At 61.1% G+C, this 114298-nt stretch carries 98 protein-coding genes and 4 pseudogenes (1 of these 102 cut by a window edge); 39 read left to right on the top strand and 63 right to left on the bottom strand.

All coding sequences use genetic code 11. The annotated features are described in order from the left end of the window. Positions 1-180: 180 nt before the first annotated feature. The 4 genes from ACWNZ1_RS14895 to ACWNZ1_RS14880 all read left to right on the top strand — a co-directional run bounded on the left by ACWNZ1_RS14895 (position 181) and on the right by ACWNZ1_RS14880 (position 5064). The gene (locus tag ACWNZ1_RS14895; protein WP_256453420.1) at positions 181-1032 is read left to right on the top strand and encodes an IclR family transcriptional regulator; all 852 of its coding nucleotides are present in this window, start codon (positions 181-183) and stop codon (positions 1030-1032) included. A 129-nt stretch (positions 1033-1161) separates the two neighbouring features. Further along, positions 1162-2553, top strand: a complete 1392-nt coding sequence (locus tag ACWNZ1_RS14890; protein ID WP_135846159.1) for an MFS transporter — start codon at positions 1162-1164, stop codon at positions 2551-2553. A gap of 132 nt (positions 2554-2685) precedes the next feature. Further along, a complete protein-coding gene (locus tag ACWNZ1_RS14885) occupies positions 2686-3615 on the top strand; it encodes a dihydrodipicolinate synthase family protein (protein ID WP_256453419.1) in 930 nt (309 codons plus the stop codon). A 204-nt stretch (positions 3616-3819) separates the two neighbouring features. Continuing rightward, complete coding sequence (locus ACWNZ1_RS14880; RefSeq protein ID WP_265073105.1) at positions 3820-5064, top strand: OprD family porin; 1245 nt, start codon at positions 3820-3822, stop codon at positions 5062-5064. A 62-nt stretch (positions 5065-5126) separates the two neighbouring features. On the opposite strand, the gene ACWNZ1_RS14875 is transcribed toward ACWNZ1_RS14880, so the two are convergent. The 4 genes from ACWNZ1_RS14875 to bamA form a co-directional block, all read right to left on the bottom strand. Continuing rightward, on the bottom strand, positions 5127-7136 hold the full coding sequence (locus ACWNZ1_RS14875; RefSeq protein ID WP_456027729.1) for a DKNYY domain-containing protein: 2010 nt from the start codon (positions 7134-7136) through the stop codon (positions 5127-5129). A gap of 152 nt (positions 7137-7288) precedes the next feature. Next, positions 7289-7375: a small membrane protein YohP gene (locus ACWNZ1_RS14870; protein ID WP_135848033.1), complete on the bottom strand. Its 87-nt coding sequence runs from the start codon at positions 7373-7375 to the stop codon at positions 7289-7291. An 82-nt stretch (positions 7376-7457) separates the two neighbouring features. Continuing rightward, a complete protein-coding gene (locus ACWNZ1_RS14865; RefSeq protein ID WP_135846155.1) occupies positions 7458-7721 on the bottom strand; it encodes a hypothetical protein in 264 nt (87 codons plus the stop codon). A gap of 127 nt (positions 7722-7848) precedes the next feature. Further along, positions 7849-10215, bottom strand: coding sequence for an outer membrane protein assembly factor BamA (bamA, locus tag ACWNZ1_RS14860; protein ID WP_135846154.1), 2367 nt, complete (start codon positions 10213-10215; stop codon positions 7849-7851). A gap of 224 nt (positions 10216-10439) precedes the next feature. Here bamA and ACWNZ1_RS14855 point away from each other — a divergent pair, with 224 nt between their 5' ends. The 3 genes from ACWNZ1_RS14855 (at position 10440) to ACWNZ1_RS14845 (ending at position 12939) form a co-directional block, all read left to right on the top strand. Beyond that, entirely contained in the window at positions 10440-11126 is a 687-nt protein-coding gene (locus ACWNZ1_RS14855) for a response regulator transcription factor (protein ID WP_135846153.1), read from the top strand. Continuing rightward, positions 11123-12382 carry a HAMP domain-containing sensor histidine kinase gene (locus ACWNZ1_RS14850; protein WP_135846152.1) on the top strand — a complete coding sequence of 420 codons (1260 nt, stop codon included), beginning with the start codon at positions 11123-11125 and terminating at the stop codon, positions 12380-12382. Before ACWNZ1_RS14855 ends, ACWNZ1_RS14850 begins: the two co-directional genes overlap by 4 nt. 107 nt (positions 12383-12489) lie before the next feature. Further along, the gene (locus ACWNZ1_RS14845) at positions 12490-12939 is read left to right on the top strand and encodes a hypothetical protein (protein WP_135846151.1); all 450 of its coding nucleotides are present in this window, start codon (positions 12490-12492) and stop codon (positions 12937-12939) included. Positions 12940-13185: 246 nt separating this feature from the next. Here the strand turns inward: ACWNZ1_RS14845 and ACWNZ1_RS14840 are convergent, their stop codons facing one another. Then, positions 13186-13869, bottom strand: a complete 684-nt coding sequence (locus tag ACWNZ1_RS14840) for a response regulator (protein WP_280944189.1) — start codon at positions 13867-13869, stop codon at positions 13186-13188. 3 nt (positions 13870-13872) lie between these two features. Further along, positions 13873-15258, bottom strand: a complete 1386-nt coding sequence (baeS, locus tag ACWNZ1_RS14835) for a sensor histidine kinase efflux regulator BaeS (RefSeq protein WP_456027728.1) — start codon at positions 15256-15258, stop codon at positions 13873-13875. A 144-nt stretch (positions 15259-15402) separates the two neighbouring features. On the opposite strand from baeS, the gene ACWNZ1_RS14830 reads away from it, so the two are divergent. From ACWNZ1_RS14830 to ACWNZ1_RS14820, 3 genes are read left to right on the top strand one after another with little or no spacing between them, the layout of a single operon-like run. After that, positions 15403-16596, top strand: coding sequence for an efflux RND transporter periplasmic adaptor subunit (locus ACWNZ1_RS14830; RefSeq protein WP_135846148.1), 1194 nt, complete (start codon positions 15403-15405; stop codon positions 16594-16596). 2 nt (positions 16597-16598) lie between these two features. Continuing rightward, on the top strand, positions 16599-19745 hold the full coding sequence (locus tag ACWNZ1_RS14825) for an efflux RND transporter permease subunit (RefSeq protein WP_256453416.1): 3147 nt from the start codon (positions 16599-16601) through the stop codon (positions 19743-19745). After that, entirely contained in the window at positions 19742-21139 is a 1398-nt protein-coding gene (locus ACWNZ1_RS14820) for an efflux transporter outer membrane subunit (RefSeq protein WP_456027727.1), read from the top strand. The genes ACWNZ1_RS14825 and ACWNZ1_RS14820 overlap by 4 nt, the downstream gene beginning before the upstream one ends. Before the next feature lie 134 nt (positions 21140-21273). Here ACWNZ1_RS14820 and ACWNZ1_RS14815 read toward each other — a convergent pair whose 3' ends face one another. The 11 genes and pseudogenes from ACWNZ1_RS14815 to ACWNZ1_RS14765 form a co-directional block, all read right to left on the bottom strand. Continuing rightward, positions 21274-22272 carry a helix-turn-helix domain-containing protein gene (locus ACWNZ1_RS14815; protein ID WP_456027726.1) on the bottom strand — a complete coding sequence of 333 codons (999 nt, stop codon included), beginning with the start codon at positions 22270-22272 and terminating at the stop codon, positions 21274-21276. Positions 22273-22359: 87 nt separating this feature from the next. Continuing rightward, on the bottom strand, positions 22360-23838 hold the full coding sequence (locus ACWNZ1_RS14810; RefSeq protein WP_265072197.1) for an aldehyde dehydrogenase family protein: 1479 nt from the start codon (positions 23836-23838) through the stop codon (positions 22360-22362). Between the two features lie 73 nt (positions 23839-23911). Beyond that, complete coding sequence (locus tag ACWNZ1_RS14805) at positions 23912-24760, bottom strand: VOC family protein (RefSeq protein WP_256453413.1); 849 nt, start codon at positions 24758-24760, stop codon at positions 23912-23914. 24 nt (positions 24761-24784) lie between these two features. Then, the gene (locus tag ACWNZ1_RS14800; protein WP_135846142.1) at positions 24785-26431 is read right to left on the bottom strand and encodes a bifunctional 3-(3-hydroxy-phenyl)propionate/3-hydroxycinnamic acid hydroxylase; all 1647 of its coding nucleotides are present in this window, start codon (positions 26429-26431) and stop codon (positions 24785-24787) included. 22 nt (positions 26432-26453) lie between these two features. After that, entirely contained in the window at positions 26454-27275 is an 822-nt protein-coding gene (locus tag ACWNZ1_RS14795) for an IclR family transcriptional regulator (protein WP_456027725.1), read from the bottom strand. A 3-nt stretch (positions 27276-27278) separates the two neighbouring features. Then, positions 27279-28130 (bottom strand): fumarylacetoacetate hydrolase family protein, encoded by an 852-nt coding sequence (locus ACWNZ1_RS14790; protein ID WP_135846140.1) that lies wholly within the window; start codon positions 28128-28130, stop codon positions 27279-27281. Between the two features lie 340 nt (positions 28131-28470). Continuing rightward, on the bottom strand, positions 28471-29922 hold the full coding sequence (locus ACWNZ1_RS14785) for a carotenoid oxygenase family protein (protein ID WP_256453412.1): 1452 nt from the start codon (positions 29920-29922) through the stop codon (positions 28471-28473). Positions 29923-29957: 35 nt separating this feature from the next. Next, positions 29958-31139: an MFS transporter gene (locus ACWNZ1_RS14780; protein ID WP_135846138.1), complete on the bottom strand. Its 1182-nt coding sequence runs from the start codon at positions 31137-31139 to the stop codon at positions 29958-29960. Positions 31140-31194: 55 nt separating this feature from the next. Further along, positions 31195-32187 (bottom strand): SphA family protein, encoded by a 993-nt coding sequence (locus tag ACWNZ1_RS14775; protein WP_256453410.1) that lies wholly within the window; start codon positions 32185-32187, stop codon positions 31195-31197. A gap of 216 nt (positions 32188-32403) precedes the next feature. Then, positions 32404-32913: pseudogene (locus ACWNZ1_RS14770) on the bottom strand (methyl-accepting chemotaxis protein); the annotation flags it as partial. A 351-nt stretch (positions 32914-33264) separates the two neighbouring features. After that, positions 33265-34347 (bottom strand): annotated as a pseudogene (locus ACWNZ1_RS14765) (HAMP domain-containing protein); the annotation flags it as partial. Between the two features lie 288 nt (positions 34348-34635). Between ACWNZ1_RS14765 and ACWNZ1_RS14760 the strand changes: the two are divergent. Both ACWNZ1_RS14760 and ACWNZ1_RS14755 read left to right on the top strand, forming a co-directional pair. Beyond that, the gene (locus ACWNZ1_RS14760) at positions 34636-35667 is read left to right on the top strand and encodes a GlxA family transcriptional regulator (protein WP_135846107.1); all 1032 of its coding nucleotides are present in this window, start codon (positions 34636-34638) and stop codon (positions 35665-35667) included. 22 nt (positions 35668-35689) lie between these two features. Beyond that, a pseudogene (locus ACWNZ1_RS14755) lies at positions 35690-36104 on the top strand (LysR family transcriptional regulator); the annotation flags it as partial. Between the two features lie 123 nt (positions 36105-36227). Here ACWNZ1_RS14755 and ACWNZ1_RS14750 read toward each other — a convergent pair. Beyond that, on the bottom strand, positions 36228-36950 hold the full coding sequence (locus tag ACWNZ1_RS14750; protein ID WP_135846106.1) for a pirin family protein: 723 nt from the start codon (positions 36948-36950) through the stop codon (positions 36228-36230). Between the two features lie 334 nt (positions 36951-37284). Between ACWNZ1_RS14750 and ACWNZ1_RS14745 the strand changes: the two genes are divergently transcribed. Both ACWNZ1_RS14745 and ACWNZ1_RS14740 read left to right on the top strand, forming a co-directional pair. Beyond that, a complete protein-coding gene (locus tag ACWNZ1_RS14745) occupies positions 37285-38235 on the top strand; it encodes a GlxA family transcriptional regulator (protein WP_135846105.1) in 951 nt (316 codons plus the stop codon). Between the two features lie 183 nt (positions 38236-38418). After that, on the top strand, positions 38419-39906 hold the full coding sequence (locus tag ACWNZ1_RS14740; RefSeq protein ID WP_256453408.1) for an ATP-binding protein: 1488 nt from the start codon (positions 38419-38421) through the stop codon (positions 39904-39906). On the opposite strand, the gene ACWNZ1_RS14735 is transcribed toward ACWNZ1_RS14740, so the two are convergent. Then, the gene (locus ACWNZ1_RS14735; protein ID WP_135846103.1) at positions 39853-42660 is read right to left on the bottom strand and encodes an ATP-binding protein; all 2808 of its coding nucleotides are present in this window, start codon (positions 42658-42660) and stop codon (positions 39853-39855) included. The genes ACWNZ1_RS14740 and ACWNZ1_RS14735 overlap by 54 nt on opposite strands. A 258-nt stretch (positions 42661-42918) precedes the next feature. On the opposite strand from ACWNZ1_RS14735, the gene ACWNZ1_RS14730 reads away from it, so the two are divergent. The 7 genes from ACWNZ1_RS14730 (at position 42919) to ACWNZ1_RS14700 (ending at position 49721) form a co-directional block, all read left to right on the top strand. Beyond that, positions 42919-43740 (top strand): alpha/beta fold hydrolase, encoded by an 822-nt coding sequence (locus ACWNZ1_RS14730; RefSeq protein ID WP_135846102.1) that lies wholly within the window; start codon positions 42919-42921, stop codon positions 43738-43740. A 135-nt stretch (positions 43741-43875) separates the two neighbouring features. Further along, on the top strand, positions 43876-44823 hold the full coding sequence (locus ACWNZ1_RS14725; protein WP_135846101.1) for a LysR family transcriptional regulator: 948 nt from the start codon (positions 43876-43878) through the stop codon (positions 44821-44823). Further along, a complete protein-coding gene (locus ACWNZ1_RS14720; protein ID WP_092144454.1) occupies positions 44820-45233 on the top strand; it encodes a DoxX family protein in 414 nt (137 codons plus the stop codon). Before ACWNZ1_RS14725 ends, ACWNZ1_RS14720 begins: the two co-directional genes overlap by 4 nt. Beyond that, the gene (locus ACWNZ1_RS14715; protein ID WP_456027724.1) at positions 45226-45864 is read left to right on the top strand and encodes an antibiotic biosynthesis monooxygenase; all 639 of its coding nucleotides are present in this window, start codon (positions 45226-45228) and stop codon (positions 45862-45864) included. Before ACWNZ1_RS14720 ends, ACWNZ1_RS14715 begins: the two co-directional genes overlap by 8 nt. A gap of 118 nt (positions 45865-45982) precedes the next feature. Beyond that, positions 45983-47821, top strand: coding sequence for an amidohydrolase (locus tag ACWNZ1_RS14710; protein WP_256454419.1), 1839 nt, complete (start codon positions 45983-45985; stop codon positions 47819-47821). A 146-nt stretch (positions 47822-47967) separates the two neighbouring features. Beyond that, positions 47968-48597: an isochorismate family cysteine hydrolase YcaC gene (gene ycaC / locus ACWNZ1_RS14705; protein WP_135846099.1), complete on the top strand. Its 630-nt coding sequence runs from the start codon at positions 47968-47970 to the stop codon at positions 48595-48597. A 245-nt stretch (positions 48598-48842) separates the two neighbouring features. Further along, complete coding sequence (locus ACWNZ1_RS14700) at positions 48843-49721, top strand: LysR family transcriptional regulator (protein WP_135846098.1); 879 nt, start codon at positions 48843-48845, stop codon at positions 49719-49721. A 54-nt stretch (positions 49722-49775) separates the two neighbouring features. On the opposite strand, the gene ACWNZ1_RS14695 is transcribed toward ACWNZ1_RS14700, so the two are convergent. From ACWNZ1_RS14695 to ACWNZ1_RS14625, 15 genes are all read right to left on the bottom strand, one after another. Continuing rightward, positions 49776-50252, bottom strand: a complete 477-nt coding sequence (locus tag ACWNZ1_RS14695; protein ID WP_135846097.1) for a hemerythrin domain-containing protein — start codon at positions 50250-50252, stop codon at positions 49776-49778. Between the two features lie 193 nt (positions 50253-50445). Then, the gene (locus ACWNZ1_RS14690) at positions 50446-51555 is read right to left on the bottom strand and encodes an NAD(P)/FAD-dependent oxidoreductase (protein ID WP_456027723.1); all 1110 of its coding nucleotides are present in this window, start codon (positions 51553-51555) and stop codon (positions 50446-50448) included. 170 nt (positions 51556-51725) lie between these two features. Beyond that, complete coding sequence (nuoN, locus tag ACWNZ1_RS14685; RefSeq protein WP_025212979.1) at positions 51726-53189, bottom strand: NADH-quinone oxidoreductase subunit NuoN; 1464 nt, start codon at positions 53187-53189, stop codon at positions 51726-51728. 7 nt (positions 53190-53196) lie between these two features. Further along, positions 53197-54729, bottom strand: a complete 1533-nt coding sequence (gene nuoM, locus ACWNZ1_RS14680) for an NADH-quinone oxidoreductase subunit M (RefSeq protein ID WP_135846095.1) — start codon at positions 54727-54729, stop codon at positions 53197-53199. Positions 54730-54768: 39 nt separating this feature from the next. Further along, positions 54769-56622, bottom strand: coding sequence for an NADH-quinone oxidoreductase subunit L (gene nuoL, locus ACWNZ1_RS14675; protein ID WP_135846094.1), 1854 nt, complete (start codon positions 56620-56622; stop codon positions 54769-54771). Continuing rightward, complete coding sequence (nuoK, locus tag ACWNZ1_RS14670; protein ID WP_003180046.1) at positions 56619-56927, bottom strand: NADH-quinone oxidoreductase subunit NuoK; 309 nt, start codon at positions 56925-56927, stop codon at positions 56619-56621. Before nuoK ends, nuoL begins: the two co-directional genes overlap by 4 nt. 4 nt (positions 56928-56931) lie before the next feature. Further along, a complete protein-coding gene (nuoJ, locus tag ACWNZ1_RS14665) occupies positions 56932-57432 on the bottom strand; it encodes an NADH-quinone oxidoreductase subunit J (RefSeq protein WP_135846093.1) in 501 nt (166 codons plus the stop codon). A 9-nt stretch (positions 57433-57441) separates the two neighbouring features. Beyond that, on the bottom strand, positions 57442-57990 hold the full coding sequence (nuoI, locus tag ACWNZ1_RS14660) for an NADH-quinone oxidoreductase subunit NuoI (protein WP_003180051.1): 549 nt from the start codon (positions 57988-57990) through the stop codon (positions 57442-57444). 11 nt (positions 57991-58001) lie between these two features. After that, positions 58002-59009, bottom strand: a complete 1008-nt coding sequence (nuoH, locus tag ACWNZ1_RS14655; protein ID WP_025212983.1) for an NADH-quinone oxidoreductase subunit NuoH — start codon at positions 59007-59009, stop codon at positions 58002-58004. Next, positions 59006-61720, bottom strand: coding sequence for an NADH-quinone oxidoreductase subunit NuoG (gene nuoG / locus ACWNZ1_RS14650; protein ID WP_456027722.1), 2715 nt, complete (start codon positions 61718-61720; stop codon positions 59006-59008). The genes nuoH and nuoG overlap by 4 nt, the downstream gene beginning before the upstream one ends. A 142-nt stretch (positions 61721-61862) precedes the next feature. After that, positions 61863-63221, bottom strand: coding sequence for an NADH-quinone oxidoreductase subunit NuoF (gene nuoF, locus ACWNZ1_RS14645; protein ID WP_135846091.1), 1359 nt, complete (start codon positions 63219-63221; stop codon positions 61863-61865). Continuing rightward, positions 63218-63715 carry an NADH-quinone oxidoreductase subunit NuoE gene (gene nuoE, locus ACWNZ1_RS14640; RefSeq protein ID WP_018609201.1) on the bottom strand — a complete coding sequence of 166 codons (498 nt, stop codon included), beginning with the start codon at positions 63713-63715 and terminating at the stop codon, positions 63218-63220. The genes nuoF and nuoE overlap by 4 nt, the downstream gene beginning before the upstream one ends. Before the next feature lie 2 nt (positions 63716-63717). Then, positions 63718-65502 (bottom strand): NADH-quinone oxidoreductase subunit C/D, encoded by a 1785-nt coding sequence (nuoC, locus tag ACWNZ1_RS14635; protein WP_135846090.1) that lies wholly within the window; start codon positions 65500-65502, stop codon positions 63718-63720. A gap of 72 nt (positions 65503-65574) precedes the next feature. Beyond that, a complete protein-coding gene (locus ACWNZ1_RS14630; protein WP_003180065.1) occupies positions 65575-66249 on the bottom strand; it encodes a NuoB/complex I 20 kDa subunit family protein in 675 nt (224 codons plus the stop codon). Positions 66250-66259: 10 nt separating this feature from the next. Further along, positions 66260-66673: an NADH-quinone oxidoreductase subunit A gene (locus ACWNZ1_RS14625; protein WP_003203367.1), complete on the bottom strand. Its 414-nt coding sequence runs from the start codon at positions 66671-66673 to the stop codon at positions 66260-66262. A gap of 794 nt (positions 66674-67467) precedes the next feature. Between ACWNZ1_RS14625 and ACWNZ1_RS14620 the strand changes: the two are divergent. Continuing rightward, positions 67468-68565: pseudogene (locus ACWNZ1_RS14620) on the top strand (methyl-accepting chemotaxis protein); the annotation flags it as partial. Continuing rightward, the gene (locus ACWNZ1_RS14615) at positions 68551-69468 is read left to right on the top strand and encodes a methyl-accepting chemotaxis protein (protein WP_406822767.1); all 918 of its coding nucleotides are present in this window, start codon (positions 68551-68553) and stop codon (positions 69466-69468) included. The pseudogene ACWNZ1_RS14620 and the gene ACWNZ1_RS14615, both read left to right, overlap by 15 nt. A gap of 191 nt (positions 69469-69659) precedes the next feature. Here ACWNZ1_RS14615 and aceA read toward each other — a convergent pair whose 3' ends face one another. The 9 genes from aceA to ACWNZ1_RS14570 all read right to left on the bottom strand — a co-directional run bounded on the left by aceA (position 69660) and on the right by ACWNZ1_RS14570 (position 80132). Next, on the bottom strand, positions 69660-70985 hold the full coding sequence (gene aceA / locus ACWNZ1_RS14610) for an isocitrate lyase (protein ID WP_135846088.1): 1326 nt from the start codon (positions 70983-70985) through the stop codon (positions 69660-69662). Between the two features lie 457 nt (positions 70986-71442). Continuing rightward, positions 71443-72204 (bottom strand): secretin N-terminal domain-containing protein, encoded by a 762-nt coding sequence (locus ACWNZ1_RS14605; RefSeq protein WP_456027721.1) that lies wholly within the window; start codon positions 72202-72204, stop codon positions 71443-71445. 167 nt (positions 72205-72371) lie between these two features. Next, positions 72372-72797, bottom strand: a complete 426-nt coding sequence (locus tag ACWNZ1_RS14600) for a GNAT family N-acetyltransferase (protein ID WP_116832848.1) — start codon at positions 72795-72797, stop codon at positions 72372-72374. Next, complete coding sequence (locus tag ACWNZ1_RS14595) at positions 72790-73956, bottom strand: ribosomal protein uL16 3-hydroxylase (protein WP_135846085.1); 1167 nt, start codon at positions 73954-73956, stop codon at positions 72790-72792. The genes ACWNZ1_RS14600 and ACWNZ1_RS14595 overlap by 8 nt, the downstream gene beginning before the upstream one ends. Before the next feature lie 84 nt (positions 73957-74040). Beyond that, the gene (purB, locus tag ACWNZ1_RS14590; RefSeq protein ID WP_135846084.1) at positions 74041-75411 is read right to left on the bottom strand and encodes an adenylosuccinate lyase; all 1371 of its coding nucleotides are present in this window, start codon (positions 75409-75411) and stop codon (positions 74041-74043) included. A 125-nt stretch (positions 75412-75536) separates the two neighbouring features. Further along, complete coding sequence (gene hflD, locus ACWNZ1_RS14585) at positions 75537-76160, bottom strand: high frequency lysogenization protein HflD (protein WP_135846083.1); 624 nt, start codon at positions 76158-76160, stop codon at positions 75537-75539. Further along, positions 76157-77281, bottom strand: a complete 1125-nt coding sequence (gene mnmA, locus ACWNZ1_RS14580; RefSeq protein ID WP_135846082.1) for a tRNA 2-thiouridine(34) synthase MnmA — start codon at positions 77279-77281, stop codon at positions 76157-76159. The genes hflD and mnmA overlap by 4 nt, the downstream gene beginning before the upstream one ends. A gap of 59 nt (positions 77282-77340) precedes the next feature. Continuing rightward, the gene (locus ACWNZ1_RS14575) at positions 77341-77787 is read right to left on the bottom strand and encodes an NUDIX hydrolase (protein WP_135846081.1); all 447 of its coding nucleotides are present in this window, start codon (positions 77785-77787) and stop codon (positions 77341-77343) included. A gap of 119 nt (positions 77788-77906) precedes the next feature. Continuing rightward, positions 77907-80132: an NADP-dependent isocitrate dehydrogenase gene (locus ACWNZ1_RS14570; RefSeq protein ID WP_135846080.1), complete on the bottom strand. Its 2226-nt coding sequence runs from the start codon at positions 80130-80132 to the stop codon at positions 77907-77909. A 481-nt stretch (positions 80133-80613) separates the two neighbouring features. Between ACWNZ1_RS14570 and icd the strand changes: the two genes are divergently transcribed. Continuing rightward, positions 80614-81870, top strand: a complete 1257-nt coding sequence (icd, locus tag ACWNZ1_RS14565) for an NADP-dependent isocitrate dehydrogenase (RefSeq protein ID WP_135846078.1) — start codon at positions 80614-80616, stop codon at positions 81868-81870. 79 nt (positions 81871-81949) lie between these two features. On the opposite strand, the gene cspD is transcribed toward icd, so the two are convergent. Next, entirely contained in the window at positions 81950-82216 is a 267-nt protein-coding gene (cspD, locus tag ACWNZ1_RS14560; protein ID WP_135846077.1) for a cold shock domain-containing protein CspD, read from the bottom strand. Positions 82217-82441: 225 nt separating this feature from the next. Here cspD and clpS point away from each other — a divergent pair, with 225 nt between their 5' ends. Further along, positions 82442-82804, top strand: coding sequence for an ATP-dependent Clp protease adapter ClpS (gene clpS / locus ACWNZ1_RS14555; RefSeq protein ID WP_003180089.1), 363 nt, complete (start codon positions 82442-82444; stop codon positions 82802-82804). Between the two features lie 29 nt (positions 82805-82833). Then, positions 82834-85104, top strand: coding sequence for an ATP-dependent Clp protease ATP-binding subunit ClpA (gene clpA / locus ACWNZ1_RS14550; protein ID WP_003203340.1), 2271 nt, complete (start codon positions 82834-82836; stop codon positions 85102-85104). Between the two features lie 182 nt (positions 85105-85286). On the opposite strand, the gene infA is transcribed toward clpA, so the two are convergent. The 4 genes from infA to ACWNZ1_RS14530 form a co-directional block, all read right to left on the bottom strand. Further along, complete coding sequence (gene infA / locus ACWNZ1_RS14545) at positions 85287-85505, bottom strand: translation initiation factor IF-1 (RefSeq protein ID WP_002553999.1); 219 nt, start codon at positions 85503-85505, stop codon at positions 85287-85289. Between the two features lie 122 nt (positions 85506-85627). Then, on the bottom strand, positions 85628-86335 hold the full coding sequence (locus tag ACWNZ1_RS14540; RefSeq protein ID WP_135846076.1) for an arginyltransferase: 708 nt from the start codon (positions 86333-86335) through the stop codon (positions 85628-85630). Positions 86336-86392: 57 nt separating this feature from the next. Beyond that, positions 86393-87073 (bottom strand): leucyl/phenylalanyl-tRNA--protein transferase, encoded by a 681-nt coding sequence (gene aat / locus ACWNZ1_RS14535; RefSeq protein WP_256453402.1) that lies wholly within the window; start codon positions 87071-87073, stop codon positions 86393-86395. A 65-nt stretch (positions 87074-87138) separates the two neighbouring features. Then, entirely contained in the window at positions 87139-87285 is a 147-nt protein-coding gene (locus tag ACWNZ1_RS14530) for a hypothetical protein (RefSeq protein ID WP_158296369.1), read from the bottom strand. Between the two features lie 319 nt (positions 87286-87604). Between ACWNZ1_RS14530 and ACWNZ1_RS14525 the strand changes: the two genes are divergently transcribed. The 6 genes from ACWNZ1_RS14525 (at position 87605) to cysG (ending at position 95252) form a co-directional block, all read left to right on the top strand. Then, a complete protein-coding gene (locus ACWNZ1_RS14525) occupies positions 87605-90010 on the top strand; it encodes a DNA translocase FtsK (RefSeq protein ID WP_256453401.1) in 2406 nt (801 codons plus the stop codon). Between the two features lie 57 nt (positions 90011-90067). Then, positions 90068-90691, top strand: coding sequence for an outer membrane lipoprotein chaperone LolA (gene lolA / locus ACWNZ1_RS14520; RefSeq protein WP_123341670.1), 624 nt, complete (start codon positions 90068-90070; stop codon positions 90689-90691). Positions 90692-90864: 173 nt separating this feature from the next. Next, positions 90865-92190: a replication-associated recombination protein A gene (locus tag ACWNZ1_RS14515; protein WP_135846073.1), complete on the top strand. Its 1326-nt coding sequence runs from the start codon at positions 90865-90867 to the stop codon at positions 92188-92190. Beyond that, complete coding sequence (gene crcB, locus ACWNZ1_RS14510; RefSeq protein ID WP_014337695.1) at positions 92187-92561, top strand: fluoride efflux transporter CrcB; 375 nt, start codon at positions 92187-92189, stop codon at positions 92559-92561. The genes ACWNZ1_RS14515 and crcB overlap by 4 nt, the downstream gene beginning before the upstream one ends. Before the next feature lie 15 nt (positions 92562-92576). After that, entirely contained in the window at positions 92577-93857 is a 1281-nt protein-coding gene (gene serS, locus ACWNZ1_RS14505; protein ID WP_280944130.1) for a serine--tRNA ligase, read from the top strand. Beyond that, positions 93858-95252: a siroheme synthase CysG gene (gene cysG, locus ACWNZ1_RS14500; protein ID WP_280944129.1), complete on the top strand. Its 1395-nt coding sequence runs from the start codon at positions 93858-93860 to the stop codon at positions 95250-95252. It begins immediately after the preceding gene. A gap of 138 nt (positions 95253-95390) precedes the next feature. Here cysG and ACWNZ1_RS14495 read toward each other — a convergent pair whose 3' ends face one another. From ACWNZ1_RS14495 to ACWNZ1_RS14460, 8 genes are all read right to left on the bottom strand, one after another. Then, positions 95391-96395, bottom strand: coding sequence for a glutathione S-transferase family protein (locus ACWNZ1_RS14495; RefSeq protein ID WP_280944128.1), 1005 nt, complete (start codon positions 96393-96395; stop codon positions 95391-95393). An 88-nt stretch (positions 96396-96483) separates the two neighbouring features. Further along, the gene (locus tag ACWNZ1_RS14490; protein ID WP_135846069.1) at positions 96484-97485 is read right to left on the bottom strand and encodes a glycosyl transferase family protein; all 1002 of its coding nucleotides are present in this window, start codon (positions 97483-97485) and stop codon (positions 96484-96486) included. Next, positions 97482-97817, bottom strand: a complete 336-nt coding sequence (locus ACWNZ1_RS14485; protein ID WP_256453397.1) for a TusE/DsrC/DsvC family sulfur relay protein — start codon at positions 97815-97817, stop codon at positions 97482-97484. Before ACWNZ1_RS14485 ends, ACWNZ1_RS14490 begins: the two co-directional genes overlap by 4 nt. Further along, positions 97814-98107 (bottom strand): sulfurtransferase complex subunit TusB, encoded by a 294-nt coding sequence (tusB, locus tag ACWNZ1_RS14480; RefSeq protein ID WP_265072187.1) that lies wholly within the window; start codon positions 98105-98107, stop codon positions 97814-97816. The genes ACWNZ1_RS14485 and tusB overlap by 4 nt, the downstream gene beginning before the upstream one ends. Continuing rightward, a complete protein-coding gene (tusC, locus tag ACWNZ1_RS14475; RefSeq protein ID WP_135846066.1) occupies positions 98107-98469 on the bottom strand; it encodes a sulfurtransferase complex subunit TusC in 363 nt (120 codons plus the stop codon). The genes tusB and tusC overlap by 1 nt, the downstream gene beginning before the upstream one ends. Next, positions 98470-98862 carry a sulfurtransferase complex subunit TusD gene (gene tusD, locus ACWNZ1_RS14470; RefSeq protein WP_135846065.1) on the bottom strand — a complete coding sequence of 131 codons (393 nt, stop codon included), beginning with the start codon at positions 98860-98862 and terminating at the stop codon, positions 98470-98472. It abuts the gene before it with no gap. A gap of 204 nt (positions 98863-99066) precedes the next feature. Continuing rightward, the gene (locus ACWNZ1_RS14465) at positions 99067-99396 is read right to left on the bottom strand and encodes a DUF6388 family protein (RefSeq protein WP_256453396.1); all 330 of its coding nucleotides are present in this window, start codon (positions 99394-99396) and stop codon (positions 99067-99069) included. 2 nt (positions 99397-99398) lie between these two features. Further along, positions 99399-99659: a hypothetical protein gene (locus ACWNZ1_RS14460; protein WP_135846063.1), complete on the bottom strand. Its 261-nt coding sequence runs from the start codon at positions 99657-99659 to the stop codon at positions 99399-99401. Between the two features lie 142 nt (positions 99660-99801). Between ACWNZ1_RS14460 and ACWNZ1_RS14455 the strand changes: the two genes are divergently transcribed. Further along, positions 99802-100152, top strand: a complete 351-nt coding sequence (locus ACWNZ1_RS14455; RefSeq protein WP_135846062.1) for a hypothetical protein — start codon at positions 99802-99804, stop codon at positions 100150-100152. A 61-nt stretch (positions 100153-100213) separates the two neighbouring features. On the opposite strand, the gene ACWNZ1_RS14450 is transcribed toward ACWNZ1_RS14455, so the two are convergent. Beyond that, on the bottom strand, positions 100214-100648 hold the full coding sequence (locus ACWNZ1_RS14450) for a GNAT family N-acetyltransferase (RefSeq protein WP_135846061.1): 435 nt from the start codon (positions 100646-100648) through the stop codon (positions 100214-100216). Positions 100649-100810: 162 nt separating this feature from the next. Between ACWNZ1_RS14450 and ACWNZ1_RS14445 the strand changes: the two genes are divergently transcribed. Further along, positions 100811-101344 (top strand): cysteine hydrolase family protein, encoded by a 534-nt coding sequence (locus tag ACWNZ1_RS14445; protein ID WP_135846060.1) that lies wholly within the window; start codon positions 100811-100813, stop codon positions 101342-101344. A gap of 60 nt (positions 101345-101404) precedes the next feature. Here ACWNZ1_RS14445 and ACWNZ1_RS14440 read toward each other — a convergent pair whose 3' ends face one another. Together ACWNZ1_RS14440 and ACWNZ1_RS14435 are read right to left on the bottom strand one after the other, a co-directional pair. Further along, positions 101405-102265, bottom strand: coding sequence for a CAP domain-containing protein (locus ACWNZ1_RS14440; RefSeq protein ID WP_256453394.1), 861 nt, complete (start codon positions 102263-102265; stop codon positions 101405-101407). Positions 102266-102477: 212 nt separating this feature from the next. After that, a complete protein-coding gene (locus tag ACWNZ1_RS14435; RefSeq protein WP_280944127.1) occupies positions 102478-103449 on the bottom strand; it encodes an EamA family transporter in 972 nt (323 codons plus the stop codon). A gap of 250 nt (positions 103450-103699) precedes the next feature. Between ACWNZ1_RS14435 and ACWNZ1_RS14430 the strand changes: the two genes are divergently transcribed. Next, positions 103700-104830, top strand: coding sequence for a sensor histidine kinase (locus tag ACWNZ1_RS14430; protein WP_135846057.1), 1131 nt, complete (start codon positions 103700-103702; stop codon positions 104828-104830). Positions 104831-104925: 95 nt separating this feature from the next. Further along, the gene (locus ACWNZ1_RS14425; protein ID WP_135846056.1) at positions 104926-106017 is read left to right on the top strand and encodes an SMP-30/gluconolactonase/LRE family protein; all 1092 of its coding nucleotides are present in this window, start codon (positions 104926-104928) and stop codon (positions 106015-106017) included. Positions 106018-106072: 55 nt separating this feature from the next. Here the strand turns inward: ACWNZ1_RS14425 and ACWNZ1_RS14420 are convergent, their stop codons facing one another. From ACWNZ1_RS14420 to ACWNZ1_RS14405, 4 genes are all read right to left on the bottom strand, one after another. After that, positions 106073-106453 carry a DUF1850 domain-containing protein gene (locus ACWNZ1_RS14420; protein WP_256453393.1) on the bottom strand — a complete coding sequence of 127 codons (381 nt, stop codon included), beginning with the start codon at positions 106451-106453 and terminating at the stop codon, positions 106073-106075. Then, the gene (locus tag ACWNZ1_RS14415; protein WP_135846054.1) at positions 106450-108477 is read right to left on the bottom strand and encodes a TRAP transporter permease; all 2028 of its coding nucleotides are present in this window, start codon (positions 108475-108477) and stop codon (positions 106450-106452) included. Before ACWNZ1_RS14415 ends, ACWNZ1_RS14420 begins: the two co-directional genes overlap by 4 nt. A gap of 81 nt (positions 108478-108558) precedes the next feature. Then, positions 108559-109509, bottom strand: coding sequence for a TAXI family TRAP transporter solute-binding subunit (locus ACWNZ1_RS14410; RefSeq protein ID WP_135846053.1), 951 nt, complete (start codon positions 109507-109509; stop codon positions 108559-108561). A gap of 107 nt (positions 109510-109616) precedes the next feature. Further along, entirely contained in the window at positions 109617-110624 is a 1008-nt protein-coding gene (locus ACWNZ1_RS14405; RefSeq protein ID WP_456027720.1) for a LacI family DNA-binding transcriptional regulator, read from the bottom strand. A gap of 177 nt (positions 110625-110801) precedes the next feature. On the opposite strand from ACWNZ1_RS14405, the gene ACWNZ1_RS14400 reads away from it, so the two are divergent. The 3 genes from ACWNZ1_RS14400 to ACWNZ1_RS14390 form a co-directional block, all read left to right on the top strand. Further along, on the top strand, positions 110802-111968 hold the full coding sequence (locus ACWNZ1_RS14400) for a Gfo/Idh/MocA family protein (protein WP_456027719.1): 1167 nt from the start codon (positions 110802-110804) through the stop codon (positions 111966-111968). Further along, on the top strand, positions 111965-113074 hold the full coding sequence (locus ACWNZ1_RS14395) for a sugar phosphate isomerase/epimerase family protein (protein WP_280944968.1): 1110 nt from the start codon (positions 111965-111967) through the stop codon (positions 113072-113074). Before ACWNZ1_RS14400 ends, ACWNZ1_RS14395 begins: the two co-directional genes overlap by 4 nt. A gap of 67 nt (positions 113075-113141) precedes the next feature. Continuing rightward, a protein-coding gene (locus ACWNZ1_RS14390; RefSeq protein WP_280944125.1) for a nucleoside permease crosses the window boundary here: on the top strand, positions 113142-114298 show its 5' portion. The gene runs 76 nt beyond the window's last position; 1157 of the gene's 1233 nt are visible here — the first part of the coding sequence; its start codon is at positions 113142-113144; its stop codon lies off the right edge, out of view.

The following is a 114298-nucleotide window of genomic DNA, read 5'->3' as shown; positions in this document are numbered from 1 at the left end:
ACGTCTGCTTGCCCGGGCCTGAGGGCTGAGCGGCGCGGGGTTGATCATCTTTTATAGCCAAAAGATATATAAATAATAAGAACTTGTCTTAATAGATATAGGACAAGGTCCTGCCAAAATAATATCCTAATTGAAAGAAAATAATTTCGCAATCCGAAAAAACTAAAAAGAGCGAAAAAAATGATCAAGATTCCAAAGCGTTCAGAAGGCAGCGCCGATTCGATCCAGGGCTGGGATGAAAAGAAGGCTCGAAGCACCGTTCAATCCTTGGCCAAGGGTTTTCGCGTACTGGAGTCGTTCACTGCCGAAAACGATGAATTGACCTTGAGTCAGATCGCCGCGACGGCTGATCTCGATCCTGGTACGACCTTCCGCATGCTCAATACCTTGGTCGATTTGGGGTATGTCTCAAGAATTCCGGAAAGCCGCCGTTTTGCGTTGACGCTCAAGGTGCTGGATCTAGGCTTCCACGCCATTGCCCGGACTGATTTGCGCAGCATCGTGCGGCCTATCCTTCGAAGCCTGGTCAGTGAAACCAGTGAAGCTGCCAGCTTTGCCGTCCTGCAGGGCGCCGATGTGCTCTACCTGGAGCGGGTGCGGGCGGGCATCACCCGGCTGGGTGTGGATATCCGTATCGGCACCACGGTGCCTGCAACTCAGACGGCTATCGGCCAGTCGATCCTTGCCTTCCTGCCGGAGCAACAGGTGCAGAAAGTCCAGGAACTCACACCGACAACGCCATTCATCATGAAGCCACATGTCCTTGAGCGTCCGCTGGCCGAACTGCTCGGGCAAATTCGCGACGATGGCTTCGTCTTGACCGAATCCCTGTTCACCGATGGCCTGAGAATTCTTGCGGTCCCCGTACTGGATATCGATGGATACCCCGTAGGGGCGATCAGTATTGCCGCCCCTTCGGTCCGGTGTACTGCGCAGGAGCTTAAAAACCGTGCACTGAGTTCTACCCTGGAAGCTGCCAAGGACATTGGCAAGGCATTGGAGGCCAATGGAAGTATCGGTTCGAACTTCTAAACGTTAGTCGTTCACGCACGGGCTCACGTTAAAGCCCGTCTATTGCCTCAATGAGTTTCAAGCATTGTGAATATCACAACGCTAGCACCTGCACGCCCCGACAATATTGAAAATAAGAAAGGAAGTGCCATGTTGATGCAAAACTTAGAAACAGAGCCCGTGATTGATGGGCTGAAAAGCCAAGCGAATATAAGTGCGAGACTTGAGCGCTTGCCTATTACCCGGCAAGTCTTCTGGGCCAGGAACATTATTGGTGCCGCCACGTTCTTTGACGGCTATACAGTCATCGCGATTGCCTATGCAATGCCGGTGCTGGCCAAAGAGTGGAATCTGACCGCGACCCAGATCGGCATGATTCTTTCGTTCGGTTACCTCGGCCAGTTATTGGGCGCAGTGTTTTTCGGCTGGTTGGCGGAACGCATTGGTCGGATGAAAGTACTGACGTTCACCATTCTTCTATTCGTTGCCATGGATGTGGCCTGTCTGTTCGCCTGGAGCGCCGGGTCCATGATTCTGTTTCGTTTCCTGCAAGGCATTGGCACGGGAGGCGAGGTGCCGGTCGCCAGCGCCTATGTCAACGAATTGATCGGCTCGAAAAAGCGCGGCAAGTTTTTTCTGCTCTATGAAGTCATGTTCCTCCTCGGACTGGTAGGTGCGGGAATCATTGGATACCTGCTGGTACCGATCTACGGCTGGAAGGCCATGTTCGTGGTGGGCCTTGTCCCTGCGACGATTTTGATCCCCCTGCGCTTCTTTCTCTTTGAGTCGCCACGTTGGTTGGCCTCCAAAGGTCGATTGCAAGAGGCTGATCGCATTGTGACGCGCCTGGAAAACAGCGTCTTGAAAGCAGGCAAGCAACTTGCACCCGCTGTAGAAGTGCCACAGATAGAACAACCCAAAGGCGCTCAAGGTTGGCGTGAGCTGTTCCATGGCATGTATTTCAAACGGTCCATGGTCATCTGGGCAATGTGGTTCGGTGCCTACATGGTTGCCAATGGATTGATCACCTGGTTGCCCACGCTTTATCGCCAGCATTTCAATCTGCCTCTGGACACCAGTTTGGCTTACGGCTTCATCACTTCGGGGGCCGGCGTCGTTGCAGCCGTCATCTGTGCCTTGTTGATCGACAAGTTCGGTCGCCGCCGCTGGTATATGGGGGCATTGTTTCTGGCTGCACTTCCGTTGTCGATCCTGGCGCTGACTGGAGCGACCTCGCCGATGCAGATTCTGCTTTTGGCCGGTCTCGGATACGCGCTGGTGCAAACCGTTACTTTCTCACTTTATCTGTATTCGGCAGAGCTCTATCCCACACGCCTGCGTGCATTGGGGACCGGACTGGGCAGTGCCTGGTTGCGCTTGGGGTCCGCCACTGGACCGTTGGTGGTAGGCCTGACGGTGTCCAGTGTCGGTGTGCATTATGTGTTTGGCATATTTGCCGGAATATTAGTTATTACCGGTTGCATCACGGCATTGTTTGCCATTGAAACCAAGGGGCGAATACTGGAGGAACTTTCGCCTTGATAAGAAACACGCGTAAGCATTGATTAACTGGCTGGAACTTAAATCTCGATAAACCTCAAGTGATATTTGATTGTATTGCTTGCGTCCCTGCACGCGTCAGTTGCGGACACTTAGTAAACCTGAGGAAATAAAATGAGTACTAAGAACACGATTGATCTCAAAGGCCTGGTACCGGCTCCCGTCACTCCGTTTACTCGCGATGGCAAGGTCGACTATGACGCGATCCAGAAGTTGGGCTCCTGGTTGGGTAGTTTCGACGGCGTGAAGGGCTTGGTGGTGTTGGGCCATGCCGGCGAGGGCACATTCCTGACCCAGGCCGAGCAGGCCCTGGTGATTCAGAGCTTCAAGGAATCGGTAGACGGGCGGCTACCGATCATTGCCGGTATCACCGGGGAAGGCACCCAAGTGGCCGCCGAGGAAGCCCAGCGCGCCGTTGATGCAGGTGCCAGTGCGGGCTTGGTTTATCCTTCTCATGGCTGGCTGCGTTTCGGTTACCAGAAGGGGGCCGCACAAGATCGCTACCGGGCGATTTACGAGCACAGCGGCCTGCCTCTGATCTTGTTCCAATACCCGGACGTGACCAAGGCAACCTACGACCTGGAAACCCAGTTGGAAATCGCCAAGCAGCCAGGGGTTTTCGCCATGAAGAACGGCGTGCGTAACATGCGTCGTTGGGATACCGAGATCCCGGTGGTACGTCGTGAGGTCCCGGACCTGCAGATCCTCACCTGCCATGACGAATACCTGTTGCACACTATGTTCGACGTGGACGGGGCGTTGGTGGGCTATGGCAGTCTGACGCCTGAGCCGTTGATCGAACTGATCGCCGCCGGTAAGCGCAGGGACTATCCGGCCGCTCGCGCCATCCACGACAAATTGCTGCCGGTTACACGCAACGTCTACCACCGCGGCTCCCACATGGAAGGCACGGTGGCGCTCAAGCATGGCCTGGTGGCTCGCGGCATTCTGGACCACGCCACGGTGCGTTCGCCGTTGCTGCCACTGGCACCAGGCGCTGATCGCGAAATCGCTGACGCCTTGCGCTCCGCCGGTCTGATCTGACCTCAGGAGGGGCGCTAACGATGCGCCCTTGCTGTTGTGCCTGGCCGAACAGGGTTCCGTGATCTCGGGACCCTTCTGGTCCATTCGCACCCACTGAAACATCCGATCCAATCATCGATCAGCTCCATCCCCCAGCGATTCGATCAATCGTTCCTGAGGGATAGCGGACCGTTTGTGCCCTTCAATAACAACAACAGGGGAATCATGGTCGTGAAAACAATAACGCTGCGTCTTGCTGGCACTTTACTGTGCATTGGATTGCTGTCACCCCGGGTATTCGCCCAAGGTTTGGTTGACGACAGCAAGGCAACTCTGACCCTCAGAAACTTCTTCTTCGAACGTCATTTCACTGCACCTGATGCCCCGCAGGGGCAGGCCCGGGAGTGGACCCAGAGCTTCATTTTCGATCTTCGATCCGGCTTTACTTCCGGTACCGTTGGCATCGGCGCTGACGTATTAGGCAAGTATGCCGTCAAGCTGGACGGTGGGGCGGGACGTTACGGTGCATTGTTATTGCCCAAGGATGGTGACGGGGACCCGGCGGGTAGCTTTGGCCGACTTGGCGTCGCCCTTAAAGCGAAAATTTCCGCCACCGAATTGAAGGTAGGCGAATGGATGCCCAATCTGCCGATTATCACCGCCGACGATTTCCGCGCGTTGCCACAAACGTTCGAAGGGACACAGTTGTCTTCGCAGGATGTGAAGTACTGGACGCTTTTCGCCGGGCAATTCAATAAAACCAGCCTGCGTAACGATTCATCCATGGAGGACCTGGCTTTCGGTAGCGCTCGTAGCGATGCGTTCAACTATCTGGGGGCCGACTACCGTTCAGCGTCTAAAAACAGCACATTTCGTCTGTGGAGTGGGCAGTTGAAGGATATCTACCAGCAACACTATGTCGGTCTGAACCAGCGCTGGTCGTTATCCCCGAGCGTCGCATTGAATACTAACCTGGGGTATTTCTGGGGTAAGGACGACGGCGCCGCCAAAGCTGGGCGTTTGGATAATCGCACGGCGTCATTGATGGTAGGCCTGGGCGTTGATCAGCATACGTTCAGCCTTGGTTGGCAACAGGTCAGCGGTGAGACTGGCTGGATGAGAGTCTCCGGTACTGGAGGTATCTACCTGGCAAACAATACGTTCAACCATGCCTTCGATAACCCAGGAGAGCGATCCTGGCAGTTGCGCTACGACTTGGATTTTGCCGGTTATGGTGTGCCGGGATTGTCGTTGATGACCCGTTATGTTCATGGCGACGATGTAAGGTTACAACGCGTCGAAGATGGGTCGGAGTGGGTGCGTGAGAGTGAGCTTGGCTATGTGGTTCAGAGCGGAAGGCTGAAGAACCTGGCCGTGCGTTGGCGCAATGCAAGTGTGCGCCGTGGATTCAACAGTGCGGATTATGATGAAAATCGCATGATTATCAGTTATCCCTTGGGAATTCTTTAACGTCGTTTGCCTTGGCCGCTGGTGGAGACGCTCGGTATCGGCGGAGCACCGGGAGTTGGTCATCAGCGATGACCGAGCGATTCCCGATACTGCGCCTCGTCAACTTCGGTCAGGGTTGCATAACCGTCGTAATGGTAGATTCGATGTCGGTCCCGGGCATAGCGCTCAGTCAGAAACTCGAGGGTGGCCAGGTCGATGCGCTTGGCGCTCAGCGGACGCCGGCGACAGAACAACTTACGCGTGCCCAATTGCAAAAAATCGGGATGCGGCACGCGGACCTCATCGGGATCGAACGCCACGTCCAGCTGCTTGCCTTCCGAAAGGATCAGCGTGGGGCTGACGGCATAAGTACCGAGAATGCGGGTATTGGAGGGATGCAGACGTTTTTTCGTCTCGCCATAGTAATACACCGCCTCTCGGTCCTTGGCCCAACCATGGCCGCAGGATTCGAACGTGGCTGCTTGCGCCTTACGAATCGGTTCCGGGGGATGGTAAAAAATCCGGTGACAGAACACGGTCTTACCGTCAGTCAGGTAGGGCGCACCCAGTGAGCGGAAATGCTCCGCTGGCTCCTCGGAAAACCGTTCGGGGACGTCGGTTTCGGCGTTATGAAACGGGATCAGATACAAGCCCTTGGCATCGCCGCACAGATGAGTGTCGAGCAATTTGAAACTTGCCGCGTCCAGCCCGTTGATCACGCGACCATGGAAATACACCTGACGCCCCAGCTCGAAACCGAGACCGATGGCCCGTAAGGGCTCCGTTTCGGTGTGGGTTTGCGCGGCGTCAGGCAGTGCTTGCAGGCGATGCCACCAATAGTCCTGCCGTTGCGGATGCGCCTCGAAGTACGGTGCCCATGCCCGTTGCATGGCCGCATCGATGACGCCGCCGGAGCCCAGTGGGCCGTTCTTGTCACCTGCCAGTACGGGCGAATAATCCTGTTCATTCTGATAGAGCTGCGTCACCACGAAGCTCTCTACGTCGACATCAAGGCGTTTCTGGCGCCTGTAGGCGTGCTGGTGATCACGGTAATAATCGAACCCCAGGTGACGAAAACTCGGGCCATGGGCGTCACGCAGGCGAGTCCCGGCTGCGTAGACGAACTTGTCGTCCACGGCAAAATAGCCATCTTCGCGTTCGCTGGCGCTGACCACGCGACCGCACTCATCGAACGCCGGCTGCCAGCACTTGAGCAGGCGGAAATCGCCAACGTAGCGAATGGTCTTGCCGGTCAGGTAATAGGCGCGTTGCCGGTCTTTGGCGTAGCGTTCGTTAAGCACGGTGAAGGTTGCCAGGTCGGCATTGTCGATGCGGTAGAAGTACTCGTATGAAATGCTTGAGCCTTGCTGCGCCTGCACGATGATCGACTGTCCATCCGTGCCCCAACGGGGCGCGAGCATCTGGAAGTCGTGCGGGTTGGCGACTGGCAGCGGCGAGCCGTCCTTTTGGTGCAGCGGCTTGAAGCCCTTGTAGACCTGATCGTCGATCACGCGATAGGACGGATGATTGCAATAACGAACCCGGGCCGTGGCGCTGGCGATGAATTGCCCATGCAGAAAGATATTCACGCCGTCACTGAACAGCGCAGACGCTGAAGTCACCGACGCTGGCGACGACTCCAGCAGGGCAAGACTGGCGGGTCTTGCCTCCGGGATTTGGGTGATCGAGTACTCGCCGAACCAATAGGCGCCGGTTTCGTCACGCCAGTATTGGTAACCCAGGTTTTCCAGGCCCTTGTCGAACCGAAACGCTAGCGCGTGCAGGGCGTGGTAACCAAGGCGCTCGAGGTAGCCGGGGAGCAGGTAGTAATCGCGCAGGGCATCGCGCAAGAGCCGAGGATTGCGTCGATGCCGCCAAACCGATTGACCGGCCAGCAAGGGGGAGGGCGGATAATGCCCAGTGCTGGCGCGTTGTGCTATCTCGTGGGGCTGCTGGCCTTCAGCGTTGAGCATGATGTACACATCCGGTACTTGCCCGTCGCCCAGTAGCGCACCGTCCAGAAATGCGAAGGTCTGATGCCACTCAAGATTCAGCGGCTCCCAGTCAGCGATATCCGTTTCTATGTCTGTCATGTTATTGCTTGGCTAACCGCTAAAGGCTCCGGGATTCATGCCATCATGAATCCCGGAGCCGGCTGGCCGCAATCATTTAGCCCAATCTGAAAAGATTGGGCTTGTTCAGGCCAGAGAAATGGAACCCCAGGCCAGGGGGCGCGCTGTCGCGATCAGAAGATCAAACTGAGCAGGCCAATGACCACGATCAGGCCGATGATGAAGATGATACCTACGGTGCCGCCAAGAAATTTCAACATGACAATGCTCTCATCGGATGGGCTTAATCTTCTAGACCACCCTCGACACCGCTCGTTTCGTTGAATGTTCACTCACGGCTGATCAATGAACCGCGAAGGATCTTGGAACAGGCACCTGGTCAAACTTGGAAATGGTCTTGATCCAGTAGCGCCGATAGTCGGTCTGGTCCGGCGCCAAGGGTTTGTGGGTTGACCATGGATGCTCCGCCTTCAAGCTGGCGCGGTAAGCCTCCCACTCTTTCTGCTCGGCCACTTCCCTGGCTTTGGCCCTGTCATCGAACCAACCCAGAACGTACGCTTCGCCCTGATCCGTGCCGTGTGCTATCAGCAGATAAATCTCTGTCATTACCTGGTCCGCCGTTCAATCCTGAAACCCAGCCACTGGGGTCTTATCTGGGTATCGGCAGCTGTTTGGGGTTTTTGAGATTTATTGATGAGCGGCGCGTCTCGCGGATCTGGACGAGTCGCCAGGCTTAAAAAGTCTGCCCCATGGAGAACTGGAACACCTGCGTATCCGCGTTTTCAGGCGTGCGTACCGGGAAGGCCAGGTTGACACTCAACGGCCCCAACGGACTGTACCAGGTCACTCCAACGCCGACGGAACTGGCCATCTGGTCGAGGTCGACCCCGTCGCAGCCCTGGGTGGTGCTCAGGTAGCACTTGTTGGAGTACACGCTGCCAACGTCCCAGAACACCGACGTGCGCACGGATTTGTTGTCTTTGATAAAGGGCATCGGGAACAGGTATTCCACGCCGCCGGTGATGAGGATGTTGCCGCCCAGTGATTCGGTGTCGCGGTCGGAATAATACTTCTGTCCTTCACTGGCATAGGTGCCGGTGGCCGGTGTGCTGTGGGGGCCGAGGGTGCCGCTTTCGAAGCCGCGCACCGAGCCCTCGCCACCGGCGGTGTAGTTCTCGTAGAACGGCAGGCCGTCGGTCGAGCCGTAGCTGTTGCCGTAGCCGAGTTTGGTATGGAACCGCAGGGAGGTGGCGTCGGTGACCGGCACAAAGGTTTGCCCGGTGTAGTCGAGCTTGTAGAAATTCAAGTCGCTGCCCGGCACGGTCATCATCAGGTTGAGGTTTTGCGAATGGCCACGGGTCGCCAGCACGGCGCGGTTGAGGGTCGATTCCGACCAGCCGAGGTTGGCCTTGAGGTTGGTGAACTCGCTGCCTTCGCGTTGGATAAAGTCGTAGATCTCATCAGAACTGTAGGTGCCGGCTTCGATGCTGTCATGTTGCACCGTCACGCCGAAGCTCAGCCGTGAGGTTTCATTGATCGGGTAGCCCACCGTGGTCCCGGCACCAAAGCTATTGATGGAGTAGTACGAATTGTCGTCATCGTAATACTCGTTATAGTCGGTGGCGCTGTAGAACGCGTTATAGCCCAGGCTCACGCCGTCCGGCGTGAAATAAGGGTCGGTGAAGCCGATGTTGTACTTGCTTTGGTAAGACGAACGGGTCAGGCCGAGGCTGGCGTAGTTGCCGCTGCCGAGGAAGTTGTTCTGGGTGATCGAACCACCGAGGATCAGGCCGGCGCTCTGGGAGAAACCGACGCTGGCGGTGATCGAACCGGAGGCCTGTTCCTCGACGCTGTAATTCACGTCGACCTGGTCATCGATGCCCGGTACGGCCGGGGTCTCGACGTTGACCTCCTTGAAAAAGCCCAGGCGCTCCAGGCGGGTCTTGGACTGGTCGATCAGGTAGGTCGACGCCCACCCCCCTTCCATCTGGCGCATTTCTCGGCGCAGCACTTCGTCGGCGGTCTTGGTGTTGCCCCGGAAGTTGATGCGGTTGACGTAGGCGCGCTTACCCGGGTCGACAGCGAAAGTGATGTCGACGCTATGGTCTTCATTGTGCGGAGTCGGCACCGCGTTGACGTTGGCAAAGGTGTAGCCCTCGTTGCCCAGGCGACGGGTGATCAAGTCCGAGGTCGTAGTCATGATCTTGCGCGAGAACACCTGGTTTTTCTGCACCAGCAGCAGCGACTTGAGCTGGTCCTCAGGCACTTTCAGGTCACCGCTGAGCTTGACGTCACGGACGGTGTACTTCTGGCCTTCGGTGACGTTGACGGTGATGTAGACGTGCTTCTTGTCCGGGGTGATGGACACCTGGGTCGAAGCGATGTCCATGTTGATGTAGCCACGGTCCAGGTAGTAGGAACGCAGGCGCTCGAGGTCACCGGAGAGTTTTTCACGGGCGTACTTGTCGTCGTTCTTGAAGAACGACAGCCAGTTGCTGGTCTTGAGGGTGAATTGATCGGTCAATTCTTGCGTGGTGAAGACGGTATTGCCCACCACGTTGATGTGCTGGATCGCTGCGACGGCGCCTTCGTCTATCTTGATTTTCAGGCCCACACGGTTACGCGGTTGCGCGATCACTTCGGCATCGACGGTGGCCGAGTAGCGACCCTGGGCGACGTATTGGCGCTGCAGCTCGTTACGCACGCCTTCGAGGGTGGCGCGCTGGAAGATCTCGCCTTCGGCCAGGCCGGATTGCTTGAGGCCTTTCATCAGGTCTTCAGTGGAGATCGCCTTGTTGCCTTCGATCTCGATACTGGCGACCGACGGGCGCTCCACTACCGTGATGACCAGGACATCGGCGTCGTGTCCCAGTTGGATGTCCTGGAAGAAACCGGTCTTGAACAACGCGCGGGTGGACTCCACCAGGCGCCGCTCATCCGCTTGATCACCCACGTTCAATGGCAAGGCGCCGAACACGCTGCCGGCGGAAACGCGCTGAAGGCCGTTGATACGGATGTCGGAAATTTTGAAGCCTTGAGCGTGTGCAAATGTGGCATTGAGCAGCAGTGCAGCCGAGCAGAGCAGGCGCGAAAAATTCATCAAGATCTTATCCAGGACACATCGACAAGCAGCGTAGGCGGGCGCGGATATCTCACAGCAAGACAAGTCACCGCGCAGCGAGCAGGTTGGTGGAAGTGCAGCATAAAAGCTCGGTGCGTTTGGTGCGGTTAACCCAATGTCAAGTTAGGTAAAGGTTGGCTCGCGGCGATGACGCTGTGCCATGCAAGGGCGATAATGCACCGCCCTCCACTCAAGAGCGTCCCATGATCCGCGTATTGCTTGTCGACGATGACCAGGAACTGACGGGAATGCTCAGCCAATACCTGGAGCGTGAAGGCTTTGAGGCGACGGCCGTGCACACCGGCGAGGAGGGCGAGGTGCAGGCGCTCTCCGGTCGCTATAGCATCGTGGTGCTGGACGTGATGCTGCCGGGGCTGTCGGGTATTGAGGTGCTCAGGCGCATTCGGGCGGTGAATCAGGTGCCGGTGGTGTTGCTCACGGCCCGTGGCGACAACATCGACAAAATCACCGGCCTGGAACTGGGGGCCGATGACTATGTGCCCAAGCCCAGCTCACCGGGGGAGTTGGTGGCGCGTCTACGGGCGATCATGCGCCGGGTGCAGCCGGCGGACCAGCCCACCAGCGAAGTGATCAGGACCGGCCCGCTGGTCTTGTGGCCCGGCAAGCGCCAGGCCCAGTGGCATGGACGCGAGCTGGCGGTAACCAGCACCGAGTTCAGCCTGCTCGAAGAGCTGGCCCGTTGTGCCGGGCAGGTGGTAAGCAAACAGGACCTGTCCCTCAACGCCTTGGGCTGCCCTTTGACCCGCTACGACCGGCGTATCGACGTGCACATCAGCAGCATTCGCCACAAGCTCGGACCTCGCCCCGACACCAAGGCCTGGATCCAGAGCGTGCGTGGCCTCGGTTACCTGATGATCGCCGAACAATGAAACCCAGCCGGCTGTTCTGGAAACTGTTCCTGGCGTTCTGGCTCTCCACCAGCCTGACGTTTCTGGTCGGGTTGGGCATCCTGGTGATGGGCAGTTCCAGGCCCGGGGATCCTCATCTGGAAACCATTCTGGCCACCGAAGAACAGCTGTTGCGCCAGTTTGGCGTGGAGTCGGGCCGGCAACTGCTGGCGGTGTGGGAGCACCCGGCGGACCAGGCCGTTGGCGTGTATGACAGTGCCGGTCAACTGCTGGCCGGGGCACCGGTTACGCAACCGGCCTATGAGCGCTCGGTCGTCAGCAAGGACGGTGCTGCGCTGTCGCTCAGGTCTACTCATCCCTTGGGTAAAGAGCGTGACAAAGGGCCAAGCCCCTGGACACCGTTGATCATCGGCACGGTCATGAGTGCGTTGTTCAGTGGTTATATGGCGTTCTACCTGGCATGGCCGCTGGCCTATCTTCGGCGGGCCATGAGCGACGTGGCCCAGGGGCGCTTCGAAACACGGGTCAAGCCGATGATGGGCGCGCGCCGGGATGAAGTCGTCGATCTGGCCGAGGACTGCGACCGAATGGCCAACCAGTTGAAACTGCTGGTAGAGGCCCAGCAACACTTGCTGCACGACATCTCCCACGAATTGCGCTCACCGTTGACCCGCATGCAAGCGGCCATCGGGCTGCTGCAGCAAGATCCGGCTCGCCTGGAAATGGTCGAACGCATCGACCGTGAGTCGGTGCGCATGGACACGCTGATCGAGGCGTTGTTGACCCTGGCGCGCATGCAGGGGCGGCCTGAGAGTATCGAGCGTGAGCCAATCGATATGGTTGAATTGCTGTCGGTGATCGTCGAGGACGCTCGATTCGAGGCGCAAATGAAAGGTTGCCAGGTCAGTTTGCAGGCGGGCTCGGCCTTTATCAGTCGAGTCAGCGGCGAACTGTTGTATCGCTGTTTCGAGAACGTCATTCGAAATGCGGTGCGTTATACCCGGCCGGGGAGCACGGTGGTGGTCGTGGCTGAGACCAACCCCGAGGCAGGCTGCCTGACGGTGCGGATTAGCGATCAGGGCCCGGGTGTTGAAAACGACCGCTTGCAGGATATTTTCCATCCGTTCGAGCGGGGCCTGAACGACAGCAGTGCCGGTTTCGGCCTGGGCTTGGCAATCGCTTCTAGGGCCGTGGAAATACACGGCGGCACGATCATGGCGCGCAACGAGCCAGCCGGTGGGCTGACCGTGGAAATCAGCTTGCCCCATCAGGCATGATCTTTACACGATATTACATTGGCTTGACGGCTCTGTACGCCCCGTCTCAGTAGACTTTGCGCTCTAACTTACTCAGCGTTTGCTGATGTCTCAGCGTGGAGGTGCTCATGTTTCTGGTTCATAAGAAGGGCTTCGTCCCCGGCAAGAGAATGGTTGACGGCCTGGTGCCCTACGACTTCTTCTGCGAGGACAATCCGGGCCTCAACCTGTTTGTCTTCACGGGTTCCGCCACCCCGGGCAAAGTGGTTGAGGAGCAGACGCTCTGGGGCTTTACCCGTCTGGAGCGCTTTGAAGCCCTGACCGGCACGCTGGTGTCGAACAAAAAGCAGGAAGGCTGGTTCCAGAAGGTCAATGTGCTCACCGGCCCCGCCCAGAATGGTACGCAAAGCGTGAAGTTCCAGCGGGTGCTGAAAATCATCAAGCACACCGATGCATCGAGTTGTGTTGCCAGCAAGGTTGACTACGAGATCCAGACGGATGAAGGCGATACCTACTTCACTCGTCGGCCTGCTATGGGCGACAGCGCGCAAACTATTATCTATTCGGCGGATCAGTAGGCTCGACTTCGAGGTGCCGGGGTGCTCACTGCGCAATGTCTGTTTAATGGGGCGCCAAGATCAACAGCCAAAGCAGAGCAGGAGACCCCCAGCATCTATGTAGCTGAACGACCGCTGTCGCGAGCAATCTCGCTCCCACATGGGGCTGCGGGTGTTCACTGTATCCGCAAACGACACACAAACCTGTGGGAGCGGGCTCGCCCAAATCAGGCCGGCTATGAGGCTGCCTCGTTTTGCTGCAACGCCTCAGCCATCGGCAAGCTGAAACCGATAACCCACCCCATACAACGACTCAATCGGCTGTTCACCCGGGCAGGCCTGTTCGAGCTTGCGCCGCAGGTTACGGATATGACTGTCGACGGTGCGATCGGTGACCACCCGGTGATCGGAATAGATCCGGTCCAGCAACTGGTCCCGGGAAAACACCCGCCCCGGGGAGCGGGCGAGGGTGCTGAGCAGGCGTAGCTCCAGCGGTGTGAGGTCCAGGGCGATGCCGTCGAAAGACGCCAGGTACTGTTCTTCGTCAATCAGCAGACGCTTTGGCGCAGAGTTCAGAAGTTGCGGGCTGCGCCGCAGGATCGCCTTGACCCGGGCCACCACTTCGCGAGGGCTGAAGGGCTTGCAGATGTAGTCGTCGGCCCCCAGGTCCAGCCCGAGCAGGCGGTCCACTTCCTCGACGCGGGCGGTGATCATGATGATCGGCACAGCGCTGAAACTGCGTAGCTCCTGGCACACTTGCAGGCCGTCACGCCCCGGCAGCATCAGGTCGAGCAGGATCAGCCGCGGCTCGCTGACCCGTACCGCTGGCACCACTTGAAGGCCATTGTCCAGGCATTGGGTCGCGTAGCCGGCGGCGATCAGGTAGTCGCGCATCAATGCGGCCAGTTTGGGTTCGTCTTCGACGATAAGGATCGGGCTGTCATCGGTCATGGTTCAGGCGTTCCGTGGCAGGCGCAGGGTCAGCCAAAGACCACCCAGCGGCGAGTGATCGGCGCTGAGGCTGCCGCCGTGGGCCAGGGCGATGCTGTGGCAGATGGCGAGCCCCAGGCCGGCGCCACCGCTGGCGCGATTGCGTGAGGTTTCGCCGCGGTAAAAGCGCTCGAACAGCCGTGGCAATTGATCCGCATCGACCCCGGGGCCGGAGTCGAGAAAATCGATGCGCACCACGTCACCCTCGCTGGCGGCACGAATGCGCAGCACACCGCCTTCATCGGTATAGCGCACCGCATTTTCCAGCAGATTGCCGAACAGTTGCTGCAGGCGTTTGGGGTCGGCTTCGACCTCCAGCGGCGTTGTCGGCAGCTCCAGCTCCAAACGCAGATGCCGGGTGTTGCAGCGTTCCTGGAACATCGCCACGCAGCCGTCCAGCAGGTCGTTGAGATCGCATTCGCTCTTGCGGTAAGTCAGCGCGCCGACATCGGCCAGGGACAGTTCATACAGATCGTCCACCAGTTTGCTGAGCATGCCGACTTCGCCTTGCAGCGATTTCATCGAGGCTTGATCGAGGGTGCGCACGCCGTCTTCGATGGCCTCCAGCTCTCCGCGCAATACCGACAGCGGGGTGCGCAGTTCATGGGACACATCGGCCATGAACTCCCGGCGCATTTTCTCGTTGCGCTCCAGGGTATACGCCAGTTGATTGAAGTCCCGCGCCAACTGACCGACTTCGTCATTGGAGGACACCGTCACCCGGTTGCTGTATTCGCCGGCGGCCAGCCGGTGCGTGGCAGCGGCCACTCGCTTGACCGGGTCGAGCAGGGTGCGGGCGATCCACCAGGCGATCAGCATCGCCAATAGCAACGAGAACACGCCCATGGCCAGGCTGGTGCGCACCAGGTACTGCCGAAAGCGTTCGCCGCCGGCTTCGGTCACGTTCTGGAACGGCGTCACCGCCAGCCAGCCGACGGTTTTGCCGCCAACCTCCACCGGGCGCATGAGGGCGTCGTTGGCAATCGCCGAGTAACCCATGACCAACTGTTTTTGCTGGTCCAGCAGGGCGATGCGAAATACCGCGCCGGTCAGGTCGGACATCGGCATGGACGGCCGCTGCGGGTTGCTGTCGTTTTCCCCCGGTTCCGGGCGCAGCAGTTCGAACCAGCGATCCGGCTGGTTGCGCAGGAATTCCCAGTCGCCCTCGCGCGCGTAGGCGTTGGCCAGGCGCGGTAGCACCGGCGTCATGCGCAACAGCGCCTGTTCGTTGAGGTAGTCGAGGAAACCTTTGCCAAAGCTCCAGCCGTTGGCCACCCCCATGCTCAGGATGACGAATAGCACGCTGGCCAGTACGGCAATAAACAGCTTGGTGGAGATGCTCAGTTTCATGGGCTCGGGCAGATCGATGAATGCCCATCCATTTAGGCCCTGGTGCGATGAAGATTCAAGGGCGGCGGGCAATCTTCAATTTTCCTGCACATTTGCCTCGCAGTATGGCGCCTGGCTTGAACCATCCGTCTTGCAGAGGCATTTATGTCGACCAAATTATTCGCCAAATCCCTGGTGACCGCCGCCGTCCTGGTGTGCTTGATCATTCTGTTCCTGTTGGGCGGTTGCTCCGGCGAATCCGCCCCGGTGCTCGAACCGCCGAAGGTTTCAGTGATTACCGTGCAGCCGCAAAGCCAGGCGCTGACCACGGAGCTGGCCGGGCGCACCCAGGCATTCATGGTCGCCGAGATTCGCCCGCAGGTGGGCGGTATCGTCCAGCAGCGACTGTTTGTCGAAGGCGCCGAGGTCAAGGCCGGGCAGGCGTTGTATCAACTGGATGCTTCCTCCTACAAGGCCGCGCTGGCTGAAGCCCAGGCCAACCTCGCCAAGGCACGCGCCACCTTGAAGTCAGCCCAGGCCAAGGCCAAGCGTGATGCACAGTTGGTGAAAATCGATGCCATCAGCCAGCAGGACAACGAGGATGCCCAGGCCAGCCTGCTGACCGCCGAAGCGGAATTGCAAGTGGCCCAGGCCGATGTCGACACCGCACGCATCAACCTGGCGTATACCCGCATCAGTTCTCCCGTCAGCGGCCGCATCGAAACCTCGACGGTCACCCCTGGCGCGCTGGTGGTTGCCAACCAAGACAGCGCACTGACCACGGTGCAGCAGTTGGACCCGATGTATGTCGACGTCACCCAGTCGACCACCGAGCTGCTGCGCCTCAAGCGTGACCTGGCCAGCGGTGTGCTCCAGAGCAATGGTGAAGGCGAAGCGCGGATCAGTCTCAAGCTCGATGACGGCAGTACCTACGCCCATGAGGGGCGCTTGAAGTTCAGCGGGGTCAGCGTCAATGAAGGCACCGGCACCGTGACCTTGCGGGCGCAAATCGCCAACCCGGAGCGGTTGTTGCTGCCGGGCATGTACGTGCGGGCAGTCCTGGAACAGGCGCGGGACGATAAGGCGATCCTGATTCCACAGAAGGCCGTGACCCGCAGCGCCAGCGGCGCGACCTCGGTGCTGCTGGTGGTCAACGGCAAGGTCGAGCAGCGGCTGCTGACCATCGACCGCGCCGTGGACAACCAGTGGTGGGTCACGGCTGGGCTGAACGCGGGAGACCAGGTGATTGTCGAGGGCGGGCAGAAAGTCCGGGTCGGTGACAGCGTCGTGGCACAGAACACCGGCACCCGCAGCCGTACGCAGAAAGCGACGCCTGTTGCCATTGCGCAGGAGGGTTGAACATGGCGCGTTTCTTTATCGACCGGCCGATTTTTGCCTGGGTCATCGCCATCGTCATCATGCTCGCCGGCGCCTTGTCCATCAGCCAGTTGCCCCTGGAGCAGTACCCGGACATCGCGCCGCCGACGGTGCGTATTTCCGCGACCTACACCGGCGCCTCGGCCAAGACCGTGGAAGACTCGGTGACCCAAGTCATCGAGCAGCAGATGAAAGGCCTGGATAACCTGACCTACATGTCGGCCTCCAGCAGTTCGGACGGCAGTGCCAGCATCAGCCTGACCTTCACCGCCGGCACGAACCCGGACGTGGCCCAGATGCAGGTGCAGAACAAGCTGCAACAGGCTGAATCGAGGCTGCCGCAGTCGGTGCAAAGCGAGGGCTTGACCGTGACCAAGGGCGGTTCGGACTTCCTGATGATTGCCGCCCTGGCGTCCGACAACCCGAGCGTCACCGGCACCCAGATCGGCGACTACATTTCCAGCACCTTGCTCGATTCCATCAGCCGCATCGACGGCGTTGGTGATGTGCAGACCTTGGGTTCAGGCTACGCCATGCGCATCTGGCTGGATCCGGCGCTGATGGAGAAATATGCGCTGATGCCCTCGGACATCAGCAGTGCCCTGGAGGCGCAGAACACTGAGGTCTCCGCCGGTCAGCTCGGTGCCATGCCGGCGGTGAAGGGCCAGCAGTTGAACGCCACCATCAGCGCCCGCAGCAAGCTGCAAACCGTCGAAGAGTTTCGCAATGTGGTGGTCAAGTCCACCAGCAACGGTGCCGTGGTGCTGCTCGGGGATGTGGCGCGGGTTGAATTGGGCAGTGAAAGCTACGACGTGAGTTCCGCCCTTAACGGTAAACCCGCGGCCGCCATGGGCGTACAGCTCGCCGCCGGGGCCAATGCCCTGAACGTGGGTGAAGCGGTGAAGGCCAAGCTCAAGGAGCTCGAGCCGTTCTATCCGGCTGAAATGCAGCTCAAGAACGTGATCGCCTACGACACCACACCGTTTGTCAGCCTGTCCATCGAAGAGGTGGTCAAGTCCTTGGGCGAGGCCATCGTCCTGGTGGTACTGATCATGTTCCTGTTCCTGCAGAACCTGCGGGCGACGCTGATCCCGGCGATCACCGTGCCGGTGGTGCTGCTCGGTACGTTTGGCGTGCTGGCGCTGTTCGGTTATTCGATCAATACCTTGACCATGTTCGCCATGGTCCTGGCCATCGGCCTGTTGGTGGACGATGCGATTGTGGTGGTGGAGAACGTCGAACGGGTGATGGGCGAGCAGGGGTTGTCGGCCCTGGACGCCACGCGCCAGTCGATGGATGAAATCACCAGCGCCCTGGTCGGCATCGCCTTGGTGCTCAGCGCGGTGTTCATTCCCATGGCTTTTTTTGGCGGCTCCACGGGGGTTATCTATCGGCAGTTTTCGGTCACCATTGTTTCGGCCATGGTGCTCTCGGTGCTGGTAGCGATGACGCTGACGCCGGCATTGTGCGCGACCCTGCTCAAGCCTTCCGACGCTGAGGGGCATGGCGCGCAACGGGGTTTCTTCGGCTGGTTCAACCGCACATTCGAGCGGGCTGCCGAGGCCTATAAACGTCGGGTGGGGGGCATTTTGCAGCGCGGGCGCGTCAGTTGGCTGGTGTACGGGCTGGTGGTGCTGGTGATGGCTGCCGGTTATCTGAGCCTGCCAACGTCGTTCCTGCCCGATGAAGACCAGGGCATTCTCATGGCTCAGGTGCAGTTGCCGGTAGGGGCTACAGACAGCCGTACTCAAGCGGTGGTCAAACAGTTCGAAAGCTACCTCCTCGAGCAACCGGAAGTCGAAGCGCTGATCAGCATTTCCGGCCTGGGCATGAACGGCAACAGCCAGAACAGCGCCCGTGCCTTTATCCGCCTCAAGGACTGGAGCGAGCGTACCGGGGCCGGGCAGGATGCGGCGTCCATTGCCCAGCGCGCGACCATGGCGCTGTCGAGCATCGGCGATGCCAATGTGTTCGTCATGCAGCCACCGGCCGTGCGCGGCCTGGGGCAGACGTCCGGCTTCGACCTGCAACTCAAGGATCTCGCCGGCCTGGGGCATGAGGCGCTGGTGGCGGCGCGGGAAAAATTCATCGCACTGGCCAACCAGGATCCTCGTTTGCTCGGGGTGCGCAGCAATGGCCTGGATGACGCACCGCAGCTCAAGGTCAGCATCGATGATCGCAAGGCCGGGGCCTTGAGCCTGAGCACCAGCGACATCAACACCACGCTGTCCACGGCGTTGGGCGGCACTTACGTCAATGACTTCCTCAACCAGGGCCGGGTGAAGAAGGTCTATGTCCAGGGCGAGGCTGCGTCGCGCATGCAGGCGGCCGACCTGGAGCATTGGTTCGTGCGCAACAGCAACAACGAGATGGTGCCTTTTTCCTCGTTCGCCAGCAGTGCCTGGAGCTACGGCTCGCCGTTGCTGGAACGCTACAACGGCAACGCGTCGCTGGAGGTGGTCGGCGACCCGGCGCCCGGGGTCAGTTCCGGGGACGCCATGGACGCGGTGGAAGCGATTATCAAGCAATTGCCGGAGGGCATCGGTTACGAGTGGACCGGGCAGTCCTATCAACTGCGCCTTTCCGGTTCGCAGGCACCGTTGCTGTACGGGATATCGGTGCTGTTTGTATTCCTGTGCCTGGCCGCGCTCTATGAGAGTTGGTCGGTGCCTTTTTCGGTGATGCTGGTGGTGCCGCTGGGGGTGGTGGGCGCGGTGCTGGCCACCCGTTTCAGTGGCTTGAGCAACGATGTCTATTTCCAGGTCGGGCTATTGACCACCGTGGGGTTGGCGGCCAAGAACGCGATTCTGATCGTCGAGTTCGCCAAACACCTGCAAGAGCGGGGCAACAGCTTGCGGGAAGCGACGCTGATTGCCGTGCGCCAACGCTTGCGGCCGATTCTGATGACGTCCCTGGCCTTCATGTTCGGTGTGTTGCCCCTGGCCCTGAGCAGCGGCGCAGGTTCCGCCGGGCGCCAGGCCATTGGTACCGGGGTGCTGGGCGGGATGTTGTCCGCCACGGTGCTGGGGATCTTTTTCGTACCGTTGTTCTTCGTGCAGATTCGCCGGCGTTTTTCCCGGGTTTCCACGGCGTCGACTTCCGTTCCAACCACCCAGTCAGGTGACGCATGATCAAGTTCCGTTGGCCCTTGCTGGGCGTCCTCGCGCTGCTCGGTGGCTGCATCAATCTGGCGCCGCAGTACGAGCGCCCCGAGGCGCCGGTCGCCGAGCAATGGCTGGCGCCCGCCAGCACACCCAAGGGGCAGGTGGCCGCCGACATCGAGTGGCAACAGTTTTTCACTGACAGCCGTCTGGCACGCTTGCAGACTCTGGCGCTGAGCAACAATCGCGACCTGCGCCTGGCCGCCCTGAACGTCGAAAAGGCCCAGGCGCAATACCGCATCCAGCGCGCGGAGTCTTTACCGTCGATCGATGCCAGCGTCAGTGGCACCCACAGTCGTACACCCGGCTCGTTGTCCAACAGCGGCTCGGCGACCACCACCCATGACTACAGCGCGCAACTGGGGCTGAGCAGTTATGAAGTGGACCTGTTCGGGCGGGTGCAGAACCTGCAGGACGAAGCGCTGGAAGACTATCTGGCCCTGACCGAAACCCGGCGCAGCACGCAGATCAGCCTGGTGGCCGAAGTGGCCACGGCCTGGTTGACCCTGGCGGCGGACAACGAGCGGCTGCACCTGGCCCAGGAGACCTTGCGCAGTCAGCTGGCGACCTACGAATTGACCCAGCGCAGCCACGCACTGGGTGGTTCCTCCGGATTGTCGGTGGCCCAGGCGCAAACCACCGTGGAGTCAGCCCGGGCCGACGCGGCGGCGTATGAAAGCCAGATTCTCCAGGATCGCAATGCCCTGCGCCTGCTGGTGGGCAGTGATGTTCCCGAGGAGCTGCTGCCAGGCTCGACCCTGGAATCGGCTGCGGCGCTGGTCCAGGTACCGGCCGAGCTGCCTTCCAGCCTGCTGCAACGGCGTCCGGATGTATTGGCCGCCGAACACACACTCAAGTCGGCCAATATCGACATCGGCGCGGCCCGTGCGGCGTTCTTCCCGAGCATCAGCCTGACGGCCAGTGCCGGTTCTTCCAGTTCGGCCTTGTCCAGCCTGTTCAAGTCCGGCAGTGGCGCCTGGTCGTTCGCCCCGAGCGTCAGCCTGCCGATCTTCGACGGTGGCAGCAACCGCGCAACGCTGGACGCGGCCAAGACCGAGCGCGAGATTCAGGTGCAGACCTATCAGCAGACACTGCAAAGCGCCTTCAAGGAAGTGGCCGATGCCCTGGCGGTGCGCAGCACCCTGGATCGCCGCATCGAGGCCCAGCAGGCGTTGACTGACGCCAGCCGCAAGAGCTTCGAACTCTCCGATGCCCTGTACCGCGGCGGTTCGCAAAGCTATCTCGAAGCCCTGGATGCCCAGCGTTCCCTCTACAGCGCCCAACAGGACCTGATCAGCCTGCGTCTGACCGAACAGAGCAACCGGGTGACGTTGTACAAGGTGATGGGGGGCGGCTGGAATTAAGGGCAGGGCGAGGGCGCAATGCCAATGACCTGAATCTGTGGGAGAGGGCTTGCTCGCGAAGGCGGCACATTCAACATCACCGCAAACTGACCCACCGCCATCGCGAACAAATCCCATACGGATTGAAAATTGGCTCACGCCGCCGTCGATTTGACCCGGCTGTCGCTCGCGGTTTCCCGGAACAGCCGGGGCGACATGCCGAAGGTCGATTTGAAGTGTCGGCTGAAGTGGGAGCTGCTGCCATAGCCCCAGGCGTAGGCGATCTCGGTGAGTGAGCGATGGGCATGTTCCCGGCTGCGCAGGTCTTCGGCGCAGCGGGCCAGGCGCCGCTGCCAGATGTACTCGCTGACGCTGCACCCCAGTTCATCCTGAAACGCCCGGTGCAGGCTGCGTACCGAGCACTGCTCGGCGTTGGCGATGCGGTCGATGGTCAGGTCGCGGTCGGCCAGATGGCGTTCGATATACGCCTTGAGGCGGTTCTGCTTGAAGAAGCGGAAGTCGTGTTCGAGTTGCTTTTCTTCCTGCTTGTTCTTCAGTGCGTTATCCAGCAGACCGGTGATGCTGTCGCCGATCAGCCCGGCCGAATGGTTGTTGAGCAAGGGGTATTGGTTGTAGGCATCGCTGACCAGGTGCATCAGCATCCGGCCCAGGCCGTTGCGACCATTAAGGTGCATGTCGCCGGTTGGCGCGAGTTGTCCAGGGGCGCCCTGGAACAGCAGGATGAAGTGTTCGCAGCCTTGGGTGCTGGTGACGTCGAAAGGTTTTCCGCAGTCGACCAGGAGCATTTCGTCAGGCGCCAGTACGCTGCGTTGTTGCCCCTGCTCGAAATGGCTGACCCCCGCAATCTGCAGGATCAACATGCGCGGCGTCTCGAGGGAGTCGATGGCCTTGCTCAGATGACGGGAGTAGCGATGGGCACTGGCGGTCATTCGACAGAACCGCAGCTGGCCCAGGTCTCCGTACTCCAGCCGGCCCTGGAAGTTGCTGTCATGCAACGGATCGATGAAGGTCGACTCCAGACGTTTGACATAGTCCGGCGTGCGACCCAGGTGGTCACTCATGAATTCTTTCCACTTCATCAGCCGATCGGAACGCACAACCTGATCAGTGGACACACAGGCTAAATGGGTCATTTGTCGCCTCTATTTTTTATTGTTTTTTGTTGATTGGGCAAAGAGGTCAACTTGCCCAATCCTGGCTGCGTCCCTGCGGGTTAGTGATCAAAAAGGGTAGTGATGGCTTCCGGGCTGCCAGGTGACCCAATGGGCACGGGTGAATTCGTCCAAGGCATAGTGACCATTGAAGCGGCCGAGCCCGGAGTTCTTTTCACCGCCGAAGGGCGCGTTGGGTTGGTCATCGACCGTGATGTCGTTGATATGGGTCATGCCCGCGACAATGCCCCGGGCGAAGTTCAAGCCACGGGCCATGTCTCGGGTGAACACCGCGCTGGACAGGCCATATTCACTGGCGTTCGCCAACGCCAAGGCGTGACCTTCGTTCTCGGCGATCAGCAGCGGCAGCAAAGGCCCGAACGTTTCATCGCGGGCCAGTTCCTGATCGGCCCCCACCTCACCGAATACATGGGCAGGCAGTACCAGCCCGCAGGCCGGGCCGCCACACAGCGGCTTGAGGCCGGCGCTCTGGGCCCCGTCGATTTTACGCAGCAGGCCATCGAGCTGGCTCTGATTGACCACCGGCCCGATCACCGTGTCTGCCTTGGCCGGGTCGCCGGTCTTGAGGTTGCGCACGCGTTCCACCACCAGCGCGGCGAAGTCGGCATACAGCGAACGGTCGACGATCACCCGGTTGACGCTCATGCAGATCTGCCCTTGGTGCAGGAAGCGTCCGACTACCGCAGCGTGGGCGGCTATTTCAACATCCGCGTCATCGAGCACCACCAGTGGAGCATTGCCACCCAGCTCCAGGGCGACACGCTTGATGTGTTTGCCGCCGGTAGCAATGCGCCCGACATTACGGCCCACATCCGTCGAGCCGGTGAAGGAAATCAGGCTCGGTACGGGATGCGCGACGAAGGCGTCGCCAATCTCCGAACCGGCACCGACCACGACGTTGAGCGAGCCTTGCGGGAAGCCGGCTTCTTCGAACAGGTGGGCAATCAGCAGGCCGCCGGTCACTGCCGTGTCGCTGGCGGGCTTGAGCACGATGGTGTTACCCAGCGCCAGCGCCGGCACCACCGAACGCATGCTCAGGTACAACGGGAAGTTCCACGGGCTGATCACACCCACCACGCCGAGCGGCTCGCGAAACACGAAGCTCTGTTCGCCGGGCTTGTAGCTGGTGAGGATGCGTCCCTCGACCTGCATCGGCATGCTTGTGCACTCGCGCACAAGGTTGAGTGTGAACTGCCATTCCATGCTCGCCTTGATCCGGGTGCTGCCCGACTCACGAATCAGCCAGTCAACGATTTCGTCACGACGGTCCTGGATAACCAGGGCGAGTTTTTCAAGGTATGCGCTGCGCTGTGTCGGGTGCAGTTGGGCCCAGGCTGCTTGCGCTTGATGGGCGGCCTGATAGGCGTCATCGAGATCGCCGATCGAGGCCAACGGCATTTCCAGCAGTTGTTCGCCGTTGAACGGGTTGCGGTCGTCCAGGCGGCGCGCGGAGCGACCGGCACGCCAGGTGCCGTTGATGTATTGGTCGCCAGTGATGGCGTAAGGGGCGAGCGGTTGAGTGGTCATAATCTTACCTTTGGCGGCAGGTGATCGCATCGTTCAAGCAGTTGAGGGTGCCAACGCTGTCGATGAAAAGGGCTCAGCTTCGGATCCAGGCACGTCCCCAGGAATTGAGCGTGTATTCCTCCTGGGGCCAGACGCCGGGTTGGCGCGAGGCCTCGGTGACTTCCAGCTCGGCGGAGAACTCCAGGCGGTTGCGGTCGGCATCGACCACCATGAAGAACAGGTTGTTGCCTGGCCCATGCCGGCCAGGGCCGAAGAAGAGGGTGATGCGCTCCTTGGCGAAGCGATCACCCCAGTCGCGAATGTCGTTCCATTCGTTGGTTTCGTAGCAGTGGTGATCCCACTCGTTTTTCGAACCACGGAAAAACGCCAGTGTGTGATGCTCATCGTCCGAGCGCAGGAAACACGTCATGAGCTGGCCGGTCTGCTCATCCACGACATTGTCCGAGACGGTAAACCCCACCGTGTTGACGTAGAAATCGATCATCGCTTCCAGTTCAGTGGTCTGGAACACCACGTGCTGCAGGCGGCCAGGCATGCCATGTCGATCAGCAGCGGCGTGGCTGCGCGACACCCCGAAGATCGTTTGCCGACCCTGGGGATCATGGATCAGGAAGGCACCGGGTTCGAGTAACGGCGAGTCGAGCGCTTCGACAGCACAGCCGCTCTCGACCAGGCGAAGCCGCAGCGCTGTCAGTCGAGCCTGATCGCCCAGGTCAAACGCCGCCGCGAGCAGGCCACTGTGGTCAGCCGGCGACACGAGCATGGCCCGTTGCGGGCCGCTGAGTAGCCAGCTGCCGTCGGCCTGCGCCGAGCTGTCCATGTCCAGCAGTCGGCGATAGAAATCGATCTGCCGTTGCGGTTCTTTGCTCGCCAGGTGCAGGTAGCACAAGCGTGCCGGTGTGGAAGTCTGGAGTGTTTGCATAAACACCTCGGGGGCTTGAAAGGTTCAGTGAAAGGCGGGGGCGATGCCCGACTCGATTTCGCTGCTTCTCGTCGCGGCGATGCCCAACAGCGACTGCAACGCTTCGGCAGCTTCTGTTTCGGTGGCCTTGTCGAAAATGGCGGCGATATAGCGATCCGGGCGCAGCAGCAGAAACCGGTTTGATTCGCCCAGTATGGCCTTGAGCAAACCGTCCCGGTCCTGGAGCACTGTGCAGCCAGGAATCGTCGGCATGGCTTCGATGGGCTCGGGGAGGATCAGGATCCGTTTGGCTTCCAGATGGTTCCAGAAGCCATGCTTGAGTTCATCGAGCCGTTGCCGGGTAGGTGCGCCGTATTGAATCAAGGCGAAGCCGGCGCCGATGGCCTCATCGAGCAGGCATTCGTGGCCATGGGCATCGGTGAGCATCGGTTGCGGGAACATCTGCCCGCAGGACAGTTTCCCGGCTTCCCCCTCGGTCAGTACCAGGCCTTTGGTGAACCGGGGCTTGGGCTTGAAACGCATTTGCAGGAAATAGTCCCGCAACGGTGGCAACAGGCCGATCAAGGCGAACGCAGAACTGATCAGGCGAGCGCGAAGGACAGTGGCCGGCGCCATGACCACGCCGAGGTTCAAGGCCAGCTTGATCAATGCCCAGGCATGATCGCGTCGCTCGCTTTCGTAAGACAGCAGGGCGGTTTCCGCCATTTTTCCTTTCAGCACGCCGATCAGCTTCCAGCCCAGGTTGTGGGCATCGCGCACACCGCTGTTCATGCCTTGGCCGGCATAGGGCGGGGTCAGGTGCGCGGCGTCACCGGCGAGGAACACGCGCTCCACCTGCCAGCGCTCGGCGACCCGGGCGTGGAAGGTGTAGACCGTCTTGCGCACGATGGAAACCGGCGCTTCACCCTTGAACGGACGCAGCAGCGCCTGCAGGCGGGTTTCGCCGAGCACCTGCTCATCGGTTTCGTCCGCCTTCAGCAGAAACTCGAAGCGGCGCGTACGGTGAGGACCGGGCACGTCAACCACTGGGCGCCGGGCATCGCAATACACGCGGGTTTGCCAGAACGGGTCGTCATCCTGGTCGGTATCGACCACCAGCCAGCGCGAGGAGAAGCTCGAACCGACCATCTCGATCCCGAGTTGTTTGCGTACCGGGCTGCGGCCACCGTCGCAGGCCACCAGATAGGCTGCTTGGACTTCCAACAGTTCGCCATCAGCGTCACGAATCAGCGCACGCACGCCATGCTGGTCTTGATGAAACTCCAGCAGCTCGTGGCTGAAGCGTGCCTTGAGACTGGCAAAGCGTTCGAGGCCTGCCTTGAGCGTGGCCTCGAACAGCGGTTGGCGAAAGGCATTGCGCTTGGGGAAACCGTACAGCTTGCCGGTCGGCTCGACCTTGCCAAAGCAACGGCCGCCGGGCCGGGTGAAATAGTGCACGCCGTAGCCGGGAACCACGTCCTTGAGCACAGCTTGGTCCAGACCGATGGCCTGCATGGTGCGCAGGGATTCATCGTCGATCGAAACCGCCCGTGGCTCGGTCACAGTGCCGGGCTTGCGATCGATGATCAAAGTGTCGACATTGGCCTGGCCGAGCAGGTTGGCCAGGGTCAGCCCGGTAGGGCCGGCACCGATGACCAGTACCTGGGTATTGAGACGTTTGAGGGTTGTCATTGTTATTCCCTTTGCGGATGGCTCAGCCCAGTGGCTTGGGGCGGTTGGCGAGCGCCGCCATGCGCTGCGACAAGTCTTGGGCCAAGGCCAGGATCTGTTGCCCTTGTGCCGCTTCCTGGGCGTCGTCACGTGCTTGGATCGGGCGCACGCAACTGATGCTGCCGATGACCTTGCCATCGCCGTCGAAGATCGGCGCGGCGAGGCCATAGACGCCAGGGTCGACTTCGCCTGCGCTGGCCACATAGCCCTGGCGCCGCAACTGCTGCAGGGTGCGGCGGAACTGGTCCCAGGTCTGGCCAAGGCTGCTGGCGCGCACCTCATCGGGATTGTCCAGAAACAGCTGGTTGTGTTGCCGCGAGGTCATGTTGGCGAGGATCGCCTTGGACGTCGCCCCGAGGAACAACGGCCTGGGCGAACCACGGGAATAGCTGACTTCACTGAACAGATTGCCGTGCTGATGAATGCACACGACCTGGTCCTTGAACAGCCGGCAGATCAGCCAGACTTGCTGCTCGTTCCACTGCGGAAAGCTGGGTTCCAGTGATTGCGCAGCGCGCACGAGCGGGTCGCTCAGGCGTAATTGACGATCCCAGGTGATGATCCGCGCGCCCAGTGCATAACGCCCGGCTTCGACCTGGAACAGCAGGTTGGCCTCGGCCAGCTCACGCACATAGCGGTAGATCGTCGAGCGGGTGAAACCCAGGGCAGTGCCCATGTCGTCGACCGCCCAGATCGGGTTTTCTTCGGTGAACAGGTCGAGCACCCGCAACATGCGCTCCAGGCTCGAGCCTTTGCTGTCGGCATCCTGTTCTGGCGGTTGTTCAGTGGTGTGTAGGTGGTCCATGGCTTATTGCTCGTCCACGATGCTGTTGCGCAAGGTGCCGATGCGCGCAATCTCGACCTCGACTTCATCGCCTGGCTTCATCCACACCGGCGGCTCACGGAATGCGCCAACACCGCCGGTGGTGCCGGTGACGATGACGTCCCCGGGGGCCAGTTCGGTGAAGGTGGAGCAATACTCGATCAGCCGGCGCACATCGAAAATCATGTCGCTGGTGCGGGTGTGCTGCATCACTTCGCCATTGAGGCGGGTGGTCAGCTCCAGGTCCTGTGGGTCGCCGATCTCATCGCCGGTCACCAGCCAAGGGCCGAAGCCACCGGTATTCGGGAAGTTCTTGCCGGGTACGAACTGAATGGTGTGCTTCTGCCAATCGCGGACGCTGCCGTCGTTGTAGCAGGCGTAGCCGGCGACATGGTCCAGCGCGTCGGCAGCCTTGACGTGACGCGCCGCTTTACCGATCACCACCGCCAGTTCGCCCTCGAAATCCAGCTTGTGGGAAGCCTTGGGGCGCACGATGGGTTGCAGGTGGGCGGTCTGGCTGTCGGCGAAGCGGGTAAAAATCATCGGGTAGATCGGCATCTCACGACCGGTTTCGCGCACGTGAGTGGCGTAGTTGATGCCGATGCACAGCACTTTGCCCGGGTTCGGGATCACCGGCAGGAACGTCACTTCAGCCAATGGGATGCGCGGCAGGCCTGCCAGGGTCTCGCGGGTCAACTCGCCCAGGCGGTTGTGGGCGATGGCTTGCTTGAGATCACTGCCAAAGGTGGGCTTGACTGTTTCCAGGTCAATCACCTGGTCGCCTTCGACGACGCCGTAGCTGCTACGACCTTGAACAATAAAACTTGCAAGTTTCATGGAGTCTCCTTGGGAGAGAGAGGGTGCATGGCACCGGATGCAATGAGGGTTAATCTAGTCCTGCGGGAAAATCCTGTAAAGTAGGATTTATACAAAAATCCTAAAATATGGAATTTATGTTTATTTTGGCGAGGCAGTACCTTTAGCGAACCTTGGGGAGCAAAGGGAGAGGAGGCAGACAGCCAACCACATAGGACGGGGATGGCAGGGTGAAAAGAATCTGAACCTGTGGGAGCGGGCTTGCTCGCGAAGACGGCGTCACAAGCGACATCAATGTCGACTGTAGCGCCGTCTTCGCGAGCAAACCCGCTCCCACATGTACTTCGCTTAATTGACTGGCCTAATTCGGGTCAGCAGCCCAGCACCCATGCAGCGACATGCGCATCCGGAAGGGAATCCGGATGCGGGCAATGGGCCCGCTGGCCATGTCACGGGAGTCCAGCACGACCAGCTCACTGCGCCCCTCGGCGATGAGATTGAGAAGGGCAACGACGTAGCCATCGGCTTCCTCTGCATCGGCAGAGCGCGGAATGAAGATGGGCTCCTGGAAGCAGCCGCTGTCACCGGGAAACCAGGCGTCGGTGATGCCTGTCTTCAGGTTCAAATGGACCAGCAGGTTGAAGAACTGAAAAGGTATCGGTCCATTCGCCGGGTTGTAGGGGCGCTCGGGATCGAAGGCGAGCAGGAAACCATGCTGGTACTTTCGGCCGATGTAGCGGTCATCACACCTGGGGAATTCGCAGGGGTAGTCGGTCAGTGGTTGCGGTTCGACCTCGTCCAGGGCGCTGTTCAGGTCAAAGGTCCAGCGCATCAGGCTGGCCGCCAGGGTTTCGGGCGGCGGGACATAACCGTCCGCCTGGGGAAAGAAGTAGAAGATGTTCCCGCCGGTGACCGGCATGTCGACGTAGACCTTGCCGTCCTCATCGAACGCATTGAGCGTATGCCCCTGGAACCCGTCCTTGGGGCCCTTGAACCAACGCACATCCTGCGCATTACCGTTGCGCGGCACGACGGCAAACAGCTGGGGCAGGTCGGGTTGCCATTGGAAATGCGGCCCGCCGTTTTTCATGCGTTCGACGTCAACCGTCAATGGAATCAGTGGGAACACGACGTAGCGTTCGGTCACCGCAAAATCATGCACCATGGCCGCATAAGGCGCCTGGAACCAGATTTCATGCAGCAGTTTGCCGTCCGGCGAGATCTCGAAGTACGCCAGATCGGGCGTGCCGTCGCCTTTGGCTTCATAGCTGCAGGCCAGCAGGTTGCCTGTTACCGGGTCGAGCTTGGGGTGGGCGGTGAACGTCGCGGATTTGATCTGCCCGTCAAATGTCCATTCGCCGAGGGTCTCCAGGGTGTCGAGATCCATCGCCCAGGGCAGGGCATCTTCCTTGAGTGCCAGCAGGACGCCGTTGTGCGGGATGACGGTGGTGTTGGCAGTGGTGTTGTTTTTCGCCGCGAGGCGGTCGTTGGTGTAGACGTTGCGGTAGACACCATTGAGCGAACGACCTTCACGGCGCTGGGCCAGTAGGCGATCGGTCTTCACATAGCGGCGGCGCATCGAGACCTTGCCATTGGCAAAGTTGAAGCGGCTGACCACGCCGTCGCCGTTGAAAAAGATATCGTTGCCCAGCATGGGTGGGTACTGCGGGTCTGGTGCCACCTGATAAAAAGTCCCGCCGATCGAAGCGGGCAGGACGCCTTCGATCTCGAGGTCGAACACCTCTGCTTCCACACGGCTGGGCGTGTAAAGCGCACCGGAAAATTCAGGGGTTTGCGGGAATGGAATAGTCATCGGGCAATCTCATCAATGTACAGTTTCATTCAGGTTCAGACCGATTGTGGAGACAGGGCCGGGCTGGAAGACTTAATGCCGCGGCGAAAGCGTGTAACCATCAGGCACGAGATCACCAAGGCTAGCAAATAGGCTGATGCGGCCAGCCATCCGACCGCCCGGAAGTGGCCCTCACCGACGACCAGTGCGGCGCCAAACGGCCCCAGCCCCTGGCCGACGAAAATCGCCGCGTTCCCCAGGCCCGCCAATCGGCCGGAAGGGTCCAGTTCGGCGGCCATGGAAAGCAGGTACGGCAGGCTGAAAAACCAGACCATATGGATCAGGCAGGCCGTGGTGACAAAGGCAATGGGGCTGGTGCCGTAGACCATGATCAGCGTCGCCAGTAATGCCGTGCCGAAGCTCAACAGTTGCGGAAACAGCAGGCCAAGGCGTCGGCCAATCAGCCCGGCCAGGCCTGCGCCCAGGGCGCCGGCCAGAATGCTGCCGCCGAGAATCCCACCAATCTGCTGCGGCTCCAGGCCAATGCTCTTGCCGATGCGCTCCTGGTAGACCCATAGGGCCGAGTGCCCGAAAAACAACAGGGCAAACAGCAGGATCAACAGCACGGCGGTGAGACCGAATGGCTGGATCGAGCCACTGGCCAAGCGATGAGCTTCGGGGTAGCGCTTGGGCACTCTCCAGCACCCCAACGCCGCAAGCACGCTGGTGATCGCCAATAGAAAAAACGCCCCGTTCACACCGAACGATTTAAGGATCAGCGGCATGGAGGTCACCAGCAGCATGCCCCACAGCAGATTGCCGATGTTGATGACGGCGAAGGTCGCGTCCTTGGACGTGCGCAGTGCCGCGGTGGCATAGACCACCGCCATGACCGCGCCGCCGCTCGCACCACAGACCATCCTGGAAAGGACCAGCCCGGCCTGACTGTGCAGTTGTGTGCTGACCAGGTTACCCACTGCCAGGATCAACAAGGCCACCAGGGCGAAGCGGCGTCGGTCGACGCTGGCCATGAACAGGGCACAGACGCCGCAAGCGACGGCCATCGCCATGAGTTCGGCGGCGAAAATGGCGCCTATCGCATTGAGCGGCAGGCCGAGTTGGTCGATCAAGGCACCGCCAAGGATCGGCTGGATCTGCAGTGTCCCCAGGGAAATGACCATCATCAGGCAGATGGCGCCCAGTGATTTTTTACTGTCGATGGAGTCGAGTGCGTTCATGAAGCATCACCTCGGGTAATGGGCCCGCTCATGGGTGAGCAGGCGTATACGTCAATCAGAACTTGTGGACGTAACGAACCTGCACCTGGTAATCCGCTCGGGAGCGATTCTCGACGCCGGTTTCTTTATAGGTGTTGAGCCAGAAGGCTTTGTCTTCGGTGATTTTCCAGAACAGCCCCGGGCCAAAGCCCAGTACCTTTTCCCGGGAGTCGGTCAGGGTGTTGCCGTTGACCTTGTCATCGGAAATCTGCCGGAAGTAGTAGCCGTTGATGCCGACCGAAACCTTCGGGAGCACTTCGTACGAGACGGTGAAGTTGGCCCACGCCGACTGTCCCGACTGGGTGTCGCGTACGGATTGCCCTTCGAAGAACTGCGCCGAACTGCTCGCCGGATCGTCGTTCTTGAAGTTGTACAGGTAGTTCAGCCTCCAGCTCACCTCCCAGCGAGGCGCCGGCATCCAGGTCGCTGCCCAGTAGGGGTTCAGGGAGAAGTAGTTGGAGCCTGGGTTCAGGTCTTTGTGTTTGTCGTATTTGCCCGTTGGCAGGATGGTGTCGAAGGCCATGCGCTGCACGAAAACCGGCCTGCCGGTCGCGTCGACGATCGGGTCGAACTGGACCTGCGGTCCAAGCGTGACATCGCCAAGGCCTGCGGCGTTATCCTTGAGCTTGGCGCCGTTATCGCCGAAGTCACCGTCCAGGGAAACGACGGGCACCAATAGACTCCAGCCCAGGTGCGCCCCGCCCGCGAAGGTGTCGGGTGAGTAGTAGCTCAACTGATTGACCATCGTGATGACGTTGATCTTCGGATCATCGAAGGCGCTGTTTTTCTTGCCCTCGTTGGTCCTGATGCTGCTGGCGGTGCTGAACTTCAGGTAGGTCTGGTGAGTCAGCCCGGGCGGCCCGGCAAAGCCGTCGTAGAAGCTGGTACCGCCCAGGTTGATACCGCTGGGCTGACTCACCGAAGGTGGAGGCGGGCCATCGGCGGCATGGGCGGCAAATGAGGCGAAGCTGAGTGCCAGGCACGCTGGCAGGGATTTGGTCAGGCTCATTGAAGTGGCTCTATTCTTGGAATTGTGAGCGGGGGAACTTCCCCTGGCACTTCGACTTTAAGTCCCGGTTGTGGGTGATGCTTGAGTGCAACGGCCAGAGTTGACTGGGAGCGCCACGAAGCGGGGAGGCGTGGTTGATCGCTCGACGCTGATTAACCACGTAACCAGAGGGATACCATTTGCCTGAAGCCATCCCTGGCTATCAGGCGGTACATGCTAGAACTTGAACCGCCCCACCAACCCCTTGAGCTGCCCGGAAATATCGGTCAAGCGCCCCGAGCCGGTCTGCGCCGAGTGAGCAAATTCCTCGACCAATTGTGCGTCGGTATGGATCTGCGCGATGTGTCGGTTGATGTCTTCGGCCACCTGATGCTGTTCCTCTGCGGCCGTGGCGATCTGGGTGTTCTGGTCGCGGATCGAGTCCACCGAGATGCGGATTTTGTCGAAACTGTCGCGGGCCTGTTGGATGCGTTCCACGCTGGTTTGCGACACCTGCAGGCTGCCTTGCATCTGCAGGGTGACTTCCTGGGTACGCCGCGCGAGGTTGCCCAGCAGGCTGTCGATCTCGCCGGTGGAGTCGGCGGTGCGCCGGGCCAGGGCGCGGACTTCGTCGGCCACCACGGCAAAGCCGCGACCCTGATCACCGGCGCGCGCGGCCTCGATGGCGGCGTTGAGGGCCAGCAGGTTGGTCTGTTCGGCGATCGAGCGAATGGTGTCGAGGATGGTGTTGATGTTCTTGCTGTCCTGCTCCAACGCCTGCATGGTCTGGGTCGACTTTTGCAGGTCGTCGCTCAACTTCAGCACGCTGCCGGTGGCTTCGCCGATGTGATGCTGGCCATCGTGTACGTCGCGGTAACCCTCGTCCGCGCTGGAGGCGGCCTGGCTGCACGAGCGGGCCACTTCGTTGGCGGTGGCGACCATCTCGTTGAACGCGGTGCTCACCAGCTCCACGGCCTGACGCTGGCGCCCGGCGGCTTCGTTCATGTTTTGCGCCACTTCGCGGGTGTCGGCGGCGGCGCTTTGCAGGTCGGAAGAGGCACTGCCGATGCGCTGTACCAGCTGCGCGATCATGCCCAGGAACTGGTTGAACCAGCTGGCCAGGGTGGCGGTTTCGTCCTTGCCTTGCACGGTAAGCTTACGGGTGAGGTCACCTTCACCTTCGGCGATTTCCTGCAGGCCATTGGCGACGCCGCGGATCGGCCGCACGATGACACTGGCGAAACTGGCACCGACGATGGCGAAGACCACGGCCAGCGCAGCGGCGATGATGGCGATCAACCAGGTCAGGCTCGAAGCCTCGGCCATCACTTCATCGCGCTTGATCAGGCCAATGAAGCGCCAGCCCAAGCCTTTGGAACTGACCACGTTGGCCATATAGGGCACGCCGTCAATCTCGATCTGGGTCACGCCATCGCTGCTCTTGGCCAGTTCGGCATAGTTGGCGCCAAGGTCGGCCAGCGGCTTGAAGTTGTGTTTGGCATCGGCGGCGTCCACCAGAACGTTGCCGTTGGCTTCCACCAGCATCAGGTAACCGCTGTCGCCCAGCTTGATGTTCTTGACCAGCTCGGTCAGTTGCTTGAGCGACACGTCCAGGCCAACGACCCCCACCAGCTTGCCGGCGGCGTCTGAGACCGTATGCACGATGCCGATCAGTGACACATCATCCGGCGCCCAGTAATAGGCGTCTGTGCGGACGGTGGTGCCCGGTGCGGCGATGGCTGCCTTGTACCATGGACGTACCCGAGGGTCGTAGTTGGAGATTTTAGGATCGTCAGGCCAGCTGGCATAGCCGCCGTCGGCCAGGCCTACGGAAAGATAGGCGGTGGTCGGATGACTCTTGGCAAATCTGTCGAAGATCTCCAAAAGCTGTTTGTTGTTCTCAGGAAGAGGGATTTGTGCGGCGTCGGCACCGGAATAGTTTTTGAGATCCTTGGCCGCGACGATCCGGGGATCCTTGGCGAAGAATTCGACGTTCTGGCTGATACCGTCGAAAAACTGTTTCATGCCATTGTCGATCTGGCGGATTTCACGGCCACTGCTGTCCAGGAAGTTGGCTTTTGCGGCGTCGCGCAAGTTCAACACGACGAGCACTGCCACCAGGACAACCGGGAGGCAGGCAATGGCCGCGAACGCCCATGTCAGCTTCTGTTTGATATTCATGACTTCTCCCGCGGAATATTTTAGGTGTTGGAACGGCGGAAACATTAGCGGTGAGCGTTACGAATTCTGGAGGGGAAGCGCCCATGCCTACCCACAGCATATCGACCAAAGTCCCATGTACTTTAGGCCGATGGGTTGCCACCGGACGTCGATCAAGCTGCAGCGAGGCGATTGCAGACAGCGTCGCTAATCTGGAAGATAGTGCCGACGGCTCTGCATTTCCTGGCCTTTTCTCAAGGCACCAGAGTCAGGCAAGCCCTGATCGTCTTCATGTGTTAACGAGGCCCTATGCCAAGCGCATTCGAAAGCGTACTTAAAAACAAGAACATGGCTTATCGACCACTCGGATCGGCACCTGCCAGCCAGGCACCGATCCGCGTCGCGTTTGTATTGATGGACAACTTCTCGATGATGTCCTTCACCGGTGCGGTGGACGCGCTGGTGACCGCCAACCTGATGAGCGACATGCCCCTTTACGAGGTATTGACGGTCGGGGTTTCAGGGGCACAGGTGACGAGTGACCTGGGGATCGTCATCTCGACCGACATCGAGCTGGCGCAGATGCCGGAAAACCAGGACGTGCTGATCGTCGCCGGCGGCTTTCGTGTGAAGTTGCAAGGCCATCCATTGTTGCGCCGCAAGCTGCGCGCCAATGCGACGTCCGGGGCGATACTGGGCGGGCTGTGGAACGGCGTGTTTTTTGTCGCCGATGCCCACCTGCTCGATGGTTTCGAATGCGCTGTTCATCCGGAAAGCCGGGCGATGATGACGGAGATGTTTCCCCACGTGAAGGTTTCCAGTCGGGCCTATGTCGTTGACCGGGAGCGGGTCAGTTGCGCCGGTGCGAACAGTTCGCTGCGCATGATGCTCCAGTTGATCAGCAAGACGGGAGGGCAGGCGCTGGTGGGTGCCATCGAGGAAATTCTTCGCTGTGATGAATCAGGCGATGATGCTTCGGATTTGCCGCCGGTCTTCGTCGAGACGGACCCGACGCTGCCGGAAAGTCTCAAGCTGGCTTTGGAGCTGATGTGGCAAAACGTAGAGGAACCCTTGACCATCGATGAGCTGGCAGCGTGCGTGAAGATTTCCAAGCGGCAGTTGGAACGACGCTTCTGCAGTTTTCTCGGGGCGACCCCAACGCGGTATTACCTGGAGCTACGTCTGACACGCGCGCGCCAACTCATCCAGCAGACCAATCGGTCCGTGACCGAAATCGCCGTAGCGACGGGCTTCGTCAGCTCGCCGCACTTTCAGCGGCGTTTCCGGGATTTTTTCGGCGTTCCACCGGGCAGTTATCGTTCGACGTTTGCGCGCAAGTAACGTTTCGGGCTGCTGTGCAGCCCTTCGGGTGCAACTGGACGCCTCCACGCAGATCCTCAGCCTGGTCAAGCGCGAAGCGGACATCGCCGTGCGCAACCACCGGCCGGACAATCCTGACCTGATCGCCCGGCGAATTGCGCGTTGGCCGGTGGGGTTATTCGCCTCCCAGGCTTATGTCGATGTCCATGGCGTACCATCGCCTGGCAGCGCATTCGAAGGCTATTGTCGCAAGCCTGAGTTCGAGCCTGTTGGTGCGCCGCTCGATTGCCGCTGGCATTGATGGGGGAGCGGATGGCTTGGTGAGACTGTGGCCGGAGCGCACGCGTGCGTTGCCGTACGAGGTATGGCTGGTCACCCACGCGGACCTGCGCCATACCGCGCGAGCGCGGGCGGTGATCGATGAGATTGTCGAGGTATTTGCGTTGGAAAACGAATGAGACCTTGTGAGAGCGGGCTTGCTCGCGAAAGGGCCGGCATATCCAACATCGTTGTTGATTGATACACCGCTTTCGCGAGCAAGCCCGCTCCCACAGTTTCATTGGAGGTCACAGACACTGCTGTCATGGCATCTGCGGCAGCTCTTGCGGGCGCAGGTCAAACACCAGCACCTCGGCATCCTGGCCGTTGCTCAGTGTCAGTGCCTGTTCCTGGCGTACCCGCACTCCGTCACCTTCCTGTAGCGGCACACCGTTAAGCTCGACACTGCCCCGGGCCACATGCACGTAGGCATAGCGATCTGGGGCCAGGGTCAGGGTGGCGCTTTCCTGGCCATTGAACAGCCCAGCGTAGACTCGGGCGTCCTGGCGCACCTGGAGCGAGCCGTTGGCGCCGTCCGGGGAGATGATCAACTGCAGGCGACCGCGTTTTTGTTCGGCGCTGAAGTGTTCCTGTTGATAGCGCGGTGTGGCGCCGCTGACGTTGGGCACGATCCAGATTTGCAGGAAGTGCACCAACTCGTCGGCACTGTGGTTGAACTCACTGTGGGCTACGCCACTGCCAGCGCTCATCAACTGCACGTCGCCGGGGCGAATGACCGAGCCCGTGCCCAGGGTGTCCTTGTGCTCCAGCGCACCTTCAAGCACATAGGAGAAAATCTCCATGTCCCGATGGGGATGCTGGCCGAAGCCCTTGGCGGCGGCGACCCGGTCGTCATTGATGACCAGCAGGTCGGAGAAGCCTTGTTCATTGATGTTGCGGTAGTTGGCGAACGAAAAGGTATGGAACGAGGTCAGCCAGCCGTGGCGGGCGATGCCGCGGTCCGAAGCTTTGCGAAGGGTCAGCATGGTAGTTCTCCTGGTTCAGTGGGCGACGGCTGTGACCGTTCACCGGGTTCAGAAGAAGATTAATGGTTATCGAACCATTCAATAAGCAGGTGGAAAACGAAAGACTGTCCGTTTTGGGTGGACAATTGATGACTCCTACCAGCGGGCGCTTTGCTTCGACATAATGTCGATACCTGTCAGCCATATGATAAACCCTGTGGGAGCGGGCTTGCTCGCGAAGGCGATGCGGCAGTCAGCACACATGTTGAATGTGATGCCCTCTTCGCGAGCAAGCCCGCTCCCACAGGGGATCATCTGCGGTGTGTCGTTTTCCCCGATTTTTGGCGTATCCCCAATGAAAACCGTTGCAATGGTGCTGTTCCCGGATTTCCTGCTGCTCGACATGGCCGGGCCTCTTGAAGTGTTTTCCATCGCCAATCGTTATCTCGAGCCGGATCAGCGTTATCAATTATTGACCCTGGGCACCGAGCGCGGTGCGTTACGGGCGTCTAACGGTGTGGCGGTGCAGGCCGATATTCATATCGACCAGGCTTGGGCGGCCTATGACGTGTTGCTGGTCCCGGGCGGGCCGGGGGCCTATAACGACCAGCATCCGGGCTTGCACACCTGGCTGCGGGCCGCGGCGCAACGGGCCACGCGCTATGGCTCCATTTGTACGGGGGCCTTTGTGCTCGGTGAGGCGGGGTTGCTCGATGGTTATCGCGTTACCACCCACTGGCATTACACCGAGCGCCTGATCCGCCGTTTCCCCAAGGCACTGGTGGAAACCGACAAGATCTTCCTGCAGGACCGCCGCCTGATCACCTCTGGCGGTGTCACCGCCGGTATCGACCTGGCGCTGTCCATCGTCGCGCAAGACCACGGCCGCAAGGTCGCGCTGGATGTGGCCAAGGTGTTGCTGGTGGTGATGAAACGCCAGGGCGGGCAGGCGCAGTTCAGTCCTCTGGTAGCTGCGGTGGCGTCCCAGGAGTCAGCCATTACCCGGGTGCAGAATCATGTGATGGAGCATCTGGAAGAACCCTTCACCATTGAACGCATGGCCGCGCTGGCCGCCATGAGCTCGCGGCATTTCGCCCGGGTCTTTGCCCGTGAAGTGAAGATGACGCCCATGGAGTTCCTGCAAGGTGCGCGTATCGACCGGGCCCGTCAGTTGCTGGAAAGCACGGATTTGCCCCTCAAGACCGTGGCGTTTCGCAGTGGCTTTGGCAGTGTGCGGCACATGCGCTTCCTGTTCAGTGAAAAGCTCGGACTGACCCCGGTGCAGTATCGCCAGCAGTTCAGTTGAGCCATCGGTGTCCGTCCAGGGCACCGTGATGTCCGTGACGCTCCCTGTGCCAGCATTGTCCTGTGGGCTGCGACTGCCAAGATAACGGCGAACCCTCTGGAAAGGATGCGCAGGAGCCAGGGCAGACGCGTTCGCTGACCTGCAACGTCATGCCCGCCCCGGTTACCCGGCGCTGGATCGCCCATGAACAGTTTCGTCAAACCCGATACCGAGCCGGCGCTGGGCTTCGGTCCGTTTGCCTTTTACCGACAGCAGCGGCTGGTCACCCGTGACGGCAAGCCGTTGGCGCTGGGCGGACGTGCCCTGGACATTCTTCAAGTGCTGGTCGAGCACGCCGGCAGCTTCGTCAGCAAGCAAGCACTTATCGCGCATGTATGGCCTGACAGCGTCGTGGAAGAAATCAACCTGCGGGTGCACATCGCGGCGCTGCGGCGGGCCTTCGGCGATGGGCGGGACGGCTGTCGCTATATCCTCAATCATCCCCGGCAAGGCTATTGTTTTGCCGCTTCCGTGGCCTTGGAGGCGAGTGTCGAACGGTGTGCCAACCGATGGTCCACGCGACACAACCTGCCGGCCCGGCTGAACCCGCTGATCGGCCGCGACAAAGTGCTGGGGCAGTTACTGGCCGATGTGCCCCGTCGGCCCTTGACCACCGTGACCGGTCCGGGCGGTGTTGGCAAGACCACGGTGGTGTCGCGGGTAGCGGAACTGTTGCTGGAGTATTTTGACGACGGTGCCTGGTTCGTTGACCTGTCCGCCACCAGCGACTCTTCGCAGGTGTCGGTGCAGGTCGCTCGCACGCTCGGTTTGGCAGGCGCGCACTGGAGCGCGCAACTGGCCTCCTGTCGAATGTTGTTGGTGCTCGATGGCTGCGAACATGTGCTCGACGCCTGCCAGGAGCTGGCCCAGGCACTGCGCTCGGCACCTGGGGTGGCGCTGTTGTTGAGCAGTCGCGAACCCTTGGGTATCACGGATGAAAATGTTGTGCCGTTGCAGGGCCTGGCGGTGGCGTCGCCCCTTGAGCCGGAGCATCAAATATTGGCGTGCCCGGCCGTGCAGCTGTTGATCGATCGGGTCGGCGCCCGGCAGCAAGGCTTCACACCGGGTGAGCGCGACTTGCTGACCATTGCGCAAATCTGCCACCGCCTGGACGGTTTGCCGCTGGCGTTGGAGTTGGCGGCAGTCCAGGTCGATGCGTTAGGGGTGGCAGGAGTGCTGGAGCAGTTGGATTTTGGCCTGTCATTCTTGAGCCATGGACGACGCACGGCGGTGGCCCGCCACCGGAGCCTGGAGGCCTTGCTGGATTGGAGTTTCGAGCGCTTGAGCACTGATGAACAAGCGGTGCTCCAGCGTCTGGCGGTGTTCGAGGCACCCTTCAGCCTGAGGGCGGCGATGGCGGTGATCAGTTGCGCCGAGCTGGGTGTCGGGCAACTGCCCTGGCTGCTGTCACGATTGGTAAGTCAGTCGTTGGTGATGCTTGAGCAGCACGCCGAAGGGGGGCGCTTTCACTTGCTCCACACCACCCGCGCCTATGCCTTGGAAAAGCTGCGGCGCAGCGGCCAGTGGCAGGTGTTCCAGCGGCATTACGTGTTGCAGGAGGCTTGGCAACCCTGCCGCTCAGGGCTCCAGTCGTTGACTCAACCTTTGGAGCAGCGCGCCGGCTTCCTGTAGGTCGGGGGTATCGAACCCTTCGGTGAAGCGTCGATAGACCGGCCCGAGCAGATCGCGTGCGGCGTGTTCCTGCCCCTGGCGTTGCCATAACCGGGCCAGGGACATGGCGCTGCGCAGTTCCCAGGCCAGGGCGTTGTGCCGCCGGGCTACGGTCAGGGCTGCCAGCAATTGTTCTTCGGCGTGCCCTTCAAGGGATGGGTCATTGTGTGTCAGCCAGTTTTCGGCGCCGGCCCGCAGGATCTCCGCCGAGCACCAGCCCGCCGCACCGTCGTGGGCGCGTTCGATTTGCGCCTGGCTAACGAAGTCGGCCCGTAGCGTGACCACGATGTCGCGGATCAGCCCGGCAGCCGTCGGACTCGCCTCCAGGGTTTCACCGGTGAATGCGCAGTCGTAGTGGCGGGCCCAGTCATGGAACAGCATCACCGAATGTTTTTTCGCCTGTAGCTTCAACAGATCGAGCCTTTCTCGGGCGGTTGCGTGATCACCGTTGTAATGGGCGATCACGCAACCGCTCATCGCCAGGGTGTAGCAGATCGAGATGCCGTGGTTGATCTGCAAGGCGATCTGCAACGCCAGGTTGGCGGTGCGTCGGGCTTTCTCGGCAAAGCCCTGCAGCCAGAGGATGCGCGCCAGAATCGTCAGCGCAGCCACGCTCTGGTCGTATTGCACGCCAAAACCGTGGCTGAACCGGCTGAGATGGCCGCTCTGGGCCAGGCGCTGGATCACCTGCTCGGCATCGCGTCGAGCCGCGCCCTGGTCACCGGTAAAATGCAGCGCCAGCACACGCAGGCGTTGGGTGCTCAGGGAGAGGTTCGGGTCGCCGTGGGGCCCCAGCCGGTCGAAGTCCTGGCTTTGTTCCAGCGCCTCCCGATAGTTGCCACGACTGAGGTTGACGGTCATGTGCCCCGATACCGCCCGCAGTTCGCTCGCCAGGTCCTGGCAGTGCTGCGCCAGTTGCCGGGCCGTGACGAAAGCGCGGACGGTGGCCGGCGTGCCACCCTCGGTGTGGTAGTTGAAACTGGCGTGGGCCAGTTCCAGGGCGAGGGTCAGCCTTGGGCACGGCGAGGGGCTGGCTTGTAATAATTTCAACGCTTTGCTGACGTAAAGGCCGTGCTCCTTGAGCAGCGACAGTTCCTGCCAGAGGGGCAGGGTGCGAGCGGTCAGGCGGATTGCCACGGTGTGCGAGCCCTGTGGACCCAAGCCCCGGTCGAGCGCCGCACGGATGTCGTCGCGATAGGCGGCGTAGCGGGCGATCCACAGCCGCGTGGGGGTGTTTTCCCAGTCGCTTTCGGCTTGCTCCATCAGCGTCAGGCAACGCTCGGCGTGACGTTCCTGGCTGGCCGCCAGTTCCCCGGCTTCGGCCAGTTTCTCCAAGGCATAGCTGCGGGTGGTATCGAGCAGCCGATAGCGCACCTCTTCATCGCCAATCTCTACATTGAGCAACGATTTGGCGACCAACTGGCTGACTGACACCAGCACCTGATCGGGCGCCACATGCTGGCCGATGATCACTGCGGCGGCCGATGTCAGGTTGAAACTGCCCATGAACACCGCCAGCCGCCGCAGGCAGATCTGCTCGCACGGGATAAGCAGCGCGAAGCTCCAATCCAGCGTGGCACGCAGGGTTTGCTGGCGCGGTGCGGCGTCGATTTCGTTGTGCAGCAGGGCGACGCTGTCTTGCAGTTGTCGGTGAAGTTCCTCCAGCCCGAAACGGCCGATTTGCGCGGCGGCCAGTTCAATGGCCAGGGGAATGCCGTCCAGCCGCTGGCAGATGTCGATCACCAACGGTACTTCGTGGTCGGTCAGTTCGAAGTCGTCCTGGCTGGCCATGGCCCGCTCGGCGAACAGTTGCAGTGCCGGGTACTCCACGGCGGGATAACCCTCGATAGGCGTCTCTCGCGGCGGGAACGCCAGGGAGTCCAGGCGCTGCACGTGCTCACCTTCGGCACGCAGGCCTTCGCGGCTGGTGGCCAGGACATGCAGGTGAGGGGCGCCGCGCAGCAGGGTTTCGCAGAGTAGAGCGATGGCGTCGATCAGGTGCTCGCAGTTGTCGATCACCAGCAACAGATGCCGCTCCTTGAGCTGGCGGGCGATGGTGTCCAGCGGGTCGCCGTCATGCAGCGGCAAATCCAGCAGCGCGCACAGGTTGGGAGCGATCATGGCCGGGTCGTTGAGCGCTGCCAGGTCCAGCAGACAAGTACCGTCGCGGTAGTGGCCGATCAACTGTTCGGCGACCCGCAGGGCGACGGTGGTCTTGCCGATACCGCCGGTGCCCACCAGCGTGATAAAGCGTTTTCGCGGCAGCTGGGCCACCAAGGCGTCTACCAAGGCCTGGCGTCCGATCATTCGTGTACGGCGCAGCGGCAGGTTGCGGGCCAGTGACGGATGCGGGATGCGCGCCAGTTGCTCGAAGGGCTCGAGCGACACCGGTGCGACAAAACTGTAGCCGCGCTGGGCGACGGTGACGATGTAACGCTGGCCCGCCTGACCATCCCCCAGGGCTTTGCGCAATGCCGCGACGTGCACCCGCAGGTTGGTGTCTTCAACGATGCTCTTGGGCCAGACGCGGGCGATCAGTTGCTGTTTGCTCACCACCTGCCCGGCGTGTTCGAGCAGCACCAGCAGAATCTCTACTGCCCGCCGCCCCAGGCGCAACGGTTGCCCACCCTCCAGCACCAGGCGCTGGCGAGGATGGACCCGGTAAGGGCCGAAATGCACGGTCTGTTCGACGGGCAGGTTGAGGTAATGGCTCATGTCGCTCTCAATGTTCTGGTCCCGGTGCAGGGGCTATCCCCGAGCATATTCCTCAGGTTTTGCGTCACGCGCAACGGTGAAGAGCTTTTGCATATTTTTGGCCAAACATAGAACCCCGTGGCGAGGGAGCCAGCTCCCTCGCCACGAAAGCGGGGGGATTAACACGCCCGTCCCGAAAAAATTAACAACGTTTAACTCACGCAGGTGCCCCCCATGGCCGGACCATAAAGCCATCCACCCACCTCAAGGAGTCATGTCATGAGCACCTTCATTACCCGCGACGGCACCGAGATTTACTACAAGGACTGGGGCAGTGGTCAACCGGTGGTTTTCAGCCACGGCTGGCCGTTGAACTCGGACAGTTGGGAGGCGCAAATGATGTTCCTGGCGTCCCACGGCTACCGGGTGATCGCTCATGATCGTCGTGGCCACGGGCGCTCCAGCCAGCCGTGGGACGGCAATGACATGGACACCTACGCCGATGACCTGGCCGAGCTGATCGAGCGCCTGGATTTGAAGAATGCAGTGCTGCTGGGCTTCTCCACCGGCGGCGGTGAAGTGGCGCGCTACATCGGTCGCCATGGCTCCGCGCGCGTTGCCAAACTCGGGCTGATTTCGGCGGTGACGCCGCTGATGGTCAGGACCGCGACCAACCCCGGCGGCTTGCCCATCGAGGTGTTCGACGGTTTCCGCCAGGCCTCCCTGGCCGACCGTTCTCAGCTATACAAAGATGTGGCCAGCGCGTTTTTCGGTGCCAACCGTCCGGGTGCCAAAGTCTCCCAAGGCATGATCGACTGGTTCTGGATGCAAGGCATGCTCGCCGGCCACAAGAACACCTACGACTGCATCAAGGCGTTCTCGGAGACTGATCTTTCCGAAGACCTGCGCAACATCGACGTGCCGACCCTGGTGGTCCATGGCGATGACGACCAGGTGGTCCCCATCGAAACCGCTGGCATCGCAGCCGCCAAGTTGCTCAAGAACGCGCAGTTGCTGGTTTACCCAGGCGCACCTCATGGCTTGACCGATACCCACAAGGATCGGTTGAACACCGACCTGCTGGCGTTCATCCAGGGTTGACCACGCACTAACCTGTGGGAGCGAGCTTGCTCCGGGCGGCGTTCCGACGATGGCGGCGCAACAGTCAACATCGCCGCCTGACACTCCGCTTTCGCGAGCAAGCTCGCTCCCACAGGATCGATAGGACTCACACCCATGAACCGCAACGACTTACGCCGCCTCGACATGAATCTGCTGGTGATTTTCGAGGCGCTGATGTTCGAGAAAAACCTGACCCGCGTCGCCGAAAAGCTGTTCATGGGCCAGCCGGCGGTGAGCGCGGCGCTGGGGCGGCTGCGGGATCTGTTCGATGACCCGCTGCTGATCCGTCACGGTCGCGGCATGGAGCCGACTCCGCGGGCCCTGGCCATCCTGCAAGAACTGCAACCGGCCATGGACACGATTTCCAGCGCGGTCAGCCGGGCCAAGGCGTTTGATCCGTCCACCAGTTGCGATGTGTTTCGCATCGGCTTGTCCGACGATGCCGAGTTCGGCCTGTTTCCACCGCTGCTGAGCCAACTGCGTGAAGAAGCGCCGGGCATCATCGTCGTGGTGCGCCGGGCCAATTTCCTGCTGATGTCGTCGCTGCTGGCCAGCGGTGAAATCAGCGTCGGGGTCAGTTACACCACCGACCTGCCGGCCAATGCCAAGCGCAAGAAACTGCGGGACATTCCCTGCAAGGTCTTGCGCGGCGACAAACGCCCGGGGCCACTGACCCTGGACGAATACTGCGCGCGGCCCCACGCCATGGTCTCGTTCTCGGGCGACCTGAGCGGCAACATCGACCTGGACCTGGCCCACATCGGCCGGGCCCGCAAAGTGGTGCTGGCGGTGCCGCAATTCAGCGGGTTGCGGGCGTTGCTGGCCGGCACCGAACTGATCGCCACCGTACCCGACTACGCCGCCTGCGCGCTGGTGGAAGGCTGCGCGCTGCGGGCCGAGGATCCGCCGTTCGAGATCAACGCGGCCGAGTTGTCGATGGTCTGGAGCGGCGTGCATGACAACGACCCGGCCGAGCGCTGGCTGCGCTCGCGCATTGCCACCTACATGTCCCAACCGCTGCCGGCCGCCGCCTCGGCGGACCCGGACGGAGCTCACCGATGAACATGACCGATGAACGCCCGTTGCAGGACCTGGGCTTGTTGTTCCTGCGCCTGAGTGGCGCGCTGTTTTTGCTCTGGGTCCATGGCTTGCCGAAGCTGCTGCACTACAGCGTTGAGCTGACCCGCATCGAAGACCCGTTTCACCTCGGCGCGGCGCCGACCCTGATCCTGGCGATTTTTGCCGAAGTGCTGTGCCCGCTGCTGATCATGGCCGGTGTCCTGGTGCGCCTGGCCTGCTTGCCTATCCTGTTTCTGCTGGCGGTGGCGCTGTTGGTGGTGCACCCGCAGTGGAGCCTGGAAGAGGGGCAGTTCGGCTGGCTGCTGCTGATCATATTTACCAGCGTGTTCATCGCCGGGCCCGGGCGCCTGGCAATCAATACGCGTTTTGTTGGAGTGCTTCGCCATGTCTGAATCTCAAGCCATTGAATCCCCCGCGAGCCCGGCCAAACCCGGCTTCGATGAAATCGTGACCCTGGTGGTCAAGCACCGGATCAAGGCCGGCCAGGACGCGGCGTACGAGGCCTGGTTACGCCGCATCGTGCGCGTGGCCGGTCAATGGCCGGGCCACCTGGGTGTGGACGTGGTGCGCGGCAAACTGGGCGGGTTGTCGCTGTTCACCTGCGTGCTGCGTTTCTGTTCCACCGAGGCCATGCAACGCTGGCTGGATTCCCCCGAACGCCGGGACCTGGTGGAAGAAGCCGCGCCCTTGCTGGCCGACGGCGACCAGACCGAAGTCGCGCCGTACAAGGAATTCTGGTTCGCCCCGTTGGCCGATGCCTCGATGCCACCGCCGCGTTGGAAGCAGGCGGTGGTGACGCTGCTGGTCATCCTGCCGCACACCTTGCTGGTGCCGCTGATCTGGGGGCCGTTACTGCAGCTCCACGCGTTCCTCTCCAACTACGTGGTCGCCACATTCTTGATCACAGTGACGATCGTGCTTTCGGTGGTGTACGTGTGCATGCCGCTGGCGACCCGCCTGTTCGCACCGTGGCTGGAAGCCTCCAAGGCCCATGAACACCTGGAGTCCGACCATGGCCAATAAAGATGACCCGAGCGATCCGCTGCGCCGCCAGTTACTGGCCGCCGGATCCCTGCTCAGCGCGGCGGCGGCTTTCTGGCCCCGCCTGTCCCTTGCCTCTTCCCATTCAGAAGGAAATCCGATGAACGCCGATCTGATTCTATTCAATGGTCAATTCCACACGGTCGACCGTGAGAAACCCCGCGCCAGCGCGGTAGCCATCAGCCAGGGCAAGTTCATTGCCGTGGGCACCGACGCCGAGGCCATGGCCCTGCGCGGCAGCGGCACCCAAGTCATCGACCTCAAGGGCCGCACTGTCATCCCTGGGCTCAACGACTCGCACTTGCACCTGATCCGTGGTGGCCTGAACTACAACCTCGAACTGCGTTGGGAAGGTGTGCCGTCCCTGGCCGATGCCTTGCGCATGCTCAAGGACCAGGCAGATCGCACGCCGACGCCGCAATGGGTGCGCGTGGTGGGCGGCTGGAACGAATTCCAGTTCGCCGAAAAACGCATGCCGACCCTGGAAGAACTCAACCAGGCGGCTCCCGATACGCCGGTGTTCGTGCTGCACCTGTATGACCGCGCCTTGCTCAACCGCGCCGCGCTGCGGGTGGCCGGTTACACCCGTGACACGCCGAACCCGCCGGGTGGCGAGATCGTGCGCGACAGCAAGGGCGAGCCCACCGGCATGCTGGTGGCGCGGCCTAACGCGATGATTCTTTACTCGACGTTGGCCAAGGGACCGAAGTTGCCGTTGGAATATCAGGTCAACTCCACGCGCCAGTTCATGCGTGAACTCAATCGCCTGGGGCTGACCAGCGCCATCGATGCCGGCGGCGGTTTCCAGAACTACCCGGACGATTACGCGGTGATCGAGCAGTTGGCGCGGGAACAGCAGTTGACGGTGCGCATCGCCTACAACCTGTTCACCCAGAAGCCCAAGGAAGAACTCAGCGACTTCAAGAACTGGACCGGCAGCGTCAAATTGCACCAGGGCGATGATTTCCTGCGGCACAACGGCGCCGGTGAAATGCTGGTGTTCTCGGCGGCGGATTTCGAGGACTTCCTGGAGCCGCGTCCGGACCTGCCGCCGGGCATGGAGCAGGATCTGGAACCGGTGGTTCGGCACCTGGTGGAGCAGCGCTGGCCGTTCCGCCTGCATGCCACCTATGACGAGTCCATCAGCCGCATGCTCGATGTGTTCGAGAAGGTCAACCGCGACATCCCGTTCAACGGCCTGCCATGGTTTTTCGACCACGCCGAGACCATCACGCCGAAGAACATCGAACGGGTCCGGGCGCTGGGCGGTGGTATCGCGATCCAGGACCGCATGGCCTTTCAGGGTGAATATTTTGTCGACCGCTACGGCGCCAAGGCCGCCGAAGCCACGCCACCGATCAAGCGCATGCTGGCCGAAGGTGTGCCGGTGGGGGCGGGCACCGACGCTACTCGGGTGTCGAGCTACAACCCCTGGACCTCGCTGTACTGGATGGTCAGCGGCCGCACGGTCGGCGGCCTCTCGTTGCACGAAGAGGGCCTGCCGCGCCTGACCGCGCTGGAGCTGTTCACCCATGGCAGCGCCTGGTTCTCCTCGGAGCAGGGCAAGAAAGGCCAGATCAAGGTCGGTCAACTGGCGGACCTGGCGGCCCTGAGCGCGGATTTCTTCAGCGTCGAGGAAGAAGCCATCAAGTGGATCGAGTCCGTGTTGACGGTGGTCGACGGCAAGGTGGTGTACGCCGCCGGCGACTTCGAAAAGCTTGGGCCGGCCAGTGTACCGGTACTGCCGGACTGGTCGCCGGTGGTCAAGGTCCCGGGCCACTGGCGCCCGACCTCGCCCTTGCAGGCGCAGGTTCACCAGTGCAGCGGTCCGTGCACGGTGCACTCCCACAGCCATGAACGGGCGCGGTTGTCGAACGTTCCGGTCAGCGATTTCCAAGGCTTCTGGGGCGCGTTTGGTTGCTCCTGCTTTGCCTTCTGACTGATTACACACAGATCCCCCTGTGGGAGCGGGCTTGCTCGCGAATGCGTCGGCACATCCGACAACGTCGCAAGCTGACACACCGCTTTCGCGAGCAAGCCCGCTCCCACAAGGTTTCGTAACATCCATCCCAAAGGAGTCATCCCATGAGCAACGTTCCCGCTATCAAACGCCTGAACAAGGAAGACGCGGTCGTCCTGCTGGTCGACCACCAGACCGGCCTGATTTCCCTGGTCCAGGACTTCTCGCCGAACGAGTTCAAGAACAACGTGCTGGCCCTGGCTGACCTGGCGAAATTCTTCGAACTGCCGACCATCCTGACCACCAGCTTCGAAAAAGGCCCTAACGGCCCGATCGTACCGGAACTCAAGGAAATGTTTCCGGACGCGCCATACATCCCACGTCCAGGCCAGATCAATGCCTGGGACAACGAAGACTTCGTCAAGGCGATCAAGGCCACCGGTCGCAAGCAGTTGATCATTGCCGGCGTGGTGACCGACGTCTGCGTGGCATTCCCGACCCTGTCGGCATTGGCTGAAGGTTTTGAAGTGTTTGTGGTGACCGACGCTTCGGGCACTTTCAACGAAACCGTGCAACAGGCCGCCTGGGTGCGCATGACCGCCGCCGGCGCACAAATGATGAACTGGTTCTCGGTGGCCTGTGAGCTGCAGCAAGACTGGCGCAACGACATCGAAGGCCTGGGCAACCTGCTGTCCCAGCGCATTCCGAACTACCGCAACCTGATGAACAGCTATTCGGCGCTGACGGCCAAGTAAGCTGAACGGTTGCTGCTGAATGACGCCCGCCTTGTGCGGGCGTTTTTTTGCGCTTGGCATCCACTTCTTTCAGGCTGATCCACCGCTGTCGCGAACAAGCTTTGCTCCCACAGGTCTTGCGGCTGCGCAGAGGTGGGCGCAAAGCTTGCTCGCGATGACGGCGACACATGCGACACCTTCCCAATCTGTCTCACGCCGACCACAATGCCCAACAGAACATCCTGACTGTCCACTCTGGTATGACAATGAACCCCTTCGAAGAAATGCGCATCTTTGCCCAGGTCATGGAGTCGGGCAGTTTCACTGCAGCGGCGGACAAGCTGGGATTGTCCAAGCAGTTCGTCAGCCGCAAGCTCATGGAGCTGGAGCAGCGCCTGGGCGTGCGCCTGCTCAATCGCTCGACGCGGCGGTTAGATGTCACGCCCCTGGGCCAGCGCTATTACGAAGCGGCGCTGCGGCTGCTCAGCGAAGTTGAACAGGTGGAACAGGGCATCAGCGGCCAGACCGACGAACCCCGCGGCACCGTTCGCCTCAGTGCTCCGCTGTCCTTCGCCGTGGCGCACCTGGGCAGTCTGTTGCCGCTGTTTCTGCAGCGTTATCAGGACGTCAGCGTAGAGGTGGACTTGAGTGACCGCTCGGTGGACCTGCTGGGGGAGGGGTATGATCTGGCGCTACGGATCGGCGTGCTGGAGGATTCGACCTTGATCGCCCGGCGCATTGCGACCATTGAGCGGGTGTACTGCGCCAGCCCGGCCTACCTGGCGCAACGGGGCACGCCCGAGCGACCTGAAGACCTGCGCAATCATGACTGCCTGCCCTACGGTCACAGCCGTCAGGTGCAGTGGCGATTCGGTGGCGCGGGCAAACCGTTGGCGCTGGAGGTGAGTGGACGCATGCGCGCCAATAACGGCGATTTGCTCAGGGATGCGGCCATTGCCGCAATGGGCGTCACCTATCTGCCAACCTTCATCGTCGGCGAGGCTCTGAAGGACGGTCGATTGATCAAGGTGCTGGGGGGCTTTGAGACCGAGCCGCTGACGTTGTCGGCGGTTTACCCGCAACACCGGCAAAGCTCACGCCCGGTGCAGGCGCTGGTGGAATTCTTGCGCGAACAGATGCAATAAAACGCCGCAGCATTCAGCCGTCAACTGACGGCTGAAGCATCCTCGGCCCTTGAATCAGGCGGCGAGATTGGCACTGCTCAGTTCTTTTTTGTACTGCGCCTTCATGGTTTCCATCTCTTCACCCAGGGCATCGAGTTTCGCTTTGCCCAGCAGTTTTTTCGCGTGGGGGAACATCTCCTTCTCTTCTTCTTCGATGTGGTGCTCCAGCAGTTCCTTGACCACTTTCACGCGACCGGCAAATTCCGGCTGGGTCGGATCGGTGGCTTTCAGGTCCGGCAGCACCAGCGAATCGACGGTGCGGTGTTCTTCCTTGGCCTCGTAATACATCTCGGCCTCGTCCTTGCTGCCTGCCTGCTTGAATGCCGGGTACAGAATCTCTTCTTCCAGACGGGTGTGGATGGAAATTTCCATTTCCAATTTCGCCAACAGATCAGTGCGTTTCTTGACGGCACGATCAGTGGATTCGCTCAGTTGGGTGAGAATGGCTTTGACGCGTTCATGGTCGGCTTTCAACAGGTCGATGGCGTTCATAAGTAGCTCCTGGCAATTCACGGATGCGGGCCGGCTTCAAGCGCCGACGCCGCGTAAGAGGTAAATTGCATCCACCGTGCCAGTCGGGCCTTGTTAAAAAGATGTTTAAAAACAGGTGGTTGTATTTTTCGCTGGTTTTATGTCCGTGCAAGCTGCAAGAAGCTGGGGAAAACGCCTTGCACTTTGCTGATGGCTAAACGCTTTCGATCAGTTGCCGGACCCGCCAGGCAATCGCCAGGCAAGAGGTCAGCCCCGGCGATTCAATCCCGAACAGGTTGATCAACCCAGGAACCTGATGTTCGGCTTGGCTGCTGATGAGAAAGTCGCAAGCGGGCTCGCCGGGTGCGGAGATCTTTGGGCGGATGCCGCTGTAGCCCGGTTGCAGGCTCTGGTCCGGCAGGCCCGGCCAGTAATTGCGGATCGCCGGGTAGAAGACTTCGGCCCGTGCCGGGTCGACTCGGTAGTCTTCGTGCTCGACCCATTCGACGTCAGGACCGAACCGCGCCTGGCCCCCCAGGTCCAGGGTCATGTGGATACCCAGGCCAGCCGCTTGCGGCGCGGGATAGACCAAGTGCCGGAAGGGCGCGCGGCCGGTCAGGCTGAAGTAGTTGCCCTTGCACAAATACTCGCGGGGCACTGACTGCGGTGCCAGGCCTTCGATGCGGCGGGCGAGGGCGGGGGCGTGGAGGCCGGCGGCGTTGATCAGTCGTTGGCAGGACAAACTCATCTGTGCCGTACCGCCCAGCTCCAGCACGAAGCCATCGACGGTAACGCGAGCCTTTAGCAACGGTGTGTGGAACGCGACGCTCGCACCGGCCGCTTCGGCATCGCCCTGCAAGGCCAGCATCAGCGCGTGAGAGTCGACGATACCGGTGGAAGGCGAATACAACGCGCCAACACAGGACAGGGCCGGCTCCAGGTCCAACGCCTGTCGTTGATCGAGCAGGCGCAGGTCGTCCACGCCGTTCATCAAACCCCGTTCGAGCAATGCCGCGAGCCCGGTCATTTGTGCCGGGTCCTTGGCTACGATCAACTTGCCGAGCCGTTGAGTCGCGACCCCATGGCTCTGGCAATAGTCGTACAACTGGTGCCGGCCTTCGACGCACAGCTGCGCCTTGAGGCTGCCCGGTGGGTAATAAATGCCGGCATGGATGACTTCGGAATTGCGCGAGCTGGTGCCGATGCCGATGGCTTCACCGGCTTCGATCAGCAGCACTTCGTGTCCGGCCTGGGCCATTTCCCGGGCTATGGCGAGCCCGACGACCCCAGCGCCTACGACGACGCACTCGATATCGACACTCAACGTTGTTCCTCCTTCAGGGCTACAGGTTGGCGGGTTCAGGATAGCCCGCGCTGGGGAAGTGGGTGTAGCGCGGGTGTGATGTTCCCGCCACTCCCTGAGAAACCAGCAGGTATAAAAAAAGCCCGTATCTGGCGATACGGGCTTTTTCGATGGCTACAGCGTTCAGGCGATCAGCCTGTCAGGCCTGCCTGCTGAACCAGGGTCAGCAACGGCTGTGGGTACACACCGAGGAAGAACGCCAACACGGCGATGGCCAGCAGCATCACGCCGCCTGCCTTTTGTTCCCAGTGCAACTCGGCATCGTGGCGACGCAGGTTCGGTTCCATCAGGTACAGGGTGACCATGACGCGCAGGTAGTAGAACACGCCGATGGCACTGCCCAGCACCAGGGAGCCGACCAGCCACCATTGGTGGGCCTCGACGCCGGTGGCGATGATGTAGAACTTGCCGATGAAGCCGGCGGTCAGCGGGATGCCGGCCAGGGACAGCATCATCACGGTCAGCACGGCGGTCAGGTACGGACGGCGCCAGAACAGGCCGCGGTACTCGTACAGGGCGTCGGCGTCGCGGCCGTTGTATGGCGAGGACATCAGGGTGATCACGCCGAACGCGCCGAGGCTGGTGATCACGTAGGTGACCAGGTACACGCCGATGGCTTCCACGGCCAGGCCCTTGCTGGCGATCAGGGCGATCAGCAGGTAACCGAAGTGGGCGATGGACGAGTAACCCAGCAGACGCTTGAGGTTGCTTTGGGTCAGCGCCAGCAGGTTACCGAACAGGATCGACGCGATGGCGATGATGGTCAGTACGTTGCTCAGCACACCGCTGCTGGCCACGGGCGAGATCTGGAACAGACGCACCATCACCGCGAACACCGCCACTTTCGACGCGGTGGCCAGGAACGCCGCCACTGGCGCCGGGGCGCCTTCGTAGACGTCCGGGGTCCAGAGGTGGAAGGGCACCAGCGACAGCTTGAACGCCAGGCCGATCAGCATCATGCCCAGGCCCAGTTGTGCGATCGGGCTAGGCAGGCCGGTGGCCGCCAGCGCCTGGCCGATGCCGACGAAGCTCAGGGTGCCGGCTTCGGCGTACAGCAGCGCCATGCCGAACAACAGGAACGCCGAACCGGCCGCCGACAGCACCATGTACTTGATGCCGGCTTCCAGGGAGCGCTTGTTGAAGAAGGCGTAGGCCACCAGGCCGTAGACCGGTACCGACAGCAGTTCCAGGCCAATGAACAAGCTGGCCAGGTGCTGCGCGCTGACCAGGACCAGGCCACCGGCGGCGGCCATCAGGATCAGCAGGTACAGTTCTTCGCGGTTACCCGGGTAACCCGAACCACCATCGCCGAGGTAAGCGTGGGCGAGGGTGACACAGGCCAGGGTGGCGACCAGGATCAGCGCCATATAGAGGCAGGCGAAGCTGTCGATCTGCAACAGCGGCGTAACTGCCAGTGGCGCGACTTTCAGGGCCGGCAAGATCGACAGCAGGGCCAGGTTCAGCCCCGCCACCGACAGCAGGAAGGTCTGTGAGTGATTGCGCCGCCAGGCGATCGCCAGCATCACCACGATGATCGTGGCGCTGGTGATCAACAGCGGCGCAAGCGCGATAAAGTGTTGAATCGTGAATTCCATAGCGCTCTTACCGGGCCGAAGCGAGTTGAGAGAAGGCGGTGCCGAGCCACTGCTGCACGCCATGCATCGTGGCGGCAGAGGTGTCGAGGAACGGTTGCGGGGAAACGCCGAGGTAAACCAGCAGCACCGCAAGGCCGAGCACCATGATCAGTTCGCGACCGTCCATGCCGCGCAGCGCTTCGTCCGACTTGGACGGGCCGAAGTAGGCGCGGTGGATCATGATCAGCGAGTAGACCGAACCGAACACCAGGCCGGAGGTGGCAATGGCGGTGATCCACGGTGCGCTGACGAACGAGCCGATCAGGATCAGGAACTCGCCGACAAAGTTGCCGGTGCCCGGCAGGCCCAGGGAGGCGGCCGCGAAGAACAGGCTGATGGCCGGCAGGTAAGCGATGCGTGACCACAGGCCACCCATCTCACGCATGTCCCGGGTGTGCAGGCGTTCGTACAACTGGCCGCTGAGAATAAACAGCGCCGCCGCCGACAGACCGTGAGCGAGCATCTGGATCACCGCGCCTTGCAGGGCGAGCTGGCTGCCGGAGTAGATCCCGATCAGCACGAAGCCCATGTGCGAAACGCTGGAGAAGGCAATCAGGCGCTTGATGTCGGTCTGGGCGAATGCCAGGAACGCACCGTAGAAAATCCCGATCAGGCCCAGGGTCATGGCGATTGGCGCGAACTCGGCCGAGGCATTGGGGAACAGCGGCAGGGCAAAGCGCAGCAGGCCATAGGCCGCCGTCTTCAGCAAGATACCCGCCAGGTCCACGGAACCTGCGGTCGGCGCCTGGGCGTGGGCATCTGGCAGCCAGGAGTGGAACGGCACCACCGGCAGCTTCACCGCGAAGGCGATGAAGAAGCCCAGCATCAGCACGTACTCGGTGGTCTTGGACATTTGCACTTTCAACAGGTCGGCGTAGTTGAAGGTAATCACGCCGGTGTTGTTGAAGTTGACCAGTACCAGACCCAGGATCGCCACCAACATGATCAGGCCGGAAGCCTGGGTGAAGATGAAGAACTTGGTCGCCGCGTAGATCCGGGTTTTCTTGCCGTCCGAAGAACTGTGACCCCAGAGCGCGATGAGGAAGTACATCGGCACCAGCATCATTTCCCAGAAGAAGAAGAACATGAACAGGTCCAGCGCGAGGAACACGCCGATGACACCGCCCAGGATCCACATCAGGTTCAGGTGGAAGAAGCCGACGTGACGCTGGATCTCTTTCCAGGAGCACAGGACCGAGAGGATACCCAGCAGGCCGGTCAGCAGGATCATCAGCAGCGACAGGCCGTCGAGGGCCAGGTGCACGCTGATGCCGAAGCGCGCGATCCAGACGTGCTTGAATTCAAGCGCCCAGGTCGGATCGGCGCCAGGGGCCGGAGCGAATGAATAGTCGCCGGTCGCCCACAGCCAGAGGCCGAGCGCGAGTTCCAGGGACATGGTCAGCAGCGCAATCCAGCGCGGGAGCGTGGAGCTGGAGCGCTCCGCGATCCAGCACAGCAGGCCGCCGATGAAGGGGATCAGGATTAGCCAGGGCAGAATCATGACGGGCTCGTTTCCTTTCGCAAGTTCGCAAGGTTCATATCAGACCGCTACCAGCACGATGGCGCCGATAACCAGCACGGCGCCAGCCGCCATGGAAGCCGCATACCAACGCAGTTGACCGGTCTCGGTACGGCTCAGGGCCGTGTGGCCGCCCTTGGCCATGCGCGGGATCAGGCCAATGGTCTGGTCGAGCGGGTCTTTGCGCAGAATGTGGCTGATCGCAAGGTATGGCTTGACGAACAGTTTGTCGTAGATCCAATCGAAGCCCCAGGCGGCGAACCACCAGGCCGAAAGGAAACGCCCGATGCCGCTGTTGGCGATCGCCGTGACGAAACGACGCTTGCCCAGGAACAGCAGGGCAGCCAGCAGGATCCCCGCCAGGGCGATGGCGCCCGAGGCGATTTCCAGGCTGTGCTTGGCTTCGCCGCCGGCATGGCCGACGCTTTGCGGCAGCACATCGGCCAGCGGTGGGGTGATCATGGCGCCGACGAAGGTCGACAGCACGATCAGCACCGACAGTGGCAGCCAGTGGGCAATGCCGTGGCCTGCGTGGGCTTCGGTCTTGGCTTCACCGTGGAACGCGATGAAGATCAGGCGGAAGGTGTACAGCGAGGTCATGAACGCACCCACCAGGCCGGCATACAGCAGGCCTTGGTTACCGCTGGCGAACGCTTCCCAGAGGATTTCGTCCTTGGAGTAGAAACCGGCAGTGACCAGTGGCAGGGCCGCCAGGGCCGCGCCGCCGACGATGAAGCTGGTGTAGGCCAGCGGCAGTTTCTTCCACAGGCCGCCCATCTTGAAGATGTTCTGCTCGTGGTGGCAGGCAACGATCACCGCACCGGAGGCAAGGAACAGCAGGGCCTTGAAGAAGGCGTGGGTCATCAAGTGGAAGATCGCGCCTTCCCAGGCACCGACGCCCAGGGCCAGGAACATGTAGCCGATCTGGCTCATGGTCGAGTAGGCGAGGATGCGCTTGATGTCGGTCTGTACCAGAGCGGCAAAACCGGCCAGGACCAGGGTCACGCCGCCGACGATGCCGACCAGGTGCAGGATGTCCGGCGCCAGGGCGAACAGGCCGTGGGTACGGGCGATCAGGTAGACACCGGCGGTCACCATGGTCGCGGCGTGGATCAGTGCCGAGACCGGGGTAGGACCGGCCATCGCGTCCGCCAGCCAGGTTTGCAGCGGCAGTTGCGCGGATTTACCAACAGCGCCACCGAGCAGCATCAGGGTCGCCAGGACGATCCAGAAGTCACCGACCTTGAAGTGTTCCGGTGCCTTGACCAACAGTTCCTGGATGTTCAGCGTACCCAGTTGCTGGAACAGGATGAACAGGCCGATGGCCATGAACACGTCGCCGATCCGGGTCACGATGAACGCCTTGAGTGCGGCGTTACCGTTGTTGCGGTTGCTGTAGTAGAAACCGATCAACAGGTACGAGCACAGGCCCACGCCTTCCCAGCCGAAGTACAGGAACAACAGGTTATCGCCGAGCACCAGGAACAGCATGCTGGCGATGAACAGGTTGGTGTAGGCGAAGAAGCGCGAGTAACCGGCTTCGCCGCGCATGTACCAGGAGGCGAACAGGTGGATCAGGAAACCCACGCCGACCACCACGCCGAGCATGGTGATGGACAGGCCGTCCAGGTACAGGGCGAAGTTCGGCGTGAAACCTTCCACCGCCATCCATTGCCACAGCACCTGCACGTACGCGCCACCTTCGGGCGGAGCGACGTTGAATTGCCAGATCACGTAGGCCGCGACGATGGCAGACAGGCCAATGGACCCCACGCCGACCAGCGCCGAAAGGTTTTCCGACCAGCGTCCACGGGAGAACGACAGCAGCAGAAAACCGATGAGGGGAAATACGAAAGTCAGAAAGATCAGGTTCATCCGCGCATCTCGCTGGCAGCGTCAATATCGAGAGTGTGGAAGCGGCGGTACAGCTGCAACAGAATCGCCAGGCCGATACTGGCCTCGGCGGCTGCCAGGCTGATCACCAGGATGAACATGATCTGTCCATCCGGCTGGGCCCAGCGAGCGCCCGCGACGATGAAGGCCAGGGCGGAGGCATTCATCATGACCTCCAGGCTCATCAGCACGAACAGAATGTTACGGCGGACCATCAGGCCGACCAGACCGAGACAGAACAGGATGCCGGCAACCGCCAGACCATGCTCGAGAGGGATAGCAGGCATGTGATTACTCCTTCGCCTCGTTACGGCCCAAATGGAACGCCGTGATGGCTGCGGCAAGCAGCAGCATCGAGGCGAGTTCGACCACCAGCAGGTACGGACCGAACAGGCTGATGCCCACGGCCTTGGCGCCCACGGTGGTGTGGCCGATGGCCTGGCCGCTCTGGTGAGCGAACAGCACATACAGCAGTTCACCCAGCAGCAGGGCGGCGAGAATCACCGGTCCTGCCCAGATGCCGGGCTTGAGCCAGGAGCGTTCCTGCTGGACCGAGGCCGGGCCCAGGTTCAGCATCATCACCACGAACACGAACAGCACCATGATGGCGCCGGCGTAGGCGATCACTTCCAAGGCACCGGCGAACGGTGCGCCGAGGCTGAAGAAGGTCATGGCCACGGCAATCAGCGAAATGATCAGGTAGAGCAGGGCGTGCACAGGGTTGGTGTTGGTGACCACTCGAAGCGTGGACACCACCGCGATACCCGATGCGAAATAGAAAGCGAATTCCATCTTTCTTCCTTAAGGCAGCAAGCTCTTCACGTTGATCGGTTCGGCTTCATTCTGCGCGGCGCCTTTTGGCTTACCGGCAATGGCCATACCTGCAACACGATAGAAGTTGTAATCAGGGTTTTTACCGGGACCGGAAATCAGCAGATCTTCTTTCTCGTACACCAGGTCCTGACGTTTGAACTCGGCCATTTCGAAATCCGGCGTGAGCTGGATCGCGGTGGTCGGGCACGCTTCTTCGCAGAGGCCGCAGAAAATGCAGCGCGAGAAGTTGATGCGGAAGAAGTCCGGGTACCAGCGACCGTCTTCGGTTTCAGCTTTCTGCAGCGAGATGCAGCCCACCGGGCACGCCACGGCGCACAGGTTGCAGGCTACGCAGCGCTCTTCGCCGTCGGGGTCGCGGGTCAGGACGATGCGACCGCGGTAGCGCGGCGCCAGGTAGACCGGCTCTTCCGGGTATTGCAGGGTGTCGCGCTTGCGAAAGCCATGGCCGAAGATCATGACCAGGCTTCGCAGTTGGGTACCGGTACCCTTAACGATGTCGCCAATATATTTGAACATGGGTCAAATCCTCACTGAACCGCGGCCGCAGGCGCGTTCATCAAAACGATCGCAGCGGTCACCAGCATGTTGATCAGGGTCAGCGGCAGGCAGAATTTCCAGCTGAAGTCCATCACCTGGTCGTAGCGTGGGCGCGGGATCGAGGCGCGCAGCAGGACGAACAGCATGATGAAGAACGCGGTCTTCAGGGCGAACCAGACGAAGGACAGTTGCGGCAGGATGCCGAACGGACCGTGCCAGCCACCGAAGAACAACGTCACCAGCAGCGCCGAGATCAGGATGATGCCGATGTACTCACCGACGAAGAACATGCCCCATTTCATGCCGGCATATTCAATGTGGTAACCGTCGGCCAGTTCCTGTTCCGCTTCCGGCTGGTCGAAGGGGTGACGGTGAGTCACGGCCACGCCCGCGATGAAGAAGGTACAGAAACCGAAGAACTGCGGAATGATGAACCACAGGTTCTGGGCCTGGTACTCGACGATGTCGCGCATGTTGAACGAACCGGCCTGGATCACGATGCCCATGAGCGCCAGGCCCATGAACACTTCGTAGGACACGGTCTGGGCCGAGGCCCGCAGGCTGCCCAGCAGGGCGAACTTGTTGTTGCTCGACCAACCGGCGAACAGCACCGCATACACCGACAGGCCGGCCATGGCGAAGAAGAACAGCAGGCCGATGTTCAGGTCCGCCACGCCCCAGGTCGGGGTGATCGGGATGATCGCGAAGGCGATCAGCAAGGCGCTCATGGCCACGACCGGTGCCAGGGTGAAGATCACCTTGTCGGCAAACGGTGGTGTCCAGTCTTCCTTGAAGAACATCTTGATCATGTCGGCGGCGATCTGGAACATGCCGAACGGGCCAACGCGGTTCGGACCGTAGCGGTCCTGCCACCAACCCAGCAAGCGACGTTCGACAAAGCTCAGCAAGGCGCCGCAGACCACCACGGCCAGCAGGATCACGATGGCCTTGAGGACCGTCAGGATCACAGCGATCACTTCAGGGGTGAACCAGCTCATTGCGCTGCCTCCTGCAGACCGTCGACGGTTTTGCCGAATATCGCCGGTGGAATGCCCGCCAGGCCAGCCGGCAGGGCCACCAGGCCGGCGCCCAGTTCTTCATTGATGCGCAGCGGCAGACGCAGGGTCTGGCCGGCCACGTTCAGGCTCAGCAGGGCACCGTCGTTGACGCCCAGGCGATCGGCTTCGGACTTGGCCAGCGACACGTAGGCGGCGGGGATGCGTTCCTGCACCGGCGCGGCCTTGGAAGAGTTCTCTTCGCTGCCGAACAGGTGATGGAACGGCACGACCTGCCAAGTACCCGGTGCCGGGTTGAAGGCGCGTGGCACGCTGGCGAACCAGCTCAGGCCATCGCCCTGGCTTTCGATCAGGCGGGTGCCTGGGTCACCGGCACGCAGGTGACCGCCGACTTCGTCCTGGAACTTGTTCCAGGCCTGCGGCGAGTTCCAGCCCGGCGACCAGGCGAACGGCACTTGCGAGCGCGGTTCGGCGGAGCCCGAGTAACCTTCCATGGAGAAGGCGAACGCGGTGTCCTTGTCTTGCGGGGTGCGCGGTTCGTGAACGCTGATGTTGGCGCGCATGGCCGTGCGGCCGGAATAACGCAGCGGTTCACGGGCCAGTTTCAGCCCCTTGATGCGGAACGCGGCGGACGGCGCGGCGTCGACGATGGCGGCCAGTTGCTGGCTGCTCGAAGCGACGGCTGCGGTGACGTGGTCCAGTTGCGTCCAGTCGATCGGTTGGTCCAGCAGAGTGGCGCGCAGGGCATGCAGCCAGCGCCAGCCTTCGTGGACCAGGATGCCAGCGTCCAGGTATTGCGGGTCGAACACCTGGAAGAAGCGCTGGGCGCGGCCTTCCTGGCTGACCAGCGTACCGTCGCCTTCGGCGAAGCTCGCCGCCGGCAGCACCAGGTGGGCGCGGTCGGTGGTGGCGGTTTTCTGGTGGTCGGCAACGATCAGCACTTTCGCGGCGCTCAAGGCGGCGTCCACCCGGGCCTTGTCGGTGCGGGTGTAGAGGTCGTTTTCCAGCACCACGATGGCGTCGGCGCTGCCGTCGATCACCGCTTGCAGGGCCGCGTCCAGCGACTCGCCACCGAGCATGGCCAGGCCGAGGCTGTTGGCTTCCGGCACGATCAGGCTGATGGAACCGTTCTTCTCCCGCAGCTTCAAGGCCTTGGCGATGTTGGCGGCGGCTTCGATCAATGCCTTGGAACCCAGGGAGGTGCCGGCGATGATCAATGGGCGCTTGGCTGCCAACAGGGCGTCGGCGATGCGCTGGGCCAATGCGGCCGCTTCGCTGTCCAGGCCTTCGACGGACGGGGCGCTGGCGTCCAGGGCGTGGGCCACGGCGAAACCGATGCGCGCCAGGTCGTCGGGAGCGGCGTGGACGCATTCTTCGGCCACGTCGTCGAGCTTGGTTTCAGCGAGGCTGGCGATGAACAACGGGTTCAGCGCGTGCTGGCCGATGTTCTTCACGGCGGCGTCGAGCCATGGCTGCACGCGCATGGCGTCGGCCATGTCTTCGGCCTTGCCCTTGACCGACTGGCGCAGGGCCAGGGCCATGCGCGCGGCGGTCTGGGTCAGGTCTTCGCCAAGCACGAACACCGCGTCGTGGTCTTCGATGTCACGCATCGTCGGCACCGGCAGTGGGCTGTCCTTGAGCACTTGCAGCACCAGGCGGATGCGTTCCAGCTCGCCGGCTTCGATGCCACTGTAGAAGTGCTCGGCGCCGACCAGTTCACGCAGCGCGTAGTTGCTTTCCAGGCTGGCCCGTGGCGAACCGATGCCGACGATGTTGCGACCGCGCAGCAGTTCGGCGGCCTTGTCCAGCGCTTCGTCCAGGCTCAGCTTGGCGCCGCCCGCCAGCTGTGGCTGGCGCGGACGATCGGTGCGGTTGACGTAGCCATAGCCGAAACGGCCACGGTCACACAGGAAGTACTGGTTCACCGAGCCGTTGAAGCGGTTCTCGATGCGACGCAGTTCACCGTAGCGCTCGCCCGGGGAAATGTTGCAACCGCTGGAGCAGCCATGGCAGATGCTCGGCGAGAACTGCATGTCCCACTTGCGGTTGTAGCGCTCGGAGTGAGTCTTGTCGGTGAACACACCGGTCGGGCAGACCTCGGTGAGGTTGCCGGAGAACTCGCTTTCCAGGGTGCCGTCTTCAACGCGACCGAAGTACACGTTGTCGTGGGCACCGAACACGCCCAGGTCGGTGCCGCCGGCGTAGTCCTTGTAGAAACGCACGCAGCGGTAGCAGGCGATGCAGCGGTTCATCTCGTGGGAGATGAACGGGCCCAGTTGCTGGTTCTGGTGGGTGCGCTTGGTGAAGCGATAACGGCGCTCGTTGTGGCCGGTCATCACCGTCATGTCTTGCAGGTGGCAGTGACCGCCTTCCTCACAGACCGGGCAGTCGTGAGGGTGGTTGGTCATCAGCCATTCGACGACGCTGGCGCGAAACACTTTCGCTTCTTCGTCGTCGATGGAGATCCAGCTGCCGTCGGTGGCGGGGGTCATGCAGGACATGACGATCCGACCACGCTTGTCGTTTTCGTCGGTGTACTGCTTGACCGCGCACTGGCGACAGGCGCCAACGCTGCCAAGGGCGGGGTGCCAGCAGAAATAAGGAATGTCGAGGCCCAGCGACAGACATGCCTGTAACAGGTTGTCTGCGCCATCGACTTCGAGCTCTTTGCCGTCTACGTGGATAGTGGCCATGGTTCAAAGTTCTTCGTTGGCCCGGTGTCAGCGGGCGTGGCTAATGGAATCTTGTTATTCGTCCGAATCCAAACAGCCTTGGTGAAAAGGCGTCATCGAACGAAAGGCGAAGGGCACGGACCCTTCGCCTTTTTAAGCGTCGTTACGCGCCGACCATGGTCGGCGTGACCACCTGATTGAGATCTGCGGCGCGCGTTGGCGCGATGCCGGCCTCGAATTCAGGGCGGAAGTATTTGATCGCGCTGCCCAACGGCTCCACGGCACCCGGTGCGTGAGCACAGAAGGTCTTGCCTGGGCCGAGGAAACCCACCAGACCCAGCAGGGTCTCGATGTCGCCGGCCTGGCCTTCGCCGTTTTCAATGGCTCGCAGCAGCTTGACGCTCCACGGCAGGCCATCGCGGCAAGGGGTGCAGAAACCGCACGACTCACGGGAGAAGAACTCTTCCATGTTGCGCAGCAGGGACACCATGTTGACGCTGTCGTCCACCGCCATGGCCAGGCCGGTACCCATGCGGGTGCCCACCTTGGCGATGCCGCCGGCGTACATTTGTGCGTCCAGGTGCTCCGGCAGCAGGAAGCCGGTGCCGGCGCCGCCGGGCTGCCAGCATTTGAGTTTGTAACCGTCGCGCATGCCGCCGGCGTAGTCTTCGAACAGCTCGCGGCCAGTGACGCCAAACGGCAGTTCCCAAAGGCCAGGGTTCTTGACCTTGCCGGAGAAGCCCATGAGCTTGGTGCCCATGTCTTCGCTGCCGTCGCGGGCCAGGGATTTGTACCAGTCCACGCCGTCGGCGATGATCGCCGGCACGTTGCACAGGGTCTCGACGTTGTTCACACAGGTCGGCTTGCCCCACACGCCGACGGCGGCAGGGAAGGGCGGCTTGGAGCGCGGGTTGGCGCGGCGGCCTTCCAGGGAGTTGATCAGCGCGGTTTCTTCACCGCAGATGTAACGCCCGGCACCGGTGTGGACGAACAACTCGAAATCAAAACCTGAGCCCAGGATGTTCTTGCCCAGCAGGCCGGCGGCCTTGGCTTCTTCCACGGCACGGTTCAGGTGCTTGGCGGCGGTGGTGTATTCGCCACGCAGGAAGATATAGCCGCGGTAGGTCTTCAGCGCGCGGGCGCTGATCAGCATGCCTTCGATCAGCAGATGGGGCAGTTGCTCCATCAGCATGCGGTCTTTCCAGGTGTTGGGTTCCATTTCATCCGCGTTGCACAGCAAGTAGCGGATGTTGATGGACTCATCCTTGGGCATCAGGCCCCACTTCACGCCGGTGGGGAAGCCCGCACCGCCGCGACCCTTGAGGCCGGAGTCTTTCACGGTCTGGACGATGTCGTCCTGGGCCATGTCGGTGAAGGCCTTGCGTGCAGCGGCGTAGCCGTTCTTGGCCTGGTATTCGTCCAGCCACACCGCTTCGCCGTCGTCACGCAGACGCCAGGTCAGGGGATGGGTTTCGGCCGAACGCTGGATGCGGTTGGCGGGCCCGAAGGAAGTCAGGGTCATACGTAGCCCTCCAGCAGTTTGGCGACGCCGTCAGGCTGGACGTCACCGAAGGTGTCGTCGTCGATCATCAGCGCCGGTGCCTTGTCGCAGTTGCCCAGGCAGCACACCGGCAGCAGGGTGAAGCGACCGTCGGCGGTGGTCTGGCCCAGGCCGATACCCAGCTTGCCCTGGATCTCGCTGACCACGGACTCGTGGCCACCGATGTAGCAGACCATGCTGTCGCAGACGCGAATGATGTGACGGCCCACTGGCTGGCGGAAGATCTGGCTATAGAAAGTGGCCACGCCTTCGACGTCGCTGGCCGGGATGCCGAGGATTTCGCCGATGGCGTAGAGCGCGCCATCGGGCACCCAGCCACGTTCCTTCTGGACGATCTTCAGGGCTTCGATCGACGCCGCGCGCGGGTCTTCGTAGTGATGCAGCTCGTGCTCGATGGCCGAGCGCTCGGTTTCGCTCAGGGCGAAACGGTCTGTCTGGATAAGCGTGCTGTTCATGCTTAGCGGTCCACGTCGGCCATAACGAAATCGATACTACCCAGGTACGCAATCATGTCCGCGACCATGCTGCCTTTGATCACCGAAGGGATCTGCTGCAGGTGTGGGAAGCTTGGGGTGCGAATCCGGGTGCGGTAGCTCATGGTGCCGCCGTCGCTCGTCAGGTAATAACTGTTGATGCCCTTGGTCGCTTCGATCATCTGGAAGGATTCGTTGGCCGGCATGACCGGGCCCCACGAAACCTGCAGGAAGTGCGTGATCAGGGTCTCGATGTGTTGCAGCGTGCGCTCTTTGGGCGGCGGCGTGGTCAGCGGGTGATCCGCCTTGTACGGGCCTTCCGGCATGTTGCGCATGCACTGGTCGATGATCTTGATGCTCTGGCGCATTTCCTCGACGCGAACCATGCAGCGGTCGTAGGCGTCACCGTTGGCGGCCAGCGGGACTTCGAATTCGAAGTTTTCATAGCCGGAGTAAGGGCGTGCCTTGCGCAGGTCGAAGTCGCAACCGGTGGAACGCAGGCCGGCACCGGTGACGCCCCATTCCAGGGCCTCTTTGGTGTTGTAGGCGGCGACCCCGATGGTACGACCCTTGAGGATGCTGTTCTGCAGGGCGGCCTTGGTGTATTCGTCCAGGCGCTTGGGCATCCACTCGACGAAGTCCTTGACCAGCTTTTCCCAGCCCCGCGGCAGGTCGTGGGCAACCCCACCAATGCGGTACCAGGCCGGGTGCAGGCGGAAACCGGTGATGGCTTCGATCACCGTGTAGGCCTTCTGGCGATCGGTGAAGGTGAAGAACACCGGCGTCATGGCGCCCACGTCCTGGATGTAGGTGCCCAGGAACAGCAGGTGGCTGGTGATCCGGAAGAATTCGGCCATCATGATGCGGATGACGTCGACCTTTTCCGGCACCTTGATCCCGGCCAGTTTCTCGACCGAAAGCACGTACGGCAGGTTGTTCATCACCCCACCGAGGTAATCGATGCGGTCGGTATAGGGAATGTAGCTGTGCCAGGACTGGCGCTCGCCCATTTTCTCGGCGCCACGGTGGTGGTAACCGATGTCCGGCACGCAGTCGACGATCTCTTCACCGTCCAGCTGCAGGATGATGCGGAAGGCACCGTGGGCCGAAGGGTGGTTCGGGCCGAGGTTGAGGAACATGTAGTCCTCGTTCGCCCCGGAGCGCTTCATGCCCCAGTCTTCGGGCTTGAAGCGCGCGGCTTCTTCTTCGAGCTGCTGCTTGGCCAGGGACAGGCTGAACGGGTCGAACTCGGTGGCGCGGGCCGGGAAGTCCTTGCGCAGCGGGTGACCTTCCCAGGTCGGCGGCATCATGATGCGGGTCAGGTGCGGGTGGCCGGGGAAATCGATCCCGAACATGTCCCACACTTCGCGTTCGTACCAGTTGGCGTTCGGCCAGATACCGGTCACGGTGGGCACGCTGAGGTCGCTCTCGGACAAGGCGACCTTGATCATGACGTCACTATTACGTTCGATCGACAGCAGGTGATAGAACACGGTGAAATCGACACCGTCGGGCAGCCCTTGACGCTTGGTGCGCAGGCGCTCGTCCACGCCGTGCAGGTCATAGAGCATGACGTACGGCTTGGGCAGGTTGCGCAGGAAAGTCAGGACTTCGACGAGTTTGGCCCGGGCAACCCACAGCACCGGCATGCCGGTACGGGTCGGCTGGGCGGTGAACGCCTCGGGGCCAAAACGGTTGTTCAGTTCGACGACCACATCCTGGTCGTCTGCCTTGTAAGGCGGGATGTACAGAGCACTGCCTGTAGTCATGGTTATTTATCGCTTTCGGTCAACGTAAAGAATGAAGCCAGGTTCTCGTTTCTTATGCAGAGCAGAGCTGGATCAGACTTCGTCGGGGCTGCGCAGATTGGTGACTGCGATACGCTGTTCGCGGCGCTGTTCCTTTTGCGATGGCATCTCGGCGCGATAGACGCCTTGATCACCAACGACCCAGGACAGTGGGCGACGCTCCTGGCCAATCGACTCCTGCAACAGCATCAAGCCTTGCAGGAAAGCTTCAGGGCGAGGGGGGCAGCCAGGCACGTAGACGTCCACGGGCAGGAACTTGTCCACCCCTTGAACGACGGAGTAGATGTCATACATGCCACCGGAGTTGGCGCACGAACCCATGGAGATAACCCACTTCGGTTCGAGCATTTGCTCGTAGAGACGCTGGATGATCGGCGCCATCTTGATGAAGCAGGTTCCGGCGATAACCATGAAATCCGCCTGGCGCGGCGATGCCCGGATCACCTCGGCGCCAAAGCGCGCGATGTCGTGGGGCGCCGTGAAGGCGGTGGTCATTTCCACGTAGCAGCACGAAAGGCCGAAGTTGTACGGCCACAGGGAGTTCTTGCGACCCCAGTTGACCGTGCTGTTCAGCACGTCTTCGAGCTTGCCCATGAAGATGTTTTTGTGGACTTGATCTTCTAACGGATCAGCGACGGTTTCCCGCTCGCCAATCGGATACTGCTCGTTAGGAGCATCGGGGTCGATCCTGGTGAGATTGTATTGCATTGCCAAAGCCTCATTGTTTCAGCTTCGCTTGCCGCTTGCGCCGAGCTTCCGGAGCCCAATCAAGCGCCCCCACCCGGTATAGGTAGACAAGACCTGCCAACAGAATTGCTATGAAAACGAGAGCTTCGACGAATCCGGTCCAGCCGCTTTCGCGGACGGACACAGACCATGCAAAGAGAAAGAGGGCTTCGATATCGAAGATCACGAACAGCATCGCGACCAGATAGAATTTGGCTGAGAGCCGCAAGCGGGCGCCACCGGTAGGCAGCATGCCGGACTCGAACGGTTCATTTTTGCTGCGGCCCCAGGCTTTTGACCCAAGCAGGCTCGACACACCGAGCATGAAAGCACACAGGCCAACAACGCCCAGAAGGAAAATGGCAAAGCCCCAGTTGTGGGCCATGAGTCCTGTCGCTTCGGACATGCTGGAAATCCTTAACAGAGAGCAAAGGTCTCTGAGCTTGAATGAAATAACGCAGTGACGATATGTCGCAGCAATCAATCGCGGTGATTTTATGGCTAAACACCGGGCAAGTAAAATTCCTATAGCGAAATTATTTATTGGAATAAGGACATAGCGCACCCCCAGGACCCTGCGGCCCAGGCCCGGTGGGCGTTGGCCGGCTATTCATCAATAATATTTCGTGCGGAATGTAACAATGATAATGACTTCCAAATGATAATTATTATTATCTGTGGCGACCTTTCTACGGTGCTCTTAGTGTGGTGCCTGAGAGGCTGTCTTACATCGCCGCTACTGTAATTGTCAGCGCTGGACGTTTTACTCCTTTTCGGACTGCCCAATACTGCGTTCGATCAATTTTTCTGACAGTGCGCCGAAGTTTGGTGGGGGAGGGTCTCGGTGAGGGGTGGATCTGCAGGGGGAACTGCTCCTGTGGGAGCCAGGCTTGCTCGCGATGCCGACAACGGGGTCCCGAGGCAGACTGCGTCATCGTTCATTGCGGGTAAGCCTGACTCCCACAGATGCAGGCTTGCTCTTACAGAGTAGGTCGCTTCAAAAAAAAAGGATGAAAAAAACCGAGGTCCTCAGATCAATGTCGATCAGTTGAGCCAATGCAGCGCTGTGGCCAGGGGATTTGCGCGTTAAGCGACGCCGCTTTGCGAGCAAAAATCGGCGCGAGGCCGGACTTAAAGCCTTGAAGGATTGATGGCAAATGGCTATCTTTGTGCCTCTTTCATCTAATCATCTATATCAATATGGTTAGATTATTGCCCCCCTTCTTAGACAACCGCGCCAGTTTTCATCACTCGCGGCTGATTACCATAAGGAATGTCATGAACTCTTGGATCGCGAATATGAGCGTCATGCTCAAGCTGGCTTTGGGCTTTGCCGTTGTGCTGCTTCTGACCGCTATCCTGGCCGCGACCGGCTGGTTCAGCCTGGGGAAAATGATCGAGCGTACGGATCGAATGACTAGCATTACCGAACTCGGCAACCGTCTTGATCACCTGCGCAGGGCTCGCTTGCAATACCAGGTGGACAAGGGTGATGAGCAAAAGGGGGCATTGATCCAAGCGTCGCTGGAGCAGTTTGTCGCCCAGCAAAAAAGTCTCGCAAAAGAGCTGAGGAAACCGGACAACCTGAAGAAACTTGCGCTGATCGAGCAGGCCAGCACGCAGTATCAAGTGGCACTGAATACGATGCGCGAGGCTTATCGCAATGACGCAGCCATGCGCAAGGAGATGGGTGTCAATGCGGTCAAGGGCGCCGCGCTGATTGCCAAGGTCATCAATGACGTAGAGGCAATGCCTGCCTCGGATGAGCGCCGTTTCGAGTTGTACAGGATCATCCTCAAGGCCAAAGAGGACGTGGCGCTGGTGCGTTATGAAGTGCGTGGCTATACCGGCAACCCCAACAGCGCCACCGAACAAGCCGCCACCCGCCAGCTCGAAAATGCGCTCAAGGGCATTGAAACCCTCAACAGCGCTTTCGGCCCGACCTATGCCGACACCATCAAGCAGCTGGAAACCGCGCTGATTGCTTACCGCCACTCGGTACAGAATTTCACCGCCAGTAATCAGGCCATTGGCAAGGCCGTGCAGGACACCATCGATTTGGGTGAAACCATCACCCGTCTGACTGACGAGATGTATGCCAGCCAATTGGTCTCCCGTGACGAAGACAGCACCCAGGCGCGCATCCTGCAACTGAGCTGTACTGCCTTGGCGATGTTGTTGGGGATTTTTGCCGCCCTGATCATCACCCGCCAGATTACACGGCCGTTGCAGGACACATTGGCTGTGGTCGATCGCATTGCGGCAGGCGACCTCACGCAACAGATGGTCGTAACCCGGCGTGATGAGCTGGGTGTCTTGCAGCAGGGGATTCAGCGTATGGGCGCTACCTTGCGCGACCTGATCGGTGGCATCCGCGATGGCGTCACCCAAATCGCCAGTGCCGCCGAAGAGTTATCGGCTGTCACCGAGCAGACCAGTGCCGGGGTCAATAGTCAGAAGACCGAGACCGATCAGGTGGCTACCGCCATGCACGAAATGTCGGTCACCGTGCATGAAGTCGCGCGTAATGCCGAACAAGCTCGTGCAGCCGCATCAGAGGCCGATGCACAAGCCCGTATCGGCGACCAAGTGGTCGCCCAAGCCATCGTTCAGATTGAGCGTTTGGCCAGCGAAGTCGGGCGCTCCGCCGAAGCCATGAACCAGTTGGAACAGGAAAGCGGGCGCATCGGCAAGATCATGGATGTGATCAGGGCGGTGGCCGAGCAGACCAACCTGCTGGCCCTTAACGCCGCCATCGAGGCCGCTCGCGCGGGTGACGCCGGGCGCGGTTTTGCTGTGGTCGCCGACGAAGTACGTGGGCTGGCCCAGCGTACCCAGCAATCCACCGAAGAGATTGAAAGCCTGGTGGCGGGCTTGCAGAACGGCACGCGCCAGGTCTCGATCATCATGCAAAGTAGTCGTGAGCTGACCGACAGCAGCGTGGAATTGGCAGGCAAAGCCGGCACATCCCTGGGCAACATCACCCAGGCGGTTTCCGGTATTCAGGCCATGAACCAACAGATTGCCGCCGCCGCGGTGCAACAGAGCTCGGTGGCCGAGGAGATCAGCCGCAGTATCCTGAGCGTGCGCGATGTATCCGAGCAGACCGCCTCAGCCAGCGAGGAAACCGCCGCCTCCAGCATCGAACTGGCGCGCCTGGGTAACCAGTTGCAGCAGTTGGTCAGTCACTTCAAGGTGTGAACAGTGGGGCGTTCTGGCGGCCGTGCTCCACTCACACCAAACCCTGCAACGCCTTGACGATCAACAGTGGGTGAAGGCTGAGGAAAACCGGCGAAAAAAAGCCCCGAACCAGTCGGGGCGTCAGATCGTCGGCTTTGCGGTTAGCTTTTACTCGGTCCGCAAGGGCCGCTTACTCGAGGCAAGCGTGTGAATCAGTGGAACTGTTCTTCTTCGGTGGAGCCGGTCAGTGCAGTCACCGACGAAGTGCCACCCTGGATCACGGTGGTCATGTCGTCGAAGTAGCCAGTGCCCACTTCCTGCTGGTGCGCCACGAAGGTGTAGCCCTTGGCGGCGTCAGCGAACTCTTGCTCTTGCAGTTTCACGTAGGCGGTCATGTCGTTGCGGGCGTAGTCGTGCGCCAGGTTGAACATGCTGTGCCACATGTTGTGAATGCCGGCCAGGGTGATGAACTGGTGCTTGTAGCCCATGGCGGACAGTTCGCGCTGGAACTTGGCGATGGTCGCGTCGTCCAGGTTTTTCTTCCAGTTGAAGGAAGGCGAGCAGTTGTACGACAGCAGTTGGTCCGGGTATTCCTTTTTGATCGCTTCGGCGAAGCGACGAGCTTCGTCCAGGTCCGGCTTGGCGGTTTCGCACCAGATCAGGTCAGCGTACGGCGCGTAGGCCAGGCCGCGAGCGATGGCCTGGTCGAGGCCGGCGCGCACCTTGTAGAAACCTTCCTGGGTGCGGGTACCGGTCACGAACGGCTGGTCGTACGGGTCGCAGTCGGAGGTCAGCAGGTCAGCGGCGTTGGCGTCGGTACGGGCCAGGATGATGGTCGGTACGCCGGCAACGTCGGCGGCCAGGCGGGCAGCGGTCAGCTTCTGCACGGCTTCCTGGGTCGGCACCAATACTTTGCCGCCCATGTGGCCGCATTTCTTTACCGATGCCAGTTGGTCTTCGAAGTGAACGCCGGCGGCGCCTGCTTCGATCATGCTCTTCATCAGTTCGTAGGCGTTCAGGACGCCACCGAAACCGGCTTCGGCGTCAGCCACGATCGGTGCGAAGTAGTCGATGTAGCCTTCGTCGCCCGGGTTCTTGCCGGCTTTCCACTGGATCTGGTCGGCGCGACGGAACGAGTTGTTGATGCGCTTGACCACGGTTGGAACCGAATCCACCGGGTACAGCGATTGGTCAGGGTACATGGACTCGGCGGAGTTGTTGTCCGCAGCCACTTGCCAGCCCGACAGGTAGATCGCCTGGATACCGGCCTTGACTTGCTGCACAGCCTGGCCGCCGGTCAGGGCGCCCATGCAGTTGACGAAATCTTTCTCGGGACGGAAGGCTGGCTTGGCGCCCTGGGTGACCAGGTTCCACAGCTTCTCGGCGCCCATTTTCGCAAAGGTGTGCTCAGGTTGAACCGAGCCACGCAGGCGGACGACGTCAGCAGCGGAGTAATTGCGCGTCACGCCTTTCCAGCGCGGGTTTTCAGCCCAGTCTTTTTCAAGGGCTGCAATTTGCTGTTCGCGTGTCAGTGCCATGGAGATAAACCTCGTCGCATAGGTCTGGGGTGGAAAATTCCTGCTCCTGCCGACCAGGGGTTGGGCAGCCAAGTCGGTTCAAGCGGGGAGGCGACGGGATGAACGATGAGCTCGAGGGGAAAGTGAGCAGGTAGGGGCGAACTGCGGGCGCATTCGGGCGTCGTGGGCCTTTATACGAACTCAGAGTGATGCCGGGTTACCTAGTTACGCTTCCGTCCCTCGGGACAACTTCGTTCCAGTCGCAACCTCGTCAAACACACCTTGTGGGCGGTACAGACACGAATCGGCTCGCAGGGTAGTTGCAAGCGTCGACCCGAAGGCCCTTGCCAGGGCCCCTGATTAGCGGGAGCGAGGCCATCATGCCTTTGGTTTTTTGGCTCGTCAAACGTTTTGTAGTGCTTTTTTCATGGCACTACATCTTTGGTCTAATACGACTCATCAGTCAGTTTTTGGTGCTTCAGTTCAGGGTGTCGACCTTGACCCGCAAAATCATGTCGTCCCGGCCCTGGGTCGAGTAGCTGCGGGTCAGGCCCTGTTTGTCGACTTGGGTCTGACGATTTACCCCGGCCAGGGTGATCCATTCGCCCAGGCGTCCGCTGACAGTTGTGTCGGTACTCTGAACGTTCACTACATCGGGACGTTCCTGGCTCATGCGGTCACGATTGGTGCTGATGCTCAGATGAACGGTCTCGCCGGTGACGCTGGCGGTGACATAAAAACCCTGGGTGACGTTGCGGTATTCGGTCTGGCTTTGCATGCGGCCGTAGTTGTCGGTCTGGTTGCTGGTGAACGGCACGCTCTGGCCCACCTGGATCAGCGCTGGCTGGCCCTCACTGGCTTGCACCTGCTGCACGCCGCCTTCACGGCTGGCGGTGCTGCGGTTGATGATGCGGGTCTGGCTGGGGGCCGCGCCATTGACCGAGTAACCCTGGTTGCCCTGCAGGTTGTTTTCGTTGGTATCGACGGTGATCAGCAGGCGCTTGGGAGCGGTGTCCAACTGGGCTAGGAACTGCCTGAGTTCTTCGATCTTGCCGGGCTCGGCGTTGACGATCAGTTGGTTGCCGTAGGCGCTGACTTGACCGTCTTTGCCGATGAAGTTCTGCGCCACCGGCAGCAGGTCGGCGCTGGTGCGGTAGTTCAGTGGCACGATTTGCGTGTCCGCCATGACCGACAGGCTGCAGCCGAGCAGTAGGGTGGTCAGCAGGGTGCGTAAGGACATGTCCATTTCTCCACGAGACAAAGGCTTGATATTGCCAGTTTGTCGGCCTGGGGTGGGGCAAGTTGAATGGTAGACGGCAAAACGCCCCGGCATCGGTGGATGGCGGGGCGTTTTGTGGTGTTGATGATGCTTTTGTGGCGAGGGAGCAAGCTCCCTCGCCACAAAGTTCAGGTGGAATGGCGAACCATGTCCACATGCGGAATCCCGGCTTCCAGGAATTCCTCACTGACCACCGCAAACCCCAGGCGCTCATAGAACGGCGTGGCATGTACCTGGGCGCTGAGCATCTGTTGCTTGAGCCCACGTTTCTCGGCTTCGGCGATCACTGCGTGCATCAGCGCATCGCCCACCTTCAGGCCGCGCCAGTCCTTGAGGACCGAGACGCGACCGATATGGCCATCAGTCAACAGACGCGCGGTGCCGATGGGAAAATCGCCTTCGAACGCCAGGAAATGCACTGCGCCCTGGTCATCGGCATCCCATTCCAGCTCGGGCGGGACGGACTGCTCGGCAATGAACACGGTCTCACGAATGCGCCGGATCTCGGCGTTATCCTTTTGCCAGTCTGCGACACGAACGTGAATTTTATTCATCGGCGAACCCCAGGCTGCCTTGCTTGACCAGCTCGCAGATCAGGCCACGGCCGTCTTCGTCGGCCAGCCATGGGCCGAGGTTTTCGCTGTGCAGGGCGTCGGCGGCGCAGATCATTTTCAGCAGGTCACGCAGCTTGCCCGGCAGATAACGGCTCTGGCCGCTGGCAAACAGCAGCAGGTCATCATCGACTTCCGACCAGGCCAGGCGTGCGCTTGGGTTGCGGATGATCACTGCGCCCTGTTCCAGGCCGGCCAGCAGATCGTCTTCTTCCAGCTCCGGACCCACCACCAGTTCCGGGTAGCGTGGCTCGGTCATGAACTGGCCGAACCAGGTCAGCAGCAAGCGCTCGTCACTCATGTGCTCGGCGAGCAGGCCCTTGAGGCGATCGAGGGCGTCGTGCTGGATCTGGTGCGGGTCGGCCACGGGCCGTGCATCGGCGTCGGTGTAGCGCTCTTCGTCCGGCAGGAACTGGCTGAGGAAGTCGGTGAAGTGGGTCAGCACTTCGGCGGCGCTCGGCGCACGGAAACCCACCGAGTAGGTCATGCAGTCATCCACGGCCACGCCGCAGTGGGCCAGGCGCGGCGGCAGGTAAAGCATGTCGCCCGGTTCCAGGGTCCACTCGTCGGTGGCCTCGAATTCGGCGAGGATGCGCAGGTCGGCGTGCTGCAGCAGGGGGCTCTCGGAGTCGCACATCTGGCCGATTTTCCAGTTGCGCTGGCCATGGCCCTGCAGCAGGAACACGTCGTAGTTATCGAAATGCGGACCAACGCTGCCACCGGGGGCGGCGAAGCTGATCATCACATCGTCGATGCGCCAGCTCGGCAGGAAGCGGAAGTGCTCCAGCAGTTCGCTGACCTCTGGTACGAACTGATCGACGGCCTGTACCAGCAGGGTCCACTCGCGCTCCGGCAGTTTGCTGAATTCGTCTTCGGCGAACGGGCCGCGACGCAATTCCCAGGGGCGTTCGCCGTGCTCGATCACCAGGCGCGATTCAACTTCTTCTTCCAGGGCCAGGCCGGCCAGTTCGTCGGCATCGATCGGGCTTTGGAAGTCAGGAATTGCCTGACGAATCAGCAGCGGTTTTTTCTGCCAGTAGTCGCGCAGGAACTCCCGTGCCGTGATGCCGCCCAGGAGTTGCAGAGGAATATCAGGATTCATGTGTAACCTATTGAAAAAAATTACTTTTCAGACGCGAATAAAAACGCCCGGCGCGGCCGGGCGTCTCAAAGGTAAAGCGTTGTGTCAGATGCGCTTGGCTTGTGCCGCTGCGTTGCCGATGTAATTGGCCGGCGTGAGCTTTTTCAGCTCGGCGCGGGCGTCGGCAGGCATGTCCAGGCCATCGATGAAAGTCTGCAACGCTTCAGGGCTGATGCCCTTGCCACGGGTCAGTTCTTTCAGCTTTTCGTACGGGTTTTCGATGTTGTAGCGACGCATCACGGTCTGGATCGGCTCGGCCAGGACTTCCCAGCAGGCGTCCAGGTCCGCGGCGATTTTCTGCTCGTTCAGTTCCAGCTTGCTGATGCCCTTGAGGCTGGCTTCGTAAGCAATGACGCTGTGGGCAAAACCCACGCCCAGGTTGCGCAGCACGGTGGAGTCGGTCAGGTCGCGCTGCCAGCGGGAGATCGGCAGTTTGCTCGCCAGGTGCTGGAACAGCGCGTTGGCGATGCCCAGGTTGCCTTCGGAGTTTTCGAAGTCGATCGGGTTGACCTTGTGCGGCATGGTCGAGGAACCGATTTCGCCGGCAATGGTGCGCTGCTTGAAGTAGCCCAGGGAGATGTAGCCCCAGATGTCACGGTCGAAGTCGATCAGGATGGTGTTGAAGCGCGCGATCGCATCGAACAGCTCGGCGATGTAGTCGTGCGGCTCGATCTGGGTGGTATACGGGTTGAAGCTCAGGCCCAGCTCGTCTTCGATGAAGGCGCGGGCGTTGGCTTCCCAGTCGATGTCCGGGTAGGCCGACAGGTGGGCGTTGTAGTTGCCCACGGCGCCGTTGATTTTGCCCAGCAGCGGCACGGCGGCGACTTGAGCGATCTGGCGTTCCAGGCGGTACACCACGTTCGCCAGTTCCTTGCCCAGGGTGGTCGGCGAAGCCGGTTGACCATGGGTGCGCGACAGCATCGGCACGTCGGCGAAGCGGATCGCCAGCTCACGGATGGCCTGGGCGGTCTGGCGCATCAGCGGCAGCATCACGTCATCACGGCCTTCACGCAGCATCAGGGCGTGGGACAGGTTGTTGATGTCCTCGCTGGTGCAGGCGAAGTGGATGAACTCGCTGACGTTGGCCAGTTCCGGCAGCTTGGCCGCCTGCTCCTTGAGCAGGTATTCGATGGCTTTGACGTCGTGGTTGGTGGTGCGCTCGATCTCTTTGACGCGCTCGGCGTGCTCCAGCGCAAAGTTGTCCGCCAGGGTGTTCAGTACCGCGTTGGCTTCGGCGGAAAACGCCGGGACTTCGCCAATGGCGGGGTGAGCGGCGAGGCGCTGGAGCCAGCGCACTTCAACCAGGACGCGAGCACGGATCAAGCCGTACTCGCTGAAAATCGGGCGCAGGGCCTGGGTTTTGCCGGCGTAGCGGCCGTCTACAGGGGAAACCGCAGTGAGCGAAGAGAGCTGCATGGGGTGTTCTCGGACAGTCGGGCAACGAAATGGGGCGCGTATCATACATGAAAACCAGCGCCGGTCCGTCGCCAACTGACCGGCGTATTACGCGTAACGATGTACAAAAAACGGGTTGAGGCGACTTATTCGTTGCGCATCAACGGGTAAAGCTCTTTAAGCAATTTGCGTCGGCTGATCACTAACTGCCAGCGATGGCCGCCCAACTGCCGCCACAAGCGGGCCGAGCGGATGCCGGCCAGCAACAGGGCGCGGATCTTCGAGGCGTTGCTCGGTTGCTGCAGGTTGCGCATGTCGCCATGCACCTGGATGCGCTGGCGCAGGGTGCTCAGGGTGTCCTGGTACAGTGCGCCGCAGGCGGCAATGACGTTTTCGTGGGACGGGCCGAAGTGTTCGACCTGGGACTGGATCTGCGGCAGGCGTTTGCCAATGGTTTCCAGCAGGTCGTCGCGCTTGGCCAGTTGACGTTCAAGGCCCAGCATCGACAGGGCATAGCGCAGCGGCTCGCGTTGCAGGGCGCTGGGGTCGCGCTCCAGGGCGCCGACCAGCGCACGGTAGCCTTCACGCAGGTTCAGGTCGTCACCACCATAGACTTCCAGGGTGTCCTTGGGGTCGCGAACCAGCAGGCTGCCGAGCATGCAGCTCAGGCCTGCTTCGGTGGCCTGGCCGGTCTTGGCGATCCTGTCCACCAGCACGGCGGCAAGAAACACGCCGCCCAATGCCGTCAGTTGCTCCTGGGTCGGGGTCATGCCTTGCTGCTCCAGGGCTCTGCGATTTCGATCACGCCACCGCCCAGGCAGATTTCGCCATCGTAGAACACCACGGACTGACCGGGTGTAACCGCGCGTTGCGGGTCATCGAAAATGGCCCGGTAGCCCGTGGCGGTTTTTTCCAGGGTGCAGGGCTGGTCGCTCTGGCGGTAGCGAACCTTGGCCGTCAGGCGGCGCGGTTCGCTCAGGTCGATCGGGTTGACCCAGTAGATGTCGGAGGCGAGCAGGGCGCGGGAAAACAACCACGGATGGTCGTTGCCCTGGCCGACGATCAACTCGTTGTGCTCCAGATCCTTGATCAGCACATACCACGGCTCTTCACCGGCGTCTTTCAAGCCGCCGATGCCCAGGCCCTGGCGCTGGCCGATGGTGTGGTACATCAGGCCATGGTGACGGCCAATGACCTCGCCTTCGGTAGTTTTGATTTCGCCCGGCTGGGCCGGCAGGTACTGCTTGAGGAAGTCGCTGAAGCGGCGTTCGCCGATGAAGCAGATGCCGGTGGAGTCTTTCTTCTTGGCGGTGGCGAGCTGGTGTTTTTCAGCAATCGCGCGCACTTCGGGTTTTTCCAGTTCGCCCACCGGGAACAGGGTCTTGGCGATCTGTTCGCCGCCGACGGCGTGCAGGAAGTAGCTCTGGTCCTTGTTCGGGTCCAGGCCCTTGAGCAGTTCGGTGCGGCCGTCAATGTCGCGGCGGCGCACGTAGTGACCGGTGGCGATCAGGTCGGCACCGAGCATCATGGCGTAGTCGAGGAACGCCTTGAACTTGATTTCGCGGTTGCACAGGATGTCCGGGTTCGGCGTGCGGCCGGCCTTGTATTCGGCCAGGAAGTGCTCGAACACGTTGTCCCAGTACTCGGCGGCGAAGTTGGCGGTGTGCAGCTTGATGCCGATCTTGTCGCACACGGCCTGGGCGTCCGCGAGGTCGTCCATGGCCGTGCAGTATTCGGTTCCGTCGTCTTCTTCCCAGTTCTTCATGAACAGGCCTTCCACCTCATAACCCTGCTCGATCAGCAGAAGGGCGGAAACGGAAGAGTCCACGCCGCCGGACATGCCGACAATGACGCGCTTCTTGGTGGTGTCAGAAGGGGCTGGATCACGCATAGGAGTTCAATGAGTGTCTTGAAAAAGGACGCGATTCTATCAGGCCCGGGCGCGCAAGGCTAAAGAGAAGGACGGATCAGCGTCAGACTGTGGTGGTGGCCGTCCAGATAATCGTCGATGCAGCGGATGATCAGCTCGCTGCGCCAGTACTCGCGCTGCTCGAGCAGTTCGTCGCGGGTCAGCCATTTGGCGCCGAGGATGCCGTCGTCCAGTTGATAGTCGGGGCGATGGTTCAAGGCCTTGGCGGCGAAACAGACTCGCTGGTAGGTCACGCCATTGCTGGGGGCGGTGTACAGGTAAATGCCCACCACGCTGGTGGGTTCGACGTCCCAGCCGGTTTCTTCCAGGGTTTCGCGCACCGCGGCTTCGATCAGCGTTTCGTCCGGGTCCAGGTGACCGGCGGGCTGGTTGAGCACCGCTCGTCCGCCTTTGGATTCTTCGACCATCAGGAAACGGCCGTTGTCTTCGACGATGGTGGCGACGGTGATGTGGGGTTTCCAGTCCATGGGGTTTCCTCTATTTCTCAGATTGGAATGCGGGCCACTGTGTTGTCAGGGGAAATATGGTGTGTCCGGAAGCACAAACCCCGGCACCAGGCCGGGGTTTGTGATGTTCCCTTACAACCTTACACCAGCGCAGCAATCGCCGCGTTGAAGGTGTTGCTTGGGCGCATGGCCTTGCTGGTCAGCTCCGGGTTGGCGAAGTAGTAACCGCCGATGTCCACTGGCTTGCCTTGAACGGCGTTGAGCTCGGCAACGATTTTTTCTTCGTTGTCGGTCAGCGTCTTGGCCAGGGCGGTGAACTGAGCCTTGAGGGCTGCATCGTCATTTTGAGCGGCCAGTGCCTGGGCCCAGAACAGGGTCAGGTAGAAGTGGCTGCCACGGTTGTCGATGCCGCCGACCTTGCGCGAAGGCGACTTGTTGCGGTCCAGGAACTCACCGGTAGCCTGGTCCAGGGTCTTGGCCAGTACCAGGGCTTTAGGGTTGTTGTAGGTCACGCCCAGGTGTTCGAGGGAAGCGGCCAGGGCCAGGAACTCGCCCAGGGAGTCCCAGCGCAGGAAGTTTTCTTCCAGCAACTGCTGAACGTGCTTGGGTGCCGAACCGCCGGCGCCGGTTTCGAACAGGCCACCGCCGTTCATCAGCGGCACGATGGACAGCATCTTGGCGCTGGTGCCCAGTTCCATGATCGGGAACAGGTCGGTCAGGTAGTCGCGCAGTACGTTGCCGGTCACCGAAATGGTGTCCTTGCCTTCGCGGGTGCGGGCCAGGGTGAACTTCATCGCGTCGACCGGCGACATGATGCGGATGTCCAGGCCGGCAGTGTCGTAGTCCTTCAGGTACGTCTGGACTTTTTCGATCACCACACCGTCATGGGCGCGCATTGGGTCGAGCCAGAAAATCGCCGGGGTGCTGCTGGCGCGGGCACGGTTGACGGCCAGTTTGACCCAATCCTGGATCGGCGCGTCCTTGGTCTGGCACATGCGGAAGATGTCGCCAGCCTCGACGTTCTGCTCCAGCAGGGTGCGACCGGTGCTGTCGGAAACACGCACCACGCCATTGGCCTTGATCTGGAAGGTCTTGTCGTGGGAGCCGTACTCTTCGGCTTTCTTGGCCATCAGGCCGACGTTCGGCACGCTGCCCATGGTGGTTGGGTCGAAGGCGCCGTGTTGCTTGCAGTCTTCGATTACCGCCTGGTAGATGGTGGCGTAGCAGCGATCCGGGATCACGGCCTTGGTGTCGTGCAGTTGGCCGTCGGTGCCCCACATTTTGCCGGAGTCACGGATCATGGCCGGCATCGAGGCGTCGACAATGACGTCGCTCGGCACGTGCAGGTTGGTGATGCCTTTGTCGGAGTTGACCATCGCCAGGGATGGACGCGCCGCGTAGACCGCCTGGATGTCGGCTTCGATCTGCGCCTGCTGCTCGGCCGGCAGGGCCTTGATGCGGGCGTACAGGTCGCCGATGCCGTTGTTCAGGTTGAAGCCGATCTGCTCCAGCACTTGTGCGTGCTTGGCCAGGGCATCTTTATAGAACTCGGCAACGATCTGGCCGAACATGATCGGGTCGGAGACCTTCATCATGGTGGCCTTGAGGTGAACCGACAGCAGGACGCCTTTTTGCTTGGCGTCTTCGATTTCAGCGGCGATGAAGTCGCGCAGGGCGTTTTTGCTCATCACGGCGCAGTCGAGGATCTCACCGGCTTGTACGGTGGTCTTTTCCTTCAGGACAGTGGCGGTGCCGTCCTGGGCGATCAGCTCGATTTTCACGCTGCCGGCAGTGTCGATCAGGGCAGCTTTTTCGCTGCCGTAGAAATCGCCAGTGCTCATGTGGGCCACATGGGACTTGGAGTCGGCTGCCCAGGCGCCCATTTTGTGCGGGTGCTTGCGCGCGTAGTTCTTGACCGACAGCGGGGCGCGGCGGTCGGAGTTGCCTTCGCGCAGGACCGGGTTCACGGCGCTGCCCTTGATTTTGTCGTAGCGGGCGCGGGCGTCTTTCTCAGCGTCGCTGGTTACGGTTTCCGGGTAGTCCGGCAGCGCGTAGCCCTGGGCCTGCAATTCCTTGATCGCGGCCTGCAGTTGCGGCACCGAGGCGCTGATGTTCGGCAGCTTGATGATGTTGGCTTCAGGCGTAACGGCCAGGTCGCCCAGTTCGGCGAGGTGGTCGGCTACGGCTTTGTCACCCAGTTGCTCGGGGAAGCTGGCCAGGATGCGCCCTGCGAGGGAGATATCGCGGGTTTCCACGGCGATATCGGCCGAAGCGGTAAAGGCTTCGACGATCGGCAGCAGCGAATAGGTGGCGAGGGCGGGAGCTTCGTCGGTGAAGGTATAGATGATCTTCGAGCGGGTGGGCATATTCGGATTAACTCTCTTCTTTGCTAAAGCATGCGCAGAAACTCGAGGGGCGCCGGGTAAGCGCGTTCGTTCAAAGTCATCCGTGAACCGAATGTCGAGGTTTCTTCGCGGTGATGTTGGGTGCATCAGTCGAGCGTCAAGCGGTCGGGCCGCGGTAACGGTCCGGCTTTTAACGGGCCGAAAGTCCTGTCGTAGAGCCGTCGGCCGTCGTGACCCTGTGGTCAGCGGCGGCATTATACATAGGTAGCTGGCAATCTGCCGATGGTTCATAGACTTCCGTACACGTCCATTGGTCTAAACGTCGCAGGACGGCGGTAGCGGACTATGCTCATGTTTGGCGCTTTTCCCTTGATTTTCAGGCTTGTACACCGCCAACTGCAGCGCTTTATGCCACATGAGCCGAACGTAGGGTTTGCGCGCCGATTCAACTGGGGTACGCTCGAACGCAGCCAGATGTTCAATCCAAGCAATGGAGTTCAGCATGGGGTATCAAAAGATTCAGGTTCCAGCCGTCGGTGACAAAATCACCGTCAATGCAGACCATTCTCTTAATGTTCCCGACAACCCGATCATCCCCTTCATCGAAGGCGACGGCATTGGCGTCGATATCAGTCCGGTCATGATCAAGGTTGTGGACGCTGCGGTTCAGAAGGCCTATGGCGGCAAGCGCAAGATTTCCTGGATGGAAGTCTATGCCGGTGAGAAAGCGACTCAGGTTTACGACCAGGACACCTGGCTCCCCCAGGAAACCCTGGACGCGGTCAAGGACTACGTGGTTTCCATCAAGGGTCCGCTGACCACGCCGGTCGGTGGCGGTATCCGTTCGTTGAACGTGGCCCTGCGTCAACAGCTTGACCTGTATGTATGCCTGCGTCCGGTGCGCTGGTTCGAAGGCGTGCCGAGCCCGGTCAAGAAGCCTGGCGACGTGGATATGACGATCTTCCGTGAGAACTCCGAAGACATCTACGCCGGTATCGAGTGGAAAGCCGGTTCGCCCGAAGCCACCAAGGTCATCAAGTTCCTGAAAGAAGAAATGGGTGTGACCAAGATCCGTTTCGACCAGGACTGCGGCATCGGCATCAAGCCGGTTTCCAAGCAGGGCACCAAGCGCCTGGCCCGCAAGGCCTTGCAATATGTTGTCGACAATGACCGTGACTCGCTGACTATCGTGCACAAAGGCAACATCATGAAGTTCACCGAAGGTGCCTTCAAGGAATGGGCCTACGAAGTGGCGGCCGAGGAATTCGGCGCGACCCTGCTCGACGGTGGGCCTTGGATGCAGTTCAAGAACCCGCGGACCGGCAAGAATGTCATCGTCAAGGACGCCATCGCCGATGCGATGCTCCAGCAGATCCTGCTGCGCCCGGCCGAGTATGACGTGATCGCCACCCTGAACCTGAATGGTGACTACCTGTCCGACGCCCTGGCGGCGGAAGTGGGCGGTATTGGTATTGCGCCGGGCGCCAACCTGTCCGACACCGTGGCGATGTTCGAAGCCACCCACGGTACCGCGCCCAAGTATGCCGGCAAGGACCAGGTCAACCCGGGGTCGCTGATCCTGTCGGCTGAAATGATGCTGCGCCACATGGGGTGGACCGAAGCGGCCGACCTGATCATCAAGGGCACCAACGGGGCGATTTCGGCCAAGACCGTGACCTATGACTTCGAACGCCTGATGGAGGGTGCCAAGCTGGTATCGTCTTCGGGCTTTGGCGATGCGCTGATCTCGCACATGTAAGCGCAACGGCGCTCAGCAACGATGCCCGACTCGAATGATCGAGTCGGGCATTTTTATTTGTCCGGGCGACGACAGCCGGTCAGTGGGTCTCAGTGATCCTGGCATTGACAGGCGCGGTCGTGTCTTCGGTGATGGCTACCTTGATGTTGACCGCGTGCAGGCCCTTGGGTCCCTGGATGACGTCGAATGTCACAGGCTGTCCGGCCTTCAGGGTTTTATAGCCTTCCATGTTGATTGCCGAGTAATGGGTGAAGAGGTCTTCTTCCATGCCGTCGGCGATAATGAAACCGAAGCCCTTGGCATTGTTGAACCATTTCACCTTGCCACTCATCTTGACGACCGACATAAACCATATCCCTCTGCAACACACTCCATCACTGGAGTATCATCCAGTTCATCCGCAGGCTAATCTGTTGACAGGATAGATTCCACGGACCTTTTTGACCCACGATGGGCTCTATTGGTTGTAACACCGTTTTGCCGATAGTCAAGGTGACCGGGTTGTCGTGGTTGAAATCGCCCGAAAGCGCCCCCATCACTGTATTCGCCAACTAAACGAACCTTTCTTTCCATGCATGCAGTCAGCCAGATTCGACTAACATTCAATCAGGATCGCCCGGATCTACACGACGACGATTCCGCAGGCATTGCTGTTCAGGAAGCAAAGCCTGCATTACAGGCGCCACCGATGTACAAGGTGGTTTTGTTCAACGATGACTACACACCGATGGATTTCGTCGTCGAAGTGCTCGAGGTGTTTTTTAACCTGAATCGCGAGCTGGCGACCAAGGTCATGCTGGCCGTCCATACAGAGGGACGGGCAGTATGTGGAGTGTTTACCCGCGACATCGCCGAGACGAAGGCCATGCAGGTCAACCAGTACGCCCGGGAAAGCCAGCATCCGCTACTCTGTGAAATCGAGAAGGACGGTTAACGCCGACCACTTGGGTATGAGGTGAAGCTATGTTAAACCGCGAGCTCGAAGTCACCCTCAATCTTGCCTTCAAGGAGGCTCGTTCGAAGCGTCATGAATTCATGACCGTCGAGCACCTGCTGCTGGCCCTATTGGATAACGAGGCTGCCGCCACCGTTTTGCGTGCCTGCGGCGCGAACCTCGATAAACTCAAGCATGATCTGCAGGAGTTCATCGACTCCACCACGCCACTGATCCCCGTGCATGACGAGGATCGGGAAACCCAGCCAACCCTGGGCTTCCAGCGTGTCCTGCAGCGTGCTGTCTTTCATGTACAGAGCTCGGGCAAACGTGAAGTCACCGGTGCCAACGTGCTGGTTGCCATCTTCAGCGAACAGGAAAGCCAGGCGGTTTTCCTGCTCAAGCAGCAGAGCGTTGCACGTATCGATGTCGTCAATTACATCGCCCATGGCATCTCCAAGGTGCCTGGGCATGGCGATCATTCCGAGGGTGAGCAGGATATGCAGGACGACGAGGGCGGTGAGTCTTCTTCCTCAGGCAACCCGCTGGACGCCTATGCCAGCAATCTGAATGAGCTGGCACGCCAGGGGCGTATCGATCCGCTGGTCGGACGCGAGGCAGAGGTCGAGCGCGTTGCGCAGATCCTGGCCCGGCGTCGCAAGAACAATCCGTTGCTGGTGGGCGAGGCGGGCGTGGGTAAGACGGCGATTGCCGAAGGCCTCGCCAAGCGCATCGTCGACAATCAGGTGCCGGACCTGCTGGCCAACAGCGTGGTCTATTCCCTTGACCTGGGTGCCTTGCTGGCTGGCACCAAGTACCGTGGTGATTTCGAGAAGCGCTTCAAGGCGTTGCTCGGCGAACTGAAAAAACGTCCGCAAGCGATCCTGTTCATCGATGAAATCCACACCATCATCGGTGCCGGTGCTGCGTCCGGTGGGGTCATGGATGCCTCCAACCTGCTCAAGCCGTTGCTGTCATCGGGTGATATCCGTTGCATCGGTTCGACGACGTTCCAGGAATTTCGCGGGATCTTCGAGAAGGACCGTGCCTTGGCCCGGCGCTTCCAGAAGGTCGATGTGTCTGAGCCTTCGGTGGAGGACACCATTGGCATCCTGCGCGGCCTGAAAGGGCGGTTCGAGTTGCACCACAACATCGAATACAGTGATGAAGCCCTGCGCGCAGCGGCGGAACTGGCCTCGCGCTATATCAATGACCGGCACATGCCGGACAAGGCTATCGACGTCATCGACGAGGCGGGTGCCTATCAGCGCCTGCAGCCGGTGGAGAAGCGCGTCAAACGCATCGAGGTGCCTCAGGTCGAGGACATCGTGGCGAAAATCGCGCGTATTCCGCCTAAGCACGTCACCAGTTCCGACAAAGAACTGCTGCGTAACCTGGAGCGCGACCTGAAGCTGACGGTGTTCGGTCAGGATGCGGCCATCGACTCGCTGTCGACTGCCATCAAGCTGTCTCGTGCCGGTCTCAAGTCGCCGGACAAGCCAGTGGGTTCCTTCCTGTTCGCGGGGCCTACCGGGGTCGGCAAGACCGAGGCGGCACGGCAGTTGGCCAAGGCGATGGGCATCGAGCTGGTGCGCTTCGATATGTCCGAGTACATGGAGCGCCACACCGTGTCGCGCCTGATCGGTGCGCCTCCAGGCTATGTTGGTTTCGACCAGGGCGGCTTGCTGACGGAAGCCATCACCAAGCAGCCACACTGCGTGCTGCTGCTCGATGAGATCGAGAAGGCGCATCCGGAAGTCTTCAACCTGCTGCTGCAGGTCATGGACCACGGTACGCTGACCGATAACAACGGGCGCAAGGCGGACTTCCGTAACGTGATCATCATCATGACCACGAACGCTGGTGCCGAAACCGCGGCGCGCGCTTCGATCGGTTTCACCCATCAGGACCACTCGTCTGATGCGATGGAAGTGATCAAGAAGAGTTTCACGCCTGAATTCCGCAATCGCCTGGACACCATTATCCAGTTTGGTCGCCTCAGTCATGAGGTCATCAAAAGCGTGGTGGACAAGTTCCTTACCGAACTTCAGGCGCAGCTCGAAGACAAGCGTGTGCTACTGGAAGTCACCGATGCGGCTCGCAGCTGGCTGGCCGAAGGTGGTTACGATGTGACGATGGGGGCTCGACCAATGGCGCGTCTGATCCAGGACAAGATCAAGCGTCCGCTGGCCGAGGAAATCCTCTTTGGCGAACTGGCCGAGCATGGCGGTGTGGTGCACATCGACATCAAGGACGGCGAACTGACCTTCGACTTCGAAACCACGGCCGAAATGGCCTGATCGTTACCCGCAACAAAGCAAAAGGCGCCGAAAGGCGCCTTTTTGCTATTCCGAACTCACATCAACACCCTGTGGGAGCGAGCAAGCTCGCTCCCACAGGGTGTTGTGTGTTCATGGGGAGAGGGGCAAATTGCGGACAAACAAAAACGCCCGGTATCAGCCGGGCGTTTTGTATTGACTTGTTAGCGAGCGCGGTAAGTGATGCGCCCTTTGCTCAAGTCATAGGGCGTCAGCTCGACGCGCACTTTGTCACCGGTAAGAATACGAATGTAGTTCTTGCGCATCTTGCCGGAGATATGCGCGGTTACGACGTGCCCATTTTCCAACTCCACACGAAACATGGTGTTGGGCAGGGTGTCGACGACAGTGCCTTCCATTTCGAAGCTGTCTTCTTTCGACATGCAGTAAAGCCCTCGGTATCCAGTGAATGGCCCGGTGCAACTGCGCCAGGCAAAAGCGGCGTGCATTGTGCCCGAAAAAGGGGGGGCAAGCCAAGGGGTTCTAACGTTTAAGCCGAAGGGCTCTAGCTGAGGACGACCCAGCGCTGGTTAACCAGTAGCTCGATGGGCCGATATTGGGTCTTGTAATTCATTTTTTTGCAGTTCTTGATCCAGTAGCCCAAGTACACCGCTTCCAGCCCCAGGCGCCGGGCTTCGTTGATTTGCCAAAGGATGGCAAAGCGCCCCAGGCTGCGTCGCTCTTCCTCCGGTTCATAGAAGGTGTACACCGCCGAAAGTCCGTTGGGCAGCAGGTCCGTGACGGCGATGGCCACCAGGCGTCCTTCGAGGCGGAATTCATAGAAGCGCGAAAACGGCAGGTCGCGCACCAGAAAGGTCGAGAACTGATCGCGGCTGGGCGGGTACATGTCGCCGTCGGCGTGGCGTTGCTCGATGTAGCGTTGGTACAGGTCGAAATATTCCTCACTGAACTGCGGCTTGGCCGGCCGGACTTGCAGGTCGGCGTTGCGCTTGAAGATGCGCTTCTGCTGGCGATTGGGCACAAATTGAGCCACGGGAATGCGCGCCGGAACGCACGCATTGCAATGCTGGCAATGGGGCCGGTAGAGATGATCGCCGCTGCGACGAAAGCCCATCTCCGACAGGTCTGCGTAGACATGCACATCCATGGGCTGGCTAGGGTCGAGGAACAGCGTCGTGGCCTGCTCCTCGGGCAGGTAACTGCAAGAGTGGGGCTGAGTGGCATAGAACTTCAACCGCGCCAACTCGGTCATGATCGACCCTCGGGATAAGCTTTGAATTTAATTGTAAGCCAGGAGCGCGAATGTCGCTCAGCAAACCCATGTCGCGTGGTTGGGTAGGTCCAGATGCGCCTTTAGATAGCCAGCAAATTCAGCGCGTGGAATGGATCGCGCGCCCAGGCTGTGCAGGTGCTCGGTGGGCATCTGGCAGTCGATCAGCACGAAACCGGCGGCCTTGAGGTGCTGGACCAGGGTCACAAAGCCGAATTTCGACGCGTTGTCGGCCCGACTGAACATGGACTCACCAAAAAACAGCTGCCCCATGGCCAGGCCGTACAGGCCGCCCACCAGTTGGCCGTGGTCCCAGACTTCCACCGAATGGGCGAAGCCACGTCGGTGCAGTTCCAGATACGCGGTTTGCATGGCTGTGGTGATCCACGTGCCGTCGGCATAGTCCCGCGGCTCGGCGCAGGCCTTGATAACCGCAGCAAAGTCGGTGTCGAAGGTCACTTCATAGCGCTGCTTGCGCAGCAGTTTGCCCAGGCTGCGGGACACATGCAGTTCGTCGGGAAACAATACCGTGCGCGGGTCCGGAGACCACCACAAGATCGGTTGGCCCTCGGAAAACCACGGGAAGCAGCCGTGGCGATAGGCCTGGATCAGCCGGTCGGCGGATAGATCGCCGCCTGCGGCCAGTAGCCCGTTGGGTTCGCGCATGGCTTTTGCCAGTGGCGGGAAATCGAACGTGTTGCGTTGTAGCCAAGTGAGCATCGTTATCCGGCTTGTAGAAGGGGAGGGCGGCGGGCCCCGCCCACAAGCGCGAGCCCGCCTAGAGGTTAACTGCCAAACGGCAGGGCTGTCATCGACATACTCTCTGCGGCGAGCTTGAGCGGACGCTGTTGCAACTTGGCGGTGTAAACGGGGTCGTAGACGATCTGCGTGTCGCTGCATGCGTTCCATTGTGAATGCTTCACTTCGCTCATAAAAAACACCTCATAAGCCTTTGTCACAAAAGAGAATGCATGCTCCAATTGACCCATGTGCGCCCTGTTTCTGGCTATGCTGTCATCCAGCGTGCGAGCAATGCCTTGGGGCCGACAAACCCGTACAATGCTTGAGCTTTGAACGCAGGATGGGCTAAAGATCAAAAACTTCGGCAACACCTGCGGTTTTCTGGATGCACCTCACAGTGGTAAAAGTAGTACCGGTTGTGCACATTCACTTTTTTACCTGCTCGTCATGGGCAGTTTTTTATAGTCATTCAACAGATGGACGCGCCCTTGGCGCAGGAAAAGAAGCGTTTTGAAGAAATCCACCGCAGCACCCAAAACAGTCGTTCCGCTCTGGCGCCAGCAGTTGCACTACCGGCTCAAGGAAGGTGCATTGATCGCCATCGGTGCCTTGTGCCTGTTCCTGATGATGGCCTTGCTGACCTACGGCAAGGACGATCCGGGCTGGAGCCATAACAGCAAGATCGACGACGTGCAGAATTTCGGCGGTCCGGCCGGCTCCTACAGCGCCGATATCCTGTTCATGGTGCTGGGTTATTTCGCCTACATCTTTCCGCTGTTGCTGGCGATCAAGGCCTATCAGATCTTCCGCCAGCGCCACGAGCCGTGGCAGTGGAGCGGCTGGCTGTTCTCCTGGCGCCTGATCGGCCTGGTGTTCCTGGTGCTGTCGGGGGCCGCACTGGCCCATATCCATTTTCATGCACCCACTGGCTTGCCGGCCGGGGCGGGCGGCGCGCTGGGTGAAAGCCTCGGCGACCTGGCCAGGAATGCCCTGAACATCCAGGGCAGCACGCTGTTGTTCATCGCCCTGTTCCTGTTCGGCCTGACGGTGTTCACCGACCTGTCGTGGTTCAAGGTCATGGATGTCACCGGCAAGATCACCCTCGACCTGATCGAGCTGATCCAGGGCGCGATGAACCGCTGGTGGGCGGCGCGTACCGAACGCAAGCAACTGGTGGCGCAGTTGCGTGAAGTCGACGACCGGGTCCATGAGGTGGTGGCCCCGACGACGCCGGACAAGCGCGAGCAGGCCAAGGTCAAGGAACGGCTGATCGAGCGTGAGCAGGCGTTGAGCAAACACATGTCCGAGCGCGAGAAACAGGTGCCGCCGGTCATCACCATGGCCCCGGCCAAGCCGCCGGAGCAGAGCAAGCGCGTACAGAAAGAGAAGCAGGCGCCGCTGTTCGTCGACAGCGCGGTGGAAGGCACCTTGCCGCCGATCTCGATCCTGGACCCGGCCGAAAAGAAACAGCTCAACTATTCCCCCGAATCCCTGGCGGCCGTCGGCCACTTGCTGGAGATCAAGCTCAAGGAGTTCGGCGTCGAGGTTTCGGTGGATTCGATTCACCCGGGCCCGGTCATCACCCGTTACGAAATCCAGCCAGCCGCCGGTGTGAAGGTCAGCCGCATCTCCAACCTGGCCAAGGACCTGGCGCGTTCCCTCGCCGTGACCAGCGTACGGGTGGTGGAAGTGATTCCCGGCAAGACCACCGTGGGTATCGAGATTCCCAACGAAGACCGGCAGATCGTGCGCTTCTCCGAGGTGCTGTCGACACCTGAGTATGACAATCACAAATCGCCGGTCACCCTGGCCCTGGGCCACGACATCGGCGGCAAGCCGGTCATCACTGACCTGGCGAAAATGCCTCACCTGCTGGTGGCCGGTACCACCGGTTCCGGTAAGTCGGTGGGTGTGAACGCGATGATCCTGTCGATTCTGTTCAAGTCCGGCCCGGAAGACGCCAAGCTGATCATGATCGACCCGAAAATGCTCGAACTGTCGATCTACGAAGGCATTCCGCACTTGCTCTGCCCGGTGGTCACCGACATGAAGGACGCCGCCAACGCCTTGCGCTGGAGCGTCGCCGAGATGGAGCGTCGCTACAAGCTGATGGCGAAGATGGGCGTGCGTAACCTGTCGGGCTTCAACGCCAAGGTCAAGGAAGCCGAGGAAGCCGGTACGCCGCTGACCGATCCGCTGTATCACCGCGAAAACATCCACGACGAAGCGCCGCTGTTGCACAAGCTGCCGACCATCGTGGTGGTGGTGGACGAATTCGCCGACATGATGATGATCGTCGGCAAGAAGGTCGAAGAACTGATCGCTCGTATCGCCCAGAAGGCCCGTGCCGCAGGTATCCACTTGATTCTTGCGACCCAGCGGCCGTCGGTGGACGTGATCACCGGTCTGATCAAGGCCAACATTCCGACCCGCATGGCGTTTCAGGTGTCGAGCAAGATCGACTCGCGGACCATCATCGACCAGGGCGGCGCCGAGCAGTTGCTCGGTCACGGTGACATGCTCTACATGCCGCCGGGCACCAGCCTGCCGATCCGTGTCCACGGTGCGTTTGTCTCCGACGACGAAGTGCACCGCGTGGTGGAGGCCTGGAAACTGCGTGGCGCCCCTGAATACAACGACGACATCCTCAACGGTGTCGAGGAAGCCGGCAGCGGCTTCGAGGGCAGCAGCGGCGGCGGTGACGACGATGCTGAAACCGATGCGCTCTACGATGAAGCGGTGCAGTTCGTCCTGGAAAGCCGCCGGGCCTCGATTTCTGCCGTTCAGCGCAAGCTGAAGATCGGCTACAACCGTGCCGCACGCATGATCGAAGCCATGGAAATGGCCGGCGTGGTGACGGCGATGAACACCAACGGTTCGCGCGAAGTACTGGCGCCGGGCCCTATGCGCGACTAACGACTTGAGCGGCCTGGCGACAGGCCGCTCGCCCCCCACGACTTCATGAGGACTCCCATGCGCCTGATTCGCATGTTGCTGTTGCCCGTACTGGCCCTGACCACCTTGTCGGCCCACGCCGATGAAAAGGACGTGGCCCGCCTGACCCAGTTACTGGAGCGTTCCCAGACCCTGACCGCGCGCTTTTCCCAGCTGACCCTCGACGGCAGCGGCACCCAGTTGCAGGAAACCGCTGGCGACATGGCTTTGCAGCGTCCGGGCCTGTTCTACTGGCACACCGATGCACCGGCCGAGCAACTGATGGTCTCCGATGGCAAGAAAGTCTCCCTGTGGGACCCGGACCTGGAGCAGGTCACCATCAAGACCCTCGACCAGCGCCTGACCCAGACCCCGGCGTTGTTGCTCTCCGGCGACATTTCCAAGATCAGCCAGAGTTTCGATATCAGTGCCAAGGAGGCCGGTGGCGTCATTGACTTCACCCTCAAGCCCAAGACCAAGGACAGCCTGTTCGACAGCCTGCGCCTGTCGTTCCGCAACGGCCTGGTCAATGACATGCAATTGATCGACAGCGTCGGCCAGCGCACCAATATCCTGTTCACCGGGGTCAAGGCCAACGAGCCGATCGCCGCGTCCAAGTTCAAGTTCGACATCCCCAAGGGTGCGGACGTGATCCAGGAATAAACACAAAGCCCCTGTGGGAAATGGCCTGTGGGAGCAAGGCTTGCCCGCGATTGCCTCGCCTCGGTCTACCAGATGCACCGAGGTGTCTGTATCGCGGGCAAGCCTTGCTCCCACAGATCTGCTCCGGCAGAGAGGATCGGCACCAGGACCCAGTGGAGGTTGCATAAGTAGTGATGGACCTGTTTCGAAGCGCCCCGATTGCCCAGCCACTGGCCGCCCGCCTGCGCGCGACCAACCTGGATGAGTACGTCGGCCAGGAGCATGTGCTCGCTCGTGGCAAGCCTCTGCGCGAAGCGCTGGAGCAGGGCGCCTTGCACTCGATGATCTTCTGGGGGCCGCCAGGCGTGGGCAAGACCACCCTGGCGCGGTTGTTGGCGGAAGTCTCGGACGCGCATTTCGAAACGGTTTCGGCGGTGCTGGCCGGGGTCAAGGAAATCCGCCAAGCGGTGGAAGTGGCCAAGCAGCAGGCCGGCCAGTACGGCAAGCGCACGATCCTGTTCGTCGACGAAGTGCACCGCTTCAACAAGTCCCAACAGGATGCCTTCCTGCCCTACGTCGAAGACGGCACGCTGATCTTCATCGGCGCGACCACCGAAAACCCTTCGTTCGAGCTCAACAACGCTTTGTTGTCGCGGGCGCGGGTCTATGTGCTCAAGAGCCTCGACGAGGCGGCGATGCGCAAGCTGGTGCACCGGGCGCTGACTGAAGAGCGTGGCCTGGGCAAGCGCCAGCTGAGCCTCAGCGATGAAGGGTTTCAGATCCTGTTTTCAGCCGCCGATGGCGATGGCCGGCGCTTGCTCAACCTGCTGGAGAACGCCTCGGACCTGGCCGAAGACAACAGCGAGATCGACGTCGAGCTGCTGCAAAGCCTGCTGGGCGATACCCGTCGGCGCTTCGACAAGGGTGGCGAGGCGTTCTACGACCAGATTTCGGCGCTGCATAAATCCATCCGCGGCTCCAACCCTGACGCAGCCTTGTACTGGTTTGCGCGAATGATCGACGGCGGTTGCGATCCGTTGTATCTGGCGCGGCGCGTGGTGCGCATGGCCAGCGAAGACATCGGCAACGCTGACCCGCGAGCCCTGGGCCTGTGCCTGGCGGCCTGGGATGTACAAGAGCGTCTCGGCAGCCCGGAAGGCGAACTCGCCGTGGCCCAGGCCATCACCTATCTGGCCTGCGCGCCGAAAAGCAATGCGGTGTACATGGGCTTCAAGGCAGCAATGCGCAGCGCCACCGAGCACGGTTCCCTCGAGGTACCGCTGCACCTGCGCAACGCACCGACCAAACTCATGAAGCAGCTGGGTTATGGCGAAGAATACCGCTATGCCCATGACGAGCCGGACGCCTATGCCGCCGGCGAAGATTATTTTCCTGATGAACTCGAACCCCAGCGGTTCTATCAGCCGGTGCCTCGTGGCCTGGAGCTGAAGATCGGAGAGAAACTCAACCACTTGGCGCAACTGGATCGCCTGAGCCCACGGCAGCGGAGAAAACCTTGATCCCTTTGATTCTTGCAGTCTCTGCCGGCGGTGTTGCCGGCACGTTGTTGCGCTTCGCCACCGGCAACTGGGTCAATGCAAATTGGCCCCGGCACTTCTATACCGCGACGCTGGCCGTTAATATCGTGGGCTGTCTGCTGATCGGCGTTTTATACGGTCTGTTTTTGATACGCCCCGAGGTGCCCATTGAGGTGCGTGCGGGGCTGATGGTTGGCTTTCTCGGCGGCCTGACGACTTTTTCATCCTTTTCACTGGATACGGTGCGCCTGCTGGAAAGCGGGCAGGTGCCGCTGGCCCTGGGCTACGCGGCCATCAGTGTATTCGGCGGGCTGCTCGCCACATGGGCCGGCCTGTCCCTGACCAAACTTTGATAACGAGAGACCGACATGCTCGATTCCAAACTGTTACGTAGCAACCTTCAGGACGTAGCGGACCGCCTGGCATCCCGTGGCTTTGCCCTGGACGTTGCGCGCATCGAAGCGCTGGAAGAACAGCGCAAGACCGTCCAGACCCGCACCGAAGCCCTGCAGGCTGAACGTAACGCGCGCTCCAAGTCTATCGGTCAGGCCAAGCAGCGCGGCGAAGACATCGCGCCGCTGATGGCTGATGTCGAGCGCATGGCGGGCGAATTGAGTGCCGGCAAGGTCGAGCTGGACGCGATCCAGACCGAGCTGGATTCAATCCTGCTGGGGATCCCGAACCTGCCCCACGAATCGGTGCCGGTCGGTGAAGACGAGGAGGGCAACGTCGAAGTGCGCCGCTGGGGCACGCCAACAGCCTTCGATTTCCCGGTGCAGGACCACGTAGCCCTGGGCGAGAAATTCGGCTGGCTGGACTTCGAAACCGCCGCCAAGCTGTCGGGCGCGCGTTTCGCCCTGTTGCGCGGACCGATTGCCCGTCTGCATCGCGCCCTGGCGCAATTCATGATCAACCTGCACGTCACCGAACACGGCTACGAAGAAGCCTACACCCCGTACCTGGTCCAGGCGCCGGCGCTGCAGGGCACCGGCCAGTTGCCGAAGTTCGAGGAAGACCTGTTCAAGATCAGCCGCGAAGGCGAGGCTGACCTGTACCTGATCCCGACTGCCGAAGTGTCGTTGACCAACATCGTGGCCGGCGAGATCGTCGACGCCAAGCAACTGCCGATCAAGTTTGTCGCCCACACGCCGTGCTTCCGCAGTGAAGCCGGGGCATCGGGTCGTGACACACGTGGCATGATCCGCCAGCACCAGTTCGACAAAGTCGAGATGGTGCAGATCGTCGAGCCTTCGAAGTCCATGGAAGCGCTGGAAAGCTTGACCAGCAACGCTGAAAAGGTCCTGCAACTGCTGGAACTGCCGTATCGCACCCTTGCGTTGTGCACCGGTGACATGGGCTTCAGCGCGGTCAAGACCTACGACCTGGAAGTCTGGATCCCGAGCCAGGACAAGTACCGCGAGATTTCCTCGTGCTCCAACTGTGGCGATTTCCAGGCCCGTCGCATGCAGGCGCGCTTCCGCAACCCGGATACCGGTAAGCCGGAACTGGTTCACACCCTCAATGGTTCCGGCCTGGCGGTGGGTCGTACCCTGGTGGCGGTGCTGGAAAACTACCAGCAGGCCGACGGCTCGATCCGTGTGCCTGAAGTGCTGAAACCGTACATGGGCGGCATCGAGGTCATCGGCTAAATGGACTATTTGCCACTGTTCCACAACCTGCGCGGCAGCCGCGTGCTGGTGGTCGGCGGTGGCGAGATTGCCTTGCGCAAGTCTCGCCTGCTGGCCGATGCCGGCGCGCTGCTGCGGGTCGTCGCACCCGAAATTGAACCGCAATTGCGGGAACTGGTCAGTGGCAGCGGTGGTGAATGTGTCCTGCGCGGTTATCTCGAAACGGACCTGGACGGCTGCGGCCTGATCATTGCCGCCACCGATGATGAGCCACTTAATGCCCAGGTCTCGGCCGACGCCCATAAGCGTTGCGTGCCGGTCAACGTGGTGGACGCGCCGGCCCTGTGCAGCGTGATCTTCCCGGCGATTGTCGACCGCTCGCCCCTGGTCATCGCGGTGTCCAGCGGCGGCGACGCGCCGGTGCTGGCGCGGCTGATCCGGGCCAAGCTGGAGACCTGGATTCCGTCGACCTATGGGCAACTGGCTGGGCTGGCGGCGCGTTTTCGCAGCCAGGTCAAAGGATTGTTCCCGGACGTGCAGCAACGCCGGGCGTTCTGGGAAGAGGTGTTCCAGGGCCCCATCGCTGATCGCCAACTGGCCGGGCAGGGCGCCGAGGCCGAGCGCCTGCTGCGCGAAAAAATCGCCGGCCAGGCGCCGAACGCGCCGGGCGAAGTTTATCTGGTGGGCGCCGGGCCGGGTGATCCGGACCTGCTGACCTTCCGTGCCCTGCGCCTGATGCAGCAAGCGGATGTGGTGCTTTACGACCGCCTGGTGGCTCCGGCGATCCTCGAGCTGTGCCGGCGCGACGCCGAGCGCATCTACGTCGGCAAGCGCCGCTCCGAACACGCCGTGCCCCAGGAGCAGATCAACCAGCAATTGGTGGACCTGGCCCGGCAAGGCAAGCGTGTGGTGCGGTTGAAGGGCGGGGATCCGTTCATCTTTGGTCGCGGCGGAGAGGAAATCGAAGAACTGGCGGCTCACGGCATCCCGTTCCAGGTCGTTCCGGGCATCACCGCGGCCAGTGGTTGCGCAGCCTACGCCGGGATTCCGCTGACCCATCGCGACTACGCCCAGTCGGTGCGGTTCATCACCGGCCATCTCAAGGACGGCACCAGTGATTTGCCGTGGGCGGACCTGGTCTCGCCAGCCCAGACCCTGGTGTTCTACATGGGGTTGGTGGGATTGCCGGTCATCTGCGACGAGCTGATCAAGCACGGTCGCGCAGCGGATACGCCTGCGGCGTTGATCCAGCAGGGCACGACGTCCAACCAGCGGGTCTTCACCGGCACCCTGGCGGACTTGCCACGGCTGGTGGCCGAGCATGAAGTTCATGCGCCGACGTTGGTGATTGTTGGGGAAGTGGTGCAATTGCGCGAGAAACTGGCTTGGTTTGAAGGGGCTCAGGGGCAGGTCTAAACACCGAGTCGCGCCCTTCGCGAGCAAGCCCGCTCCCACATTTGATCGCGTTCAGCCGAAGAATTAAGGCTTACCCCGATCCAATGTGGGAGCGGGCTTGCTCGCGAAGAGGCCCTCAACCGCAACAAAGATCCCGGATCAATCCCGGGTCCCAAGCCAAATCCCTTCCCCACTCAACCTTTCCCGATCATGGCCAACCCTGAAATCCTGCTTCGGTCCCTTGGGCACGATCCCATTGGGGTTGATGGTTTTGTGGCTGCCGTAGTAATGGCCCTGGATGTGGGGGAAATCCACGGTCTCGGCAATGCCCGGCCACTGATACAGCTCCCGCAGCCAGTTCGACAGGTTCGGGTAATCGGCGATGCGCCGCAGGTTGCATTTGAAGTGACCGAAATACACGGCGTCGAAGCGGATGATCGTGGTGAACAGGCGGATGTCGGCCTCGGTCAGGTATTCGCCGACCAGGTAGCGGCGGGCTTCCAGCAGGGCCTCCAGCCAATCCAGTTCGGCAAAAAGTCCGTCGAACGCTTCTTCATAGGCGGCCTGGGTGGTGGCGAACCCTGCGCGATACACGCCATTGTTCACCGCCGGATAGATACGCTCGTTCAAGGCGTCGATATCCCTGCGCAAAGGCTCGGGATACAGATCCAATCCATTGCCGGTCAGGCCATCGAAGGCGCTGTTGAACATGCGGATGATTTCCGCTGATTCGTTATTCACGATGCGCTGTTGCTGTTTGTCCCACAGCACCGGCACGGTGACGCGGCCGGTGTAATCGGTGGTGTCAGCGGTGTAGCGCTGATGGAGGAAGCTCAGGTCGTCCAGTTTGTCGCCAGTGGAGCCGTGGGTCTTGTCGAAGGTCCAGCCGTTTTCCAGCATCAGGTAGCTGACCACCGAGACGTCGATCAGGTCTCCCAGGCCTTTGAGCTTGCGAAAGATCAGTGTGCGATGGGCCCAGGGGCAGGCCAGGGACACATACAAATGGTAGCGCCCGGCCTCGGCGGCAAACCCGCTCTCGCCAGTGGGGCCGGCACTGCCGTCGGTGGTGATCCAGTGACGGCGTTGTGCCTGTTCGCGTTGGAACGTGCCGTCCTTGCTTTCATACCACTGATCCTGCCAGCGGCCCTCGACTAACAAACCCATCTTGATCTCCTCGGCCAATACACGTTGGAGGCGAGTCTATTCCGATAGGTTCGAACAAAAAGCGCAAAGGTTAGGCGTTAATGATCGGTTAAATCGAACGGTTCCGGGCATCCCAATACTGCCGGGCCTTGTCGAACGCCTCTTCGCGAGCCAGGCCCAGGCCGCGCAGGGCCAACGCCATGGTCGCGATCAACGCCAGTTGCGGGTAGCTGTCTTGCACGTCGCCGCGCCAGATGGCTTTCAGGTACTCGGGGTCGAGGCTTTCCGGTTTGACGTGGCGCTGCTCGGACAGTCGCGGCCATTCTTCGTCCCAGCTGGCGCCGCCGGTGGTGCCATACAGGTGACTGTCGGCATCCGGGTTGATCTCGATCTCGCCGCCGTCGCCCTTGATCACGATGGTGGTGTCGCCCAGCAAGCCGCTGGCATCGCGATGCACTGCCTGGTAGCCCGGGTGGAAGATGCTTTGCAGCCCGCAACGGGCGCCCAGCGGGTTGAGGATCCGTGCCAGGGAGTGAATCGGCGAACGCAGGCCCAGGGTGTTACGCAGGTCGATCATCCGCTGCATTTGCGGCGCCCAGTCCACCAGCGGCATGAAGGCCAGCCCGCCGTTGTCCAGCGCATTGCCGACTTGCTGCCAGTCGCGGCACAGCGGGATGTGCAGCAAATCCAGCAATTGCTCGGTGTAGAGCCGGCCCGCCGTGTGCGCGCCGCCGCCGTGCATGAAGATCCGCACACCGTTCTGCCCAAGGCACTTGGCCGCCAACAAGTACCACGGCAAATGACGCTTCTTGCCGGCATAGGTTGGCCAGTCGAGGTCCACCGCCAACGCGGGGACCACCAGGCGTTCACGCAGGGCTTCGGTAAAGCCGGCCATTTCCTCGGCGCTTTCTTCCTTGTGCCGCAGCAGCATCAGGAAAGCACCGAGCTGGGTGTCCTCGACTTTATCGTCGAGGACCAGGCCCATGGCTTCGCGGGCTTCTTCGCGGGTCAGGTTGCGGGCGCCGCGCTTGCCTTTGCCAAGGATGCGCACGAACTGGGCGAACGGGTGTTCGGCCGGGGTCTCTAGGGTCAGCGATGGGAAGTCGGTCATAAGCAATTCGTCGGTTTGGGCAGGCCCGCCAGCTTGGCGGCGAGTTTGGCGGGGGTGCCTTTGAACAATCGGTTCAGGTGCAGGCTGTTACCCTTGTCCGCGCCCAGTTTCAGCGCGGTGTACTTGATCAGCGGCCGGGTCGCGGGGGAGAGCTGGAATTCGTTGTAGAAACCGCGCAGCAGCTCAAGGATCTCCCAATGTTCGGGGCTCAGCTCGATGTCTTCGGCGGCCGCCAGGGCAATCGCCACATCGGCCGACCAGTCGTCAAGGTCGGCCAGGTAGCCGTCCTTGTCCAGTGCGATGGCGCGCTCGCCGACGGTCAGCGCCTTCATAGCCAGGTGTTGACCTTGTCATGCTGGATCGACAGCTCGACAAAGGCCGGGTAGTCGATGGCTTCGGCCCAGTCTGGAACCGGCAAGGCCCGAGCCTGGACATCTTCGGCGAGCACGAACAATTTCCGGCCGCCGACCTGCAGTTTTTCAAACGGCGCGGTGCCCGGTTGCAACGCGTACGTCGCGTCGCCGCACAGCAGCAGCGCATCTTGACTCCCCAGGATTCGCAGGCAACTGGCGAGGCGGTTATCGCCGAAAGGTGAATGAGACAACACATGCAAAGTCGACATCAGAGGGTGATCACCTGGTCGTAACGGTCAATAAGCGCAGTGATGTCCGGCGCGGCCAGCACTGTCAGGTCGTCCAATGCCAACGCATCGGCGGCGATGCCGCGTTCAGCGGCGCTCTGGGCACAGACAAAAAGCGCTTCGATGCCGAACATGGGCAGCGCCTGCAAGTTCGCGCTCAGGTCTTTTTGCTGGACGGCCTTGGCGTTCTGGCCGGCGGCGAGCTGGAACACGCCGTCATCGAGAAACAGCAGGCCGATGGGCAGGTCGAACGCGCCGCCGGCCAGCACGATGTCCAGCGCCTCCCGGGCGCCGGGGCCGGACCATGGGGCCTGGCGGCTGATGAGCAACAAAGATTTGGCCATTCACGCGCCTCCAAAACAGATCAGACGGTCGGCGTCCTGGATTCCATCATGCAACTGACCCAGGCCGGACAAGGCCCAGGGCGCTTCGACACTGACCGCCGAACGCTGGTAGCGCTGGGCTTCTTCGTCGTTCAACACGCCACGGCGCAATGCCGCTGCGATGCACACCACGCCGTCGAGCTGGTTGTCGCTGACGAACGCGCGCCACTGTTTGGGCAGGTCCTGCTCATCCTGGGGCGTGACGACACTGCCGGCGGCGTTATAAACGCCGTCCTGATAGAAAAACAGCCGCACGATTTCATGCCCACCCGCGAGCGCAGCCTGGGCAAACAGCAAGGCGCGGCGCGAGGAGGGCGCATGGGCGGCGGAAAACAGCGCGATGGCGAACTTCATGACAGACCCGATCAGCAAAACTGCGGCCATGATAATGCTTTATGGGCGGGGGGGCGATTGTGTATGCCTGTGCGGGAGCAAGGCTGGTGCAGCGAGGCCTGTGTGGGAGCACCTTGCCCGCGATGAGGGCCACACGGTCTCCGGAAAGCCGAGGCGCCTGTATCGCGAGCAAGCTTTGCTCCCACAGATGGGCGTGCGATCAGGCTACTGCTTGAGGCCATGCAGCTCGCAATACTCCGCCCACTCCATCCCCGCCATCTCCGCCACTTCCCTGTGCACCTCCAGGCGTTGGGCCTGGTAGTCCTGGGGCGAAGCCGCGGTCAGTTGCAGGGTCAGTTCCCAGGCGAACAGGCCCAGGCGCTCGGCCTCGGCTTCGAATGCTTCATGCAACCGCTCAGCGCGGTACTGCGCGGCGGTCTCGCCCTTGGCCTGGGCCAGCAGCGGGTTGAGGTGGTCCAACTCGACGCGCAGCTCGGGGCGCTCATCGAGAAATTTTTCCAGGGCCCGTTCGTGTTGCTGTTCGGTTGCCGCCATGGTCACTCCTTGGGGGTTGAGGACTGCTTCTTGCTGGCCTTGGCCGCAGCCGCCAGGCATTCGAGGGCGAATTGTTCGGTGTAGGTCATCTGGATCGGCGTGGTTTCGCCCTTGACGGTACGTTCACCGTCGAGGATGTAGCGAATCCGCTTGTCGGTGACGCCGATTCGCTTGGCGATCCAGGAAGGTGTCTGGCCGATCTGGCTGATCAGTTTGTCGGCGTATTCGGCGGTGGGTTTGTAGAACTCGGCGTTGGGGGTCATGGAGTGTTCCGCGATGGCTGGTGGGAATGGCGCGACAGGTTGCGCGAATCGTTGGCCGATGTCCCGTGTAAATTTCAGTAAAGCAGCACGAAGGCGGGGGCCGCAGTGCTACAGTCCGTTTTTTTCTCGATGAGTGAACGCAATGCGAATGTTGACGGTGGCCCTGGCCGCAACCTTGCTGGCCGGCTGCGCGGGTTCGGCGATGAACCAGGCCCGGACTCAAACCCCTTATAAGACCCTGAGCTCGGACAAACCCGAGCAGCTCGTGGCCCAGTGCATACAGTTTTCCTGGCAGGACGAAGCGGTGTTTGGTGTCGATGCTGGCGCTTACCTGCAACCGGGCAAGAAGGGTGGTTCGACTGTTTACACTCGCTCGGCTGAGTCGTTCGTCGATTTGGAAACCGGGGCCTCGGGCACGGTGTTGAATTACTACGCCAAGCAGGATGACTTCGTGGCCAAGCGCCGGTTGGCGGCGTTGGCGACTTGTCTGTAAATAACTCGCACGGAGTCCCGGATCAATGTGGGAGCGGGCTTGCTCCCACAGGATTTGTGTTTCAGTCAGCAGGGTTCAGGCGCTTCTGGAGGAAGAAGTGCTGGTGCCCTGGCGGGTAGTCGTCGATCTGGCCGATTTCCGTGAAACCGTGTTTTTTGTAGAACGCTGGGGCCTGGAAGTCGAAGGTGTCGAGCCAGATGCCCACGCAGTTTTTCTCCCTGGCCAGGTCTTCGGCCATCTGCATCAAGGTCGAGCCCGTGCCTTGGCCGCGAGCCTGTTCCGGCACGACCAGCAGCTCGATATAGAACCAGCGGAAAAACACCCGTCCGTACAGCCCACCAACGATTTCGTTGCTGTGTTCGTCCCGTACCAGCCAGGCGACCAGTTCCGGCACTGTCCCGCCGGTCTTGGCCGTGTTATAGGCGCGTAGCGGCGCGAGGATGGCTTGGCGTTCTTCGTCGGTAGGGGTGTCCGTGCGTTCGATTCGTAGCGTCATCGGCGCTGTCCTTATGCGGTGAGTGATGAACTGGACGAGCCTATCCCAAAGGCTGTCGTGGCGTCACCCGGTCGACGGGGAAACAGGCGCATTACGCAAACCGGGCCATACTGCCTAATGCAATCGCGGTTGGGATCGCGCACCGTTTCGAAGAGGAAAGTCATGAACACTGCATTGCTGATCATCGATATCCAGAACGCACTGTGCAGCGGTGAAGAAGAATGTTTTGAGAGCCAGCGCCTCATCCGGACCATCAACGCCCTCAGCGCCAGGGCCCGGGCTGTTGGTTTGTCGGTGATCTTGATCCAGCACGAAGAGCTGGAAGGCTCGCTGACGTATGGTTCTGTCGCCTGGCAATTGGCCGATGGCCTGTTGACCGCTGCCGATGACCTGCGGGTGCGCAAGACCACGCCCGACGCTTTCTACCAGACCGATCTGCTCTCGCTGCTGCAAGCCCGAGGCATCGACCGCCTGGTGATCTGCGGGCTACAGACCGACTATTGCATCAACGCCACCGTGCGCCAGGCCCATGCCCTGGGGTACGAGGTGGTCCTGGCTGCCGACGCCCACTCTACAGTGGCCAACGGTAGCATGGCGGCCGAACAGATCATCGCCAACCACAACAACAGGCTGGGGCGCTTGAGCAGTGCGGTGTCGCGGATCGATGTGGTGCCGGCGCAGGAGATTCGTCTCTGACCTGAACCCCTTGATGGGGTGACACCGCACCCTGTGGCGAGGGCAATGGCTTCCTCACCCTCAAGGCGCCCCAAACACCATGGTCCAATAAACCCCTGCATCGCTGCGCGAGTCGGTGGCGTACGCCGCGCCTACCTGGGTGAACATCGGGTTCATCAGGTTGGCGCAATGTCCGGGGCTGGCCAACCAGTCTTGCATGGCCTTGCTTGGCGAGCCTTGTCCGGCGGCGATGTTTTCGCCGAGCTTGCGCCCACGGAAACCCGCGCCTTTGGCTCGGTCGGCCACGGAGCGGCCGTCAGGGTCCTGGTGGGCGAAATAGTTGCCGCGGGCCATCGCCCGGCTGTGCCCCTGGGCGGCTGTGCCGAGGGCGGCGTTCCAGCTCAACGGCCGGGCGGCGGCGAAACGTTGGCGACCACACATCCTGGATCTGGCTCGCGCGGCGTTGACCTGGGCCAGCAGCGTCTTGTCCGCGGAAGCAACGTTGCCCACCCGGCTACCGCCCATGGGCTGGGCCAGTACCACTCGCCATTCATCACCGACCCGGTTGACGCCGATGTCGGCGTACTGGTTGTCCAGCAGCGCCGCGCAGTGCTCGTCCGCCAGCATCTCAAAAGCTTCTTCGGCGTCCCGCGCGTCAGTCAGGCGGATGCTGCGCACTGTCTGGGCCTGGTAGCCTGCGTCCTTCAAGGTTTCCCGCAACCCTGCGCGAAAGCCAATCGGCAAGGCCAGGCTCGAACGCAGCACTAATGGCTGCGAAGGGCGCAATGTCCGCCAGTCACAACGGTGGGATTGGCTGCGGTAGTCGTTGATCGCTTGCACCAGTTGCCCTTCGCCTCGGGCATGGGCGGGATTGGTAAATAAAGGCAGTAGGGTGAGGAGGCAAAGCGAAGCGAAACGGCAAGAGCGAACAGTGTGGCGCATGGGGCGAACGGCTCGAGAGAGGGAGTTGCTTTAGCGCCAGGCTTGGCGCCGATCAACCGGAAAACCTGTCGCTGTCGATTGGCGAGGTTTTCACGGCTGGGGTAGGACTGCGGGTTTGAAAACAAGTTTCAGGAGGGTGAAGACTTATCCGCAGGCCTACGCAGGCTCTGTTTTGGACTGGGACACTGTGGCGAGGGCAGTCAACAGAGGGGTCAGGTGCGTCCAGCTGCCTCGGCCACGGGGACCTTGACCCGCTCAACCTTGCGATAAGTCAGCAGCACAATGCCGGTGACCACGATTACCCCGCCAAGTACCTGGCCCGGGTTGAGCATCTGGTCCAGCACCAGCCAGCCGATCAGCAACGTTGCCAGCGGTTCGATGTTCATCACCGGGGCGTTGCGGGGCATGTCCAGGCGAGGCACGGAAATGAACAGCACGATAAACCCGGTGCCGTAGAGCACCACCAGGGTCGCCAGGGCCAACCAGCCGGTGCTGCTGGCCGGCAGGTCGAAGCCGCCGGGGAGGGCGCCGGTCAGGCCGGCAAGGTTGACGCTGCTGAAGACGATGAAAATGGTCAGCAGGCTGCGCACCGAACCTCGCACCTGGGACAACTTGTGGTCGGTGATCCACAGCGCGCCAGCGAACACGCAGGCGGCGCAGAAAGCCAGGCCAACCCCGAGCAGCCATTGTGGGCCGACGCTCTGTTCAGACGCTAATCGGGCCGGCACCTCCAACACGAACACCAGCCCCACCAGAATCATCCCCATCAACGCGGCGGTGCGTGCGGTCGGTCGTGGCCCGCCCAGCGCCCAGGTCAGCAACGCCAGCAAAATCGGAAAGACGTTGCCCACCAACAGCGCCAACGCTACCGGCACCCGCGCCACGGCGGAGTACAGGCACAGGCTTTGGGCGCCGATCAACAGCCCCAGGGTCAGTTGCCAACGCCACGCCCCCGGCGGCAAACGCAGGCTCTGGCGCTGCCACAACACCATGGCGGCCAACACCAGCAGGGTCCCGCCCGAACGCAGCAGGATCGCCAGCAACACACCGGCACCGTCATCGAACGCCGCCCGCGCGGCGACATGGTTGCCAGCAAAAGCACACCCCATGCACAGCAGAATGAGCACCGCGAGGTGGCGGGGGAAGGGCGTGGGGGTGTCAGGTGCAGCGCTGGGGCGAGTCATGGCAGGGTGTCTCAAAGGAGGGCCGCCCGAGCAAAGCATTTCGGGTCGGCTGTTTTTAGTTGTGGGTTGTCGTACAACTTCGATGGAATTTTTACCCTATAGGGTTGTAAGAGACAAGGCCAGAAGCGGCACGATCTGTTACCTCGGCGCGGCGACTCTGCGCAAGACCGCGCACATTGTCCTGCGCTTTGCTGTACAACAACCTGACCGTTGTGTCGTTTGCAGCATCGCCCCATATGCGGAGCACTCCATGCGTCTGGCTGATTTCATTCTCGACAATATCGAGCCAATCCTTCAGGCGTGGGAAGATTTCGCCAAAACCATCACCCCCGCGTCCATTGGCATGGACTCCGTTGCCCTGCGCGACCATGCCGAGCAGATGCTGCGCACCATCGCCGCAGATCTGCGCACCAAGCAGACGCGCAAGGAGCAGATTGCCAAGTCCCACGGCGATGCCCCGACGGCGGATGCCGAAACCGCCGCCGAAACCCATGCGGTCATTCGTCAGTCTTCAGGTTTTACCGTGGAGCAGATGGTCTCGGAGTACCGGGCGCTGCGCACCAGTGTGCTGATGCTCTGGATGCCCCACACCCAGCTGGATCAAAAGCAGGTCATGGCCGATCTGATTCGATTCAACGAGGCGGTGGACCAGGCCTTGGCGGAATCGGTGGTCAGTTACTCGGGCGCGGTCGATGCATCGCGCAACATCTTTCTCGGGATCCTGGGGCATGACCTGCGCAGCCCCTTGGGCGCGATTCTGCTGAGTTCCGAGGTGCTGCTGCGAGCCGGAGACCTGCCCGCCAAAGCCACCAAGATTTCGTCGCGCATCTACACCAGCGTCAAGCGAGCCAACAAAATTGTCGGCGACCTGCTGGATTTCACCCGTACCCAACTGGGCTCGGGCATTCCGGTGCAGCGTTTCAACGGTGACCTGGTGGCGGCTTGCGAAGGCATGGTGGAGGAGGCGCGGGCCTATCATCCGGAAAACAGAATCCTCTTTGAAACAACCGGTCCCCTGGAAGGGCTGTTTGACCAGGCTCGCATGGAGCAGGTGTTCTCCAACCTGATCGGGAATGCCGTCCAGCATGGCACCGAGGGCACGCCGATTGTTGTTTCGTTGAGCGCTGAAGACGATATGGCGGTGATCGCGATCAACAACCAGGGCAAGCCTATCGAAAGCGACGCGATCGCCAGCATCTTCAACCCGATGATCCGGCATTTGCGCAGCGGTGAAGTACAGTACGGTTCTACGGCCGGGCTGGGGCTTGGCCTGTATATCGCCTCGGCGATTGTCTCGGCCCATAAGGGCACCATCGAAGTTCACTCGAAGGCGCGGGCGGGCACTACGTTCACCGTTCGTATCCCGTTACACCCCCACTGATGGGGTGTTCAGGCGTACATCCAGCTTGCTTGTACGATGTCTTATCACGGTGTAAAACTGTCGTCCCGTCCAATAATAATTAACGGAGACGCACGATGGATGCTTCGCAATCTGCAACCGCCGCCGATCAGGGCCGCCGGATATTCCTGAAAAAATCCCTGGTGGTCTCGGCCGCCGCCGCCACCCTTGGCAACCTGCCAGGGCTGGCCCAGGCCGAGCCCTTGAGCCAGCGTTACCCTGACCCGCTGATCAATATCCTTGACCCCAGTTTCATGGACTTGCGCATCTTCAACGCCAGTGTGGAAAAACTCGCCACTGGCCTGCGCTGGGCGGAAGGGCCGGTGTGGGTCGGCGACGGTCGTTACCTGCTGGTCAGCGACATTCCCAACAACCGCATCGTGCGCTGGGATGAAATCACTGGTGGCCTGTCGGTTTATCGGGAGAACTCCAACTTCTCCAACGGCATGTGCCGCGATCGCCAGGGGCGGTTGCTGGTGTGCGAAGGTTCCACCACCTCGAGCGAAGGCCGGCGCATCACCCGCACCGAGCACAACGGCACTATCACCGTGCTGGCGGACAGTTTCGAAGGCAAGCCGCTTAACTCTCCCAACGACATCGTGTGCAAACGCGACGGTTCGGTCTGGTTCACCGACCCACCGTTCCAGACCGGCAACAATTACGAAGGGCACAAAGTCACGCCGGCCCAACCCCACGCGGTGTACCGCATCGACGGCGAAACCGGCAAACTCAGCCGGGTGATCGACGACCTGGCGGGGCCCAATGGCCTGTGTTTTTCTCCAGACGAGAAAATCCTCTACGTGGTCGAAGGCCGAGCCAAGCCCAATCGCTTGATCTGGGCGATCAGTGTCAAGGACGATGGCACGCTGGGTGAGCGGCGCAAGCACATCGAAGGCTTGGATTACGCCGCCATCGACGGGCTCAAGTGTGATGAGAGCGGCAACCTCTGGTGCGGTTGGGGCGGCAACGGCGACCCCAAGGCCGACCTGGAAAAACTCGACGGCGTGCGGGTATTCAACCCCGAAGGCAAGGCCATTGGGCACATCTCCCTGCCGGAGCGCTGCCCCAATGTGTGCTTTGGCGGCCGGGAAGGTAATCGGTTATTCATGGCCGGCAGCCACTCGTTGTATTCGCTGTTTGTGAATACCCGAGGGGCGACGTTTGCCTGAATGAACGACTGATCCGCAGATACTGCTTTTCATTGTCGGTTCTGCGCTTGGCGGGTTATTCGCAACTCCACAGTTCCACGGTGGGTTGACCCGCCGCAGGTGGCCCCAACCATTGGCTCATCGACCGGCAACTGCCATCGAAGCACAATTGATAGTCGCCGGCCTGCGGCGTGCGTGCCAGTTTCAGTGGTTGCAGGGGCGGCAGTTGGCGCCGATAGTGCCAACTGCCGTTTTCCAGCCGGGCGTCTTCGGGAATCTCCATGCCAGCGCCGTTGCCTTTGACCCTGGCCTCACCCAGGACCAGGCCCTGTTGGGTGACGCGGTAGTCTTCTTCCCAGCGGACCTTCTCGATGGTGTGGTTCCACGCCAGCGTGAAATCGGCAATTGGAAGCTGGGCCCAGACCACACCGGACAGGCCCAGGCACAAACCGATCACGCCAAGGCCCGCCCGCTGCGCCGCGCGCGCCACACGTGCTGGAAGATCAGCAGTGCGCCCAGCACGAAGCCAATCTCATCGGTCAGCGGCAGGGCCACCACCAACAAGGCGCCGGCGGCAAAACACATCAGGCGTTCCCAGAGCGGCATTTTCTGTTGCAGATAGCCGGTGGATGCCATGCCCCAGAGGCCGACGGCCAGCAACGTCTTGATCAGCATGTACGCTGTCATCCACAAGTTGTCGCCCTGCAGCATCAATGCCGGGTTATAGACGGTCATGAATGGAATGACAAAGCCGGCGAGGGCGATGCGCACCGCCCAGAAGCTGATCTTCAGGCCACTCTCCCTTGCGATGGGCGCAGCGGCGAAACAGGCCAGCGCCACCGGTGGCGTCAGGTCGGCGAGGATGCCGAAATAAAACACGAACATGTGCGACACGATTAATGGCACGCCGAGTTCCAGCAAGGCGGGCGCGGCAATCGAGCTGGTGATGATGTAGTTGGGAATGGTCGGGATGCCCATGCCCAACACCAGGCAGGTGAGCATGGTGAGGATCAGCGACAGCAGCAGGTTGTCCCTGCCGATTGCCAGGATGTAACCGGCAAAGGTGGAGGCTACGCCGGTCAGCGAGACCACTGCGATGATGCTGCCCACCAGCGTACAGGCGATCCCCACGGGAACGGCGTGACGCGCACCGTCCACCAGGGCGTGCAGGCAGATGATGAGGGTTTCGCGTGTGCCTTTCATGAACCAGCAGACCACCACCAGCACGCCGATCACCGCAAAAACGACACCGATGCCCAACCGGAAAAAACCGACGCAAAGCAAGCCCAGCGCGACCCAGAAAGCACAGCGCAAGGCGTAGTTCGAGACCTTGAGAATAATCGCCGAGCCGAGAATCACGATGGCCGTCAACGCCAGGCCCACCATGCCGGAAAACAGCGGTGTGCGTCCGGAAAACAGCAGGTAGACCAACACCCCAAGCGGGATCAGCAGGTACCAGCTTTCCTTGACCGCGCCCCAGGCGCTGGGGCACTGGTCCTTGGGCAGGCCCTTGAGGTCGGAACGTTTGGCTTCCAGGTGAACCATCCAGAACACCGAACCGAAGTACAGGCACGCCGGTATCAACGCCGCCTTGGCAATTTCCACGAACGGTACATTGATGGTTTCGGCCATGATGAAGGCCACCGCGCCCATCACCGGTGGCATGATCTGGCTGCCCATGCTGGACGTCGCTTCCACGCCACCGGCAAACGCGGCCCTGTAGCCGAAGCGTTTCATCAGCGGGATGGTGAATTGCCCGGTGGTGACCACGTTGGCGATGCCCGAGCCGGTGATGGTGCCCATCAGCGCCGATGAGACCACGGCTACTTTCGCCGGCCCGCCCAGTTTGTGGCCGAACAGGCCCATGGCGAAATCGGTGAACAGCTTGATCATGCCGGCCTTTTCCAGGAACGCGCCGAACAGGATGAACAGGAAGATATAAGTGGCCGACACATAGGTCGGCGTGCCGTACAAACCCTCGGTACCGAACGACAGTTGGTTGATGATTTGATCGACGCCATAGCCGCGATGGGCTAAATCCCCCGGCAGATATTCGCCAAACAGGCCATACGCCAGGAACAGGGCGCAAATGATCGGCAGCGCGATGCCCATCACCCGCCGTGCCGCTTCGAACACCAGCACAATCAGCACAACGCCTATCACCATGTCGGCGGTGGTCAGGTCGCCAGAACGTTGGATCAGGTCGGCCTCGAACACCCATTGATAGACGGCCGTCGCCACGCCCGCCAGGCTCAGGACCCAGGCCAGGGGTTGCCAGGGACGTTGCTTGCCATAGGCCGGGTAGCTGAGGAACACCACCCACAGCAGGAAGCCGACATGCACCGCCCGCAGCACGATGCTGGAGACCGGGGAAAACGCGGCGGTGACAATTTGAAACACGGAAAACAGCAAGGCCACGTAGAACAGTGTCTTGGGCCAGTCCCGCGGGTCCGTGGCGATGCCGTGCTGGTCTTCACTCATGAGGTGCCTGCCTTCTGTTCACATTCAAGGTGCGAAAACACGACGCGTCAACGGCGACGGGCGCCGTTGACGCGTTTGGGGCTACAGCGCGCCCACTTCCTTGTAGTAGCGCTCGGCACCGGGGTGGAGCGCGATTGGCAGGTTTTTCGCGGCGTTTTTCAGGGTGATGTCCTTGGCCGCCGAATGGGAGGTGCCCAGGCGATTGAGGTTCTCGAACAGCAGCTTGGTCATCTGGTAGGCCACCTCATCCGGGACATCCTCGCGGGTCACCAGAATGTTGGTAATGGCCACGGTCGGTACGGCCTCGGTTTGGCCGTCGTAGGTGTTGGCCGGAATCATCGCGCTTTGGTAGGCCGGGTTGCCGATTTTCTCGACGACGTCGGTGGGCACCGACACATAGTTCAACGCCATGGTCGAGGCCAGGTCACGAATGGCCGCCATCCCCAGGCCGGAGGACTGCAGCGTGGCATCCAGTTGGCGGTTCTTGATCAGGTCCACCGACTCGGCGAACGGCAGGTACTGGACCTTCATGTCCTGATAGGTCAGCCCCGCAGCCTTGAAGATCGCCCGGGCGTTGAGCTCGGTGCCGGATTTCGCCGCACCGACGGAAACGGTCTTGCCCTTGAGATCGGCCAATGTCTTGATCCCGGATTCCTGGCTGGCGACGATCTGGATGTAATTGGGGTAGGCGCCGGCGATGGCGCGCAGCTTGGTCAATGGTGCCTTGAACCCGGCATCCTCCACACCATTTTTGGCATCCGCCACCGAGTCGCCCAGGGCCAGCGCCAGTTCCCCGCGCCCGGCCTGCAGCAGGTTCAGGTTTTCCACCGAGGCCTTGGTGGCTTGCACCGAGGTCTTGGAGTCCTTGATGCCACTGCTATAGATCTGCGACAGCCCGACGCCTATCGGGTAATAAACCCCGCTGGTGCCCCCCGTCAGGATATTGATGTACACCGGGGCTGCCTGGGCGGTGGTCGTGACCACCAAAGCTGCCGCGGCGGCCAGGAGGGTGAAGCGCTTGTTGACTCGCATGGGGACTCTCCGTCTTGTTATGGCTTTATGCAGAGTCTTTCCACTGTAGTTCAAACGTGGGCGGTGGCGAGTCGAACGGCGGTAAAGGCCTTTTGTGGCGGGCCTGGTTATGGACTATCGTTCTGCGCTGCCGTGCTACCGCGCACCGTCAACTCAAACGGCAGCAACACGTGGCGTTCGGCAATCGGCTTCTTCTCGATCAGGGCGATCAGCATCTCTACCGCTTTCTGGCCAAAGATTTCGGCAGGTTGCGAAATGGTGGTCAGGGGCGGGTCGCAATACGCAGCGAACGGGATGTCGTCAAACCCCACCAGGGAAATATCCTCGGGCACCCGCAGGCCCATTTGCTTGATGCGCGTGAGCGCACCGATGGCCATTTCGTCGTTTTCACAGAACAGCGCACTGGGGCGGTCGGCGAGTTCGAGCATGGTGCCGGCGCCGTCGTAGCCGGCCTTCAAGGTGAAGTCGCCGTGACAGATCAGGCTGGGGTCGGCGGCGATGCCGGCCTGGCGCAGGGCATCCTGGTAACCGGCGACGCGGTCCAGGGTCAGTGGGCTGCTGCGAGGGCCCTTGATGATACCGATGCGGCGGTGGCCGAGGCCGAGCAGATGTTCGGTCATGGCCTGGGCCGCGGCCCGGTTGTCGAGGCTGATGGTCGGGTAGGGGGCGCCTTTGACCACTTCGCAGGCGTTGACCAGCGGCAGGGATTCGGCGCCCTGAGGCAGTGATTCAAAAGGATCGCTCGCCCGCAACTGGATCACGCCGTCGGCCTGGTGCGCATAGACGAGGGAGGCAAATTCCCGCTCGATGGCCTCCCGGCCCTGGGTGTCGCACAGCAGCAACCGATAGCCAGACGCCTGCGCTGCCTGCTGTGCGCCGCTGATGACCCGGGCGAAAAACGTGTTGGCGATGGCCGGCACCAGGATCACCAGGTTGCCGGTCCGGCGGGAGCGAAACTGCACCGCCATCAGGTTTGGCCGATAGCCGGCTTGTTCCACCGCCGCATTAACCTTGTCCCGCGTCTGGGGAAGCACCCGCTCGGGGGATTTCAGCGTTCTGGAAACCGTGGCCACCGACACACCGGCCAGCCGGGCTACTTCACGGATATTGGACAAAATCACCTCGATTGAGCGCCGGGAATAGGGGCACGGTGGGGGGAGCTTACCGCAGGTTGAGCGCCTCACAAATGTTCCTGCATGAACGCATCGGGTTTGACACGCCGGAAAACTGAGCCTAGATTCCTGTCATTATGTAACCGGTTACATTGCTATCCTGACAGAAAGAGAATCGTGATGAATCCTGTAGTACCCAAAATAAGAATGGGCTTCGTCGGCGGTGGAGAGGGCGCGTTTATCGGCCAGGCCCACCGTCAGGCTGCGGGCCTGGATGGCGGTTTCGAACTGGTGTGTGGCGCGTTCAGCCGTGATGCGCAGAACAACCGGCAAACCGGCGCGGCCCTGGGCCTGGCCGCGTCCCGCTGCTACAGCGACTGGCAATTGATGCTCGATACCGAAGCGGCGCTGCCAGCGGACCAGCGCATGGAACTGCTGGTCATCGTCACCCCCAACCATCTGCATGCACCGATTGCCAGCCAGGCGCTGGTGGCCGGTTTTCATGTGTTCAGCGAAAAGCCCGCCGCGCTGAACCTGCGTGAATTGCTGGTCCTCAGGGAAGTGCTCGAAAGCAGCGATCGGCTCTACGGTTTGGCCCACACCTATCTGGGCTATCCGATGGTCTGGCAAGCCCGGGACATGGTGCGCACAGGTGTGATCGGCGCGGTGCGCAAAGTGCTGGTGGAATACCCCCAAGGCTGGCTCAGCCAGGATGTCGCCGGACAGGGCAACAAACAGGCCGGTTGGCGCGACGATCCGCAACAATCGGGTTTGGGTGGCTGTATTGGCGACATCGGCACCCATGCGTTTTCCCTGGCGGAGTTTGTCGCCGACCAACCCATTGAGCGGTTATGCGCCGCGTTGGGCACCCACATCCCGGGTCGGCAGTTGGACGATGACGTGTCGATGCTGTTCCAGATGAGCACCGGCGCCAGCGGCGTGTTGATCGCCAGCCAGGTCTGCGCCGGCGAAGAGAACCCGTTGAAGATCCGCGTCTATGGCGACAAGGGCGCCCTGGAGTGGCGCCAGGAAGAACCGGCAAGCCTGATCCATCGTGCGCTCGACCAACCCATGCGCACCCTGCGTTCCGGTGTCGGCCAGCCGTGGTTGAGCGAGGCCGCCAGCCAGCGCATGCGCCTGCCAGCCGGGCACCCCGAAGGTTATCTGGAGGCGATGGCCAACCTCTACGGCGATTTTGCCCGGGCCATTCGAGGCAACGTTGAAGGCAATGAAGCCCCCGGCGTACCCGGCATTCAAATCGGTTTGCGCGGCATGGCCTTCATTGAGACCGCTGTCGCCAATCATCGCGGCAACGCCAAATGGACCGAACTGGTCTGCACGGCATGAACCCGGAGAATCCTGTGACTTCCATTGCTGAGACACCGACGGGCCTGCGTGGCCCGGGTATTTTCCTCGCGCAGTTCATGTCTGCCGAAGCGCCGTTCGACACCCTGGCCAACATCGCCAAATGGGCCGCGTCGCAAGGCTACAAGGCCATTCAACTGCCGACGTCCGGCACGCAGTACATCGACCTGGCCCGGGCCGCCGAGAGCCAGGAATATTGTGATCAGCTCAAGGCCACATGCGCCCAGGCCGGTGTCGAAATCAGCGAATTGTCGACGCATTTGCAAGGTCAATTGGTGGCGGTGCACCCGGCGTTCGATGCGCTGTTCGACGACTTCGCCCCAGCGCATCTGCGCGGCCAGCCCCAGGCGCGGACCGAGTGGGCGATCGAGCAACTCAAGCTCGCCGCCCGCGCCAGCCAGCGGCTGGGCCTCAAGGCCCACGCAACGTTTTCCGGGGCGCTGCTGTGGCCGTATCTCTACCCGTGGCCACAACGTCCGGCCGGGCTGGTGGAGCAAGGTTTCGCCGAACTGGCCCGGCGCTGGTTGCCGATCCTCGACTGCTTCGAGGCGGCCGGTGTGGACCTGTGCTACGAGATCCACCCCGGCGAAGACCTGCACGACGGGGCCTCGTTCGAGCGCTTCCTGGATGCGGTCGATCATCACCCTCGGGCGGCGATTCTCTACGACCCCAGCCATTTGCTGCTGCAACAGATGGACTACCTGGGTTTCATCGACCGCTACCACGACCGCATCCGCATGTTCCACGTCAAGGACGCCGAATTCCGCCCCGATGCCCGTTCCGGGGTGTACGGCGGTTACCAGGGCTGGGTCGATCGCCCCGGACGGTTCCGCTCGCTGGGCGATGGCCAGATCGATTTCAAAGCGATCTTCAGCAAACTGACCCAATACGACTTCAGCGGCTGGGCGGTGTTGGAGTGGGAGTGCTGCCTGAAGGATTCGCAGCAGGGCGCTGCTGAAGGGGCAGCGTTCATCCAGCGGCACATGATCAGCAAGACCCGCAAGGCATTTGATGACTTCGCCGGTGTAACGGCTGATGAAGATTCCAATCGGCGGCTGTTGGGTTTACCCCCAATGCCAATGACATAACCCTCGCCACAGAGAAGCTCTGCAAAATTTCATTTTTCACAAGAACAACAATAAAACGGTGACTGTCATGACCACAATGAACGCACGCTTGAGCGTGATGATGTTCCTGCAGTTCTTTATCTGGGGTGGCTGGTTCGTCACCCTCGGCACCTTTCTGTCCAGCACGCTAGGCGCCAGTGGTGGGCAGATCGGCATGGCGTTTTCCACTCAGTCGTGGGGGGCGATCATTGCGCCGTTTGTGATTGGCCTGATTGCCGATCGCTATTTCAATGCCGAGCGCATCCTCGCGGTGCTGCACCTGTTGGGCGCGGTGTTGCTGTATCAGCTGTATTCGGCGGCGGATTTCAGCGTGTTCTACCCATATGTGCTGGCGTATATGGTGGTCTACATGCCGACGCTGGCCCTGGTCAATTCCGTGGCGTTCCGGCAGATGCGCGACCCGGCGCTGGAGTTCTCGCGCATTCGGGTGTGGGGCACCATTGGCTGGATCGTCGCGGGGGTGGTGATCAGCTTTGTCTTCGCCTGGGATTCGCGCGAAGCGATCTCGGCGGGCGGCTTGCGCAATACCTTCCTGATGGCTGCCATCGCGTCCCTGGTCCTGGGGCTCTACAGCTTCACGCTGCCGGCCACGGCACCGCTCAAGGCGCAGGCCAGCGATGGCGGCGTCAAGCAGTTGCTGGGGCTGGATGCGTTGGGGTTGTTGAAGGATCGCAGCTACCTGGTGTTTTTTATCGCCTCGATCCTGATCTGCATTCCCTTGGCGTTCTATTACCAGAATGCCAACCCGTTCCTGGCTGAAACCGGCATGACCAACCCGACGGCGAAGATGGCCATCGGGCAAGTCTCAGAAGTGTTGTTCATGCTGCTGTTGCCGCTGTTCATCCAGCGCTTCGGCATCAAGCTGGCGCTGTTGGTGGGCATGTTGGCGTGGGCGCTGCGCTATCTGTTGTTCGCCTACGGCAATAACGGCGACCTGGCGTTCATGCTGTTCACGGGGATTGCCCTGCATGGCATCTGCTACGACTTCTTTTTTGTCTCGGGGCAGATCTACACCGATGCCAAGGCGCCGGAGCGTTTTCGCAGCTCGGCCCAGGGGCTGATCACCCTGGCGACCTATGGCGTCGGGATGCTGATCGGCTTCTGGGTGGCGGGGCAGGTGACCGATCATTTTGCCGTGGCCGGCGGCCATGACTGGAAAAACATCTGGCTGTTTCCCGCCGGTTT

The organism is Pseudomonas sp. CFBP 5748 (genome assembly GCF_053850495.1).
This window is presented reverse-complemented; position numbering and strand designations above follow the sequence as displayed.

Coding starts and splice junctions, on each gene's coding strand:
- ACWNZ1_RS14895 (WP_256453420.1), top strand. CDS start 181: ATGATCAAGATTCCAAAGCGTTCAGAAGGCAGCGCCGATTCGATCCAG.
- ACWNZ1_RS14890 (WP_135846159.1), top strand. CDS start 1,162: ATGTTGATGCAAAACTTAGAAACAGAGCCCGTGATTGATGGGCTGAAA.
- ACWNZ1_RS14885 (WP_256453419.1), top strand. CDS start 2,686: ATGAGTACTAAGAACACGATTGATCTCAAAGGCCTGGTACCGGCTCCC.
- ACWNZ1_RS14880 (WP_265073105.1), top strand. CDS start 3,820: ATGGTCGTGAAAACAATAACGCTGCGTCTTGCTGGCACTTTACTGTGC.
- ACWNZ1_RS14875 (WP_456027729.1), bottom strand. CDS start 7,136: ATGACAGACATAGAAACGGATATCGCTGACTGGGAGCCGCTGAATCTT.
- ACWNZ1_RS14870 (WP_135848033.1), bottom strand. CDS start 7,375: ATGTTGAAATTTCTTGGCGGCACCGTAGGTATCATCTTCATCATCGGC.
- ACWNZ1_RS14865 (WP_135846155.1), bottom strand. CDS start 7,721: ATGACAGAGATTTATCTGCTGATAGCACACGGCACGGATCAGGGCGAA.
- bamA (WP_135846154.1), bottom strand. CDS start 10,215: ATGAATTTTTCGCGCCTGCTCTGCTCGGCTGCACTGCTGCTCAATGCC.
- ACWNZ1_RS14855 (WP_135846153.1), top strand. CDS start 10,440: ATGATCCGCGTATTGCTTGTCGACGATGACCAGGAACTGACGGGAATG.
- ACWNZ1_RS14850 (WP_135846152.1), top strand. CDS start 11,123: ATGAAACCCAGCCGGCTGTTCTGGAAACTGTTCCTGGCGTTCTGGCTC.
- ACWNZ1_RS14845 (WP_135846151.1), top strand. CDS start 12,490: ATGTTTCTGGTTCATAAGAAGGGCTTCGTCCCCGGCAAGAGAATGGTT.
- ACWNZ1_RS14840 (WP_280944189.1), bottom strand. CDS start 13,869: ATGACCGATGACAGCCCGATCCTTATCGTCGAAGACGAACCCAAACTG.
- baeS (WP_456027728.1), bottom strand. CDS start 15,258: ATGAAACTGAGCATCTCCACCAAGCTGTTTATTGCCGTACTGGCCAGC.
- ACWNZ1_RS14830 (WP_135846148.1), top strand. CDS start 15,403: ATGTCGACCAAATTATTCGCCAAATCCCTGGTGACCGCCGCCGTCCTG.
- ACWNZ1_RS14825 (WP_256453416.1), top strand. CDS start 16,599: ATGGCGCGTTTCTTTATCGACCGGCCGATTTTTGCCTGGGTCATCGCC.
- ACWNZ1_RS14820 (WP_456027727.1), top strand. CDS start 19,742: ATGATCAAGTTCCGTTGGCCCTTGCTGGGCGTCCTCGCGCTGCTCGGT.
- ACWNZ1_RS14815 (WP_456027726.1), bottom strand. CDS start 22,272: ATGACCCATTTAGCCTGTGTGTCCACTGATCAGGTTGTGCGTTCCGAT.
- ACWNZ1_RS14810 (WP_265072197.1), bottom strand. CDS start 23,838: ATGACCACTCAACCGCTCGCCCCTTACGCCATCACTGGCGACCAATAC.
- ACWNZ1_RS14805 (WP_256453413.1), bottom strand. CDS start 24,760: ATGCAAACACTCCAGACTTCCACACCGGCACGCTTGTGCTACCTGCAC.
- ACWNZ1_RS14800 (WP_135846142.1), bottom strand. CDS start 26,431: ATGACAACCCTCAAACGTCTCAATACCCAGGTACTGGTCATCGGTGCC.
- ACWNZ1_RS14795 (WP_456027725.1), bottom strand. CDS start 27,275: ATGGACCACCTACACACCACTGAACAACCGCCAGAACAGGATGCCGAC.
- ACWNZ1_RS14790 (WP_135846140.1), bottom strand. CDS start 28,130: ATGAAACTTGCAAGTTTTATTGTTCAAGGTCGTAGCAGCTACGGCGTC.
- ACWNZ1_RS14785 (WP_256453412.1), bottom strand. CDS start 29,922: ATGACTATTCCATTCCCGCAAACCCCTGAATTTTCCGGTGCGCTTTAC.
- ACWNZ1_RS14780 (WP_135846138.1), bottom strand. CDS start 31,139: ATGAACGCACTCGACTCCATCGACAGTAAAAAATCACTGGGCGCCATC.
- ACWNZ1_RS14775 (WP_256453410.1), bottom strand. CDS start 32,187: ATGAGCCTGACCAAATCCCTGCCAGCGTGCCTGGCACTCAGCTTCGCC.
- ACWNZ1_RS14760 (WP_135846107.1), top strand. CDS start 34,636: ATGCCAAGCGCATTCGAAAGCGTACTTAAAAACAAGAACATGGCTTAT.
- ACWNZ1_RS14750 (WP_135846106.1), bottom strand. CDS start 36,950: ATGCTGACCCTTCGCAAAGCTTCGGACCGCGGCATCGCCCGCCACGGC.
- ACWNZ1_RS14745 (WP_135846105.1), top strand. CDS start 37,285: ATGAAAACCGTTGCAATGGTGCTGTTCCCGGATTTCCTGCTGCTCGAC.
- ACWNZ1_RS14740 (WP_256453408.1), top strand. CDS start 38,419: ATGAACAGTTTCGTCAAACCCGATACCGAGCCGGCGCTGGGCTTCGGT.
- ACWNZ1_RS14735 (WP_135846103.1), bottom strand. CDS start 42,660: ATGAGCCATTACCTCAACCTGCCCGTCGAACAGACCGTGCATTTCGGC.
- ACWNZ1_RS14730 (WP_135846102.1), top strand. CDS start 42,919: ATGAGCACCTTCATTACCCGCGACGGCACCGAGATTTACTACAAGGAC.
- ACWNZ1_RS14725 (WP_135846101.1), top strand. CDS start 43,876: ATGAACCGCAACGACTTACGCCGCCTCGACATGAATCTGCTGGTGATT.
- ACWNZ1_RS14720 (WP_092144454.1), top strand. CDS start 44,820: ATGAACATGACCGATGAACGCCCGTTGCAGGACCTGGGCTTGTTGTTC.
- ACWNZ1_RS14715 (WP_456027724.1), top strand. CDS start 45,226: ATGTCTGAATCTCAAGCCATTGAATCCCCCGCGAGCCCGGCCAAACCC.
- ACWNZ1_RS14710 (WP_256454419.1), top strand. CDS start 45,983: ATGAACGCCGATCTGATTCTATTCAATGGTCAATTCCACACGGTCGAC.
- ycaC (WP_135846099.1), top strand. CDS start 47,968: ATGAGCAACGTTCCCGCTATCAAACGCCTGAACAAGGAAGACGCGGTC.
- ACWNZ1_RS14700 (WP_135846098.1), top strand. CDS start 48,843: ATGAACCCCTTCGAAGAAATGCGCATCTTTGCCCAGGTCATGGAGTCG.
- ACWNZ1_RS14695 (WP_135846097.1), bottom strand. CDS start 50,252: ATGAACGCCATCGACCTGTTGAAAGCCGACCATGAACGCGTCAAAGCC.
- nuoN (WP_025212979.1), bottom strand. CDS start 53,189: ATGGAATTCACGATTCAACACTTTATCGCGCTTGCGCCGCTGTTGATC.
- nuoM (WP_135846095.1), bottom strand. CDS start 54,729: ATGATTCTGCCCTGGCTAATCCTGATCCCCTTCATCGGCGGCCTGCTG.
- nuoL (WP_135846094.1), bottom strand. CDS start 56,622: ATGAACCTGATCTTTCTGACTTTCGTATTTCCCCTCATCGGTTTTCTG.
- nuoK (WP_003180046.1), bottom strand. CDS start 56,927: ATGCCTGCTATCCCTCTCGAGCATGGTCTGGCGGTTGCCGGCATCCTG.
- nuoJ (WP_135846093.1), bottom strand. CDS start 57,432: ATGGAATTCGCTTTCTATTTCGCATCGGGTATCGCGGTGGTGTCCACG.
- nuoI (WP_003180051.1), bottom strand. CDS start 57,990: ATGTTCAAATATATTGGCGACATCGTTAAGGGTACCGGTACCCAACTG.
- nuoH (WP_025212983.1), bottom strand. CDS start 59,009: ATGAGCTGGTTCACCCCTGAAGTGATCGCTGTGATCCTGACGGTCCTC.
- nuoG (WP_456027722.1), bottom strand. CDS start 61,720: ATGGCCACTATCCACGTAGACGGCAAAGAGCTCGAAGTCGATGGCGCA.
- nuoF (WP_135846091.1), bottom strand. CDS start 63,221: ATGACCCTGACTTCCTTCGGGCCCGCCAACCGCATCCAGCGTTCGGCC.
- nuoE (WP_018609201.1), bottom strand. CDS start 63,715: ATGAACAGCACGCTTATCCAGACAGACCGTTTCGCCCTGAGCGAAACC.
- nuoC (WP_135846090.1), bottom strand. CDS start 65,502: ATGACTACAGGCAGTGCTCTGTACATCCCGCCTTACAAGGCAGACGAC.
- ACWNZ1_RS14630 (WP_003180065.1), bottom strand. CDS start 66,249: ATGCAATACAATCTCACCAGGATCGACCCCGATGCTCCTAACGAGCAG.
- ACWNZ1_RS14625 (WP_003203367.1), bottom strand. CDS start 66,673: ATGTCCGAAGCGACAGGACTCATGGCCCACAACTGGGGCTTTGCCATT.
- ACWNZ1_RS14615 (WP_406822767.1), top strand. CDS start 68,551: ATGGTCGTAACCCGGCGTGATGAGCTGGGTGTCTTGCAGCAGGGGATT.
- aceA (WP_135846088.1), bottom strand. CDS start 70,985: ATGGCACTGACACGCGAACAGCAAATTGCAGCCCTTGAAAAAGACTGG.
- ACWNZ1_RS14605 (WP_456027721.1), bottom strand. CDS start 72,204: ATGTCCTTACGCACCCTGCTGACCACCCTACTGCTCGGCTGCAGCCTG.
- ACWNZ1_RS14600 (WP_116832848.1), bottom strand. CDS start 72,797: ATGAATAAAATTCACGTTCGTGTCGCAGACTGGCAAAAGGATAACGCC.
- ACWNZ1_RS14595 (WP_135846085.1), bottom strand. CDS start 73,956: ATGAATCCTGATATTCCTCTGCAACTCCTGGGCGGCATCACGGCACGG.
- purB (WP_135846084.1), bottom strand. CDS start 75,411: ATGCAGCTCTCTTCGCTCACTGCGGTTTCCCCTGTAGACGGCCGCTAC.
- hflD (WP_135846083.1), bottom strand. CDS start 76,160: ATGACCCCGACCCAGGAGCAACTGACGGCATTGGGCGGCGTGTTTCTT.
- mnmA (WP_135846082.1), bottom strand. CDS start 77,281: ATGCGTGATCCAGCCCCTTCTGACACCACCAAGAAGCGCGTCATTGTC.
- ACWNZ1_RS14575 (WP_135846081.1), bottom strand. CDS start 77,787: ATGGACTGGAAACCCCACATCACCGTCGCCACCATCGTCGAAGACAAC.
- ACWNZ1_RS14570 (WP_135846080.1), bottom strand. CDS start 80,132: ATGCCCACCCGCTCGAAGATCATCTATACCTTCACCGACGAAGCTCCC.
- icd (WP_135846078.1), top strand. CDS start 80,614: ATGGGGTATCAAAAGATTCAGGTTCCAGCCGTCGGTGACAAAATCACC.
- cspD (WP_135846077.1), bottom strand. CDS start 82,216: ATGTCGGTCGTCAAGATGAGTGGCAAGGTGAAATGGTTCAACAATGCC.
- clpS (WP_003180089.1), top strand. CDS start 82,442: ATGCATGCAGTCAGCCAGATTCGACTAACATTCAATCAGGATCGCCCG.
- clpA (WP_003203340.1), top strand. CDS start 82,834: ATGTTAAACCGCGAGCTCGAAGTCACCCTCAATCTTGCCTTCAAGGAG.
- infA (WP_002553999.1), bottom strand. CDS start 85,505: ATGTCGAAAGAAGACAGCTTCGAAATGGAAGGCACTGTCGTCGACACC.
- ACWNZ1_RS14540 (WP_135846076.1), bottom strand. CDS start 86,335: ATGACCGAGTTGGCGCGGTTGAAGTTCTATGCCACTCAGCCCCACTCT.
- aat (WP_256453402.1), bottom strand. CDS start 87,073: ATGCTCACTTGGCTACAACGCAACACGTTCGATTTCCCGCCACTGGCA.
- ACWNZ1_RS14530 (WP_158296369.1), bottom strand. CDS start 87,285: ATGAGCGAAGTGAAGCATTCACAATGGAACGCATGCAGCGACACGCAG.
- lolA (WP_123341670.1), top strand. CDS start 90,068: ATGCGCCTGATTCGCATGTTGCTGTTGCCCGTACTGGCCCTGACCACC.
- ACWNZ1_RS14515 (WP_135846073.1), top strand. CDS start 90,865: ATGGACCTGTTTCGAAGCGCCCCGATTGCCCAGCCACTGGCCGCCCGC.
- serS (WP_280944130.1), top strand. CDS start 92,577: ATGCTCGATTCCAAACTGTTACGTAGCAACCTTCAGGACGTAGCGGAC.
- cysG (WP_280944129.1), top strand. CDS start 93,858: ATGGACTATTTGCCACTGTTCCACAACCTGCGCGGCAGCCGCGTGCTG.
- ACWNZ1_RS14495 (WP_280944128.1), bottom strand. CDS start 96,395: ATGGGTTTGTTAGTCGAGGGCCGCTGGCAGGATCAGTGGTATGAAAGC.
- ACWNZ1_RS14490 (WP_135846069.1), bottom strand. CDS start 97,485: ATGACCGACTTCCCATCGCTGACCCTAGAGACCCCGGCCGAACACCCG.
- ACWNZ1_RS14485 (WP_256453397.1), bottom strand. CDS start 97,817: ATGAAGGCGCTGACCGTCGGCGAGCGCGCCATCGCACTGGACAAGGAC.
- tusB (WP_265072187.1), bottom strand. CDS start 98,107: ATGTCGACTTTGCATGTGTTGTCTCATTCACCTTTCGGCGATAACCGC.
- tusC (WP_135846066.1), bottom strand. CDS start 98,469: ATGGCCAAATCTTTGTTGCTCATCAGCCGCCAGGCCCCATGGTCCGGC.
- tusD (WP_135846065.1), bottom strand. CDS start 98,862: ATGAAGTTCGCCATCGCGCTGTTTTCCGCCGCCCATGCGCCCTCCTCG.
- ACWNZ1_RS14465 (WP_256453396.1), bottom strand. CDS start 99,396: ATGGCGGCAACCGAACAGCAACACGAACGGGCCCTGGAAAAATTTCTC.
- ACWNZ1_RS14460 (WP_135846063.1), bottom strand. CDS start 99,659: ATGACCCCCAACGCCGAGTTCTACAAACCCACCGCCGAATACGCCGAC.
- ACWNZ1_RS14455 (WP_135846062.1), top strand. CDS start 99,802: ATGCGAATGTTGACGGTGGCCCTGGCCGCAACCTTGCTGGCCGGCTGC.
- ACWNZ1_RS14450 (WP_135846061.1), bottom strand. CDS start 100,648: ATGACGCTACGAATCGAACGCACGGACACCCCTACCGACGAAGAACGC.
- ACWNZ1_RS14445 (WP_135846060.1), top strand. CDS start 100,811: ATGAACACTGCATTGCTGATCATCGATATCCAGAACGCACTGTGCAGC.
- ACWNZ1_RS14440 (WP_256453394.1), bottom strand. CDS start 102,265: ATGCGCCACACTGTTCGCTCTTGCCGTTTCGCTTCGCTTTGCCTCCTC.
- ACWNZ1_RS14435 (WP_280944127.1), bottom strand. CDS start 103,449: ATGACTCGCCCCAGCGCTGCACCTGACACCCCCACGCCCTTCCCCCGC.
- ACWNZ1_RS14430 (WP_135846057.1), top strand. CDS start 103,700: ATGCGTCTGGCTGATTTCATTCTCGACAATATCGAGCCAATCCTTCAG.
- ACWNZ1_RS14425 (WP_135846056.1), top strand. CDS start 104,926: ATGGATGCTTCGCAATCTGCAACCGCCGCCGATCAGGGCCGCCGGATA.
- ACWNZ1_RS14415 (WP_135846054.1), bottom strand. CDS start 108,477: ATGAGTGAAGACCAGCACGGCATCGCCACGGACCCGCGGGACTGGCCC.
- ACWNZ1_RS14410 (WP_135846053.1), bottom strand. CDS start 109,509: ATGCGAGTCAACAAGCGCTTCACCCTCCTGGCCGCCGCGGCAGCTTTG.
- ACWNZ1_RS14400 (WP_456027719.1), top strand. CDS start 110,802: ATGAATCCTGTAGTACCCAAAATAAGAATGGGCTTCGTCGGCGGTGGA.
- ACWNZ1_RS14395 (WP_280944968.1), top strand. CDS start 111,965: ATGAACCCGGAGAATCCTGTGACTTCCATTGCTGAGACACCGACGGGC.